The following is a 113,765-nucleotide window of genomic DNA, read 5'->3' as shown; positions in this document are numbered from 1 at the left end:
TGGCCGGAAAAGCTTAATCCTGCCACCTGGCTAAAATCTACGCCAGACTGCTGGTGCAGCTTCTGCAAGGCCGTTTTCACCCCGCGAAACCAGTCTTCTGGCTCTTGCTCACTGAACCCAGGTTGCGGCTGCTGCAAGGGATAAGCGGCACTGGCGGTGGCGAGCGTTTCGCCATTTTGCGCCACTAACAGCACTTTGACGGCACTGGTGCCTAAATCCACACCAATCACTGTTGCCATATCGACCCTCCGTTACTTCAACGTCTGAATGATGTAATGATTGAGCGTGTCCTTGAGCTGTTCTAAGTGGCCGGAATGCGTCGCTGCAATCAAGTCACTTTGCGGCTTGTCGATGACGTCAGCTTCCAGGCTCTGGAAGGTCGCCGTGCCATTTTCAATCGTGGCGCCAATCCCAGATTCGTAGCTACTGTAACGGTCCGCAATCACATCTTCGAAGACATGATCATCAATCAGCTTTTGCGCCACCCGCAGGCCAGCGGCAAAGCTATCCATGCCGACAATATGCGAGTAGAACATATCTTCGGCTTCAAATGAGGAGCGCCGCGGCTTGGCATCGAAGTTCAAGCCGCCTTTGTGTGGGCCGCCGTTCTTCAAAACTTCGTACATGGCCAAGGTGGTTTCGTACAAATTAGATGGGAATTCGTCGATATCCCAGCCAATCAGCTCATCGCCTTGGTTGGCATCCAGCGAACCCAACAAACCGGCTTCGCGGGCAGTGCGGATTTCGTGCTGATAGGAATGCCCTGCCAAATTGGCATGGTTGCCTTCCAAATTCAGCTTGTAGGTGCCAGCCAGGCCATAAGTCTTCATGAAGTTAATGGTGGTGGCAGCGTCAAAATCATATTGATGCGTCATTGGTTCCTTCGGCTTGGGTTCCAGCAGTAGCTGACCATCAAAGCCGATTTCCTTGGCGTAATCCGCGGCCAAGTTGAAGAACTGGCCCAGGTGATCCTGTTCCCGCTTCATATCGGTGTTCAGCAGGGATTCGTAGCCTTCACGCCCGCCCCAGAACACATAGTTTGAAGCGCCAACGCGCTTAGCCGTTTCCAGGCCTTTCTTGACCTGCGCCGCAGCATAAGCAAACACATCTGCAAATGGTGAAGACGCGGCCCCAGCCACGAACCGCGGGTTGGTGAACATGTTGGCCGTGTTCCACAGCACCTTTTTGCCAGAAGTCTTCTGATAATCAGTAATCATATCCAAAATTTCATCGAGGTTCTTGTTGGTTTCCCGCAGCGTGTCCCCTTCTGGCGCAATGTCACGGTCATGGAAGCAGAAATAGTCCACGCCGAGCTTGTCGAAGAATTCAAACGCGGCTTCCACCCGCGCTTTGGCCAGGTCCATACCGGTGAATTCTGAATACGGCCGCTGCGCGGTGCCATCACCAAAAGGATCCACTAGCTGCTGGTCAAAGGTGTGCCAGAAGGCCACCGCAAACTTCAACTGGTCGCGCATCTTCTTGCCCCCGACGAGTTCATCTGGGTTGTAATACTGAAAGCCCAGGGCCGATTTCAGGCTGGTGGGGCCAAGGTACTTGATACTGTCCACATTCGGAAAATAACTTTGCTTATACATCAAAAAGCCTCCGTTTAGTTTGTTTATATAACTTACTAACTACGGGACAAAAGTACCACCAGCCGGGAGTGGCGTCAACCCTTTTTTGAGAGTGCTTGCAAGCTAAAAATGCAACTGGCGGCTGCCTAACCCCAGCACCTGATGCACAATCAACGTCGTGCCGCCAAGCGTAATCGCATGCTCACCGGCCTCGCCCAAAGTCAGCGGCACCGCATGCCCGGCCGCCGTCAGCGCCCGAGTGAGGTCAGTAAGTAAGTCAGGATTAGCCGCAATCAGTTGCGAATTAATGACGACAATTTTGGGATCGTAACTGGCCACCAAATTGTGAATCACCAACGTCAGGCGCATGACGAATTGGGCGAGCACCGCCTGCACTGCTGGGGTGGCTGTTTTGGTTAAGCTCGCGATTTCCTCGGCCTTGAGCGCATGACCGTAGACCGTAGCCAGCTGCGCCAGCACCGCATCTTCGGAGCAGAGGGTTTCAATTTTCACCAGCTGGCCTTGGTCGTTTGGTGCCAAGGCGCGGCCCACTTCGCCGGCGCCACCATTAGCGCCGCGGAACAGCTGGCCATCAATGACGACCCCGGCCCCGATGCCTTTGTGAATACTCAGCGCCACCAGATCCTGCTGGGCCGCGGCGAGTTCGGTAAAGTCCCGGGCATACAGTGCGGCCAGGTTGGCTTCGTTTTCAAGCACCACCGGCACCGCCAGGGCTTGCTCAAAATATGGCGCCAGCTCAATGCCATCCAGGGCCATAAACGGTGAATCCACCACCTGATTGTGATTGACGATGCCGTGCACACCAATGGCCACGCCTAATAAGCCGTGCAAGGTCTGCCCAGCGCTGGCTTCCTGAAAGGCCTGCACTTGCTGCACCATGAAAGCCAGCCGCTCGGCAATCGGCGCTCCTTCGCCCCAGAAATTCGCACTGTGGAGCACTTGCCCAGTTAAGGTGGTCACCATCATATCGGTGGCGTGAAAACCCAAGTCAAAGCTGATCACATAGCCATAATGGGGATTGAACCGATGCAGCGTGGGTTTGCGACCCCCAGCCTGGGAGCCTTCCCCGCTACCCACCACTTCAAGATAGCCCTCATCCAACAGCTGGCTAAAAATATCCGAAACCGTGACTTTGTTGAGCTTTAAGGCCTTGGCCACTTGGCTGCGGGCAATCGGGCCGTCATTGATGACCGCCTGGAGCACATTTTTCTCATTATTTTGGCGCACGCTATGCTTACTCATTCTCGCCATCTGCCGACTCCATTCAGCGTTCAGCCCGCATGAAGCGGTACTGAATCAATAATTCTGCCACGGCGAAACAGGCAAACAGGATGGCATAAAAGCCATGGTGGCGGTACCAAGCCACCACCGCTGCCACCACAAACAAGGCCGCTGCCGCCAAGCCCAACCAGTGGGCCCATTTGAGTTTCGTGGCCATGATCCGTTTTTCTTTCCGGTCAGGTTTCATGCGCTGCCTCCTACTTACGGTGGTGCTTCTTGACTGCCGACTTTTGCTTTAAGGCGGCGGTGATTTGCGCAACCACTTGCGGCCGCGGCAAGAACTGCGGTCGCTGGCCAGCCGTTTGCTGCAGTTGGGCCGTCGAATACTGCGGCGCCAGCTGATGCAAATCTTCAGCGGTCAACTGCCGCTGGTCGGCCAAGCCCCACATATCCTTGAGCGCCTGCGTGCGGACGCCTAAGGTGCGACTTTGCCACCACTGCGACCCAATCAGCCAGGCAAATAGTGCCACCCAAGCCACCAGCCGCACATGGGCGCCAAACACTAGCCGAATCAGCCAGAAAATCGCAAATGCCCCCACCGGCACCGCAATCACAAAAATCGTATTCCACTTTTTCAGACTCACATCATCACTCCCTATCGATTGTCTTTAGTATCGGCAATTTTCTGGTGGAAGGCAAGCCGGCCGTGGTTAAATACTTGGCGGCTTCCCGCGTGGCCAAGGCGCTTAGCTGATTTTGGTCAATAAATGCCGCCACCCAAGCCGAATCCGTTTTACTGTACTGCCGCAAAGCCCAACCAATCGCTTTTTGAATAAAAAATTCATCGGTTTCGCGGTCACGGGTAATAGCGGCAGTCAACAGTCTGCGGTCGGTGGCGTTTTTGCTCATCAGCTGCAAGGTGATCGCCACGCGCCGGTCCCAGAAATCAGCGCTTGATTCGAACCAGTCAAACACCGTTTGCTTAGTGCCAGGCTGGTGATCAACAAACGTCCCGTACACCTTACGCCAGGCATCGACGCTGTCCCACCAGGCCTTTTGCGTCACCAATGGCTTCATCGCCTGTAGCTCGGTCAGGGTCAGCCGCTTGACATTGCGCTGGGCTAAAGCAATCGCCACGTATTGATATTCGCGTTCGGGCCGCGCATAGAGCTCATGGATCCAGGCCAGTACCTCAGGCCAAGGCGTGGCTAAGCTTCGTTTCAGCAGGGGCGCTGCTTGCGCCGTTCGCGCCGGCGTTTTGACACCAAGGAAAACAAAGCGATTTTTCATATAGGCAGCCATGGGCGCTGCGTTTTGCGGCTCCCCAGCCAAAGTAAAAGCTAACGTCATCTTGCACCTGCTTTCTTCGTTAACCTTAGTATACCGGTGTGCGATAATACAAGCAGACGATTTTTGCGGAGGCAACTATGACCACTTTTTATTTGATTCGCCACGGCCAAACCTGGGCGAACACGCAATTCATCAAACAAGGCCTCATCGATGATGATCGTACCCACCTGACGCAAGCCGGCCGGCAGCAGGCCGCACGGTTAGCCGCAGCGTTTCCCATCGCCTTTGCGGATGTGCTTTACGTTAGTCCGCTGCAGCGCACCCGGGAAACGGCGAGCATTTTGAATGCCCACGCCCAGCTGCCGGTGCTTGAAGATCGACGGCTACTGGAGATTTCGTATGGCGCATGGGACGGCCAAAACAATCATGCGCTAGAGCGGCGATACCCCGCCTTGTACGATCACACGCTGCATGATGTGCTCCCTGCCTACAGCGAAGTTGCTCAAGGCAGTGAGCCTTTTGCCGCCGTGGTGGCCCGCATGGCGCAATTCATGACCGCCGTGACTGCCGCGCGGCCTGACCAGCAAGTCATCGTGGTCACCCACGGCTTCACGGTGAAAGCCGCGGCGCTGGCGGTGCTACAGCCCAAGAACCCGATGACGCTGCCCGAACCCGAGAACACCAGTGTGACCAAAATCACTCAGACACCTACCGGACAGCGGTACTTGTGGTATTACAATCGCACCGGCTTCTAAAAAGTGAGGCTGAGACAAAATGCGGTTTTAGCCCAGAGGACAAGCCAAACGACCTGTAAAACCGGCGAACTTAGCCGGTTTTGCAGGTCGTTTGGCTTATCCGGCCAGGGCGTCGCATTTTGGCTCGTACTGTACTGGAATAGTCGTGATGCGAACGTGACTCTAAATTATGGCTCGGTCGCGTTTTGGGTTAGTCGTTGGCGTTGAGCCACTGGTCGAGCACCGAGATAAATTCATCATGCTGATCAAGCAAGGCCAAATGCCGACTGTTGGCGAACAAATGCCACTTGGCGCCGGGGATATGGTCGTAAACGGTTTTGGCAATCAGCGGCGTGCACAGATCATCCGTGCCGTTGGTCACTAACACTGGCACATGGATCTTGTGCAGGTCAGCGGTGACTTCAAAGTCAGAAATCGTGCCATTTTCGGTGAATTCATTCGGGCCTTCAGTAATCAAGCTGGCGCGTTTGCCATTCGTTGGCCGGCGCAGTGGTTCTGGGGAATTTTCATCCGGATCATCCCAGCAGTAGCGCTCCATGTAGCGGTCGTTGGCCGCCAGGTACTTAGGGTTGGTGAAATCGCCGGTGCGCTCGGCTTCGGCAATCGCCTTCCGATCCTCATAGCTGAGATAGCTGATCAGGCGATGCTGCTCGGCAATCCACAACTTAATGGACGAAGGCGAACCATCGATCATCACGGACTTGATGCCTTGAGGATCCAGCGTGGTGAGATAGTACATCTCCAGCATCCCGCCCCAAGACTGGCCCAGCATGTGGACTTCATCTAAGTGCAAATATTCCCGCAGCGCCACCAGCTCTTCGCGCCAGGTTTCACGGACATAGACGCTTTCGTCTTCTGGCAGCGACGACTTCCCGCAGCCGACCTGATCATACATAATCAGCTGGCGGCCGGTTTTGGCATAGTCGTCCATCAATTCAAAATAGTTATGCGATGACCCCGGCCCGCCGTGAATCAGCAGCAGTGGCGCCTTACCTGGCGTGCGTTCGCCGACAATGCGGTAATAAGTCTGATAGCCGTGAAACGGCATGTAGCCTTCTTCAATTTTCATGCAATGGCCTTCTTTTTGGTTGATGGTTTTCATTATAGGCCTGGCGCCGGTGCCAAGCAAAAAGCGCAGGCTGTGAAGGTCGGCCATCTTTAGCCGGATGGATAGCCTATTGATTACCGTACTGTTTCTGCATCACAGCCATGGTCAAGCTCGTATCCTGGCCCAGCACACCGCCAGGTAAGCCGCTATAAACCGTGCCGTCCTTGGCCAAAATAATGCGGCCAAAGTGGCCAATCGACGGATCACCGTCTGGGCCATTGCTGTAGTTAAAGGAGACATCATATTGGGCATCCACGGTGACCAAGTCATCCGAGTCCACTGAACTAAACTCAGCCGACACATTGCTCTTAAGCTCATCTGGCGCCGCATCTGGCGCGGTCACCTGAGTCAGCGCCCAGTCGTAGAAGGCTTTGGCGCTGGGGAAAATCGCCGTCAAGGCGCGCTTTTTCGGCTCAATGCCTTTGGTGACATCAGCCCGCACCGTTTTGAGCTGCGCGGCGGAGACATCCTTGAGCACATTGCCGTGTTTAATCGTATCAAAGCCATGCTTCATGGTGTAATCACCATTGGCCGCCACGTCAAAGTCGGCCAGCTCCCGGGTCGACAGGCCGTAACCAGAAAGGTAAATGCCCCAGACTGACGCCTGATAGTGGTCGCCTTTAAACGCGCTGAGGCCATCATTGGTTTCGATATAGGCCGCATCCGCCGCCTTGCCATCCGAGTAGATGTAGAAAATGCGGCGCTGCAACTCCGTCAGCGAGATGCCCTTGATGTTGGTATTCGCAATGGCCTTTGCCACCGCAGCGGTTAAATCAGCCTGGCCCGCAGCCAGCTTGGGATAGGTCATCCCTTTGATGAAGGCTTGATAGGCGGTTAACGCCTCCAGGCCAACGCCAGCCTTGAGCTTGCCATCGGTCGCCACTTTAGCGGTAGCGGCAACGAGTGCCTCTCGTTCTTTCAGCTGGGCCGTGCAAGTCGTCAAAACGGACGTTAAGGTCTGCTTCAAAGTCTTGTTGCTGACATTTACCAGTTTCGTGGCCTTTTTGATTTTAGCCGCTGTGGCACTAGCTTTGATCACGGCCTCATCGTTTACCGATTTGCCTTTCAAGGCTTGCGGTTTCGTCAACCCATTGACCGCAACCGTCGCTTTGGTGGCTCGCGTCAAACGCTTTAACGCCTGGGTTCGCTTAGTGGCCGCAGCGTCGAATGACGTGATTTTTTTGGCCACCGCATGCGGGGCCTTATCTCTGTACGTATCGACGGTTTGGGTCAGGTTCGCGGCATTTTTGTTCAGTGCCGTCACCGCTTGGTTAGTCGTACTGGCGGTCACATAAACGTTCTTTTGCGCCCAGTGCTTGGTAATTTTAGTGTCTAGCTGCTGGCCTTGCTTCAGTGCCTTGGTTACTTGGGCATCGGCGTCGGCTTGGCGCTGATGGCCGCGGAACCAAAAGACCCCGATGATGATTAAAATGACGACCAGCAGACTGCCACCTGCTACCCACCAGGTTTTGGCCTTGTTCAATTTCATGTTTACTTCCTCCCAATCTAGGTTCAGGTTTTATTAAACCATACCGTTGATTAAAAAAGAGTGGGCTTTTGTGTATAAAAGCGGCAATTAAATAATGTTAATCACGATTTTGCTTTTGCGAGGGTACGACAATAAGTGCTGGCCAGATTATGCTATAAGCCTATTCGAATTGTATCCGCTTACTAGAAGCGTATGCTTTGCGCTATAATTAAAAAGTCAGCCGCCTACTTGGGCCTTTTTCCCTAGTGAACAGCCTGAAGCGAGCGACAATACTTGACTAAAAACGCACGATGAAAGGAGTTTTTCCATGGCATTTGACGATAATTTTCTCTGGGGCGGCGCCACTGCCGCCAACCAATACGAAGGTGGCTACCTTGAAGGCGGTAAAGGCCTGAGCACCGCGGACGTCATGACCAATGGCGCCGTGGCCCAGCCGCGCCGCGTCACCTGGAAGAATCCCACCACCGGCGAAACCGGATCCACCCCATTTGGCTTTGGTGACAGCTATCGCCAAGTCCCAGAAGGTGCTGAACCGGCCGTGCTTGATGACGAATACTATCCAAGCCACACTGCCACCGACTTCTATCACCACTACAAGGAAGACATCAAGCTGATGGGCGAAATGGGCTTCAAAGTCTTCCGCCTGAGCATGAACTGGGCCCGCATTTTCCCAAATGGGGACGATGCGCAGCCAAATGAAGCAGGCCTGCAGTTCTACGATAACGTCTTCGATGAATGCAAAAAGTACAACATCGAGCCCCTGGTCACCTTGTCCCACTATGAAACCCCGCTGCACCTGGCGATCAAGTACAACGGCTGGGCCGACCGCAAGCTGATCGACCTGTTCGTGAAGTACGCCACCACGGTCATCAAGCGCTACAAAGGTAAGGTGCACTACTACCTCACCTTCAACGAAATCAACATGATGGAAATGAGCGGCTACATGGGCGGCGGCATTATCAACGCCACTGAACAAACTAAAGCCCAAGGCGCCCATAACCAGTTCGTCGCTAGCGCCCTCTCCGTGCGGGCCGCACATAAAATCGACCCGAGCGTGCAAGTCGGCCAGATGTTGGCCTATGGTCCCCTTTACGCCCTAACCGCTGATCCGAACGACCAACTCAAGGCGCAAGTGGATATGCAAAATACGTACTTCTACGCCGACGTACAAACCGGCGGCCACTACCCGGCTTACCGCATCAAAAAGTATGAACGCGACGGCATCAAGCTGGATGATACCCCAGAAGATTACGAGCTTTTGGCCCACTACCCAGCCGACTTCTTGAGCTTCTCCTGTTATGGCTCCAGCACCGTCACCACCCATGACGTCGACGGCAAAGACGGTGGTAATTTCGTCACCGGCGTCAAGAACCCCTACCTGAAGACCAACGCTTGGGGCTGGGCCACCGATCCGCAGATCTTGCGCATCGCGCTGAACAACCTCCACGACCGCTACCACAAGCCGCTTTGGATTGTCGAAAACGGCATTGGCTGGGCCGACGAAATCACCGCCGACCACAAAATTCACGATGATTACCGCATCGAATACCTGCAGCAGAACCTGGCCTCCATGCGCGACGCCGTCACCATCGACGGGGTCGACCTGATGGGCTACACCATGTGGGGCTGCATTGACCTGGTCTCCGCTGGGACCGGCGAAATGCGCAAACGGTACGGCTTCGTCTATGTCGACCGCGATGACAAAGGCGAAGGCACCCTGAACCGGTACCCGAAGGACTCGTTCTACTGGTACAAGAAGGTCATTGCCAATAATGGCGAGGACCTGAGCAACTAAGCATTCTACTGAAGCGAGCGTCCGTTCTTTTGAGCGGACGCTTTTTGTCGTTGAAGTTTGATTTGAATCACATACAAATCAGTAACTAAACGGAATAATAGTTTTAAGCATTTCGTTGAACGCGACTCGTTTTGACGGGAAAGGTGTAGTTAGATTTCAGCTTCGTTTTGGGTGACTTGATACGCTCAATCACCAGTTCCACCATCAACTCAGCCATTTCCTTCAAAGGTTGTTGCACAGTCAACAATGTCGGGAAAAATGTACGAACAAAGGTGGATCCATCGTATCCAGTGATCACTGGCCGATAATCCATGGCATCCGCACACGTCTTGACCAAGATTGCGGTGACATCATCCGTACAACAAATGGCGTCATATTCACGGCTGACAATCAACTGCCCCACCAACATCTTCTTTAATGCCAAAGAGCTCTCAAACTCGAGAGAAGACGTTGTCACTTCGGTCCCAGATTGATTAAAGATAGAAAGCATCCCCGTCACGCGATCATTGATCGGGTAAAAGTCTTCCTTACTGCCGGAAAGAATCAACACATTCTTTGCCCCCTGGGCGATGATTTTTCTTGCAATTGCCTTGCCGCCAGCCAGGTTGTCACTTTTAACAGTCGGAATCTCTTTGGAAATCTGACGGTCAAAAGACACAATCGGATAATTGGCATTACCGTGAGCAATCATAAAATCCGAATGCGAGCCAGTGATGATGCCATCGACCTGATTGCTTTTCAGAAGCTTGAAGTACTCTTCCTCTTTCGTTGAGTTGTTCTTGCTGGTACATAAGAGCGTTTGAAAATGTCTAGTACTCAGTTCATCTTCAAGCCTTTCAAATAACTCTGAATAAAGCAGATTGTCTAAGGAGGGCAAGATGACCCCAATCGTGTTTGACGGTTTGCCTTGAAGGCTTCTGGCGGCAGTATTTGGTTGATAATTTAGTCTTCTCATCGCCTCTTTCACTTTGCTAATTGCCTCAGGACTCAAGTAGCCTTTATTGTTTATCACTCGAGAAACGGTCGCCACTGACACCTCTGCCTCACGAGCCACATCACGTATTGTCACTGCCATTCGGATCAAGCCTCCCATAGATGTATCAAATTCGCTACAATCATCCCATTTTAGCCTGAAAAATCAAGGGACTATCACAAAAAATATGTAACAACATGTAACCGATTGCCATTTTTGTAAGCTCTTTCTATGATTAAGACGCTTGCAAGCAGTAACACTATGATGAGGAGTGGCTCTATGACCGTACCAAACAAAGTGATGTTAATTACCTATGGCGATAGCATGGGTAAAAATCTGCATCAACTCAATCAAATTCTAAACACCTATTTTTCTGGGGCCATCGGTGGAATCCATATTTTGCCCTTTTTCCCTTCTTCTGGAGACCGAGGCTTCTCTCCCTTGAATTACACCACCGTGGATTCCAAGCTCGGCGACTGGCAAGATATTGATGACCTAGCCACAAATTATTATCTGATGGCCGATATCATGATTAATCACCTCTCCAAGCAATCCACAGAATTTCAGGATTACATTAAGCGCCACAATCAATCAGACTATGCTGGCATGTTTCTGAATTGGGATCATTTCTGGCCAGCAGGTCGGCCGACCCAAGCTGATATTGATCTGATATACAAGCGCAAGGACAAAGCGCCATACCAAGAAATTAGCTTCGCAGATGGCACAATTTCAAAAGTCTGGAATACCTTCGGTGAAGAACAAATTGACCTTGACGTTAAGAACATCAAGGCACAGTCACTCTTCACAACAGCAATGGCCACTTTTGCTCAACATCACATCAATGTCGTTCGCTTGGACGCTTTTGCATATGCAGTAAAAAGATTGAACTCAACCGATTTCTTTGTAGAACCAGAGATTTGGCAACTGCTTGAGCAGATTACCGGAAAGGCCAAGGAGCATCAACTTGAGGTACTACCTGAAATCCATGAGCACTATTCTTTAAACCGTAAAGTTAGTCAGCACGGATACTTCACTTACGATTTCGCCCTACCGATGCTAATCCTATATTTTCTGTATTCTAAAGACAGCCAGCCCCTCCTGAGGTGGCTACAAGCGAGCCCAATGAAACAATTTACCACCCTCGATACCCATGATGGTCTGGGCGTGGTAGATGTCCAAGGACTTCTTTCCCCCGAGCAACTCGATTTTACGACACATCAACTTTATGAAAATGGCAGCAACGAAAAACGGGTGTACTCTGGACCTGAATACCAAAACCTAGATGTGTACCAAATTAACACCACCTATTTCTCGGCCGTTGGGGAGCGAGAGGATTGGTATTTATTGGCTCGTGCCATCCAGATATTTGCCCCTGGCATCCCACAGATCTACTATGTGGGGTTGCTAGCCGGAAAGAATGACTTGGATTTACTGGAAAAAACAAAAGAGGGACGCAATATCAACCGCCATTATTATGACGAAAGCGAAATTGCGAACGCAGTCAAACTACCCGTTGTCGCAAAGCTGCTACACTTGCTCCGCATCCGTAACTCGAACCGTGCTTTCGATCTTGATGGTAGGTTTGTTTCTCATAATACACAGGATGGATTTGTCCTTATTCGTGAATCTGCTTCTTCAGAACACAACGCCAAGCTGGAAATCAATAGCACAACGCGCCAATTTCAAATCTATATCGATGGCTTGGCAGTCAATCTTTGACTAATTAATTGAGGTGAATATTTTGGATAGTTTAACTAATAAGCTTCAAGAGAAGCTAATACCTTTTGCTCGAAAGCTCGACACAAATCGCTATCTAACTGCAATCAAGTCTGGCTTTTTAGCCTCGATGCCACTACTGATTATTGGATCAGTTTTTCTACTTTTTGAAAATATTCCTTGGGCACCATATACAAACTTCATGGTTTCTGTTTTGGGGAAAAACTGGGCTCAATATTTCAGCATTCCCTTCGAGAGTACTTTTGATATTATGACCCTGTTCGTTATCATTGGGATGGCGAAGTCTTTGGGTGATTATTACAAGATTAACGCCATTGCGTCCATCACAATCTCTTTGGCGACTTACTTAGTGGTTACACCCGATTTAACAACAAAAGCCGGCCTTCTAGGAATTCCAAAATCCAGCTTGGGCTCCGCTGGACTCTTTCTTGCCATGGTAACGGTGATTGGTGCAATTGAGGTATATCGATTGGTTGCCGCTAAAGGTTGGACCATCAAGATGCCTGATTCAGTACCACTTAATGTCGCTGAATCCTTTTCATCCTTAATCCCTGGCCTAATTGTTATTTTGTTGGCCTACGTCGTTCGGCTCGGCTTTCAATTTACTGACTATGGCTCAGCACAGAGCTTTATTTACAAGATTCTTCAAATTCCGTTACTTGCTTTGGGCAGCACGTTACCTGCTCAGTTAGTTGCGCAGTTGTTCGAAAGTGTACTTTGGTCAATTGGTATTCATGGGGGCAATGTCGTGGGGTCCGTCATGGATCCCATCCGGATGACCCTCATGGCACAAAATGCTCATGCCTTCTCGATTGGCGCTGCTCTACCAAACATCATCCAATACCAGTTTGGGGCCCTATTCATCTCCATCGGCGGTTCAGGGACAACCATCGGCTTGGCCATTGCTGGGTTCTTCTTTATGAAGTCACGGCAATACAAAGCTATCAGTCGTGTCGCGTTCGTGCCTGCGCTGTTTAACATCAGTGAGCCCATTATCTTTGGTTTTCCAATTATCTTGAACCCTATTCTGATCATCCCGTTCATCATCACACCTCTCCTGATGACCGTATTAACCTACTTTGTCATGGCTACAGGTATCGTTCCACCAGCAAGTGGAGTTAACATTCCTTGGACAACTCCTGCCATCATCTCAGGCTTTCTTGTGTCCGGCTGGCGCGGGGCAGTATGGCAGGCGATTGAAATCGCACTGAGTACAGCTATATACTATCCATTCTTGCATGTTCTAGATGTCCGGGCACTTCAAAAAGAACAAGAAGACAGCGCAAGCGTCAACGTTGAGAACTCGGCTGCCACTGAAGGAGAATAGAATTTTGAGTACATTTCCAAAGAATTTTCTCTGGGGTGGCGCTTCTTCTGCCAACCAATCAGAAGGTGCCTTTGACCTGGATGGTAAAGGCCTCTCAACCGCCGACGTCGTTCCCAGATTTGAGCCAGACGTCCGTCGTAACTACCCACATCCCTTCGAAGTCACGCGCGCTGATGCCATGATGAATGCTGACGATATCAAGTCGAATTTTCCTAAACGGCGAGGGACTGATTTCTATCATCACTACAAAGAAGACATTAAGTTGATGGCAGGGATGGGGTTCAAAGCTTTCAGATTTTCCATTGCTTGGTCACGGATTTTTCCCCAAGGCGACGAGGAACATGCAAACGAAAAAGGGCTGCAATTCTACGAGCAAGTGATTGACGAATGCCTAGAGTACGGAATTGAACCTGTCGTAACCCTATCGCACTATGAGATGCCATTGAATCTGGCACTCAAATATAACGGCTGGCAGGATCGTCGCTTGATTTTATATTTCACACGCTACGCCAAAACCGTAATCTCCCGTTTTAAGGGCAAAGTAAAATATTGGCTGACGTTCAATGAAATAAACGGCGTGCCAATGACCCCTTATACTGGCGGTGGGGCTTTTGCCGAAACCGCAGATATCCTCAAAGTTGGCTATCAGGCGGCTCATCATCAATTTCTTGCCGCGGCCCATGTTAAAGCCTTGGTACAGAAGATTGACCCCACTGCACAAGTCGGTTGCATGATCGCCAAAATGGTCGTCTATCCAGAAACTAATGACCCTGCCGACATACTCGAAGCACAAGTCCAGAATGAGCTCAATAATTTTTTTGCAGCGGTTCAAGTTAGAGGCAGATACCCAGCTTACATGAGGCGTTACTTTCAAAAACACCAAGTCAAGATACTCACGCAGCCTGATGACGCCGCTTATCTACGCGCACACACGGCCGATTTTATCGGAATCAGTTACTACATGAGCTATACCGTAAGTGCAAGCAACAAGGCTGAGAATATCGGCGGTAACCTGAGGGCTGCTATACGTAATCCTCACTTAAAGAAATCCGAATGGGGTTGGGAAATTGATCCGCAGGGCTTGTTGTGGGGATTAAAAGATCTTTATGATCAGTTTGAAGTGCCTATTTTCATCGTTGAAAACGGGCTAGGCGCAAACGACGTGTTAACACCGACGCATGAAATACACGACAATTACCGAATTGAATATCTAAGCGCCCATTTGAAAGCTGTGGCAGCAGCGATTGAGGAAGGCGTTCAGGTAATAGGCTACACGGCTTGGAGTGCCATTGATTTGGTCAGTATGTCTGGATCGGATATGTCAAAGCGTTACGGATTTGTCTACGTTGATGCTAACGACTATGGCGTTGGCACTTACAACCGCTACCCTAAAGACAGTTTCTACTGGTATCAAAATGTGATCAAATCAAATGGTGCGAATTTATAGCCAGTAATCTGGCTAGCCAGCTAAAAATTGACCCTTCCATTTCATGATGGAAGGGCCGTTTGCTTTACATTATTTTTCCGTCGCAACAATCCGCGCCACGAATTCATCTGACGCACCGCGGAGCAGCACGCTATTGTAAGTCTCAAAATACAGGCCAAAATCCTCTTGATTCACCGAATAACCCCGATAGTCATTGGCTAAGGTCACCAGTAGCGTTGGTTTTGCATCCGCATGCCGAATGCGTGCGCCAAGCGTGTGCACCAGTTCGCCTGGATAAGTCACAATGCGAAATGCCCCACAATCTAAAATCGTACTATGCGTCTCAAAATGGGTATGGCCGAAGTCACGAATATGCTGATAGGTACTCAAGAAGCCTTTTAGCTCATCCCGTCTGGCTCCCGTCGCCGCTTGCGTTTCATTGGTTATTTTCGTCCACAAAGCCTGGGCATCCGGATTAGTCACCGGATTATAGTCGCTAGTCAACGTCACCTGCTTGCATTTCAAGTGGTCGAGCGTAACCGGTTTATCCGTTGCAGTAATTAAACCGGCGACGAGTTGCTCACTTTTTTGCGTTACCTCAGCAAAGGTGCTTTCGCGGCGCGTGTAGCGCGTGCTGGTGTTCCCACAATCCGTTAACATCACCACTGGTCGAATGCCAAAGCGTTGCTGATAGGCCCGCCGCACCCCACCGACCAAATCGGCGGATAACTGGGTATTTTTGACGTTCATAATAGTCGGATGCGTCCCTAGCAGGAGCAAAGCGCCAAGCAACTTATCTTCATCATCTAACGCAACCAGTTGTGCCAGTTGGCGATTGTAAGGCATCGTCGCCTGATCCCGGTTAGCATAGATGCCATCAGGAACCGTCGCGGCCCGCAATACCAAGCGCCCTGGATGAGCGTTCTGGATGGCATTGGCCACGGCCTTCAACGTCTGCGTATCAATCTGCCGCCAATAAGTTTCATCGATGTCCGGATAGTCGAGTAGCAGATCCGTTACCGTGGGTCCTGAATGCGTGTGAATGGCGGCAATCACGACCTGCTCCGCCGGTACCTGCCATTGCGCGGTGACTTGCCGTTTAATGCGATCAGCGCGATAGCCCGGCACAGCCACAATATCAAGGGCAATGAAAAGTAGTTGCGTCTCCCCATTCGCCAGATAAAACACCGATGTGGTCAAATGATCATGTCGTCCTGTGGAGCGGCGGCTTTCGTAGCCTTCCATCTCACACCCGATTTGCGGGTCAATCAACTGGTTGTCTGTTCCAATAAGCATTGCCGTGCCTCCTTAACCTAAACCCAGCTTAGCACTTTTGACGAAAAATATCACTTATAAACTTTTTCTTGATATTTATATCATCGATGCTATACTGACGTTGTAATGGTTTTCATTTTTCGTTAGGAGGCATTATGATGAAAAAAATGAATCGCTTCTTCAATCATTTCCAAGAATTCATGGAAGCGAAGATTGTGCCTGTGGCCAATCGAATTTCCAACCAGCGCCATCTTGCGGCGTTGCGTGATGGTTTAACCAACTTGGTGCCATTTACCATCATTGGTGGTATCGCGTTGATGATTGCGAACCCGCCAGTCAACACCGACTTGGTCAAGCCCACCAACTTCTTCAATAATTTTCTTTTGGCCTGGATGCACTGGGCGCAAGGCAATTATGATATTTTGACCGTTCCCTTTAATCTCTCAATCGGGATTATCTCAGTTTATGTGGTCTTAGGGGTTTCATATCAACTCGCCAAGTCCTATAAAATGGCGGCTTTTCCTAATTCCCTGGTGGCGTTGATGACGTTCTTTGCCGTCGTTGCCGCACCCAAGACCGTCAATAAAGTGCTTCAAATCGACACGACATTATTAGGTTCTAATTCCATGTTCGCCGCCATTATCATTGCGCTACTCGTCATTGAAATTAACCGGTTCCTCATCGATCACAAGATTGCCATTCGGATGCCGAGTCAAGTCCCTCAAGCCGTGGCCGCACCATTCGAAGTGCTGCTACCACTGATTGCCAACCTGCTGATTTTCGGCGGCATCAACGGCCTGCTGGGTCACTTCAACACCAACATCGGCACCTTTATCTTCGCGATTTTCCAGCCATTGATGCACGCAGGGGCATCACTGATTTCCATGATGATTCTGGTCGAAGTTGCCCTGATCTTCTGGTTCTTCGGGATTCATGGTGACAACATGATTTCGGCGGTTACGACGCCAATCTGGACCGCCGGCTTGGTTGAAAACCTGCAGGAATACGCCCAGCACAAGCCACTGACCAACATCTTCGTTGGGAACTTCACCTTCATCTTCGGTGAAGCCGCAGTGTACATCGCCATTTTGGTCAGCATGTTAGTCTTCGCCAAGTCTCCACAGCTGAAGTCCCTGTCACGGCTGGCTTGGCCAGCAACGCTGTTCAATATCAACGAACCGCAAGTCTTCGGGATTCCAACCGTGATGAACCTCTTCACCTTCATCCCTAGCTTCATCTGCTTACTGATTGATATGCCAATTGCCTACTTCGCCACCACACTTGGATTTATGGGTAAAACCGCGATGAGTGTGCCGTGGACTTTGCCCGCACCACTCTATGCGTTGATTTCAACGCTTGATTGGCATTCACTAATTGTCTGGTTCCTGATCTTCGCGATTGATTTCGTGATTGTGGCACCATTCATGATTGCTTATGATCGGCAGCTCTCAATCAAAGATGAGCAAGGGGAACCCGCAGCCGAATAAGCGCAATTCGAAAACTAAGGAAACGTCTGCTTGCACGTTGCAACAGGCGTTTTCGTGCTACTATGTAAGTATCAAAAACGAAGGATGGTTTGATATGGACCTGGAGGAACGCATTGGGATTTATTACACGACCCTAACCAAAACTGAACGCCGCGTCTACCAGGCCATCCTGGCCAACCCTGCCGCGTCTGCAGAAAGCTCGATTCAAGATGCCGCCAAGCAATACAATGTCTCAGTCGCCTCCATTCAACGGTTTGTTAAAAAGGTGGGCTACAAAGGGTATCCTGAATTCAAACTCGATGTTGCCAAGCTCCTGGCGGCGCCAGCGCCTGAAGCTGCACAGTCGACGCGACTTCAGCGTATCATGGCCGGCTACACCAGAACTTTCCAAATTCTCGCGCAGATGGATCTGGAACAACCGTTAAAGCGCCTCGTTGCGGCCATTCATGACCACGCCAGCGTCAAAGCCATTGGGATTGGGAACTCGGGGCTTTCAGCAGAGCAGCTAGTCTATTCCATGTATTCAGAGGACCGATTCATTGAACCAGTCACCGACCAAATTCGGGTCGACTACCTCACGCACGCGTTAACCAAAGATGACCTGCTGATTATTTTCTCCATCACCGCTTCCGTTCATTCTTATCAAGCACTGCTCACTAAGGCTAAGCGCCTACACACCCCGGTTTTTCTCATCACCATGAATCAAGAAACACCATTACTGAAATTAGCACCGGAAACCATTATCTTGCCTTCTACGCATATCACCGAAGTCGACAACACGCCGCATCAAATTGATAATCGGACGATTTTGTACAGTTTTGCGGAAGTTATTTCGTATTACTACGCGACAAGCGAATAAGCTCAGTGCAAAGAACTGGCCCCGTTAACAACGAGTTAACGGGGCCGGTTCTTGCGCTCCTGACTGATTATTTGCATTCATGGGTTCTCAGTTAACGTCTGTTTTAGTAACGAATAACTTCGATAAACGAGCATTCCATTTTTTGTGTAGAATCTTTGGGCGTCTCCATCGGTCCACAAAAAGTATACGTGATAGATATGTTGCTTTACCATTGTGGCCAACATGGTATGAAAAAGGACATAACCTAGGTGCTGCCGGCGCATATCGCTTCTGACGCCAAAGGGTCCAAACCGACCAGCGCTACCATCAATCGCCCGCTGACAGTAACCAATAATTTCATCGTGTTGATTAACCGCAACGATGATGGTCCTTGACGCCAGGCCACTTTTTATCGCCTGACGCACATTGACTTGCCAATCTGGGGAAAAGTCTTTGCTCAGCAACATTAACAACGAATAGGTATCACTCAGTTGGAATGGCCTAATTTTAATCCCCAAGGCTTCGACTTGGTTTAATACTTGGTCGAAATTGACTGGCCGGTGATAATTCACTAAGGTGCGCTGCATCGACACGGCATCACCGTTCTTCACAAAACCTAACTTCTGAAAGAATGGCAACGCGTTCGGGTAGGCGACTGTATCCACGCCTGGAAAGAGATAACTTACAGGGTACGCCGCGAGGGTAATCTGCTGAACACCTTCACCAACAAAAAGCTGCTGAATACGAGTCACCAGACTCGCTCCCCGCCTTTGATGCTGTACTTGCGGCAAAACGCCCATCGCGATCAGCCACCCTTGCCGTGCTGCCTGGTCGGCTGTTGCCCAGAGAAAACCGACCACCTGGCGGCCGTCAAGCATTAAAAGAAAATGCTGTGCATCGAACTTTGAATCCAGTAAGATTCGGTTCGTGAAGCCGGCAAGATCGATTGGATCAGCCGCCAAGGTTTGATTCCAGACCCGAATCGTGGCATCAAGATACTGGGACGAAAAAGTTGTGATTACCATTGTTTCCTCCCCTAATCGTTTCTGAAGCCGCTGAAACGACACTAAAATTCAGAGATAAAGTGTGCAATTTGCTTCCCACCTGTCAATGCAATCAGGTCATGTACGCAACGATTCTGAGTTGCGTCAAACAACTTATCCAGTTGAGCAGTGGTCAGAAAGCTTAGAAAAATCGCGGCCAACGTTTGCGGCGAGACGAGTTCCTGCGTTACTTCTGTGGTGTAATCGACCCCCTGAGCACTCAAAGTATAGGTGCCAGAATTCCAAGGCGCGGGCTCGTCTTTCACACTAAACTGAATGCTCTGTTGGATTGGAAAAGCACTTAACCAGAATTGAAAGAAGACTGGTATATCAACAATTCTCGCCATCGTGTCCTGGTAAATATGCTGTTCAATTCGCGGATCATCGAAGTCAAAGCTAAGCGCCTTGGCGGTCGTTGACATTCCAACGATTTTAAACACGTTAGATTGATGGGCAGCAAGAAAGCCTAGCAACTGTTGCCGCCAATGATTTTCAGCGGCAATCAAATCAACCACTTCAATCGTCGTATCCACCTTGCGATAGCTCAAATAAGCAACCACCGATGAGTGAAGGTACAGCAGGGCATAATTCAAGTCTGGATACTGGGCCGCTTGCCGCTGCCACCATGGGGCATCCCGAAATGGCATACCGTGAGTTTGATGAACCTCTTGCGTGTACAGCGCTTGGATCCTATCAATCTGATCACCTGTCAATTCTGCCGGTTGCTTCCTCGCTACAGTATAAACGCGATCGATGGGAAAATTCGGATAGCGTTCCACAGGTATTTCGTAATGAAGGCGCTGAGTATACAGCTCGTACCCAAATTGCCGGTAAAATGAAGGCGCAAATGGCTGCAACATCGCCACGACTTGCCCAAGCCGATGTGCCTCCATTAAGCTTTGGCGGACCAATTGGGTGGCAATTCCACGTCCGCGTGCTTCGGGGTAGACGCCAACATGGTTAATACCCACGGCTTTTAACGACTGGCCATAAAAATTCACAGTAAGAGGCAGATTAATCAATTGGCCTTTTAGTTCATCATCGTCAAACGCCCCGATTCCTTGGCCCATGTTGAGCAGGCACCGGTAGTCCTTGGCCTTCTGCGCCGTGTATTGTGAATGAAAAACATATTTTCGAAGTTCAATCGATTGATCAACATCAGATTGGGTTTGAAAGCCGCGAACTTGCATGTTTTCGCTCCCTCCTTAATTCTTAAACTGTGACTTATAGTTTTTAGCTAAGCGCTTAGAAGCGGTAATGGCAGCAAAACTGCGATCAAAGTCCCGACTGAAGTAGAGATATAAAATGACGTCAATGACGAAAAACTGGCCTGTAATGGAGTTCGTCGCCCCCACACGAACATCTGGCTCCATCGGTTTAATGGTTTTCAGTGAAACATCACCTAATTTAGCCAAGTGGTTCTGGCCGAACATCGTCAAGGTAATCAAAAACAATCCGCTCTCTTTAGCATAATTCGCTACGTATAAGATTTCCGGCGTCTCACCTGAATTTGAAACGAGCCACAGCGTATCGTCTTTGGTGGCGTTGCTTAACTCCGTCAAAAACACATTGACATCACGGCCGACCACGACGCGCAAGCCGATTCTGGCCCATTTTTGCCGAATATTTTCTGCCGCCAAAGAAGACGCGCCGACCCCAAAGACATAAAGCGTATTAGTTTGTTTGAGGCGGTTCACTGCTTTGTTGCAGTCATCTGGCTTCAGTAAGCTCTTGGTCTGCTCAATATTTTTGGTCTCATTTTCAGCCAACTTGTCGCGAATCGAGCCAAAGGATTCATTGGCTTTGATATCAAGCTGCTTCTCGTCATCTTCTTTACCCTCAACGAGGTCCATCGAGAGCATAATTTTCATTGCAGTGAAGGAATCAATATCAAGTTTCTTCACCATTCTGACCACTGTCGCAGAACTCGCGCCTGCCAGCTTTGCAAGTTGATCGACGCTATAGTTAACCGTTTCTTCCGGGTGTTCTAACACATATTGCGCAACCTTTGACTCTGCGGCAGTCAGATCATCTTGGCTGATACGAACTCGATTCTGAAAATTCATCTTGATTCCCCCTTAGAGAAGAAAAAAGTTCTGATAAACCTGTTATCAAAACTTTTCCCCGATTTGTTTTTTTAATGCGGATGATTTTTGCTCAAGGCCTGCATCTTTCGCACGCGATTGGCCAACCAGCCTTTGCCTTCTCCCGCCATAAAGAGTTTATAGTTTCTAGTCGCTGCCATGAAGAAGACGATGCAGCCAAACAGGAAAACGACTTGAAAGGCAATCAGGGCAATTCGATTATTCGTGATGGCCTGCCCCACAATGAGCAAGATAAAGCTGGCAAACCCAACGAGCGTCCCGTAGATCCGGTGGCCACTTTGATAAACCCAACTCACCAGCGCTAGCGCAGCGGTGAAGAGCACCGCCAGTACTAAAAACATCATAACCGCATAACCCATCAGTATCATCCTCTCAGTAACGGTAATAAGCGCGGCTTTCCTGCCAGAATCTGTGGTCAGTTTCCCCACTTAACTCAATGCCAGCGTTAACATCCGCAATTGTTCGCAGCTGGTAGCCTGCTAAATATTCGATAAACCGATGCTTCGTACCAATTGCAGGCGAAACCAGATCCATGGTGAACCGATCTGGCCAAAGTGTCATCATGGCTTTCAACACATTATACCCTAATGTAAGCGGATTAAATGCATTATCCATGATGTGCACTTGCACACCTTGGCAAATCGCATGTGCGTGCTTGGAGGCTAGCGGTTCAAACCAGACTGGTTGAAACCGAAGATGGTCGTCCTGCGCTGCAGTTTCAGTCAAGCAATTCGCCAGTTGATTCGCATCGATCCAAGGAGCGCCAAATTGTTCGAACGGTTTCACCGTGCCGCGACCCTCAGAAACATTCGTGCCTTCCAGTAAACACAGTCCTGGATATAACCGCAACGCATCCAAAGTGGCCAGATTAGGCGAAGGGGCAACCCACGGCAGACCATTATCTAACAAGTTTCGACTAGCATCCCAGCCCCGCATTCTTGCGACGGTTAATTGCAACCGCGGTGTGAACTGATCTTTAATCCATGCCGCCAACTCGCCAATGGTTAGCTCATAGCGATTCGGTAAGGGCAGCAGGCCCACGAATGAGAAATAATCATGAGTCATCGCTTGTCCCACCGGCCGCTGCCGCCCTAATGGTAAAGGCCGGTCAAAAACCAACACTGGCATGTTCGCCTGCGCTGCGGCTTGCATCGACTCTAGCAAGGTGTAGATATACGTGTAGTAACGGACACCGATATCTTGGATATCAAAGGCCAACACATCGATGTCAGTGAGATCATCCCCTGCAGGTGCGCGATGGCTACCGTAAAGGCTGACAACTTCAAGGTTAAGTGCATTATCGAAGTAGCTCTCCACACTTTCGCCTGCACCGGCAATTCCGTGAAGACCATGTTCCGGTGTAAATAGCTTAGTGACACCAGCGCTAACTTCGTTCAATACCTGGTAGGTTGGCTTAAACGTCGCCGTTAACCCGCTGAAGTTTGTCACTAACCCAACGCGTTTGCCCGCAAGTAACGCCGCGTATTCGTCAACGGCTTCGTTGCCTAGCTCCATCGTCATCAGCCGATCCTGAACATTTTTTCCGCCACTTCAGGCATATCTTCTTCATCGATGCGCTCCACAGAAAAGAACTGATTGCCCTTGGCCATTTTGGCCTTGAATTGCTCAATTTTCTTCTGATCGCCTTGAATTTCGACCACGATAGTACCCTCAGGCCCTCTTGAGGAGACACCAGTTAAGCCTAATGGCATCGCATAGCGTTGGGCCACATACTTTACGCCTCCCTCAGAAAGATTGCCGTGAATCGTTAATTTTTTACGCATCGATCTAAACCTCCTAAAAACTATGCTGTCGCGGTCGTACCAGCTGCTTCAGCGTCTTCTTCCGCTTTTTCTTCACGTTCTTGCTTCAACAACTGTTTATCATACATCATTGTGAATGGATAGTAGATAGCCAGGTAAATGGCAAAGTTGAGGAGCATGAGTACAACGGCCCGTACATCGGCCTGGGTAATCATGTAACCCATAATCGGGAATGGTACCGTGAATGGCGCAAGCATTGAAGTCTTATTCACGAGATCAAAGTACATCGCAAAGTAAGTAATCGTGGAAGTGATGAATGGTCCAACAATAAATGGAATGGCCAGCAATGGGTTCAAAACAACAGGCGCACCGAAAATAATAGGTTCGTTAATATTGAAGACCCCAGGGATAAAGGCCAATTTACCGATTTGCTTTAAGTAAGCTGACTTAGCAAACAACATGGCAATCAAGCAAAGTGCTAACGTACCACCTGAACCGCCGATCCAAACGAAGGTGTAGAAACCTTCAGTCGCGATGTTAGCAGCAGCATGCCCGGCAGCGACAGCATCAGCATTTTGCTGCCAAAGAATCAGCCAGAATGGCCGCACCAGATTACCGATAATCGAATCGCCATGAATACCGGTTGCCCACAGTAGGGTAATCAGAAGTGGTGGTAATACAAGGCCAAAGTATGAGTTCATGCCGACATCAACAATTGGCTTGAAGAGTGTCATCAGCGCACTGTTAATGTTGAAGTGAAGCACACCCGAAATCACCCAAACAACAATAATCACAACCGCTGATGGAATGATTGCGGCAAATGACTTCGAAACTGATTCCGGCACTTGATCTGGCATCTTAATGGTGATGTTATGCTTTGCACAAAAATGAATGATTTCTGTTGAGAAAATCGCGACAATAATCGCAGTAAACATACCTGATCCACCGAGATAAGTCATCGGCATGACCATGCCCAATGAAACCTTGGCATTAGCAGCATCATTGGCTAACACTGGAATGGTGGTCATCAGGAAGGCGCCCATCGAGATCAACCCGCTTGATAATGCATCCAATTCGTAATGCTTGGCCAGTTGATACCCGATCCCAAAAGCGGCGTAAACCGCCATCAAACCAACGGTGATCCGGTAAGGTAACATGATTGTTGCCACATACGGGGCTACGAACTTAGTCCAAGCCCCAATTGGAAACTGAGCAATAAGAACAAAGAAGCTACCTAACATCACCAACGGCATGGTGGCGATAATCCCATCACGAATCGAGACCAAGTATCGGTTCTGGGAAAGTTTAACCATCGGTGGCATCATTTTAGCTTCAATCCAATTTAAAAACTTTTGCATGTTGACATCCCTTTCTGCAAACGCTTTATTTGCAACTACAGTATAGCATCTTGATTTTATGTTTCAATCATTTTGTTAAAAAAATGAAATTTCATTTCTAAATGTAAGCTAATCAGCTGCCGTAAAAGTGAATTTGGTCCAAGGATACAGGTACTTCAGCAGTGGTAGCTCTGCGTCATCAATGCTGCCTACTTTATTTTTTCTCAAATCATGGTGCGGTTTGAGCACCACTTGAAGTTCATTTTTGTATACGCCAAAGTCATCATTGCCAATCAAGATATCACCACGCACAAAATCGTGCGTATTGTCATGGGGGCGGTTAGCATCTGGCCGATATTTCACCCGCGATTCGGTGGAGCGGGCCACCAGTGCATTACTATCGCCACGCCGATAATGGTTTTCTTGTAACAAGATTTTGCGCTCAACCGGATTGATACCGGCCACGGTCTGCACGTTGAAACTTAACTTGTAACGATCTAATGCAGCCAACGCCTTCAATTCAGTCTCGCTGGCATACGCATTGCCGATGATGACATCATCGATTAAGCCGCTCATAAACATCGACTTGGCTTGAGTGGTGATGGGCAAGTAGCGGTCGCTTTCTCTTGTTGGTAAACCATCATTAACGTTCCACGGGCCTTGGGTTCCTACCTGGCTCGACACAAATGCCGCCGTGTGAATGCCCCGGGTCTTGAAACGCTTCGTGCAGCGTTCAAAAAATTCATCTTCCAGCCCCGTCCCCACCTGAGGATAAAAGTTGTGACAGCCATATAAAAACGGCACATTAGCCTGATAGCTCAAGATATTGTCCAGATATCCGGTATCATTGCTCATGTTCAATTCAATAATTAACTGCTCAGGATTGTAGGAAAGATCAGCTTCGGTAATGCCATTAAATCCTTGGTCCAATCGCACTGCAGCAACGCCAATCCGCTTAAAAAACGCAAGATCAGTGTAAGAAATACCTAGTTGATCAAAAATCCGTGGTGAAACGTCCAGGGTGGTTTTGAAGCCGTGTTGATTCCCAAATTCGATAATCCGGCGAAATTTTTCCTCGGTGGCTTTGACGTCATTCGCCTCAAGCATGCTCATAAAGATGCGTGTGAAACCGTACTTTTCGCCTAACAGCAAATAGGCTTTATCTTCCGCCTCATTGCTGTGGTTGGGATAGATTGACAGACCCAGTTGTCTCATTGTCATAATGACTAATTTCCTTCCTTTGCTTTAAACCAGTAGAATGCACCACAAGCATTATTCCGCGTCGTCGTCAGGAATTGCACGTTAGATTGCTGGTTTTTGATTGCTTTTTCAAAGGCCTGGCGATAGGTTTTGTTGTGTAACAAAACGGTCCCCGACTCTGCCACTTTGAGAGATCCATCAGGGTTAACTCGGGTAATCATTAATCCTACTTGATTTGCTAATGCAGTGGCGGCCTGCTCAATGATGCTTTTTGCAGTGTCATCTTGCTCTGCCAGCGCAGCCGTGATCATGGCAAATTCTGCAATCTCTTTGCGCGACATGCTGTAAACCCGTGATACCAATTCATTAACTGATTGCGCTGGCGTCTGATCAAGAAATAGCTGAACAAAAGCCGGCGCCGCCTGTGTATCCTGGAAGTGGGTAATGGCTTGCAACGTCCGGCGAGCAATATCGTAAGCACTACCCTCATCACCAATCAAGTATCCCCAACCACCAACGCGGAGAATCTGATGCTCCTGTTTGGCAAACACTGCAGAGCCAGTACCAGCGATAGCCAAGATGCCATTGGCACCTTCGAGGGTATTCCACAAGCCCAGTGTTGCATCACTCATCAATTCGATGGGACCAGCGTAGCTTTTGCTAAGGCGTTTTAGCAGTGCTGGTGCCCCACCGGCAGTCTCTGCACCAGCAATACCGATCACAATGCCCTCACATGATGTCAGCGCGTAATCATCCCCAATTTCCTCTACTAATTTGACCAGATTATTCTTGGTTTCCTCAAAATTTACTAGCAGATTACCTTGCCCGGCCTGATAAGTACTCAGCACCTCACCATCTAAGCTGATGACCTGAGCAACAATATGGGTTCCACCGCTGTCGATTCCAATCACAAACCGCATTTTGACACTTCCTTTTGTCTTGACTAACGAATTGACTACGGTTACATTATAAACGTAAGAAACAACATTTCAAATAATTCACGTAATTTAAGATTTTTTATTTCAAAGAGGCAAAACATGGCAAAACTGGAACTTCAATTTTCGTCAAATGTTCTACAAAATCAAGAAACGATTCGACTTCTGCTCCCTGACCACCCATCATCAAAAAGCCTCCCTACAATCTGGTGGCTTCACGGTCTTGGTGATAATGGTAGTGTCTGGTTGCGAAAAACTCGCCTCGAGCTCTTCGCCTCCCAGTACCAAGTAGCAATCATTCTGCCAGATATGCACCGGTCTTTTTATCGCAATGCGCCTGATGGTCAGCGTTATTTCGATTATTTAACCGAGGAGCTACCAGCCTATCTGGAAACACTCTTGCCTCTGGCAACGACTGCAAGAAAGCGATTTTTAGTGGGTAACTCAATGGGTGGGTATGGCGCCTACCGTTGGATTGCCCATTATCCAAGCCATTTTAGCCATGTCGCCACGCTATCTCCGGTCACTGATCTTGCGGTAGTCAGGCGAATAATGCCTGACTACCGAAATACCATTGGGCCAGACCCGGAAAAAATTCCGGCACTCAGCACAGAGTTCGCGTCAGCAGCTCCTGATTTGAAGGCAGTTAACTGGTTTCAGAGCATTGGCTCCGATGATGAATTGCTTGATGATTGTCAGCACTTTGATCAAATGATACGTGAGCAATATCAAATCGATTTAAATGCACACATCGAACCCGGCAAGCATGATTGGAATTTTTGGGATGCGCAATTACCAAAAATCTTTGAATGGCTTCCGCTAGAAAAGTTGACAGGAGGTATCAAAGCATGAACTACACGGAAATGCGCAATCCCAATACCAGCAAAATTGACCAACTAAGTACCGAAAATGTCCTCAAATTAATCAACGAAGAAGATCAAAAAGTGGCCCCAGCATTAGCCTCCCCACAAATCATTCAACCACTAACCGGTTTGGTTGACAGTGTGGTCGCCGCCTTTCAAGCTGGCGGTCGGCTTTTCTATATCGGAGCTGGCACTAGTGGCCGCCTAGGTATCCTGGACGCTTCAGAGTGTGTGCCGACCTTTGGCGTTTCGCCGTCACTCGTGCAGGGCCTCATCGCCGGCGGCAGCACCGCCATCACGCATGCAGTCGAAGGAGCAGAGGATTCAACCACACTAGGTGCGGAAGATTTGAAGGCGCATGGGCTCACCAACAAAGACGTCGTGATTGGCCTTGCCGCCAGTGGTCGTACCCCTTACGTCATCTCCGGACTAAAATTTGCCCAGGCCACCGGTTGTGTAACCGGTGCGATTAGTTGTAATTCCGATGCACTAATCAGTCAATATGCTAAGTATCCGATTGAGGCGATTGTCGGTCCTGAAATTTTGACTGGGTCAACACGCATGAAAGCTGGTACGGCTCAAAAGTTGCTACTTAACATGATCTCAACCACTGCCATGATTAAAATCGGCAAAACTTACAGTAATCTCATGGTCGACTTGCAGCCAACCAACAGTAAGCTCGTTGATCGCGCCCAACGCATCATCGCCGAAGCCACTGGGGTTTCAAAACCAGAAGCCCATCATTACTACCTTGCCTCTCATCGGCGGCCCAAAGTTGCTATTTTGATGATTTTGGCCCAAATTGATGAAAAGGCGGCTGAAGCCCGGCTGGCTGAGGCCCACGGAAGAATCGCAGATAGCCTTAATCGAATTAAGGCAGATTAATTAACGCTGATCTAAAAGTTAATGTGGCTCGCTACCGCTGGCATTCTGGCGATGACGAGCCATTCTGATTCAGCAACCCTAGCTAAATGCCAATCAGTCGCTGACCAGACGACAAAAAGACCCCTGCTCATTCGAGCAGGGGTCTTGCGTTTCCAGAAGCAAGCTTGCATGGTGGCAGCACTCGCTTCTATTTCGCCTCCTGGCCATAAACTGCCAGTTCGGTTAAGGCTGGGAAATATTCCGTGCCAAGCGCACGTTTCAGGTGGTTCAGTTTGATCCAGGTCACCGTGCGCGGTGTGAACGTGTAACGCTGTGCCGCCGCGGTTTTGGCCATCGTGATGGCCTCTTCGCTGCCGTCAGAGAAGCTCAGCACGCCATCGGTCCAATAGGTATCATGCGGATAATCCGAGCGCAGGGTAATCACCGCGGTATCGATGGTCACCGGGCGGCCGAAGTCGATGGTCAACTCAGCGTCTTCCCGCTGATCAATGCCCCAAGACTGAAACGGCCAGTTGCCGTGACTTTCATTGGCCACGTAGCCGTCGATGGCGTTGCGCGCGTAGAAAACATACTCGCCACGCGTTTCGGCGTTGGCGCTAGCGTGCGGATAAACGCTTTGCGCCTGACGCAGATCATGACTGTTCAAAGCGAGGTTGCGGCGGGCCGCAATTTCATCGGCAGTGGCATAGCGGACACTGGCGTAATGGTTGCGCCCGGCAAAGGCGGATTCAGGGTACGGCCATTCGCGCAGATCATTGACCGGAATGTCAAAGCGCCAAGTTGACTCTGTGAGGTAAACCAGAGCTGGGGCCAGCGCAGGATCGAATTGAGCGACAAGGTAGGCGGGGGTAGCGTCAACCGTCACTTGATAATAATCACCGCTTTGATAGCCGTGGTGGTAGGCCACATAGGCACTGACTCCAGCAGGAGCAGCCTGAACGATTTGGCCGGCATGGTACAGGCCGAAGGTTAATTCTGCCATGGCGGTTTACTTCAGGTCAGACATGGCGACTTGGTCCATGTCATCATAAGTTTGGTTTTCACCACACATCGCCCAGATAAAGGCGTAGTTGGTGGTGCCGACGCCGCAGTGAATCGACCAGCTTGGGTTAACAACGGCGGATTCGTTGGTCATCACAATATGCTTGCTTTGACTTGGTTCTCCCATGAAGTGGAAGACCCGCGTGTCGGCACTTGGGAATTCAATGTACAGGTACGTTTCCATCCGACGTGCATGGGTGTGGGCTGGCATGGTGTTCCAAGAAGAACCTGGGGCCAAAACGGTGTAGCCCATCTGCAACTGGCAGGTGTCCATTTGACTGGCATCAATGTACTTGTAGATGACCCGCTTGTTCATGTGTTCCTGATCGCCGATTGGCTTTTGCAAAGCGTTGGCAAATGGGAGCTTCTTGTCTGGGTAGGTCTTGTGCGCTGGTGTGGACACCGTGTAGAACTTCGCCGGCTGCTTAGGATCTTTCGAGGCAAACACGACATGCTTGTGGCCCATGCCGATGTAATAACCGTCATGTGGCACCATGTCCTGGGTGTCGCCGTCGATGGTAATGGTGCCTTCGCCGCCAATGTTGATCACGCCCAGTTCGCGGCGCTGCAGGAAGAAGTCAACGCCGAGCTGCTTGTCCAGCACGATTTCCAACGGTTCCGTGGTTGGCGTCACACCGCCGAAAATCATGCGATCGTTATAGGTGTAGGTCAAATTGATGTCACCTGGGGTAAACAGGTGCTCAACGAGAAATTGGTCCCGCAGCTCAGCGGTGGAGTAATGCTCGATATCCTTAGGGCTGTGGGCATAGTTAGTGTGCATTGAAAATGCCATGGTGTTATCTCCTCCTCAAATGAGTGAAAAAATGTGCTGATTAACGAACCAGGTAGCCGCCATCAACTGGAATGATCGCCCCGTTGATGTAGCTGGAAGCATCACTGGCCAAGAACACGGCAATACCCATCAATTCATAAGGTTCTGCCCAGTGACCGGCTGGAATCCGATCCAGAATTTCCTGGTTGCGGCTCTTATCTGCGCGAATTGGCGCGGTGTTTTCAGTCTTGATGTAACCTGGGGCGATGGCGTTCACGGTGATGTTGTACGCGCCTAATTCCGAAGCAAAGGCCTTGGTCAACCCGGCCACGCCGTGCTTAGAAGCGGTGTAAGAAGGAATGAACTTACCGCCTTGGAAAGACAGCATGGAACCGATGTTGATGATTTTGCCATACTTTTGCTTAGCAAAGACCTTCGCCGCCGCCAACGAAACATGGTAAACCGCGGACAGGTTGATGGCGATGACGCGGTCCCAATCTTCATCCTTAGATTCCAGCAACGGATTGCGGCGGATCATGCCGGCGTTGTTGACGAGAATGTCGATGTGGCCCATTTTTTCAACGGCTTCGGCAATCACTTGTTCAGCGACACCAGCCTTGGTCAAATCAACATCCGCGAATTCAACTTTGCGCCCGCGCTTTTCAATCAAGCGCCGGGTGTTGTCCCATTCCGCCTTACCGAACGTAGGAATGAAAATGTCGGCGCCGGCTTCGGCCATGGCGATGGCATAGCCTTGGCCCAACCCAGTGTTACCACCGGTGATGACGGCCACTTTGCCAGTTAGGTCGAACTTGTTCATGTTGAACTTATCGAGTTCTGCTTCGTGCTGCTTGATTTCTTCTTCGCTTTGGTGAATTTCTGCCATATGCTTTGCTCCTTAGCTTTGCGTCTTATCATTTCCTATATAGAAATGATGTTTCTTATCTAATCAACAGAGCTAATATAAGCTGTCGGCTTAAAAAATGCAAGCGGTTCCCACCATTTTCAAACCATAACCCGCACCGAAACGTTGATTCGACGCGGGTTGCTGGGGGTTAAAATCTTTCTTTACAGCACGGATTCGATGGCGTGCTGGGTGTTGAGCAGCAGCCGTACGAATTGCGCGCGCCGCTCATCGGATAAGCGGTATTTTGGGGTCGACACCGAAATCGCGCCGTATAGGTGATGACTCTTTTGCAACGTGACGCCTAAGCAGTACACTTCAGGCTCATTTTCTTCGTTGTCGATACTGATCCCGGTTTGGCGAATGCGCTTGAGATCCGCTTGCAAAGCGGTTTGCTTGGTCAAGGTCGCTGGCGTTAAGGCCTTCAGCTCGCGGCCACTCAGGTACTGGTGCAGCTGGGCACTACTGTAGCCGGCCAGCACCGCCTTGCCCATCGCCGATGAATAGAGATTCATGGTGCCACCGATAATCGACTGCAGCTTGATGGAGTTGGGGCTTTCCAGCTTATCAATCAAGACAATCTGATCATCGCGCACCACGCCTAAGTTGATGGTTTCCTGCGTTTCATCCCGGAGCCGCTCCAAATAAGGCCGCACGGTGCCGGCGATGTCGAAACTGGCTAAGGCTTTTTGCGCATAGGCAATCAGCTGCGTGCCCATATAGTAGCGTTTAGTTTGATCATCGCGGCGCACCAGGCCTAACTCATTCATGGTGGTTAAGACCTTAAGCGCAGTGGGCTTGGCCATGGTCACGCCGGCGCTAATTTCCGCCAGCGTCGGCGCGGTTTCTGTGCGCCCTAAAAAATCGAGAATCTCTTTTGCTTTCACTAGCACCGTACCGTACGGTTTGTTGGTATTTGTTGGCATTATTTTGCCCCCGTCATCGTTTATCATTTGGAAATCATTCATATCATAAGCGAAATAAGGCCATTATTCAAGCGGCTAGTCGGTCAACACTTCAATATGGTAGTAGCCTGGGTGATTATCGGAAATGAGATAGACCAGCGTCTGGTGAGCCGGGCCGTAGAAGGTCTTGGTCAGATGAAACACCGCTGGAGCGTCGGCATAGTTAGCTTCCTGGCCGAGCGCGGCAATCTCCTGTTGCAGGCCTGGCAGTTCAGTGCGCGCCTGCACATTCACCAAGGTCTGCGTGGGGTAGTCAGCCAAGTTGCGATCGAGGCGCATTTCCCGAGAGAGACTGCTACCGGTTTTGAGCCGTTCAATCGCGGCATGGTCCAAGTAGGTACCTAATAAGTAGCGATCTTGGAACTTCCAGGCCACATCGTTGGCATAAGCGACTTGGTGGACGCAAATCAGTTGCTGGCTTTCAGTGGGGTCCCCCAGCAAGGTGGAGATGGTGGCGTTGCTGACATTTTCATCCACCGTGGTGACACTATGTTCATTCATCCGGACGCGTTGGCCCGTGGCGTCAAGCTTATAGGGTGAGAATTCACTGAACCAGGCCTTTTGGTGATTCAAGTTGCGCCGGACGAAGGTGCCATCCCCTTGGCGCCGAACCAGATAGCCTTCGCTGACGAGTTCATTGAGGGCCCGTACGGCAGTGGTGTTGCTGACGCCATACTTTGTCCGCAGCTCCCCTTCTGAGTAGATTCGCATGCCGGGTTTGAAGGTGCCATCCTCGATGGCTTTAACGATTTCTTGCTTAATCAATTGATATTTTGGCTGCATTTTAACGACTCCTATTTGGAAAATTAGGGTTAACGTGATAACTGATGTTTCTCCCCCAATCTACGCCAACTTGCCAGAAAAGGCCAGCTTTTTTAATCATAAAATCATCAAATTTACCAGACAGTCCAGCTGTTTTAGGGTTAACTTAGTGAAGATTGTCACGTGTTCAAAAAAACGTTTGCAAAAAAGCGTTTACAAACAAAAAATTCCGGCGTATGCTAGGTCGTGAAATCAGATAACACGTTAACCCTTTATAATCTTAACGTGTTGGGAGGACGCTATGACACAGATCAATTTGGAGCCTGTGCAAGACCCACAACGGTTTCTGAATCAACCTTTGCTAAGCCAAGCCGAGATTGACGACGCCATCGCTGCGGTGATTGCTAAGGTGGAGCACAACATTCTGAAGCTGGGGGAAACCTTCCCCAGCTCATCGACCAAGAACAGCAGCTACGAGCCCACGAAGAACGTGGAGTGGACGACGGGTTTCTGGACGGGGATTCTGTGGTTAGCGTACGAAGCAACGCATGATGAACGCTTCCGCCAGTTGGCAGAGAAAAACGTGCAAAGCTTCAAGTACCGCATCGACCACGAGATCGACGTCGATCACCATGACCTCGGTTTTCTCTACAGTCCCTCTTGCGTCAGCGCTTATAAGCTGACTGGCAATCCGGTGGCCAAAGCCGCCGCGCTGGAAGCCGCTGATAAGCTGATGACGCGCTACAACCCGAAAGGCGAGTTCATTCAAGCCTGGGGGCCAAAAGGCAGTGCTGAGAATTACCGGCTGATCGTCGACGCCATGCTCAACATTCCGCTCTTATTTTGGGCCAGTGAAGAAACGGGTAAGTCTGAGTACCGCGACGTGGCCGCCAAGCATTATGCCACCACGCTGAAATACGCCATTCGGCCAGATGCTTCGGCTTTCCACACCTTCTACTTTGACCCGGAAACGGGTAAGCCGCTGGGCGGCAAGACGCGCCAAGGTTACGCGGATGACTCGAGTTGGGCCCGCGGCCAGAGCTGGTTGATTTACGGCATCGCCTTGAACTACACCCGCTTGCAAGACCACGCGGATGTGCAAACGTTCAAAGCCGTAACCAACTACTTCTTAAACCGCTTGCCCGAAGATCTGGTGTCTTACTGGGATCTGATTTTCCACGACGGCGACTGGCAGTCGAAAGACTCCTCCGCCACCGCCATCGCGGTTTGCGGCATCAAGCAAATGGAAGGCTTTTTGGCGGAAGGAGATGAACTTAAGCCGCTTTACCAGCACGCTGCTTCGGCGATGATGCGTAGCTTGATTAACAACTACACGGCGGAGCAAACCACTGGCATTACCGCCTTGTTGAACCACGGCGTGTACTCCTGGCATTCTGGCCGCGGGGTCGACGAAGGCAATTTATGGGGCGATTATTTCTACTTAGAAGCGTTGATTCGTTATAAGAAGCAGTGGCAAATGTACTGGTAAGTCGCACTTATTCAAGGAGGACAAATAAATGGCAGATCCAAACATTGTAATGACACGCATTGATGAACGGTTGGTTCACGGCCAAGGCCAAATGTGGATCAAGGTTTTAGGGGTGAACACCTGCATCGTCGCCAATGACGAAGCCGCTGAAGACAAAGTGGCGCAAACCTTGATGAAAACCGTGATTCCAGATTCTGTCGCCATGCGCTTTTATCCGGTGCAAAAGGTGATCGATATTATTTATAAAGCTAACCCTGCCCAGAAGATTTTCCTTTTGGTCAAGGATCCTAAAGACGCGCTGCGGCTCGTAGCTGGCGGCGTGCCGATTAAGAAGATCAACATTGGCAACATTCACAACGCCCCGGGCAAGGAAAAAGTCACCCGTTCCATTTTCCTTGGTGCTGAGGATAAGGCGGCGCTGAAGTCGTTGATCAACGATTATCACATCGAATTCGACAACCGCACCACGCCATCGGGCAATGATGGCAGTGTCGAAGTTAACATTGCGGACTACTTAGATTAATCTCAATAGGAGGAGCACTTATGCATATCACACTCATTCAAGCCCTACTGATTGGGCTTTGGACCGCGTTTTGTTACGCGGGGATGTTATGGGGCATTTACACCAACCGCGCCTTGGTCTTGAGTTTCGGCGTCGGGGTCATTTTGAACGACATCCCTACTGCTTTGGCCTGCGGGGCCGTTGCTGAATTAGCCTTCATGGGCTTCGGGGTCGGCGCTGGTGGTACTGTCCCACCTAACCCAATCGGCCCTGGGATCATCGGGACGTTAATGGCCATCACCATGTCTGGGGTCACCCCTCAAAGTGCCTTGGCCCTGTCCATTCCGTTTGCGGTCGCCATTCAGTTCCTGCAGACCTTTGTTTACACCTTGTGCGCTGGCCTGCCAGAAGCCGCTTCTAACGCTTTGAAGGCCCATAAGTTTGGCAAGTTCCGCTTAATTGCCAACACCACCGTCATTTTGTTCGCCACCGTTGGGTTCTTACTCGGCTTCCTAGGGGCCTACAGTATGGACACTTTGAAGACCTTAGTGAACATGATCCCTGCTTGGTTGCTCACTGGCCTGAACGTGGCCGGCGGTATGCTGCCAGCCATCGGGTTTGCGATGATCATGACCGTCATGCTCAAAAAGCAGCTCGTGCCATTTGCCCTGTTGGGTTACGCTTTGGCCGCTTACCTACAGCTGCCTGTCATCGGCATTGCCATCATCGGTTTGGTCTTTGCCCTGAAGTTCTATTTCGAACAAGATGAAAAGCAAGCCGCACCAGCGCAAGCTACCACCACAAGTCAGGAGGAATCACGCGATGACTGGATCTAATGTCTTAACCAATAGCGATTACCACAAAACAACGCTGCGGGCATACTTCCTGCAAAACGGGTTTAACTACAGTAACTATCAAGGCCTAGGCTATTCCTTGATCATGTATCCTGCCTTCAAGAAATTGTATGGCAACGATCCTGACAAGCTGGCTGAAGTCCTGAGTGAAAACATCGAATTCTACAACACCAACCCGAACCTGATTCCGTTCATCACCTCCATTCATTTGGCCATGGCGGATAACGGGCTAGAATACAAGGAAACCCGCGGGATCAAGATGGCCTTGATGGGCCCACTGGCTGGGATTGGGGATTCCTTATCGCAGTTCTGTATCGCGCCTTTGTTCTCCACCATCTTCGCTTCCCTGGCGATGAACAACATCGCCTTGGCCCCTGTCTTCTTCCTGTTGGCCGAAAACATCACCTTGCTGGCCATTAAGTTTGGGATGGGCGCTTATGGGAAGCGCTTGGGCACGAGCATGATCGAAAAACTCAGTGCCAAGATGAGCCAAATCTCTGACGCCGCCAGCATGGTCGGGGTCACCGTTATCGCCGGTTTGGCTGCCACCTTTGTCAAGATGAAGGTCACCTTGACCTACGCCTCCAGCGCCAAAGCTGCTAAAGGCGCCGCAACTTCCACCGTGGACATTCAAGCCCTTCTGGACAAAGTTGCCCCAGCCCTGCTGCCAGTGCTGTACACCTTGCTGATGTACTACCTGATCAAGAAACGCGGCTGGACGACCTACAAACTGGTGATCTTGACGGTTGTGATTGGGATTGTGCTGAGCCTGGTTCACGTGCTCGGCGTCTAATCACCACAATATAAAAAAGGCTAGCGCCAACTGTCCCTGACGGTTGGCGCTAGCTTGCTTGGAGGATAATTTTGGCTGATCTTAATTACATCAAAACCCAGCTTTTGCAAACCGCCGCCGCCCGCGGCTTTGACCCGAAGGCCTTCTCTGCCAGCGCGCAACGCGCCATCATCGCCGATGCCGAACGCCTGCTGCACCGCACGTTTCTGTTTAACAAGCCTTGGGATATGGAACGTTGCACCAAGGCTTACCGCTTGAACCCCATGGACTATGAGGCCGTGCGCAACGATGATCCAGAATGGTGCTTCATGCTGAACCGCATGGACTGGCTCAGCGACCTCATTTTGGCGGCCCGGCTCACCAACCGGCCGGAATTCAACCAGGCCGCGCTGGCCTACCTGCAGACTTGGGTGGCGCAGCATCCGACCCTGAAACCGCAAAATTCAACCCGGACCTTGGATACCGGTATTCGCCTCGTGAACGTCGTTGATGCCTTGACTTACCTGGCCGAAGCCGAGCTCCTACCTGATGAGGTGTTGGCGCCGCTTGCTGACAGTCTGCTCGCCCAGGCCAATTACCTCAAAGCCCAGTACATCCCCAAGTACAAAACCAGCAACTGGGGCAGTATTCAAACCTGCGCGTTGGTGACGGTGCTGCCGATTCTGCTGCCAGATTTTGCTGACCAACCACTTTATCACTGGGCGGAAACCGAGCTCGCCGAACAGCTGCACCTGCAGGTTTTTGACGATGGGATGCAATGGGAACAGTCCTTGATGTATCACGTTGAGGTGCTGAATGGTTTGCTTCGGGCGATTGCCAGCCAAAACCAGCGCCAGCGCGATGTGACTAGCCTAGTCCCATTCGCCAAGCAAATGACCCGGGCCTTAGCCTTGACCCTCACCCCTAGTGGCGAACTCGAACTGTTCGGTGATACCGATCGCATCGTTGCAACGGATGTCTTTGATCGCGCCGCTGTGATTTTGCACCAGCCGCGGCTCAAGGGCTACACCGAAGCCACCCTTAGTCCGGAAAGCCTCTACTGGCTCGGCCAACCTGGCGTGCAAGCCTTTAACGCCGCGTCTGAAGCCGTCCCAGACGCCCTGGTTTTTGACGGGGTCGATAGCGGCAACTATGCCATTCGTAGCAGCTGGCAAAAGGACGCTGATTTTCTCTTCTTCAATGGTGGCCCGCTGGGTAGCGGCCACGGCCACAGTGACAATAACCACTTCTCGCTTTATGCCAAGGGTCAGCCGCTACTGGTTGACTCTGGGCGTTATACCTACCGCGAGGATCATCCCCTGCGCGTGGCGCTGAAAACCATCGCCGCCCATAACGCCATCATGGTGGACCAGTTCACGCCTTGCGCCCCCAGTGCCAGCTGGGAATACGCGCAATACGGCACCCCGCTGAAGCCTTATGTCCGCCACCGCGGCAAGTCTCACTATCTTGAAGGCACCATCATCGGTAGTCACCCGCTGAGTGTCTGGACCCGCAAAATCGTCAGCCTCCCAGGCAGCATTTGGGTGGTGACCGATGAAGTGCAGGTCGATGGCACGCATGAGTTAACCCAGTATTTCCACCTTGACCCCAGCGTCACCCTGGCCCAGACCGCTAACGGCGCGCTGCTGAACGATCAGTGGCAACTGATTAACGCTAGCCCTTGCACTGTGGCCGAAGCGCCGTTCTCACCGCGCTACAATGAGGTCGAACCCCATCAAGTGCTGGCTTTCCACACAGCGTTCACGGACCGCATCAGTCAAACCACAATTATCGCGCCGAAAAACGCCACCGTGACGGCAGTACCGATTTTGCAAAATCTGGATCAGCCGCTGCCCACCGCTGAAGGTTCTGGCTGGCAGATTGCGGTGAGCGCCACCGAACGCTACAGCGTGGGCATCATGCACCAAGAACTGTTCCGGGGCAAAAAGATATATGGCTTGGATGGCGCAGCTTTCCATGCCCAAGCGGTGGTTGTGCATCGCCTGGGTGATACCGTCACGGCAACACGGATGAAGGTTTAAGGCCTCTAACCGCTTAGCCGAAGATTAGGCGTCTACACCGACTGCTTTTGCGCCTAAGCAAAGTTCTCGTCAGTCTGCAGTTCACATGGCATACTACTTGCGGCAACCGCCTCGTGAGGAGGTGTGCCCATTGAAGACGCTGCTTTTCGAAGTCATCACCCCATTGTTGCTGGGGATAGTCCTAGAGCTGTTCGCTGATTGGTTGGATAGGCGATGATGACCGCTCTGGTTGCCGCCAACGCGCACGCTTGAGACAGCGAAAAAAAGAGCCATCACTCATCCGACGAGTGATGGCTCTTGTGCCTCATTGACACACTGCTTTTGCCGTTAGTATAACATAGAAACTTGAAAAAGCCAGCCTCTCATGCTGAACTCAGTGCCCTAATCAAGCGGTGGCCGGGTATCACCAAAAGACCACCGTGTCGGCAGAACGGATGCCGGTTTAATGGCCTAACTAGCGGCAATCCTGCCAGCGATAAAGATTGCATTTTTCCAAAGCAACTTCCTCGTTGGTGGGGATCGTCATTGAACTGTTCGCCGATTGGTTGGATAGTCGACGATGATCGTCTTGGTTGCCTCTGACCCACAGGCTTGAGATAGCGAAAAAAGAGTCATCACTCATAGGGGAGTGGTGGCTCTTGTGCCTTCATGAAATCGCTACTTGGCTCGTTAGTATAACATGCCGGCGCATAAAATACAGCATGCCGGCTCCCGCGCAGCCGCAAAAGAGAGGCTGCAACCAAGTGCTTGGGCTTTGCTTCTCAAGCTCAAAGCAAGTTCCTCGTCAATCTGCAGTTCACATGGCATACTACGCGTGGCAACCGCCTCGTCAGGAGGTGTGTCCAGATGCATGAGCTACTTATGACCGTTATCGCCCCAGTGCTGGTGGGGATGGCGATTGAGCTGTTCGCTGATTGGTTAGATAGGCGACGATAACCGTCTTGGTTGCCTCTGACCCACACGCCGAATAGGTGAAAAAAAGAGCCATTACTCAACCACCGAGTAATGGCTCTTGTGCTCAGATGAAATAGCTACTTACGGGTTTGAGTATAACATGGGCTTGAATAAAAAGCATCATCGCAGCCTCCAGAACGGCAGCTCTAGGTGCCAATAAGCAGCCGCTTCCTTTGCTCAAGCGAACTACTAGTCCTATTGCGGCGGATTAAACCAGTGCTTCAAGCGCCGCCTCACCATACCGATACGGCACGTGGGCCGCCGCCGGGACATCTTGCCAAGCCACTGGATAGCCCGCGCCATGCGCGCAAAACACGGATCCTGTTAGGTTATCGGTGTCGCCCACTTCAGTGTAACTCCGCTCGGCGATCACTGCCGCCGCGTTATGGCAGGGCCGATAGCCATCGACCACGCACTCCAGTTGACCCTGACCATGCGTATAGGCATTGACGACTTGGCCATAATCCTGCATCTCCGCCACTGGCGCATAGCCGGTCAGAAGCACCATGCCATTGGCCGCTGGCGCGCTGGGCGGATCGCACAAGCCGGCCATGCGCTCGATATCGCTCATCGCCCGGCCGATCTGGGTTTGCGCCACTTCTAGCCGAAAGCTGTACCAGGGTTCCAAGAGCTGGCAGCCCCCAGTTTGCTTGAGCATCATCAGCCCCTGCCGCACCGCGCGCCAAGTGGCTTCGCGGAAGTCGCCACCAACAGTATGCACATTGCTGGCGCGACCGGTGACCAATGTAATCTTGGTGTCAGTCAAGGGCGACCCGGTCAGCACACCGCGGTGCTCTTTGGCCGCGAGGTTGGCCAAAACGAGATGCTGCCAGTTTTTGGCCAGCACTTCTAGGCTGCAGTCACTGGCAAAGGTCAGTCCGCTGCCGCGTGGCCCTGGTTGCATCAGCAAATGCACCTCTGCATAGTGGCGCAGCGGCTCAAAATGTCCCACCCCTTCCACCGCTTGGGTGATGGTTTCCTGATACAAAATACTGCCAGCATCAAAGGCGACGGTTAAATCAAACCGTTGCTGGAGCAGTTGCTGCAAGATTTCCAGTTGCACCTTACCCATCAGCTGCACCCGGACTTCTTGCAAATGCGGCGACCAGGTCACATGCAGTGCCGGGTCTTCGTCTTCTAGCTGGCGCAGGGCCGCTAAGCAGTGTTGCAGGTCTTCCTGTAAGGGATCAAGGGCGTAGGTTAACACCGGCTGCAGCAGTGGCGCCGGCGCGTTTGGTTCGGCCCCAAGCCCCATGCCCGGTTTGGTGTCAGTCAAACCAGGGATGGCGCACACCTCACCGGCTTGCACTGAACTGGCCACCGTATATTTCACCCCATTATAAACACGCAGTTGATTGGCCTTCTGCTCGCCTAGCACCAGCGCTTTGGGCGCCAGCGTGCCACCAGTGACGCGCACCCAGGTCAGGCGCTCGCCTTTGTCATCATAGGACACCTTGAAGACCCGCGCCCCAAACGCTGGTTGCGGCTTCATCGGCACTGTCCATTTAGCCAATCCTGCCAGCAAGCCATCGACGCCAGTGAGCTTGAGCCCCGCCCCAAAATACACCGGAAATACCTGGCGCTTGGCAACCAAGCGCTGTACCGTTGCGTCAGCCAAGGCGTTGCTACCCATATATTCATCCAGCGCCTGGTCATCTTGCAAAGCCAAGGTTTCTGCGTCCAAAGCTTGGTCAAACGGCAAGCAGCCCTCATTTAGCCCCGTTTGCAGCAGCTTCAACATTGCCTCGCGGTCTGCGGTGGCGACATCCATTTTATTGACAAAAATGAAAGTCGGCACCTGATACCGCCGCAGCAAGCGCCACAAGGTTCGCGTGTAGCCGGGCAAATGGTCGCTGGCGGCCACCACTAAAATCGCGTAGTCCAACACTGGTAGCACCTGCTCAGTTTGGTTGGCAAAATCCACGTGTCCTGGGGTATCTAGCAAGGTTAACGTCAGATCCTGATATTGCAGCTGGGCCTGATGCGAAAAAATCGTGATCCCGCGCTGCTTTTCCAGCCGGTCGGAATCCAAAAAGGCATCCCCATTATCCACACGCCCCAGCTGCCGCACGGCGCCAGTTTGATAAAGCAGCGCCTCTGATAACGTGGTTTTTCCAGCGTCTACATGTGCCACAATCCCTGCTGTAATTTGTTTCATGCCTACTCCTTACTGCGCCAAAGCCAACAGCCGCGCCCGCAACCGCGGATTAACCGCATAAATCCCCAAGGCGCGCCGCCCCCGCTTGAGCAAAATATTAGCCACATGGCGAATAATCGCCGCCTTGGCCGCCTCATCATCAGCCAGATCCGGGCGACGGCGAAACGCGGTTTGGTCCTCAAAGCGACTGGGATCCACCGTCAAGCGGTCGTTCGCTTCATCATAATCCAAACTCGGCCCCAAAATGACCCCGGCTGCGTTGAGATCAAAGCCCTGAATCGTGTAGATGGACCCCACCTCGCCTAAAGTTTCCGGCCGACTCGCCCAGGGCCGATCGGTGAAGTTGATTTTATCCCAAGGCAAGCGCACGCTCCCTGCCTGCACGTACCAGGTGCGATTGCCAAACACGCGAAACGGGAAATCAGTCGTCGCAATCAGCCGGGCTAAGCCATATTCGGCTTCTTTAGCCTGCACCCACGCAACCAGCGGCGCGCCGTCAGCGAAGACTTTCAGTTCATAATCCGCCGGCTTGGGCAAAGGCAGGAGCCGCCCTGCCACGAAGGCATTGACCCAAGCACTCACCGCCGGGTCCTGCATCCGCAACTGATGAGTTAATTCAGCTGATTCAACCTGATGACCGGCCAAATGCTGCTTAAGCATCGCCGGGGTCCACAAACTCTTGAGCTTCACCACTTGATTAAAGTCCACCACCAGCACCACCACATGCGCCAGCGGCAGCAAAGCATCTAGCTGATTAGCCTGATCAAAATGATTAAAGGCATCTTTTTGACTCAGCAGCAGCTGCGCTTCATCCACAAACACCACGTCATAGCGGCGATGCTGCTTGGTTGCGGCATTGATGAACGGGGTTGGCTTTTGAAAGTCACTTTTGTGGAGCCCCGGATCTGCGGCCGCGACGGCCCAATAGATCTTCAGCATTTCGTTGTGGTTGACTAACAACCGATTGTGCAAACCGGCCAGCGAACTGTCCGGTTGATGGGCCTGATGCTGCAAGGTGGTGAACACAGCATTGAGCACCGCACTTTTCCCCGAACCCGCATCACCATGGAGCACAAACACCGCCGTATTCTCATCGTGTTGGTGCGCCTGAACAAACTGCAGCAGCCGCGTCTGCAAGGCTTGCTGCTGGGCGGTGAGTTGCGCTTCCGGCGGCAACATGAAAGTTGAATCTGCTAAAGCCAAAATCAAGGCCCCTTTCCGCCTTTCATTGTAGCGGAAGTCAAGCGAAACCAAAACCTCGCGTCTGCGCAAATAAATTTCGCGGCCCCTCTTGCTTTTCCCTTGGGCACCATGTAAGATACCCTTGTACTTACAAAAAGTAAGCAAAACGGAGGCTAGTAAAAATGACGGCAAAAAAATATCAATTCGGTTTGGACACTTTCGGTGACATCGGCTTCAAGGATGACGGCACGGCCATGGACGGCGGCGAAACCCTGCGCCAAGTGGTTAAAGAAGCCAAAATGGCAGACGACTTGGGCATTGATTTGATTGCCTTAGGGGAGCATCACCGCCCTGAATTTGCCATTTCCAGCCCTGAAGTTGTGCTCGGCGCCATGGCGGCGGTCACCAAGCGCATTAAGCTCGGCACCGCGGTCACCGTACTGAGCTCGGATGATCCCGTGCGGGTGTTTGAACGCTTCAGCACCCTGCATGGCCTGTCGCAAGGCCGCGAAGAAATCATGCTCGGCCGTGGTTCCTTCACTGAATCCTTCCCGCTGTACGGCTATGACCTGCAAAACTACGATGAGCTGTTTGTCGAAAAAATCGCCATGTGGCAAAAACTGCTGGAAGGCAAGCCAATGAACTGGTCTGGCAAGTTTACCCAGAAGCTCACGGACACCACGGTTTATCCCAAGCTGCCAAAAGGCGAAACCATTGCGACCAGTTTGGCGGTGGGCGGCTCACCAGAATCCATCATCCGCGCCGTTTACTACGACATTCCCGTCGTGATTGCCATTATCGGCGGCGAACCGATTCGCTTCCGCCCTTACGTCGACTTGTACCATAAGGCGGCAAAGCAGTTGAAGAAGCCAGAGCATCCGCTCGGCATGCACGCCCACGGTATCATTTTGGATGACGAACAAGAAGCCGTTGAAGTGGGCTTCAAGTACATCAAAGCCGAAATGGACCGCATTGGTATCGACCGGGGCTGGGCGCCAATGACCCGCGATCGCTTTGAATTCGAAATCGACAAAGGCGCCTACTATGTCGGCACACCCGAACAAGTCGCTCAGAAGATTGCCAAAAACATGAAGGCGCTGGACATGCAGCGCTTCGACCTAGTTTACGGCACCGGCGGTCAGCTTTTGCACCAGCGGGAAGACACGATTCGCAACTACGCGACCAAAGTAATTCCGCGGGTCAAGGAACTGCTGGGAGGTGAATAGTATGAGCGAACTAACCATTGGTATTCTCGGCGCCGGTAAGCTCGGCTCCACCCTCGCCCGCATCGGCGAAAACGTGGGCCTGCCGATTCGCATTGCTAGCCGCCACTCAGTTGCCGACCTCAAGTGGGTCATCGATACCCTCGCCCCAGGCGCCGTCACCACGACCCCAGCCGATCTGATTGCCCAGTCGGATGTCATCATTTTGGCCATTCCGCTGAGCCGGTACACTGATCTTGACCCTGAGGCCTTCGCCGGCAAAATTGTGCTCGACGCAACAAACTACTGGAAGGAAGTTGACGGCACGCACAATGCCATTTCCGACTTCAACCACTCGTCTTCAGAGGTGGTGCAGGCTCATTTGAACAAGAGCTATGTCGCCAAGGCCTTCAACCACATGGGCTACCATGATCTGGAAATCGAAGTCGAACGCCACCCCGATGTACCGCGCGCCATGGCTTATGCCACCGACCACGATGAAATTCGACCGACCGTTGAGCATGTGCTGCGGGCGTTTGGGTTCGATCCTTTCGACCTCGGGCCGCTGCGCTTTGGCCTTTTGCTTGAGCCAGGCAGCCCGTTGTTCGGCGAAGCCATTCCGCGCCCGGACTTTGCGGCCAAACTGGCGACCATCTATGACAGTCCCTTCGGTCAGCATGTCATCGCCGCCCGCGGTGGCAAAATCGAATAACTCACCAGCCGCTGACGCTTGCGTCGGCGGTTTTTTGTCTGGGGCGCCCGCGGGTTGTGGTGGTGGGCTCCGCTCGGGCCAGGTAGCCTGCTGTGCGGCCGTTTCGAGCCAAAAATCGGTCTCGAAACTAGTTTTGAAGCCGCAGTCGCTGCCGCTCCAGTGCGTCTTCAAAACTGCCGCGAGAAGGGCTGGTCAGCCTGCCCAAAACGCAGTCTGACTAGTCCTTCTCGTTTCACTGCTGGCTACCTGTCCCAAGCTCCGCCCCCACCACAACCCGCTTCATAACAGTAACGGCAACGTGTCATTGTGCCGTTAACGTCGGCAGTCAAGTACTACTCTAAGCTATACGTGAAGAGTTAGAATGTGATAAAGATGCACCGATCAGCCTTACTTTTTTGAGCATGAATAGGCCACCCTACCGTTACAGATTGCTGTAAGGGCAGAGTGGCCTATTTTGATGATACGTTTGTTAATTAGTTGGTTTGCCGCCGTTTAAGCAAGGCGAACCCGCCTAACACTAGCAATACTGCCCCGCCAGCGATAAGCGCATGATTGATCACGCTACCGGTATTCGGGAGGCCTTTCTTCGTTTTGTGTTGGCCGACTTTTTTGCCGTGATTGGTGGTTTTAGCTTGGCTGGCACTTGAAGCGGTGCCAGTCGTGGCAGTTGCCGGCTTTTGAAGGCCATTAATGGCTTTTTGCAGTTGGTTAGCCGTCTGGTTCACGGTGCCTTGAGTCGCTGCCGTATCTTCCAGCACGGTTTCACTGGCCTTCAAGGCGGAGGTCAAAGCGGCAAAGCTGGCCGAAGTGTAATCTGCGGCTTTCAGTGTTTTGCTTTGGTTGACCAGGGCCTGCAGCTTGGTTTTATCCGCCGCTTTTGGCGCCGCCAGCGGGGTGAGCGTCAGATGCTGGGAAACCCCATGCTTGGCTGCTGTATTCACGGTGACGGTGGTGGCGTTACCCTGAACGATGGCCTGGGCATCACCTTGGGCCACGGCATAGCGGCCTTTCAGCGTGAAGGAGACCGTGGCCTGCTTATTGGTCGGGTCCTGAATGGAGAAGTCATTGCCTTTGCGCATCATGATCATGCGGCTATGGCTTTGAACGTCATCCACTTGGCCTTTGGCGGTGAAGAAGACGTAACCCTTGAGGCCGAGGCTGTTTTCCTGCACGGCCGAAACATCTGCTGTGTTCTTCAAAATGGTGACGTTGTTTTGGTCAATGTAATCATGTAGCTGAGTAGAATTTTTGCTTGGTACGATGCTGTAGGCATAACTGCTGGTCGTATTGCCTGGCTGCTGATAAGTGAGCGTCACATAGTCTTTGGTCACCGTCTTGTCGGCACTGCCGGTGGTTTTATTGCGCACGTCGGAATACTTGCCGGTGCGGCTTTCCTTCAGCACATTGACCTTGTTATTATCGTAGAACACATAGCCGACATTACGCTTACTGTCGGCGTTGTCTTCAATCGTCAGCCACTTCTTGGCGGCAGTGGCCTTATCCAAATTGGAGTTAACGGTCACATTTTCGCCAGGATCAAACATCTTGTTGTCGATGGTAGTGGTCATGGCGCGGCCGTTGATGTCGTGAACGTTAGAGCCGAGCACCACGATTTCATTATCAAACATGAACCAAGCCTTGTTGGCTTCGGCATTTTTGAACACAACGAAATCGGCAGGCAACTTGTCCTTGTCGGCGTAAGATTGTTCATCGCCGAGCTGCATGCCGGCCGCAGCGTATTGATCAAGCTGCACACTGCCAGAATAGTCGTTGGTGCCCAGTGGGAAGTAAACGTACGTGTTCTGGGTCACAGAGCCTGATTCAAAATCGGGTTCGTGGGAATAGAAGTCGCCGCCGTACAATTCAGGAATCGTCTTACGTTTTTCATTGACAGTAGTGACACCTGGCAACTTGTTCGGATCGACCGTGGCTTGGTAATCGATGCCAAACGCTTTGGTCTGATCGATGCCATCTTGGTAAAGGTAGAAAGCGCCATCCCCTTGGTACCAAGACTTCAGGTTTTCGCCTGACATGTATTCATACTTGGAGACCCGATTAGAGCTGCGTGAAATCGCGAAGCCATAGTTAGGCCGAATGAGCACCGATTTGTCCATCAGATTAAACGCGTAATACTGATCGTTGGTCAACGGATTGGTACTGGACACATTCGGGTCCTTCATAATCGCGTTGAACGCCATGGTGTTGCCACGCGAGCCAAAATTACTGCTATTGACCTTCAGTTGCGGAATGCTAGATAAGTATTTGATGTAGCTTTGCAGCTTGTGTTGCGCATCGCCGCTCATGGCCGTTGATAATTGCACCAACGATTCCACGATGCTGGCACTGTCGGTATAGCCAGAGCCGGTTCGGGAAATGCCGCGGCCTTTGACGATTTCCATCATGTAGCCTTCGTACATCAAAGGCGCGAAGCTGTTATAGATCCAATTGTTGACAGTGTTCAGCAAGGTTTGGCTTTGCAGCGAGGTGCCTTTCAGCAGCGTGGTCAGCTGGCCAGTCCGCCCGAGCAGCACAATGCCGTAGCTACCGGTATACGCCACCGTCGAGTGCTGAATAAAGGAACCGTCTTCGTAAAAACCATCGGTCACTCCGTGCTGAATGTTGTCTGGGTCGATGACCGCTAGGCAGGTCTTGAAGTCGGCAATTGCCTTTTTCACCCGCGGAGCATCGTTATTAGCGAGACCTTGGCAAATCCGGTTCAAGGTAATATCGGCCAGGTTGGCGCCAGTATGCTGGCGGGCGTCGAGGTTCACATCGCCAATCTTCGGGGAGCCTGGCTTTTCGTCGCCGCGCAAGTATGCATCCATCGTCTTAATCGAAGTGTCGATAAACGCTGGATCCAAGTCATCATGCAGCAACAGCAGCATGCGGGACAGACTGGTTGGCACGCCGATTTCCCATTGGTACCAGTTGCCGTAGTAACCTTTATCAGTGTCTTGCAGATACTTAGTTTGCAACCACTGCAGCGCATCAATCAGTGCCGTTTTGGCGGCAGCATTTTGATACATGGTATTGTACTTGCTTGGTGTGGCAATGGCCAACGCCACACTGTAAAGCTTGGTATATGTCGTCCCCAAGTTGGCCGAAAGATCGGCAACGGTGAGGTTCGTCCCTTGACTATTATCCAACACCACGCCAGCATAAATCGCGTTACCGGCATGGTCGAAGTCAGGCAAATTCGTTTGTCCGGCCTTGGCAATGCTGGTCATCTTCGCCTGGTTGATTGGATCATCATTCATGGCTTCATTACCAATCAAATATTCGATTTGGTTGGCTTTGATCTGGGCCATTGCTTGCGTGCTGATGACCGCGTCAGTTGTTGCTGCGCCCACAGTATGCGGGGCGGCGCCGAAAAAGCCGATTGCCAGTAGCGCCCCCGCTACCACGGCCTTTTTTAATGAATTCATCCCTTTACCTCCATGACTTAAGCTAACTAATTGTCACTTACCCGTGTGTTCACGAAGCACCCACGCTTCGCGGCGACCCCCTTTCGTATGAAGCGTTAACCTTTTAATGGGTTAACGTGTTGTTTTAAACCATTTGTATCATACGCGCTGTTTTCAGGAATGTAAACGATTTCTGTTGCACAATTTATTCGTGTATTCCCGGCTTTAGAATCCCAAGATCGATGCCCGTTAAAAGCTACGAACGTTCCACTTAGCCCGTTAACTAAAGCAAAAGGCGTGCTGCTATCTTTGTTCCGGTTCACGCGCATACACTAATAATGGACAGCCAACGTGAAAGGAGGACTGGGCATGACTTGGACGCTTGATAACTTTCCCGCCGCTATCAATCACCTCACGCCGCTGACGCGCAAAAAGGCCTTGGCCATCGCAAATTCTCTGGTGGCTCAAGGCTTCCAAGAAAAACTGGCGCTGTCGATTGCTACCAGTCAGGCCAAGCAGTGGTACCGTGAAGCTACGGTGCAAGAGCGTCACCGTTTCGACCAAATCAGCACGCCGACGCAGTCAAACCCTCAGCCGCCGAAATCGAGCCACCGTGGCGCGGCGATTGCAGTCAAACCAGACCCTGCCGGCTGGGCCGTGGTCAGTCGCAGCGGTGACCGCACCACTGAGCTTTACCAGCGCAAAACAGATGCGGTAGAACGCGCCAAAACCATCGCTAGCGCCGCAAAAGCTAGCGTGGCGATTTATAAGCGCAATGGCACCCTGCAACAAGTGGTCAAGCCGCGATGAATCGTACAAAAAAAGCACTTTTCTCTGACCCGAACCTGAGGAAAATGCGTTATTTACCGGATGAAGCTCATATTTTAGTCGATCTGATGATTGAGCAGCATGCCCGCTGCTTGAACAAAATCATTCGCTTCAAGGCACTGGCTAGCAATAGGATTGGCCGCCCCGCGGCCAGTAGCCACGTGAATACCAAGTAGATTGGCCTGTTTTGCGCACAACATATCGGCCTGATAGCTATCGCCAATCAGCACCGCCTCACCCTGACCAAAATGATAGCGCGCTTGGGCCTGCTCGATTAACCCAATTGCGGGTTTGCGACACCGACAATGCTCGCTGGCCAAGTGTGGGCAAACGAAGCAATCATCAAGCCCCATGGCCTGCAATGAGGCCACCAAATCGGCAACCTGCATCTCGCCTGTGGCGATTCTGGTTTGAGTGGTCACGGCCAAAACGCGCAAGCCCGCCTCATGCAACGCCTGAATAGCGGCAAGCACGCCTGAGTAAGGCCTAAAATCTGCGACTGAGGTATAGTGGCCATCACCGCCGAGGGTGCAATCACGATCCACAAGCACGGTTGTCAGCATTAGTTTGTCTCCTTCTTCTTTTCGCTACCGCCAGTTTAGTCCGAGTCAAAAGCAGGAACAAGATGCAACTTCACAAGGGCGTCATAACGGTCGGTCGCAGCAGGGGGTAATTGATGCTCAATATCAATCACAGTGCCAGGATAAGCCAAAATCAGTTGATTGATAGTTGCAGCAGTCACTTGATCCAGACCCGACAGTGCCTCATCAACCAAGAGAATTGGCCTCGGGACCACCAAGGCTCGCGCTAACTCTAAACGTTTTTGCTCACCGCCGGATAGCTGGACCCCATCAAGGCCAAGGCGGGTGCCCAACGCTTCGTGATTAGCATAAGCGGTCAGGCCAACTTTTTTCAGTAAGGCGAGCTGTTCGGCTTCGCTGAAGGGCCGGCCTAATGTCAAGTTGAAGCTCAGGGTGTCAGCAAAAATGAAGGGCTGTTGATGCACGACTGCCATCTGCTTTAGGGGTTCTGAACCCAGTGCTGAAGCATACAGCATACGTCCTGCTAAAGGCATGCGATCATGCAGAATCACTTGCAGCAAAGTCGATTTGCCAACGCCAGACGGTCCTTGAATTAACACTTTCATCTCTGGATAAATGATTAGATTCAAGGGCTGAAAGAGCGGCTTCGTCACACCAATCACTGCCATCTCTAATTTGAGCAGACCAGCCTCCTTGGGCATATATGTCAAAGGGTGATGTTGCCGATTCACTGGAAGGAGCACGCGGTTCAGCAAGGGGAGCCCCGCCTGCAGTTGACTGTACGCGCGGGTGAGATTGATCAAAGGCGTGACCACCCGATCAGCCGCGGTGTAGGTGGTGAGCAGCAAACCCACACTCAATTGTCCCTGCCTGATGGTCCATACCCCACCTGCCAACGCCACCGTGGTGGTAATGGCATAGAGCGCACTCACCAGGCCAGACGCAATCTGCTGGCGAAGATTCATGACGAAGGCTGCCGCCTCATTTTGCCGCAAGCTGACGTCTAAGCGGGCAATCCCCTGCGTGACCAGCTGATAATGTTTGAATAGAGGCCGCGCCGCCAGGGTATCACTCAAACTGCTGGTGTAGCAGTCATTGGTCGCTTGCCATTGACGCGTTCCAGTCTTCAGCCAGCGGGCAGTAAAATGGGGAATCACGGCTGGCACAAAGCCCAAGGCGATGAAAATAACACCAGTCAGGCCACTCATCCGAAGCACAAAGATAAGTGTCAAACTGCCTTGCAAAGTGCTATAAAGCATATTAATCAGGGGTTGTACTACGCTCTGCTCAATCTGTTTCACATCACCAAGTGCTTCGGCCAGCAAACCGCTACTGTTGGTTTCAGTTGCCGAGGTCGCAAAGGCGCGCTGAATCAAATGCCGTCTGAGCTGCAGATTGACCTCCTGCCGGAAACGGCCCGAGAAATAACTCATGCCCAGATTGGCCAAATTGACCAGCAGCAGTGCCAACCCCCAAAATAGCAAGTGTTGCAGAACCCGGGAAAAGGCGCGCGTAGCCAAGCCGTCAGTGATTTGCCCTAGAAAAAAGGGGCTGACAATCCCATCACCTGCAGCCACCACACCGAAAAAGACCAGTCCGAGTAGAGCCCGACGATGCGGTCTGATAATTTTGGCCATGACTGCCATCATACCATCCCCTTCCTTGATGTCCTCAGTGTATTTGGTACACTAAGGAAAATATCAGGAGGTGCCAAAAATGGCAGGAAAGATTGGTCCTTATCTTCGGCGCTTGCGACTCAATCAAGGGCTGACTCAGCGCGAACTGTATCAAGATCTATTAAGCGAACGACAGTCCATACGCTTTGAAGCCGGCCACAATGATATTCAAGCTGAACGTCTTTTCGCGGTACTGGCCCGCATGGCCTTGCCGATAACCGCCTTAAGCCCACTTATGCCCGCCTCAAACCGCGACCCTGTGCTTCAAAGTGGGCTCACTAAGCTCAGCCGGTGGCCTGATGCCACGCTCACCCCTGAAGAAAATCGTGCCTTAACCACCTACGTTACTGGCCAAAGTCCGCTCACCTTGGCCGACATTCAAACGGTCACGCCACTACTCGGTCGTTTCGATGAGGCATTGTCGAAGCGGCTTTACCAAAGCACCTGGCGCCACCTTCAAGTGCATCAGTCGGAACCTGAATACAGCTCGCTTGCTAGCTCGTTTTGCATTGGCGCCTTATACTACGCGCTCTTTCATGCCGATCTGACCATGGCGCAGAGCTACCTTGAACGATGGCTCAAAGCCGCGCCACAAACCATTGAACAGCAGATTCAGCGCAACTTCTTCGCGGCTCTAATCAAAGCGCTCCCTGCTGGCGCAGCAGCCTGTTATCAGGCAACAGCCACCATCATCCATGGCTTACGAGCAATTGGGATTGCTGCCATGGCTGATGCTTTAGTCGATAACCGACGGCATATCCTTTCGGCCTTTGGTCTGCACCAGGCTTGGCGCCGCGATGAATTAGGCGCGTTAGCCCGCAGCACCCAGCGCCACCAGGCAACGGTTGCCATCGCCAATTATCCGGGGTTAGCCGCGGCTTTGAGTGGGCAACCCTTAACGGCTTTCAGAGCGATAATTGAATAAACAAATAAGTGGTCAGCCGCGATACGGTTGACCACTTATTTTAAGCCGGCAACATAACGCCAACCGCCATCCCAATTTGTTTTCCTGCTTGGAGCCAGGCCTTGGCGCGCTTTTGTAAGGCCGTATGTGCAGTGTACTGGGCCGGATCTGCTTGCCACGCCCCAAATAGCCGTTCTTCAGCCTGGTGCGCCGCCGGATCGACGGTGACCACCTGAAACCGATTTTGAAATTGGCGAATGTTGCTGGTTGCTGGCAGCAAAGCTTGGAGCGCCGGGCTCATCAGCCATGAATCACACACTAGCGGCAACTGGCCAAACCGCGCTTGCGCCAAGGCAAATGCCTCATCGCAGGCTACTGGCGATAGTGGTCCATCGGCCGGAATGTGCACTTGCAGCGCCTGGGTTCCGGCTGCCAGCGGCCCCAGCACGGTGGTTGGCTGCCAAGGTTCGAATTGCAACCGGCCTAGCCGCACCACCTGATGCACCAAGGTGAAACGCAGCCAGTCGTTTTCGGTGACGCCAATGCCGCCTTGTTTCTGAGTGTAATCGGCCGCCCAGATCGCAATGTCGCGCCCATCAGCCACCCATTCAGCCGTTGTCGCGTAATGGGCCTGTTCACCATAAAGCAACTGCGCGAACACTTGTAAAGCGAGCGCCGGCTGCCCAGCGAGACGCGCCAAAAAAGCCGGTTCATCGGCTGCCAACTGGCGCCACTGTTCCAAATCCGGCACCGGCTGCATTGCCACCGCTTGCGCCGCTGAGGGCAGACCGATGGCGGTCAGCCATGCTTCAAATGTCATCTTGGCGCCTCCTTTGCCTGAGCTTGTCATTATCTTTTTAATATAGCACACCTGTTAATAGTCGCCGCCAGGAGGGCCGTTTTGATACAGTTAAGGTAACCATTTTTGAAAGGAGCGCTGGTCGATGAAAAAGTCTCGGCATCTTTCTGCCCCGCAAGCCATTTTGCTCAGCTTCGCCGCCATGATTGCCATTGGGACTGGTCTGCTCGCGCTGCCTTGGGCCAGCCAAAGCGGCCAATCGGTAAGCCTACTAGACGCCTTTTTCACTGCGACGAGCGCGAGCTGCGTGACCGGGCTGGTGGTGGTCAATACCATGGAGCATTGGACCTGGTTCGGCCAGCTTGTAATCATCACCCTCATTCAACTCGGCGGGATTGGGTTCATCACGGTGGTGACCGGCGCCCTGATTATTTTTCGCCAGCGCATTGGCCTCAGACAGCGGCTAACCATTCAAACCATGTTCAATCAAAGCTCGCTTGGTGGCATGACGCGGCTGGTCTGGCAGGTGCTACGCTACACCGCGGTGATTGAAGGGACTGGCGCAGTGCTACTATCGGTAGGGTTTTTGACCGCCAATCGCGGCTACAGCTTCTTAGAATCAGTCTGGTACGGCATTTTCCATGCCATTTCGGCCTTTTGCAACGCTGGCTTCGATTTGGTGGGCACTCAATCGCTGGCTGAATTTCAAGGCCATTGGCTGATCAATTTCATTGTCATGGCCCTGATTACGCTCGGCGGTCTGGGCTTCACCGTACTCCATGAACTGCGGCATTTCAAAGCCAAAAACCACTGGCGCCGGCTCAGCATGCACACGCAGCTGGTCTGCGGTACCAGTGCGGTGTTGGTGGTCGCTGGCACGTTGCTGTTTGCCTTGCTCGAATGGCAAGGTGCCCTGGACCACTTGGCGACGCCGCAAAAATGGCTCGCCGCCGCTTTCGAATCTGTGACCCTGCGCACTGCCGGCTTTGCCACCATTGATCAAAGTCAACTGAACCCGCTCAGCCAACTGCTGGCGACCGGGTTCATGTTCATCGGCGGCTCACCTGCCGGCACTGCCGGCGGGGTCAAAACGATCACCCTGGCGCTGCTGGTCGCCGCTGTGAGTTCCGGTTTGCACGGCCACACTGGCATCGTGATTGCCGGGCGCCGCCTACCGCTGGCGCTGGTCCAAAAAGCCTTGGCAGTGTTTTTCGCCTTGTTTGCCGTCGTGGTGCTTGCGGTGCTGATCCTGCATTTTTCGGAGGCCAGCAACAGCTTCGCGCCGACGCTGATGGAAACTATTTTTGAAGCCACCAGTGCCACCGGCACCGTGGGGCTCACCACGGGTCTGACACCGTACTTGTCCCCTATCGGCAAGGTCACCATCGCCCTGTGCATGTTCATTGGCCGCTTGTCGCCCCTGACTTTAGTGGTCGCGTTGAGCTTGCGCCAAAACGCTGACTCACATGTCATCGACTACCCCGCCGCCAATGTCATTATTGGCTAGAAAGGAGCCGCTATGAAAAACCAACAAGCCCGCAGTTTTGCGATTTTCGGCCTCGGCCGTTTTGGCACCAGCATTGTCTCGCACCTAGCCGAGGAGGATGTTGAGCTTCTGGCCGCCGACCGTGACCTCGCCCGCGTTGAGGCGGTCAGCGCTTGGGTGGACCAGGCTGTGGTTGGTGACGCCAGTGACGAAGCGTTTTTGACGCGACTGGCCATCGAGCATTTTGGCGTGGTGGTGTTTGCCATGGGTGAGGACTTCGAATCCAGTGTCATGGGCACGATGGTCGCCAAAGAGCGCGGCTGCCCCCGCGTTGTGGTCAAGGCGCTGGACCCGCGCCAAGCCAAAATTCTCACCCGCGTCGGGGCCGATCAGGTGGTACTGCCCGAGGTCGAAATGGGCGCCAAAATTGCCCGCAGCCTCGTCAATGCCAATATTATCGATGCCTTTGCTCAAATCGACGGCATCGACATCACTGAACGGCGGCCTGACCCGCAGTGGATCGGCAAAACTCTCGCCGAGGCGGATGTCCGGCGCAATGCCGGGGTGGAGGTCTTGGCGTTAATTCGCGCCGGGCAGACCCAGATTCCGGTTAAGGCGGAAACGGTGCTCATGGCCGAGGATGTGCTGGTAACCGTGGCGAGTGAATAAAACGCAAAAAGTGGTCGTCGCTTTCCATCAAGCGACGGCCACTTTTAGATTGTGGTACTTGAAAGCCACCATTTATGCGGCTTCTGGCGTCAAACCTTCTTCTTTTTGCAAAGACCGATCATAGATTCGAATGAACGGTAGCGAAATCAGAATGTCCATAATCAAAATGGCAATCCAGAGCACCACATTACGCCAATCCATGGAGGCGAGGAACACTTGCAAAATCCCCGGCGTGGTCCATGGTGTGTAGATATAAAACTTACCAACAACGCCGGCCAAAGTCAGGAAGTAAACAATAGTCAGGTTCAGCACCGTGCAGATGACGTTTGGAATGAAGAACCACAAGTTAAGCACGGTGGGAATCCCGAAAATCAAAGGTTCGTTGATGTTAAACAAGGTGCCAATCGGTGCCAGCTTGCTCAACGAACGGAGGCGAGCTGACCGAGCAATTAAAATCATTGCAATCAGGAAGGCTGGGTAGGTAATCCAGCCGCCCCACACACTGTAGAAGGCCCCGGCGAAGATATGCGTCATCGCATGGCCCGCTTGGTATTGCTTCAGGTTCAAAGCGATATTTAGCGTTGTGATTGGCGTGACAATCGTCCCAATCATGTTGTCACCGTGAATACCGAAGAACCATAATGTTTTCGCCAGCACAGCCAATAACAAAATGACTGGCAAGGTGCCGCTGACATTGGCGAATGGCGCAAAAACCAAATAAATGACACCGACCAGGTAAGACTGGGTGGTCGCGACACAGATGGCATTCAAGGCGACGAAGATGACGGTGGTGACCACCATCGGCACCAGCACCTCAAACGGCGCGGCAACCCCTGATGGCACGGAGGACGGGAGCTTAATCGTCCAGTGGTGCGTGATGAATAAGCGATTGATTTCAACGACCGCAATCGCAATCAGCATCGCCCCAAACATCCCTTTGGCGCCCAGATCGGCCTGCGGTAAGTATTGGATGGTCTTGACGGTTTCAGATGGTGAAGCAGCAATGAAAAAGGCAAACAGCGCCGAAACCAGGTTTGTCACCAAATTCATCTTGTAATGCTTGGAGAGATAGTAAGTAATCGCCACCAACACATATGGGGCCAACAATCCGATAGTCAGGTTGTACGGTACCATCAAGACATTGGCATTCGCGGTGGCCCACTTTTGCCATGCCAGCATAAACGCAAAGAAGAAGTTCGTTGCCTTCATCCCAGTCGGAATCGGTGGTGAGGCTAGTAAAATCGAAAAGCCCCCAATAATCGTCAGTGGAATAATGGCAGTCATCCCGTCACGAATTGCGGCCAGGTACTTTTGATTGCCGATCTTAACGGCAATTGGATTGACCTTAGCTTGAATCCAGTCGGTGAGTTTGGCAGTTCCTTCAGCCATGAATGACACCCCTTTGGTGAATTAATTTTGAATACGAGGTAAGCGTAACCGCTTTAGGAATATTTTTCAAGTATTATTTTTTTATGGAATATTTTTCATTTTAGGATTACACTAACTGACGTAGGCAATCCAAATTTGCCTTATGGAGCCCATTTGTGATTAGGGAAGTGCTAAACTGAAAGCGCGGAAAATATTCCGGATACTGTTCAAAGTTGAAACGTGGAGGCCATAAGATGGACATCATCAGACAGATCGAGCTGTACTACGCAAATATGACCAAATCCGAGCGCGCCGCGGCTGATGCCATCATGGCTGACATGCAAATTGTGGCGGAGCAGCCCATAAAAGAAGCAGCCCAAGCATACGGCGTTTCCGCCACGACGCTGGTCCGGCTAGCGAAACGGCTGGGATTGTCCGGATACAGCGAACTGGCGTTTCAGACCAAAAACTATCTGACGGAACATCGCATCACCCCATCCAAAAAAGCGCAGCAAGCCCCTGAAATGGCGAGTCTCATTCAATCTTTCATCGGGGCCTTTGAACAAATGATCACACCGGAAGTGGAAAACGCTGTCGCCCAGTTGGCGACGGCATTGCACGGCAAGCATCGCATCTTAGCAGTCGGCTTAGGCCACTCCGGTTTAGCGGCAGAACATCTCAAATATCTGATGTTGAGTCGCGGCCTGTTCATTTCCACTGTCACTGATGGCATCTTGATCGAACGGCTACCACCATTGATGCAATCAGGCGATCTGATTATCATCTTCTCGTCCTCGGCTGCTGTTGACACCTATGCGAAAATTTTTAAACGAGCGAGCAAAAAAGACATCACGTTCGCCCTCGTGACGATGAATCCTAACGCCCCTGTGCTACAAAAAGCTGACATTCAGTTGGTCCTGCCAATGGTGCACAGTCTGGATACCGATGCCAAGGGGATTCGCTACATCGACTCCCGGCCCGTGTTTGACGTCTTAGTCAGTTGCCTCACCCGCTACTACAGTGATGTCTACCCTAACGCCTAATGCTAGCAAGTGGTTCACTCCAGATTCGGAAAGGAGTTTCAATGAATGAAAATAGAACAAGTGATTGCGCAAGTGAAGGCCTATCATCGTGGGGTTTGGCATGGTGAAGTGATTGATCCCGCGACCACGCGTGATCAAGTCTTATTTGGCGACCCAGACCAACCCTGCACCGGCGTCGTCACGACCTGCTGGGCCTCGCTGGCGGTGATTCGGCAAGCAGCTGCGCAAGGGGCAAACCTGATTATTTGCCACGAAGCCTTGTTTTGGAATCATGGTGATCACACCGGCTGGCTGGAGGAAACGAACAACCAAACCTACGCGGCCAAAGTGGCCTTGCTTAAGGCAAATCATATCGTGGTTTGGCGTGACCACGATCACATGCATTCGGGAATTCCGCTGGCTGATGGCACTTTCGTTGACGGCATTTTCTATGGTCTGGCCAAACAACTCGGCTGGGAAAACTATATTCTCAATGACGCTGATGTACTGACGGCTTTTGAATTACCTGCCGCCACTACCGCCCAAGCAGTGGCTGAGCATCTGATTACCAGCCTGCATCTGAACGGGGCGCGAATTATTGGCGAGCCCGCTACGCCCGTGAAAAAAATTGCCGTCCCCACTCACGTCTTTGGTGACGCTAAAGGTTACATTACCAAAGCCGAAAAGGATCAATACGATCTTTTCATGTCCTTGGAGCTGATTGATTTTACCTTGAGCGAATACATCCAAGACGCCAGCCTCAATGGGCAAAACAAGGCGATTGTGGCTGTTGGTCACTTTAATGTCGAAGAGCCCGGCATGGCTTATCTGGCCACCTATCTGCCAAAGATTATCGGCAGCGAAATTCCAGTGTCGTTTGTTCAGTCTGGGGATATGTACCACTACATCAAGGCATAATGCAGTACGATTAACCACCACCCTAGCACCTTAACCCAATCATGAAAAAGACTTATGCGTTGGCTACCTTCCACAGCCAGCGCATAAGTCTTTTTGTTAGCGAGCAAATTTTTTTGGTGCTAATCTACTTTCACCTGCTCAGGTCATCCCCTGGGCGGTAAAAGGAGGCGAGTCATGCGACGCTGGCTGAACTTGATGATTCTGGGCGTGTTTTTCTTCATGGTGATTGTCGATGGCAGTATCGTCACCATTGCGATTCCTGCCATGGCACATGGGCTGGCAGTGGGCACGGAGCGCGTGGGGTTGGTAATCAGCATCTACTTGGTCACGATTAGCGCGCTACTGCTGCCATTTGGCCAACTCGGCGCACAATGGGGCCGCGAACGGTGTTTTATGCTGGGTACCTTGGCGTTTCTGGTTGGCTCTTGGTTAACTGGTGCCGGCGCGCAGCTGAGCTGGGTGCTTGGTGGCCGGGTCCTTCAAGGCGTCGGCGCCAGCCTGACCATGGCCAATAGTTATGCACTAGTGGCGGATTGGTTTCCACCGCAACAACTTGGTCGGGCATTTGGCATCGAAAGTATTTTTATTTCGCTCGGCGGACTAGCGGGTCCGGGACTTGGCGGGCTGGTGTTGACCCACTGGGACTGGCGGTATCTGTTCTGGCTGAACTTACCCATCGGCGGCTTGTGCTTGTTGGCGGCGATGCTTTGGTTTCCGCGCGCCGCTTCCCACCAGCGACTGCATCTCGACTGGGGTGGCACCGGGCTTTTGATGGCGCTGGCAATCGTCTTTTACGTCAGCACCGCTAGCAGCTTGACGCAACCAGGGCTAGCGTTGCTGGGGCTGGCGCTCAGTGGTGGTCTTTTGTGGCTACTGGTACGGTGGGAACAACGTAGCCCGCACCCGCTTTTGAACCTGGCTTTACTCAAGACCCCGACGTTCGGCTGGCCTTTGGCGGCGGCGTTCACGACTTTTGTGGCGGCCTACTTTTTCACTTTACTCGGGCCGATTTATCTACAGGTCGTCGTTGGCCTCTCCCCGGTGGCCACCGGTGCGGTGTTGATGGCGGGGCCGCTGGTGGCGATTGTCGCCAATCCCTTGGCGGGCATGGCCGCTGATCGCTGGTCGCAGCCGCGCGTGATGCAAAACGGGCTACTGTTACTGCTGCTGAGCTCTTTAGGACTGGTGCTACTGGCTGGCGAATTTGAGCCGCTGGCGTTTCTGCTAGTCTCTGTGGTCATGGCCATTGGCACCAGCGTTTTTGGCACCGCCAATAGCGCCTTTTTGATGCGGGAGGTCACGCCGGAACAACGCGGGGCCGCTGGAGCGCTGACGGCGCTGCTGCGCGAAGTCGGGCTGGTGCTAGGCGTGAGCTTGGCGAGCACTAGTTTCTATGGCAGTCTTGATGCTTTGGCTGGCCAGCCGCTGACCACGGCGCTCGGCCAACCAGTTAGCCGCCTGCTCATGGCGCAGCATCTCGCTTATGCGCTGGCGACCCTCATTTTGCTGGGCGGCTGGTGGCTCAATCGCAGGCTGCTCAATAGCGGGCACGCGCCGCGGCGTCACGCCAGCCCACCCGATTTATTTTCATTGTTTGAAGCAAGGTTTCGTTCAAGGAGGTTATAACCATGGCAACTACGGTGACTGTTTTAGGCAAAATTCAACCACTTTTGACCATTCCGGCAGACTTCACCCGCATCACCAGCGAGCCGCGTTCGCGCAATGGCGAAGCGGTGCGGGTTGATCGCTATCAGCACCAGCGGCCGGTACAATGGTTCGGCCCGCATGTGACGCTGGTGTGGGGCGCCGATGACCGCTTGCTGAGCTTCAATGCTTTTACCGCCACCAGCAGTGCGTCGCTGCCCACCCAAGTCGCCGCCCGGCAAATCGCCATGCAGGTGTGGCAAGCACTGGATCCAAGCTATGCGGCGGGGTTGGACTACATGCGCACTGACCGCCTCACCCGGTATTTCGAAATTGACGATCAACGCATTGACATTCCGGTGTGGTGGGTCAAGTTTGCCCATCGCAATGGTAGTTATAACTGGGTCTCGGTGGGCGCTGGCGGCCAAGTCGTCGAAATGGAACGCGAATCCATGTGGGATTACATGCGCAGCCGGCGCGCAACCGAGGAGTGGAACTACGATGACTGGGTGCTGGCGCGCGAAGGTCAAGGCCCGCAACCAGCCGCTCCGGCCGCGCTCACGTAGGTGGTCGCCATGGCCAAAACAATGGATCAAGTGATTGCGGCCCTCGGCGCTGCCAATGACCGCCTAAATCGACTCGAGGAAGTGGATTACGTCACCGCCGCTTACAAGGGCTTCAGTGCCAGTGGCGACACCTTGGAAGAGGTGCAAACCGCGATTGACGAAACTCAGGCGCAAATCGAAGCCTTGCAGCGCCAGCTCGACCGGCTCAATGATCAGCTCACTTAGGGACAGCAAAACGCCGAGTCGCCAGCAGCGATTCGGCGTTTTCTGATTCAAAAGCATCAGTCGACCACATCAATGCCCAGACTGGCGGCAATGGTAGCGGCCTGCCACTGGTTGAGCTTCAAGCCGCGCAGTAAACTCGGCGTGAACAGCAGACTGTCAAACCGCGATTGGCTGAGATCAACCAACTTCAGCGGCGTCCCACTGAAGTCCGCGCCGGTCACCTCACCACCAGTGACGGTCAGGCCCGGTTTCAGTAGTTTGACTGCTTGAAAACTACTTTCCGTCAGTTGGGTCTCTTTGAAGCTGACTGCCTTCAGTTTGCTTTCAGCTAATATCAGATAACTGGCCTGACAGTCGGTGACGGTCACCTGATGCCAGACGCTGCGGGTAAAATCGGCGCCCATCAGCTGACAACCACTGAACTGGCAGCGATACATCACACTTTCGGTGAAATCGGCATTCAGGAATTGACTGCCCTTAATTGTACAATCCAGCCACTCGCCGCCGCGAAAATCGGTTTGCTCAAACTGGCAGTTGCTGAAGGTCACGCCAGCCAGTTTTAGCTCATGCTGTGACACAGTCAGCCGGCAATGGTCGTAAGTTTCCCCCTCTACTGCGGCATCTAGCCTCAGCGTTTGGTGTTCAATCATCGGCAGTCGCTCCTTGGTTAGCTTGGGTTGAGGCCAAAGCGGTTTGTAAGGCCGCCAAGCCCAGTGTCATCGCGGCAATCATCGGTGTGAGGCGTCGGTACATCGCCGCTTCCGGGGCGTACTTGGCCCGGGCGACGGTGGTTTTATGAATGATGGATTGAATCGGCGCCACACTGGCGTTCATTTGGGCCAGCGGCGGCATGCGATCCCCGCTGACCAGCGCGCTGACGACTTGCAAGGCGGTAATGCGATTAACCAGCAGCGTGGCCTGCGCCGTGCCTGGGGCAAACTTCGGCTGCATGCGCTGGCAGTTTTGAATGGTGGCGGCGTAGATTTTCAGCGCCGCGGCGCGTTGATCATTAGTGACGTTCATCATTGAGCCTCCTTGGCGCCGAGGCCACTCGGCGCAGTCGCTGGGCTAATTATTTCACTTATACCACTGATTCGCGGCACAATAAAGGCAGTAGTAGGCGAATGGCAAAGGTCATTCGTCGGCACCAAAAAGCTTACCAGTGACGCTAATCCCAATCAAAGCGAGGTGTTTTTGATGACCACGCCCTGCCTAACCCTCGGTCAAATCGTTGCCGAAGCCGTCAACGTTGGTCTTGAAGTCGAGAAAATGCGGGTGACCCCTCAGAGTCTGCTCAGCGCGGCGCCATTTCCTGATGACTTAGAGCCGGCTTTGAGCCATTTTGTCACGCGGGAATTTTTCACCGCGCAACTGGAGTTCACGCTGCCTGCCACTCCCAACGTAACCCAAAACATCCGGCATGGCACGGCCATCATTCAGGCGGTGGCGGAGCAGCTGCCAGCCGAAGACTGCCTGTGGCCGTACAGCTGCCCGCCGCTGTTGCCTCAGGTCTCGCCGGCTTTGATCTCGCCCTACCCTGAGCGGTCTTACCCTTACCGGCAAAAACTAAGTCGCCTTTACCCGCTGCCGCGCCTAATGAACACCGGGGTGCACATCAACTTTAGCTTTCGGCCCGCGGCGATGGCCTTCATCCTAGCCGAAACCGGCTTTGCCGACGCCGATGCCCTTTATGTCCACCTGGCCCAGTATTTCATGTTGCATCACTGGGTCTTCACCTATCTGTTCGGGGCCACTCCAGCCGCACTGACGGGTTATTTTACTGAGGAAACCCCACCTTTGCCGGTCCGCAGCCTCCGCAACAGCCGGTTTGGCTTTCCTCGCAACATCGCTGGGGATTACGTCTCCGTTCCTCGCTATGTGGCGCGCATCCAAGCAGCCATTGAAGCTGGGCAGCTGATGAAGGCAGGACAATATTACGAACCGGTCCGGCTGAAAAGCGGTGCCAATAAAAACCCGGAACATCTGCTGGAGGCCGGTATCTCACATCTCGAGCTGCGCGGCTTTGACCTCAACCCCTTCACTCCGCTTAGCGTCACTGCCAATCAACTGCGCTTGGTGCAAAGCCTGGCGTTGTATTTTGCCTATCAGCCGCAGCTAAACGCTGCAACGCTGGCGGCAAATTTAGCCGCGGCGCGTCAGCTCAATGACCGCGTGGCCTTAGAAGATCCCCACGCGCCATCAGAGTGTCAGGAAGCGGGGGTAGCGCTGCTAACGCCACTGGCCGCCTTTGCCGCGCAGAACGACTTTCCGGCGGCTTATCAAAGTAGCATTCAGGCCGCCTTGAAGGCCTTTGAGGATAGTACGCAGACTTTAGCCTATCAAATTTGGCAACAAGCACCTGTCTTTGCAACGCGTTAAAAATCACGGCCGCGCCAGCTTCAAAAAGCCATTCCTAGTCATCATGGGAATGGCTTTTTGCCGTCAACAGGCCGACCACCTACACCGCCTAGTGCCCAGCCGGATCGATCTGCCGCACCAAAAGCGCCGCGGCAGCCAGGGTCATAAGCGCCGTTATCACCACTGTCGCCAGTGGCTGGGCCAGAAGCAGCGTCAGGCTATAAGCGACGACCAGCAAGCCGGCGATGACCGCATAGCTGGTTTGGTTGGTTTGATAGCGAGCCCGCTGGTAGTGCCGCGCCAACCACAACCCCAGATACATCAACCCAATCCCAGCATAAAGGAAGGTAATGGCAAAAGCGCGGTTGACCGCTGGCGCTGTGATGTCGCGCAGCGCAACCGTCACCATACTGATGCCAAAAATAATGGGATAGTGCAGATAAATCAACAAATTGCCGGTTTCACCGGCTTTTTTTTCGTCGATCAAGTGATCAAACACGGCGATATAAGCGAAAAACAAGCTCGCCACGATCAGAAAAATCAGCACCGACACCACGGAAAAGGTCTGGCGGGTGAAATAACCGGCAATCCCGACAATGGTTTCACCAAACAGCACAATCGACAGCTCGGTCACTCGTTCCAACAGATGCGAGAAAATAATCGGGTGCTTACTGGTCAATTTGCCCGTAAAGGCCGGGGCCACCCAACTGACGAGCACGCCGATTGCCGCCAGCCAGAGGCCTGCGCGCAGCGGCAAAAAGCCGGCCCCGAGCAAGCTCAGGGTCCGCACCCCTAGGATGCCGCTAAAGGCTTGGGCAATGGCGCGATCATCACGGTTGGCGGTGCGCTGCCACACCAATAAGTACTGCAGGCACAGTGTCAACGACAACAGCCCCGCCGCAATGAAAAACGGCCGTAAATTGGCATCAAGCACTGACGAAAAGCTATTGGCCATGTAGAGTACGATCATCATGTCGCCAAACATAAACCCAATATCGGTCCAAGACGATGCCCCGAAGCGATTGACGAACACCGTTTGCACCATCCAGGAATTAATAAACACGATCACCACGAAGGCAAACACCACCAGGGCCAGCGGCGCAATCACGCCGTGCTCGAGCTGATGCAAGAGTCCTGTCGCTCTGGAAATCATGTAGACAAAGACCAGATCATAAAATAATTCAATCATCGAAACGGGTTTGCTCATGTGCGGCCTCCTCAGTTTTGAACCAGCATACCACCCATATTTTAGCCCCACACCTGACCGTTAAGTGGTTCGCCCTATACCTATCCGTTATGTGTCCATAGTCGATATAGGCATTAGACATTCTACCAACTGCTCCGTAAGCTAATGCCGAAGAGATCACGGAGGGATAGCATGAAAACCATTCAACTCAACAACGGGATTAAGATGCCCCAACTCGGCTACGGCGTATTTCAAATCGATGACTCAGCCCAGTGTGAGCAAAGCGTCCTCGATGCGCTACAAACCGGCTATCGGCTCATCGACACCGCCGCCTGCTATGGCAACGAAGCCGCGGTTGGCAAAGCCATCGCCAAATCGGGCATTCCACGCACCGAGATTTTTATTTCAAGCAAAGTCTGGATTCAAACCAACGGCTACGAGCAGACACTGGCGTCTTTTCAAAAGACGCTGGCAAATCTGCAAACCGATTATCTCGATCTTTACCTTATTCACATGCCCTATGGGGACTACTACGGTAGCTGGCGGGCGATGCAGGAACTGTACCGCGCCGGCAAAATTCGCGCGCTTGGGGTCTGCAATTTTCTGCCTGACCGGCTAGTCGATTTGATGGCCAGCTTCGACACGGTCCCTGCCGTCAACCAAATCGAACTGCATCCCTTTTCCCAGCGGCGCGCCTTGCGCACACTAATGGCCAAATACCGCATCACGCCCATGGCCTGGGCACCGTTTGCCGAAGGTCAGCATCAACTTTTTACTGATCCAACTTTGACCGCCATTGGGGCGCAGTACAGCAAAACCGCGGCCCAAGTCACATTACGGTGGTTAGAGCAGTCCGGCGTGGTGGCGATTCCCAAATCCGTGCATCTCGCCCGCATCCGGCAGAACTTCACCATCGATGATTTTGCCTTAAACGCCAGTGATATGGAAAAAATTAACCAACTCGATACTGGTCAACCACTCATTCTGGATGTCGCCAGCTGCCGCGAAGCCTACCGCCTGCATCACATCACCTTTGTTCAGTAATCACTTGGCAAAAGCGCCCGCAACGCCGCCAAAAAAGCGCCGGCCGCAGGTGACTGCGGTGTGTTTTTGGGCCAAATCAAACTTGCCTTGGCTTCTAGTCGCGGCGTCAAGGGCACGAACCGCAAAGTTGAATCCGCGGTGTTGATGATGCCATCCAAACAAAGGGCAATACCGACCCCCGCCTCGACCATGATGGCGGCGTTGTAAAGCAAATTGTACGTCGCAACCACATTCAGCTGCAGCTCGCTGGTCCCCAACCAATCGGTCAGGTAGCTGATGCTGCCATGCTGCTGCGACATAATGATCCGCTGATCGGCTAACTCCGCAGCGGTCACCGCCGCTTTTTGCGCCAGCGGTGAATCTTCACGGACCAAAACGCCCCAAGCGGTCGTCCCGGGTAAATTAAGAAAGTCACTCTCATCTTTGTTGGTTGGCTCCATCACCACCCCGAAGTCAAACACCCCCGCATGCAATCGTTGCTTGACCTCATTGGCATCCGTGCTGTAAATGCCGACTTGCACCTTGGGCGCGGTTTGCCCGAGTTGGCTAATCGCCTGACCGATGGTGACCATCATCGGCGCCTCAGCGCTCCCAATCATAATCTCACCGGTGACTTCCTGGGTCTGGTTCACATTGGCCATGGTCTTATCTGCCAACACAACGATCTGGCGGGCCTGGTTGGCAAAGTATTCACCCGCCGGAGTCAGCTCGATGCTGCGACTGCCGCGCTCAAACAAGGTCACGCCCAGCTCATCCTCGAGGTCCTTAAGCTGCCGCGAAATCGTGGGTTGCGACACATGTAGCCGCTCCGCCGCGCGGGAAATGTTGCGCTCATTCACGACCATCAAAAAGTAACGTAAAACCCGCAGTTCCATCCGAGACCCCTCCATTCCTATTAGGCATAGTATAGCATCATTTTTAAGTATTAGACATAACGCGTACTTGCCCTTATGCTGAACCTATCAAAGGAGGTCACACCATGAATTTTGACCATCTCATTAACGCCGGCCATGTCAGCTGGGGCGGCGCTACTGCGGCGGCAGTCCACGCCGTGGTGGAGGAAACCAGTGCCTTGCTGATTGCCCTCAACCAAGCCACCACCGATGAAGCTAGACGGCAGCAGTTAACCGCCATCTTAGGCTATCCCCTGCCAGCGAGTTCAGTGCTGAATCCACCTTTTCAAACCGACTTTGGCCGCCACACCACCATTGGGGCTAATGTCTTCATCAACCGTGACTGCTTCTTCGTGGATCTTGGGGGCATTACCCTTGATGACGGCGTCTTGCTCGGTCCGCGGGTGACCTTAATTTCGGTCAATCATAGTGAAGACCCCACGCAGCGTCGGGATTTGGTCCTCAAAGCAGTCCACATTAAAACTGGCGCGTGGCTGGGCGCCAACGTCACCGTATTACCTGGCGTCACCATTGGCGAACATGCGATTGTCGGCGCTGGTGCTGTGGTCACAAAGGATGTCCCGGCTAACACGATTGTCGCCGGTGTGCCGGCCCAAGTCATTCGTCCTATCCAATCCGCTCACACGGAGAACCGTTATGCGTAAAAATAAAATGGTAAGGAGTCCCCAAAATGGATAACTATATTTTCAAACTCAGTCCCGAGGTTTCACGCAAAACCGTGCGTTTTCACAATCGCTACGGCATCGAACTGGCAGCTGACCTCTACACGCCCAAAACCATGAAGAACGACCATAAATATCCTGCTTTGGTGGTTGGCCCGCCGTACAGCGGCGTCAAGGAACAAGGCCCTGGCATTTACGCCCAGGAAATGGCCCAACGCGGTTATGTGACGTTAGCCTTCGACCCGTCTTTCAACGGTTTTTCTGGCGGGAACCCGCGGCACGTCTCTAGTCCCGACATTTTTGTGGAAGACTTTCACGCCAGTGTTGACTATCTGGGCACGCGGCCATTTGTTGACCGCGAACGTATCGGCGTGATCGGCATTTGCGGCAGTGGCAGTTTTGCCCTAAGCGCTACCGCAGTTGACCCGCGGATCAAAGCCGTCGCCACCGCCAGCATGGTTGACATTGCCGCTGCGCACCAGGAAGGCACCAAAGAAGAACGCCAGGCCCACCTTGCTGCCATTGCTGAGCAACGTTACGTCGACTTTGAAAGCGACCAGCCAGCGTTAGGGGCCCGTGGCTCTGCACTGGCCGATGAAAATGATGATCCCGTGTTCCGAGAATTCGGTGACTTTTATTTCACGAGTCGCGGCTGGCACCCGAACGCCATTACCACCTTCACTGAAACCTCCAGCATGGCCTTCATGAACTTTACCCTGCTGGACAAAATCGCGGAAATCTCGCCGCGTCCGCTCATGTTAATTGCCGGGGATCAGGCCTTTTCCAAAGGTTTCTCCGAGCGTGCTTATGAAGTGGCCGTCGAGCCCAAGCAGCTGGTCATCATTCCCGGCGCCAATCACATTGACCTTTACGATGACACGACTAAGATTCCATTTGCTAAGCTGCAAGCCTTCTTTGACGAAGCCCTGTAGTCACCTGGCACATCGGGTTTGCCTGCGATGTGCCTTTTTTAGGAGACCTTTATGAATCAATATAGTAATGATTATTTTGAAGGGGAACGCCCCTTGTTTGCCGAACATGATGCCCGCATCGACCGCACGGTATTTGGGCAAGGCGAATCGCCGCTGAAGGAAAGTCGCAACATTCAACTGACGAACACCATTTTCAAATGGAAATATCCGCTATGGTACAGTCGTCATATCCAAGCCGATCATACGGCCTTTGAAACCATGGCCCGCTCTGGGATTTGGTACACCCATGACATCACCATCACCAACAGCGCCTTGCAGGCTCCCAAACTCTTTCGGCGCAGCAGTCAGATTCGGCTCGCGCATGTACACTTTGCGGCTGCCGAGGAAACGATGTGGTCCTGCGATGATATTCGCCTTGAAGACGTCCAGATCAATGGCGACTATTTTGGCAAGGATAGTAGCAACATCTATCTCGACCAGGTGAAGCTGATTGGCAATTACTGTTTCGATGGCGCGAAAAACATCGAAGCACACCATTCAACCTTCATCGCCAAGGATGCCTTCTGGAACTGCGAAAATGTGACCCTGTATGACTCGACCATCATCGGAGAATATCTGGCTTGGAATACCAAGCATCTGACCTTGATCAATTGCACCATCGAAAGTCAGCAGGGTCTCTGTTACATCGATCATTTAAGTATGAAAAATTGCCAGCTGCTGCGCACAGATTTGGCCTTTGAGTACTGCAGCAATATTGATGCGGAGATTACGTCTGATATCTTAAGTGTCAAAAACCCCATCAGCGGCAGCATTCGCGCCCATGGTATCGACACTTTGATTCTTGATCGCACCAAAATCGACCCAAGCCAAACTAAAATCACCACTACGGTACCAATTGTAGAAAGGAAGTCGGCCTAATGTACGACTTTGACCACGCTCCGGATCGGCGCGCCACCAATTCAGTTAAATGGGCTGTTCACCCCGGCGAGCTCCCGATGTGGATTGCTGACATGGATTTCCGCACAGCCCCAGCCATCTTGACCGCGATGCAGAAAAAAATTTCACTTGGGGCTTTTGGCTACGAAGCGCCAGGACCAGACTACTTCGCCGCGGTTGCGACTTGGTACAGTGAGATGCACCACACCAAGCCGGCGCCTGATTGGATGCTTTTTGCCACTGGAGTCATCCCCGCTTTATCCGCCATTGTGCGTCGGATAACGCAGGTTGGCGACAATGTTTTAGTGCAGGCGCCAGTCTATGATATTTTCTACCACTCCATTGAAAACAACGGGCGGCATGTGCTTTCTAGCGACTTGTGCTATCAAGACGGCCACTATCACATCGACTGGGCAGACCTAGAGGCCAAACTCGCGGCGCCGCTGACCACGATGATGATTTTATGTAACCCGCATAATCCCATTGGTAAGGTCTGGTCGCAGGCGGAACTGGAACAGATTGCGACGCTGTGCCTGCGCCATCACGTTGTTTTGGTGGCTGATGAGATTCATGGCGATCTGGTTTGGCAGGGGCCAGACTACACACCGGTGTTTTCACTCCCGGCGCCACTGCATAACAACACCATCTCGCTGGTTTCACCAAGTAAAACCTTTAACGTTGCCGCTCTCCACGCCGCCACCGTCATTGTGCCAGATCCTGCATTACGGGCGCAGGTCAATCGCGGTTTGAATACCGATGAGGTGGCAGAGCCAAACCTGCTGGCCATTCCCGGCACGATTGCGGCTTACACGCAAGGCGCCGGTTGGTTACGCGCCCTACGCCGGCAATTGGCGGCTAATGCCGAGCAAGCCAAACGCTTCATCGCCGCCAACCTGCCAGAGGTCAAAGTGATTGAAAGCTCCGCCACCTATCTGATGTGGCTCGATGTGCAGGCCATTTCAACCAACGCCGAAAAGCTAGCTTCAGCCTTGCGCGCTTCCACCGGCCTGATTGTCTCCGCCGGCAGCGTCTACCGCGGTGATGGCACGCATTTCCTCCGGCTTAATTTTGCCTGCCCGCCTGCCATGTTAGCGGATGGCCTGAACCGGTTGGCTAAGGGTATTAAGCTCTATGAGCATGCATAAAGGACTGCCTCAAGCCAACAAGAAAGGACTGCTCCAATGTCAAAAATTCTCATTCTCGGCGCGCATGGCGCCACCGCCCAAATCGTGATAGATCGCTTGCTGGCTGAAACCCAAACGGATTTGGTGCTTTACTTACGCCACGCTGCCCGGCTCAACCGTTATCAGCCGAACCCGCGCGTGACTTTAATTGAAGGCGACGCGCAGGATGTCGCCGCTTTGACCGCAGCGATGGCTGATGTCGATGTGGTTTATTCCAACCTTGGCGGCGTCCAGCTCGCCACCTTCACCCAAGCCATCATCACGGCGATGGCGGCCACTGGGCGCACCCGGCTGATTTTCTACTCCGCACTCGGCGCCTTACATGAAGTGCCTGGTAAATTTGGCCAGTGGAACGAGCAGGCGATTAAGGCTTACCTGCCAGGGTTCCGGGAATCGGCCAAACTGCTCGCCGCGCAGCCTGACATCAACGCAACCCAGCTGCGGCCGGCCTGGCTCACCGACAAAGATGAAATCGATTATGAACTCACCGGCGCCGGCGAGCCGTTCAAAGGCACCGAAGTCTCGCGGCAAAGCGTCGCCGACTTCATTGTGAAGCTGATCAAAAACCCGAGCCTGTACCCACATGATAGCCTCGGCCTGAACAAACCCCACACCGATGGCAATCAGCCCGCCTGGCTGTGAAGCTAAAAAGATGCCGCCTTCTGCGATGAAGACGGCATCTTTATTTGGTTCACAGTGTTCTCACAGTCGCTGCTTTTTCAGCACCAGCATGGCCAAAGCTAGGCAGGCCACGGCGCCAGCTAGCGTCACCGCGAAGGCCGGCGCCAGCGACCAAAAGGTTTTGGTGCCAGTCAACAGCGCCAAGTTGTCATTGGTCAGACTCACTGGGTTGAAACGGTGCACGACTTTGAACATGTTCAGGAGCGTCAGGCCCAAATACACCCCAGCGCCAAGCAAGAAACCGTTGAAGCCACTTTTGCTGAGGGTCGAGCCCAAGATGATGATGGCCAGCCACAACACGCCAAACCAAAGCAGCGGCCACAGCGCCAGCCAGGGATGCGGGCTGAGCTCATCAGGAAAGTAGTAGGCCGTATAGGCATACGTGACGCCAAAGGCCAGTAGCAGCGCCACCACCCACTGCAGTAGCGCCATGGTGTACTTGGCCATGATCACGGCATTACGGCGCAACCCTTTCGCCACCAAAATCACCAAGGTGCCCTCATTCAATTCTCGACTAACCGTTCCGGAAGCCACAATCGCCAGGACAAAGAGCCCGATTTGGGTCATGTTCTTGTAGTACTGCTGCCAGGCCATCACACTGGTCGGCGTGGGCAGGGTAATGGTCATCCCCTGCCCAATGGACTTCAGCAGCGCCGGCGTCAGCTTCGCTACCAGCGGGGCTTCGATGCCAAACAGCAAGAACACCAGCGCCAGCACCACCAGCCGATACCGCCGCCAAGCTAAAATCAATTCGTTTTGCAACATCAGCCAGTAGCCCCTCATGCAATCACCTCCATGAACAATTGTTCCAGGCTGGCTTTGATTGGATTGAAAGCCGTGGGCATCAAATGCTGCGCCAGCAGTTGCGTCAATGCCGCCTGGGCATCGGTGGTCACCGTGACCTGGTCGGCCTTCACCACCGCGCCTAACAGCGTGGCAGCCGTTTGCGCTTCGGTCTCAGTGCCAAACGTAAAGCAAGTGGCTGGCTGGGTATGCGCAGCCAACAAGGCTTGCAGTGGGCCTTGCACCTGCAGTTTGCCAGCATGCAAAATCCCGACGTAATCGCAAATCCGCTCCACATCACCGAGAATATGCGTGGACAGCAAAATCGTCGTTTCATTGTGCACACTGGCCAGCAACGCCAAAAATTCGCGTCGGCCCGCCGGATCCAGGGCCGACGTCGGCTCATCGCACAGTAGCATCGCCGGTCGATCCAGCAACGCGCTGGCAATCCCTAGTCGCTGCTTCATGCCGCGAGAAAACCCATGCACCCGGCGCCGCGTGTCCGGCAAACCGACCAGATGCAACATTTCCCCCACCCGCTCATGCAGGTGCGGCGTTTGGGTCAGCCGCCCGCACAGCGTCAAATACTCGCGAGCGCTTAAGTCGCCGTAATACGCCGGCACATCCGGTAGATAGCCGATGCCTTGGGTGTGGCCAAACTTCACCGGCTGGCCAGCAAAGGTAATGGTCCCGGCGTCCAACGGTTCTAGACCTAAGATTAAGCGCATGGTGGTGGTTTTGCCGGCCCCGTTTTCCCCAACAAAGCCATAGATGGCCCCTTGTGGCACATCTAAGTCCAGCCCCTTCAGCACCTGCTGGCTGCCGAATGCTTTACTGACCTTGGTTAATGTGAGTAAGCCCATCATTCCACCTCGCGGCCGGCGAAGAAATACAGTAGCGGTCCAAACGGTTGCACGAAAATCACCAGCAGTAGCCATAAGATGCGGTTGCCAAACCGGTAATGCGGATGGCGCAACACGCTGATCACGCCGGTAATCGCCAGCGCCAGCTCGATCAATACCGCCGGAATCAGGAACGGCAAGTATTCTTTAATGAGTTCAAAGTCAGTCATGAATAAGCTCCTTTAATTGTTCCTGCAGTGGGGCCAAGCTCGGCTGCGCTAAGATTGCTTGCAGCGCCGGATGCGTCAGCAGCAGTTGCGCCATTTCCGCTTTCACATGACCTGAGTTGCGCGGCGTCACGCCGGCAGTTTGAGTGGCCGCTAGCCAGTCATCGATTTGATCAAAATAGGCATCGCCATGCAAGGTCAACGGTTCCGGCAAGGACTGCAGCACTGGCAGTAGTAAGTGCAACTGCTGGCCCACCTGGTCCGCTTGGTTTAACGCGCCAAAGCCAACCGCAGCACTACTCCAAAAGTTGATGGCCACGATGGGATTGAGCGTGGCCACCTTGAAGGCCTCAATCAGTGCCTGACCGCGCTGCACCGTGGCGGTGAAGCGTACAGGCGCTGCAATCGTCATTTGCAGGTAATTAGTCAACCCGCTCAACATCACCGCCACATTTTGATACAAACTGCTTTGAAGCGTCGCGATGGCCTGATCCATTTGTCCCAGTTGCTGATACGCACCGGCAATCAAGCTTTCCGCCGGCATGGCTTCCGGCGTGGTGGTGCCTAATTTGGCCAAAACCGCTTGCGGCTGTTGCAACATCAAATCGCACATCGCCGCCAGCTTGGTCGCTTTGTCCAGCAGCGTTGGGGTCTGGGTGATGGTGGGCACATGGGCGAACAGCGCCTGGGCTTCTTTGATGTAAGTGAGCGGATCGCCTGGTAGCAAGTCGCTGTGGTTAAGCAAGAGTAAGCCCATGCTCAGCACCAGATTGGGGCAAGCATAGTAGCGATGAATGGTCACCTCAATGGCCTGATACACCGCCCTAGCAGGCTCCTTGAGCAGCCGGGCCTGCAACTGGCGGTATAATTGCGCCACTTCCGCATCAGATAGCTGGGCCGAATAGGCCAAAAGCTCATCCACCGTGATGTTAAAGAAACTCGCAAGCAGCGGGAGTAACGTGATATCTGGATACGATTGCCCGGTTTCCCACTTCGAAACTGACGCTTTGGACACACCGAGAAAATCGGCGACTGCTTGCTGCGTCAGGCCCGCTGCTTTACGCTGGGCTAAAATGACGGTGCCCACATTGAGCATGAACTTCACCTCCTGCTGTCATTGTAGCGAACGAGGGGTCTGGAACCAAGCGATTGATTGTTAACTCAGATGAGAATTAATCAACTATCAAGAAACCAAGCTTCATCGCTCACGCCACTTTTAATCGCTAGCAAAAAAACGGGGCTTGATTATAACTGACTAATTAGTTATTATTGACTTCACCCGCAACTCACTTCACTGTTTTAGTAACGGCGAGTTGACGGCGGCTGCTTGCTGTATTTTGAACTGATCAAAAAGGAGTCAACTTATGTCCAAATTAATCTTAATCACCGGCGCCACCGCCGGCATTGGCAAAGCAACGGCCCGCGCGCTCGCGGCCCAGGGTCATCACATCATTATCCACGGCAGAAATGTTCAAAAAGCGAAACACGTGGTTGCGGAAATTCAACAAGCCACTGGTAATGCTCATGTCAGCTATTTGATTGCCGATCTCTTTTCCATGCAAGCGGTCAAAGACATGGTGACTGCTTTCAATGCTGAATACGATCACCTTGATGTGCTCATTAACAATGCCGGCGCCGTGCTAGACGCCAAAAGGTTTGAAACGGTTGACGGCTTCGAAGGGACGATGGCGCTGAATGTGCTGGCCCCACTGCTCTTAGCACAGCTACTTTTACCTAAACTCAAACAATCGAATGATGGTCGCATTATCAATATGTCCTCAGGGACTCATCGCATGGCGCACCCTGATATGAACGATCTCAATTTGGAACACGTCGCCTCCGGCCAAACCCGCTATGGAATTAGCAAACTTTTTGTGATTTGGAATACCCAGCACATGGCGGCCCAACTGCAGCAGGCCGGCATCACCAATGTCACGGTCAACGTTTCGCATCCCGGCATGGCCGCGACTAATTTTGGCCAGGCCAGCGACAATGGTTTTTGGAATAATCTCGTTTACAAAGTCGCCTTGGCGATTGGTAAGACCCTGCATGTCGCTACTGCAGAACAAGGCGCCGTAACCAATGTTTTCCTCGCGACCAGCGATACCGTTAAAGGGGTCAGCGGGAAATTTTTCGACAACAAGAAACGCCAAATCGCCCCGGCTACTGGCGAGTATTCACCAGCTAAAGAGTTAGCACTTTGGAACGATTGCATGGCCAAGCTGCAGCCTTGGCTTGACGAAAACTGACTGATTAGTTAACGTGAGGCTATGAGAACAAAAGACGAAAACAAAATCAGAGCCATCAAGGCCGCCGTGATTGCCCTTGCCCAGCAAGATGGCTTCACCAATTTAACCACTGCTAAAGTTGCCAAACGTGCCGGCGTGAGTCCAGCCACCATTTATCTCAATTACAAAGATAAAACCGATATGTTGAGCCGTTTGTACGAAGAGGTCAAAGATGACCTGCATCAGGGCTTAGCTGAGGCCATCGCCGCGGCCGGAGCAGAGATCGAGGCCCAACTCCGCGCCGCGCTTCATTTTTCGGTTGCACAAACTCTAGCGCACCCCCGGGAAGCACACTTTGTTTCGGCTTTATGGACCAACCAAGAGTTACTGGATGATGCAGCCCGGGCCTATGGGCAAGGCACTGCCGCGCCGCTGGTCCAATTATTTCAGCGGCTTAATGCCTCGCCTGACTTCACTGATGCCCCCGCAGTGATTGTCGCCTCGGTGGCCAGCCTACCGACCATTGTTTTACAAACCGCCACCGACTCTGTTAATCAAGCAACGATTGAGCAGGCCATTGATGTCGCCGTTAAAGCGTTAAAACGCTAATTCAAATTATAATTGCTGATACAAATCAGTGATAATCATTTTTCGCTGCTTTATCGGATAACCAAGGCTATGCTACCAAAGCGGCTCAAGCGCTGTGCGATTTGTGTTCTAATCAGCTTCAGTTGCGCCGGGTGGAAGGCGGAATTGTGAACGACTTTATTGACTGTGGCGTGCTCGTGCCTAAGACGGTGACGGCGAAAAAAGCTAGCCCAGCCAGCTAGTGGTTCTGATCGCTGTTGACACGATAAAAATATAGCCAGGCTACTGACCGAAGATATCGGTCAGTAGCCTGGCACACAAAAATTGCCCCATCGTGATTAGCCAAAGCTAACTACGGTGGGGCAATTCACTCCTCGAGCTTCAATGCGGGCTGACGGGCCGAATGCGTGCTTGGGGGGTCACGACGAAAACCGCGCCAGGCCGCATTGAAGTTGTCATGGGGCTGCGAGGGAGGTGTTATCTAGGGGAACAAACAGTCAAGGCTGGTTAATCCAAAGCCTCGACCGGCATCGAATACGCAGACTTAATTGCTTGTCCCCTATACGCGCCGCCTTCAGCGCCCTAAATATTGCTTCTCGGCGGCCTGACGAGCAGCGACCGCATCGTTAAAGCGGGCGAACATTTTGAGTAGGACATATTTGCCATGGTAGCGCAGGCGTGCACACCACCGGCCAGTGGCGCGATCATAGCTCACCCCGATCACCCCTGAACGATTGCGTTTACCGCGATGCAGCGACGCGTAAGAAACCCCGTCTTGATTCTGCAAAGCTGCGGCGCCGCGTTGCTGCATTTCCATGAAAGCTGGATTAGTCTCGGCTAGGCGCCGTAGGTTATCGCGCCGCAAGCAGCCGCAGCTTCTCACGCTGCCATGGCGCATGGCGTATGAATCAACAGTCACGCGGTTCCCGCAGTCGCATTGGCACAGCCAAGCGGCATTGCCATTTTTTCTTTTGCCATCTCGGTGCAACACCACCAGCCGGCCAAAGCGCTGACCCGTGAGATCGATGGTCGTGGGTGAATAACGGCGCTCTGTTTGTACAGCCAATCTCATTCCTTCTTCCTTGGGTTATTGTGGGCCATCCACCAGTTGCCATTGAATTTCGCCTTGATAGGCAACATTCGTTTGAATCCCGGCGTTGGGATCGACGTGCAGCAGCAGTTGATTCGTTTTCGCTAGTTGCACGGCAATCGTTCCTCTAGCATTACCTTCATGCGTGTAAATTGGTGTCTCCTGACCGGCACTAATCGCATGCTGTTCATTGCCGATTTCGGCGTAAAGCTGTGCAGTCGGTAATACGGCCCCAGTCGCAGTGGTAAACGGCTTGCTCAAACTAGCTGTGATTTGCCAGTTGGACTTCATTTGCGGTGCACGCGAATCCCAAACCGTGAAGGCTAAGTTGGCCGTTTTAGCTGGCAGATCAACAGGTAGATAGGGCAAATCAATGGTGCGGCCAAAAGTAAAATCAGCCGGGCCGCTAACCAGTTTCAGCTCTGCCACTGGAATTTTGATGGCAATCGCATTCGTCGCCTGTGAAACTGGCGCTGGTGCCGTCCCATTATCCGTCGGTACTGTCACCGTCCCAGACAAATTAACCGGGGTGGCGGTCAGGGTTTGATCAGTTAAATCATTCACCTGATAATCAAGCCCAAGCTTGATGCTGTCACCTGCCTTCACCGCCTGCGGCAACGCAATTTTGGCGGTGTCAGCGCTAAAGTTAGCGGTCAGGCCACTTTGCGGTTGGCCGTTGATCGTCACGGTTAAACTACCGGCCTGATAGGTCGTACCGGTCGGGATTTGCAGTTGCAGCACTGCCTGCTCAAGGCTCGCAGTGCCATCAGTGCCTGCCGTGATGGTGGTAGTGCTGTGAATTTGATTGCCTGCCAGCGCCGTAATACTCTGACCGGTTTCGTCCGTCGCCTTGTTGGTCACCTGGCTGGTTAAGGTCATCTGCGGTAGATCAACCACTGCAATCAGCGGCGGATAGGCGTTTTGATCTGGATGGGCCAGATATTGTGTCGACGCCCATTGCGCCTGATCAGGCGCCGCGTCATCAACGACTTTCGTATCCAGTACATAGCGTCCCACCGGTAACCCGGCTAAGATCGCACTGGTGGCATGTTTTTGACTGTAATCGGGGCTATTCGTGATGGTTTGAAAGAGCAGGTCTTCTCGTCCTGTCACCGGTTTTGCCTCAGCGAGAGTCTGGCCTGGTTTCAAGGCCAGCACGCGGTAGCGAATTTCGCCATGATCTAGATCCGGTGCTCGCCACCAACCTTTCATCGTAAAATTAGTTCCTTGACTGATTGGCATGCCCACGATGCCGCCGCTCGGCTGCACCGTGTTGGTCAAATTCGTCAGTCTAACCTCGCCATTGTTCCGGTGAGAGTCGGTGACGTTCAGGGCCACTGGCGAGAGCTTAGTCCCTTCGCTGTCGGTACCAGAATAAACCACGGTGGTCGGTTGGTTATAACCGGTCGTTTTCAGCGGGGTATGCGTTAACTGGGCGCCATTAGTGACGTTTTCCTTGGTGAAATAATTGACGACGCGATTAAATCGGTCCGCCGGTTGCGCCGCAAAAGTCCCTTCGCGGTAGCCCAAGGTGACTGACCGCTGATTAACTTGGCCGGGTAAATTGGCCGCCGACCCATCCACCACTTCGGCTTGATCCTGATTCGTGTTATCAGTCCCTTGATTGTCCGTTGGTGAAATATAACTATTCCAGGTCTTCATAGTCGTGGTGGCGCGATTGCAGGCCTTAAAACTACCATCTGGATTTAAATTCGCATAAAGATACCCGGTGGGGGAAAGACCGAAGAAGCTTGCGGCCCCTTCTCTGATGTCATCGGCACCATAAAAATCAACGCTTAGTTTATGTTCCTTGTCAGGTGCCGGGGCAAAGCGCCCTTTCGTCAGGATCTTGTTCGGCGACGTGTCGTCAGGTTGCCCATCCGCAGTCAACTTGGCGATATCCACGTCGATATTGAAGTTGACATAGACATGGTTCAAAGAAAAACCATCATTGACAATGCCTTGCAATACCTCCAGCACACCCCAGTTAAGATTATGGCCATTGTGCTCGCGCATGGTCAGCCGCAAGGTGTGGGGGCCAATTTTCTCAAAATTATCGCGCTGCAAGGGAAAGGTCGCTGACTTCACGGTTAACTTGGCCGTTGAAAAGTCCATGGCAGCCAAGACATCATCCGCGCTAATTCTGGAGGGTAAGTTGACATGGGCCACAAACCCGAAGCCAAAGGTGGCTGCCGTCACGAGCTGCCCGCCGCCCATGCGCAGATCCAAATAGTCGGTCCAATCGATGTTAAGCTTGCCGCCCAACCACGGGTCAGTCGGGCTGCTGCTTTGGTAAGTCGCTTTTAGCTGCGGCTGGGCCTGTGAATCTTGGACCACCCCTGCACCCGTGTAGTTTGCTAAGTGGTACACGTACTGCGGGCTGATGGCCGCAGTAGGCACCGTGGGATTGGTGCCCGCGTCAACGATTTGCCGCTGGCTGAGACCGAGTAAGACGCCCAACATCAGGCAAGCCAGCACAACTGCCAGCCTGCGCGGACTTTTAATCGATTTGAGCATCGGCTTCACCTCCCTTGGGCCAGAGCAAACCGACGATGACCAGCACCTCGAGGCCTAGCACTAGAAGCAACTGGTTTTGCACCTCACCAGTGGCCGGCATTTTGGTACGCGCTTTAGGCGTGGCCGCCGCCTGATAAACGGTTTTGACGGCTGGCTTGTGACCCCGTGTTTTTGAGCCATGTGGAACTGGCGAGGAATCAATGAAACTGATCGAAGCCGTTGATTCCTGCGTACTTGCCGCCACTGGTGACACTTGAATCGTCACCATGGCGAATAAAATCAGCAAAATGACACCCCATAGTTTCCTTCTCATCAGTCGTTCCCCCTTGACTTAATGTGCTTGCTTTCGCCGATTCCGCCAGAGTAATAAAATGATTGCCAGCAACGCGAGCATCAATAGCACCGCCAAGATGATTGCCACTGGGTCAACTGTCGGCTGCTGCTCGATGAAGACTGACCGGCGATTGACCTGTTTGGCCTGCGTCGGGCTGACGGTAAATGACCGCGTAAACGACCATTTGTGCCCGCCCTTCGCCGTGGCGTGAATCACGGCCTGATAACGCCCTGCTGTGGCGTGAAGATTACCCAAGGCCAGATTCAGATTGAAGTGCGAATTGGGCGCGACCAAGTAAGCATTGGAATGGTCAGTCATGAAGGGCTTCCCATCCTTGTAGAGCTTCGTTTTAAAGACCAAATCACCAATAATCGTCGGCGTAGGGTTTTGAAACCGTAGCTGAACCGTTGGCCGAGAATTCACCGGCGCAATTTTGCCAGCTCGCAGCTTGAGCTTTGGCGGCACTGCCGCACGACTCTCTTGCAGGACAATCGCTACGTTGTACGCATAACGGTTGATGATGCGCGCCCCTGCCTTCCCCGACTTTGCCTGAGGCTTAGCCGCGACCGGCTCAACATGAATGCCGGCCAGTACTTGGCCTTGAAATGACTTGGCCGGCATCTTCAAGTGAAGGCTGACGGTTTGCGTTTCACCGGCCTTTAAGGTCACGCTACTGTGATCAAGTTGCATCACCGTCCGTGGATCAAACGGCAAAGTTGGATCTAGCGTGGGATGGGCCTGCGAATAATCGATCGTGCCGCCATCACTCGTCACGGCAGGATTGACGCTCACGGCAAACCGCCGCGTCTTTTTCGCCGCATTCGACACGGCAAACGAGAGGGTTTGCGTTTGGCTTGGTTTCACCAGCAAATCAAAATAGGTGATGGCCGGGTCGATTTGGTTGCTAGGCAAAATCGCCTTCACGCCAAAGTCGCCGGGATTATCTTGGGCATGGACCTTCACCCCGAAGCCGGACGTGCCCAGAATGATGGCGAATAGTGCCATCAATAAGCGTGTTCGCCGTTTCACATTTGTCGTTCCTTTCAAAAAGGAGGAGGCAGACGCTGCTGACCTCCCCCAGATTCAATCTATTTGAAACCACAACCGAGGCTTACGCGGTTGGGCCTTCATTCATGGTCCAAGTCAAAGTTGAGGTGTAGGCACCTTCACCAGGCGTCGGCACAGTCAATTCGATGTTGGCTGGATCGTATACTGACAGCCAGGTGCCGAGGCCTTGGCCTTTTGCCGCGCTGAAAATAGTCGTGGCGCTGGAAGCGCTGCTCAGGTTTGCAATATTTTGTTGCGCCGGTGCTTTGCTGGTGTCGCCGGTTGCAGTTTTAACAGTCGCGTCCTTAAAGGCTAAACTCGCGCCTGCTAACTTGGCGCCGCTGGCGGCGGTAAAGTCACTCATTTGAACGGTGACATTCCAGCCTTGGGCTTGGCCATCGCTAGCCACCCCACGCCGATCAGAAACTTGCAGGTAAGGATTTTTGTTGACACTGCCCTTGCTGGCGTCAGCGTTCAACGCATAGGTGTGGGAACCAGATTCGATTTCATGCGTCCCAAATGGCAGCACAGGTGCCACGTCAAGCGTCAAAGCCCCGGTTTGGCCGGTGGCTGGATTTGTTGGATCCACTGGATCAACTGGCTTAGTCGGATCGGTAGGATTCACCGGATTAACAGCATCCGTTGGCTTGGTGAAAGTCACATCCCCAGTGGTGGTTGCGGTTGCCGCTGACACCACAGCTGGTGCGGTCAATGACAGTGCCATCAAACTGGCAGCGATTAACCCCAAACTCGTCTTCTTTGTCTTTTTCATTTTGGTTTACCCCTTCTTAAAATGAATTTGCGGGAGATGAAGGTTTCCCACTTGGCTTTAGTATAGGGGGTCGGCCAGGACGATATTATTCGGTTTCTTTAGACCCGAGCCAAAAGTCTGAATAGTTTCTAGGGCCGGTCTAGCGGCTTTGGCCGCGGCCTATCTTGTATAATTAAAGTAACCAACATCAGCGGGAGGTGTCCCTTGGACTATCGAGACTTATTAGACAAACCGATGCAATTACAAGTCCAAATTTTGCGCGATATTTACGCCCAGACTCAGGGCCTATCCAAGCGCGCACTACTTGACAAATATCAACTTTCGCAACCGACGCTAAAGGCTTACCTCAGCGAGCTGACACATTTTTGCGCCGTCCATTTTCCCGGGGCGCTCTCGCTAGTTGAAGTTGACGGCCAATTAAAACTCATCAAGGCGGCTTCGGTTGGGCTCCCGAACATTATTTACGCCTACCTCCAAAATGCTGATGCCTTCAAAATCCTTGCGCTGCTCCAACGGCAAGGTAAATTTACTTATCTGGAATTAGAGGAAGAACTTGCCATTAGCAGCGCCAGCATCTACCGGAAAATTGCCGACCTTAACCGGGTGCTGAAAGAATTTAAACTGTCGATTCAAAATGGCCAAATGCAGGGTAGCGAATGGCAAATCCGGTACTTCTATTACCAACTCACCATGCAGTTAGTGCCATTTGAACACCTCATTGATGGGATGAATGATCGCAAGGTTTTGCGCGTGCTGGCGGACTTCGAAGCTGGCATGCACGTCTCGCTCACCGTCGCGGCCCGGACCAAGTTTTATACGTGGATGAAAATCACCTTTACCCGGTATCAAACGGGCCAGGTCGCCGACTTTAGGCAGGATGCCAGCTTGCCGCAGGCACTGTCGGGGGCGCCGTTTTACCGCCAGTTTCACCAAGTCTTAAGTACCATCGGCCCAAAATACGACCTCCAGCGCACCGACCAAGATATCGCGGCCCTGTACTTGGCCTCATTTTGCTTTGGCTTTTTGCCAGACTGTGCCAGCCGCTATCTGGAATGGGCGGAATCCGCCGATACCGTCAACTTTCCACTTGGTGAAGCCTTGCATCTGACCAGCTCGTTTTTGCTCAAGCATTATCGAATGGGCACGGTGTTACTCGGAGATTTCCAGAAAATTCGCTATCTGCTCATCCAAAGCATCCTTCATTATGTCCTGTTTCAAGGATTCATCTATCCGTATAGTGATGAGCAGCTCGAATCTGAAATCAATCGTCAGGCCAGTACCGAATTTGTCACGGTGGCAACAGGCTATCTCACCAAAATGGCGCCACTTTGGCGGACGGTGGCCTTCTTACCTGAAAACCCGCTTTATCGTAACTTGACTTATCGAATTCAGGCCGCGTTTCGATATACCGATTTTTTGACGGATCAGCCACTAAAAGTCGGCCTGCGCTTTTTTACGGATTTACTCATTCAGGAGCTGTTTTTAACCCTTTGGAATCGCAAGCTGAATCGCGACTTTTCTGTGCAGCTGGAGTTCTTTCAACCCAACACGACGTACGACCTGATCATCACTGACTACCTTCTACCAACCGATGACAAAGCACATTGCTTTTTGATTTCCGAATTCGACAATGAAAATGATATTACCGAAATCAGGCGAATTTTATCCGGCTTGTACGACCAGCGCCAATAGGCCCCGTCCCTGCCCCGTATTGCCGGTCGTTAGCCTCGGCCGCTTAAGCGTGTATAATGAGCCTCAGTTTAAAAACCGAGGTTATCAGATGAACCCAAAAATTGCCTTACTTCAAAATCAAACGCTAGTCACTGACCGCTTGGTACTCCGGCCATTTATTGTTGCGGATGCACCAGAACTACTCAAAATCGCCCAAGAGCCGGAAAACACTGCCTTGAAATATAAAAATCTTGATGACGCGTTGCTTGGTTTGGCCGATTATTGGCTGGGCCAGCCACTAGGCAAATATGCCGTGACGCTATCCGGCCAGTTCATTGGGGCGGTCGAGTTGCATTTAGATGCCGCCAATCTTAAGGCCGAAATCGGCTATGTCTTTAATCAACACTACTGGCACCATGGCTATGCCACCGAAGCGGCCCAAGCGCTGTGTGATTTGTGTTTTAATCAGCTCCAGTTGCGCCGGGTGGAAGGGATGTTCGACGCCCGCAATCAGCGCTCGCAGCATGTCCTGCAGCGCCTGGGCATGGTGGAAGAAGGCCGGATTGTAAACGACTTTATTGAAGATGGCGTGTTCGTGACCACGGTGATAATGGCGAAAACAAGATAACAGCGTGGACTGGGTGAAAGAATATTCAATTAACGCCGCAAAAAAGCGTAGGAAGAAGTTGTCATCAGACCACTTTCCTACGCTTTTTTCTCGCTTCGCCGTAGCTACCCATCGCATTTCCCCGACGAACCGCCTAGAAATGGCAGCCTTCATCATTTCGTCACACCTGCATGCTAAGCTCTTAATCGTATTCAGGAGGCGGTTAAATGCGGGTTATGACATTATGGCTAGTCGGATTAGGATTCAGCGCAGGGCTGGCAGGGCTGGCCGCCTTATTTTTGACGATCGAAAATCAACTTACGGCAGTGCTCTGGGCCGGCAATGTCTGGTGGCGCGAGCTGTTGGTGATTGCTGTTGGGGCTGGGTTACTCTGGCTGATGCGGCGGCGCTGGCCAGCATTACCGGCCAACGCGCAAAGTGCAATGAAGCGCCTCAAAGCGGGCCAGTTATCGACGGCGCGAGAATTAGGAGCGGAACTGGCCATCACAATGATCATTCTCGTCGCCGGGGCAGGCGTAGGGCCGGAAGCCGCGCTAACCGCCGCCATCGTTGCCGCTTCAGTTTGGGTCGCAGATAAGTTGCGATACCTGTACTTTGACTTTACGACCTGGCGCCGGGCGCCTTGGCGTCTGCTTCATCCCACCGCCTATCTGGTGCCTTATGACCCCGAAGCTCTGCCAGAAAAGCGCACCCTTAAACATGTCATGATGACGTCATTGATCATCAATGGCCTTGTGGTGGCCAAATTTTTGCTTCAGCAATGGCATCAGCCGCAACTGCGGACGGTGCTCGGCGCGAGCGATTGGCAGTGGCAACAACTCTGGGTGCTGGCCTTAGCGCTGGGTTTGGCCTTGCTTTACCAGCGCCTGGATTGCCGCCTGCAAAATGGGTTGGCGAAAATTAAGCTACCGCTTTGGGGTCAAGTCGCCGCTGGTGCGGGGTTTATTTTTCTGGTCGCCCAAGCGGAACCAGCCTTGCTATTTTCTGGCCAACACAGTGTGGACTGGCTACTGACCATGCAGCATGCAACGCCTTGGTTACTCACCCTACTCGCGGTGCTCAAGCTGATCTTTATGCGGTTGTGCCTGCATTTCGGCTGGCGCGGTGGCGATCTCTTTCCGCTGCTGTTCGTCGGTCTGACGCAAGGTTTTGCCCTAGCCGCGTGGTTGCCACAAGTCGACACCATGCTGACAGTAGCGGTAACGGCAACCGCCATGATGGCGGTGCTGGGGCACCATCCTGCCTTGGCGGCAGTGATGGTGGCGTTATTTTGCCCCTTGACGTTGCTACCAGCGATTGCCTTGGCTGCTGTCGCAGTAATCCTCGGCCAAAAGCTGCAGCAAGCGCGGACAACCGCCTAAACTGTCACCAGGATTAGGCCTGGACCAGCTTCAGTGCGTAGTATCTTGAATCGCGATCGGGGAAAGCATATTGGCCTAGTTGCTCGCGGCTGATGCGCACAAACCCCTGGCGCTCATAAAAGTGATGGGACCGATGCTCATTTTCTGGTGTGTCGAGCACGATTCGCTTGAACCCTTGCGCCTGAGCATAGTTCAAAAAAGTGGCATACAACACTTGGCCTAAACGATGAGGCTGGCCGCGAAATTCGGGATACGTAAAGAACTTCTTTAGCACAGCAGTCTCTTCATTCAGCGGCAGCAGGGCAATACACCCCACCAGCCGCTCGTCGGCGCTGGCGCCCCAAAATTCGCCGCCGCGTCGGCGATAGTAAGCATCGATTTGAAAAATATCGTCCTGCTCAGCCATGGTGATGGCTAGCTTCGCCTCAATGTTTTGACAATAGTTAATCAGATCGACGAGCTCGGCAGTGTGGCGCGCCGTTTGCGTTAATGGTTGAATCTTCATGATTGGACCTCCTTCTTTAAAGCAACTATGAGTATAATTGTAAAAAGCCATTCAATAAAATTGAACTTTTCAAACTCAAAATTCAAATAATTTGAACGGAGGCCGCTTTTGAATCTCAAATATCTGCTGACGGTGCAAACCGTCGCTAGGCTCGCTAGCTTTCAGTTGGCCGCCGTCCAGTTGAACTATGCCCAGTCAACCATTACCTTTCAGGTCCACCAAGTCGAACGTGAACTTGACGCCACTCTCTTTGTGCGCAACGGCCGCAAGGTGCAGTTAACCGCCGCGGGCCGAGCTGCGCTACCGTTGATTGAACGGCTCTTGCAAGATAGCGAGGCCCTAACTGCGGCGGCCCACCCAGCCGCGCTCTCTGGGCCACTGGTCATTGGGGTCCCGGAAACGCTGCTGACCTACAAACTCCAGCCCGTTTTGCGCGCCTTCAAACAGCGCGCGCCTCAGGTCACCCTCAGCTTGCGCGTGCTCAACTGTTACGACTTATATGCCCAAATGGTGGCTGGTGCCCTCGGCGTGGCCTTACATTACAAGGTGCGTGATTACCCGGCCGGTTATCACGTCACCACCCTTGCGCATTATCCCATCAGTGTCGTCGCGGCGCCTGAATTGGTCCCCACGATCGACCTCATCACCCCGCACCAGAAGCAGCCAATTGGCCAAATTGAAAATGACCGGCGCGCGCAGTACCAAGAGTTCTTCACCGCCTACTTAGCTGCCAATGGCATTCACCTGGCGCCAGCGATGGAACTGTGGAGCTTGGAAACCGTCAAGCAAAGTGTCGCCAGTGGCCTTGGTCTGGCCGTGCTACCCACCTTTTGCGTGGCGAATGAATTAGCCAGCGGGGTGCTAAGCGCAGTGCCAACCAAGATGCCGACCAAGACCCTAACTGCAATGATGGCAGTGCGCAGGCCAACGCCAGCCGCCACCCTCTTTGCTCAGCTCGTCAAGCAGCACCTCCAAGCCGAGACCTGACGCCGCTCCCAGGGTCGACTGTCGCTGCATTAAACTTGTTATATAATCGAGCTGGCAATTCTTCCTGAAAGCAGGTCAATTCATGACATCCATCCAAGCACAAGTCTTCGCCAATCGGCAGCCGGACTGGTCGCAGCTAGCGGCCTATGGCTTCCAAGGCAGCGGCACCGATTGGGCTTACACCACCCCTTTGGTCGGCGCGCTGCAACTAACGGTCACGCTTCACGGTGATACCGTCACGACCAAGGTGATCGACGGCGATAACGGCGCTCCTTATGTGCTTCACCTCGATCCGGCCAATTCCGGCTTATTCGTCGGTCAAGTGCGTGGTGCGTATCTCTCTATACTAGAAGACATCGCGGCCAAATGCTTTACCTCAACGACTTTTGCCACCGGTCAAAGCGCCGCCATCGTCGCTGCGCTCGCGGCCAAGTACAACGAAACGCTGGAATTTCTTTGGAAAAAATTTCCCACCAACGCCATCATTCGCCGGGCCGACAACCGCAAATGGTACGCCTTGTTGGTTAAGGTCGCCGCTGACAAAGTAGGATTGGCTGGCAGCGAGTTGGTGGATCTGCTTGTTGTCCGCGCGGAACCGGCGACCATTGCCGCCAAGCTTCAAGCCGGCACGGCGCTGCCGGCTTATCACATGAACAAACAACACTGGCTCTCTTACCAGCTTGACCAACAAATGCCTCTGGCTGAGCTCATGGCCGCCATTGAGGCCAGTCGCAAACTGGCGTGAGCCAAATCCTACATCAGTCAAACTGGAGGTTCTCATGACCATTTTATTTCTAATCTTAATCGGCTTGCTCGGGGTGCTTCACCTCGGCATCATGGGCTTAGAGCTGTGGGCCTCACCGCAGACGCAAGCCGAGGCCTTTGCGATGCCGTTGAGCTTTGTCAACCAGGCTCCGGTCCGCACATCGCTCATCAACCAGGGCATATACAACGGCGCGCTCGGTGCCATGTTTCTGTTCACCTTTTTGCTGGCGGATAATCCCACCACTTGGCTGGTACGGATGGCGCTGGCTGGATTTGTCTTGATTGTTGGACTCGTTGGCGGTTTCACGGCGACCAAGAAGATCTTCTTGATTCAATGTTTGCCGGCGGTTATCACGCTGCTTATTGGCCTGCTTGCAAGGTAAAGCTGCCAGTGGCAACCACACATCAAGTGCAAAAGGCCATCCCGCCGTGGGGTGGCCTCTTGTGCGTCTCGCCAGCGCCTACCTGCGTGTTATATAATAATCATGGAGACAGGCACGACCACTTTGAAATGGGTTGGAAATGAGGGCTAACAATGAACATGAGGACACGGCGAAACTTTTACGGTTTTTTGAGTCTGCTACTACTATCGACAATTATCCTGCTAACTGGGTGTGGCGCCCAGCAGGCAGACGGACCAGAGGATGACCCGACTAAAACCGTGAAAGTCGACGGTACCAGTATTTCCCCGATCACGGCGACACAAAAAGCTTTTAATCAACAGCTGCTGAAGCTGTATCCTAATCTCAAACCGGCGATGAGCAAAGATCCGCGCCCACGCTTGTACGTCATCCCCGGGCTGAAGACGACCAAAACGCTCAAGATGAATGCCAAATCAACCGTGGGCATCAGCAAGAAAATGGATCCGCAGGGGTTAGCCATCACGCCGAAGTATGTGATTGTTTCGGCGTATAGCCGCGATAAGCAATATCACTCGGTGCTTTTCCTGTTGAGTAAGAAAACCGGCCGCTACCTCAAAACCATTGTCTTGCCGCGTAATTCCCACGTTGGCGGCCTTGCCTACGACACGAAGTATCACCGGTTGTGGGTGACCACCGAAACAACTGCCCAACAGGCCTCGCTATCGGCTTACAATTTGGCCACCCTGAAAAAAGCCAACTTTGCGCGCCACCACCGCGCCACGAAGTTTGACCAGATCGTCACCTTACCGCAGCTCAAACGAGCTTCTTACGCCACCTATTACGGCGGTAAACTTCTGGTGGGCTACTTTGACCAGGGCGGTCAAGGCAGCCTGATGGCCTATCCCGTCAACCGACACGGCCTGCCCGACACCACTCAAGCCGCCGCCACCCAGCTGCGCGGGGCGCATAACTACACCACTGTCACTCGCCTGCAAGGCGTCAGTGTCACTGCCAATCAGCTGCTGTTTTCACAGTCATTCGGACAACAATCATCGAAGCTGATCAGCTTCGACAATGACGGCAGCAAAACCTGGATCGATTTTGACGCCGACGACGTGGTGAAATCCGCCACCTTACCGCCTTACATGGAACAAACCGCGGTAGATGGCGATGATATTTATATTTTGTTCGAATCGGCTGCCGAAAAGTATCGGCATGTCGACCTCGATTTTCACGCCGACCGGGTGGTGAAGCTGGATCTTAAGCCACTGTTGAAATAAGCGTGACCTCAAAAAGGCAGCAATCTTCATCTTCGAGGATTGCTGCCTTTATTTGGGCCTTGGCACTCAGCGTGACGTAAATAAAAGTTGGTTCAAGCCCAAACTAGTTCTTAAAGCGCCGCCGCTAGCCAATTGCACGTCCGCAGTAATTCCTGCGCAATAAAGAGGCAACCTCAAATCGCTGAGATTGCCTCTTTATTCACTCGATCAAAAGCTGCTGGTACTACCGAATGACCGCATGCGCGCTGCTCCAAAGTGAACCCGGATTAAGATAATGCGGGTATAAAGCCAGCATTTTGGCATACAGCCCTTCTGCCGTGGTTTCCTCAACCGCCAGTCGATTAAAGTCAGTAATGTATTGGATGGTTTGGTCAATAATCGCCGGATCATCCTTGTTTTCTGGATTTTTATGTCCCGCCACCACAAACTGCGGGTGCAAGGTTTTCAAATGTTCGTTGACTTTGATCCAATTATTGCGGGCGTGCAAGGTGGTTTCCTGCATGTAGGCATGAATGCCGTTATAAGTCGCATCTCCCGCCACAATCAGTTTCAACTCCGGCACCCAGAGGCTCGTGGTATCGTGAGTATCCGTGAAACCATTCTGAATAATCTCGATGCGATGGCCATCCAGCTCAAAAGCCGAGTCAACCACCTCGTCAACACCAACAATCGGGCTGGGTAAATCCCCCGGGAACAGGGCTTCCCAGGTGCCGGCAATGTTGGCTGGCGTCATCACTGCTGGGATACCGTCAGCAGTGGCTTGGGTGCCAATGATGGTCGCCCCAGGAAAGGCCGCTTTAATCATTCCGGCCCCAAAAAAGTGATCAGCGTGCGCATGGGTCAGGTAGATGTATTTCACGTTGACGTGATGTGCCTTGATCCAATCAATCAATTCTTGATTGGCTGAACGCGTCATATAAGTATCGACCAATACCGCATTTTGTTCATCTGCGATTAATGTGGCCGTGTTTGACACCCATTGGAACGCCTTTGTCTCTTCCGGTACCCCGCGGGTAACCCCATCACGACGATTGTTCATCACATCATATTTTAAACTACTCATTGTTCAAACTCCTATCTCGCCCTTGCGGCGCTACCTTTCATTCCAAATCTCATCGCTGGTCATTGTGCATCCAGCTTGCGCGTATTGGCCACTAACGCGGCGACCATCACTTGTTTGTCTGAACCGAGCAACTCATTAGCCGTGCGATCCCATTGCAATAAACATTCCTGCGCAATGGGGAGCCATTCCCCAGCTTGAGGGCCTAAGTCGACTTGGGTCGTCCGGCCTTTAGTGGCTAATCGAACCAGCTGGTGTTTGGCCAAGGTTTGGACCATTCTAGAGATGCTTGAGCGCTCATAGCCCAACCCAGCAGCGAGTGCGGTGATGCTTTGGGGATGCGCATCTTCTAAGGTTAACATGATATAACTGTAGGCTGGCTTCATCCCAGTAGGGGCAAAAGCGGTATCGGCATGACGTTCGACGGCACGCATGTATTTCGCAGCTGTGAAATAAGCGCAGGACTCCTGAAAATGATGTGCCATCATAAATCATCTCCCTTTCGTGTATATACACGTTATACGTCATCATCAATCTGGTTGCAACCCCTCAAACCAAAAAAGGGTCTAAAACCTCCCGTTTTACCGCAACATCAAGTCATTCGACCAGTGTTTGACCACGACCATTTACCTGCGCAAAAAAATCGCCTAGCGCAGACTGTTTTGCGCCTGGCGATTGCCAAATTGAATGCGGTTCAAGCAACATCAATGTCAGGCTGCTTGAACTGGTTATTTCTTCTCGCCGACCAAATATCGTAGATCATGTTCGGCCTCCGCCTTGGTCAAAGTTTTGCCGCGCAGAAAGCTCCATTCAATCACCAACTGCAACGTATTGCTGTAGAACTCAGCCATCATTTGCTGCGGCACCGCCGGCTCACCTGGTCCGGCACATTGAGCGATCAGCTTGCTGGTTTGTTGGCGGACAAAGTAATTACAAGACGTCACCAATGCCCCATCCAGAGGGTTCGCTTGCATAATTTTGGTTAACCGGTCCCGATAGGCATCAAAATACGCATAAAGGCGGTCAAAAATCAGATAGAGTCGCTCTTCTGGAATCATTGCCGGATAATCGTCAATCTTGATTTCCTGCAACATCGCCAGCCAGCAGTAATTGAGCAAGTCATAACTATCGTCGAAATAGTTATAGAACGTCGCCCGCGGATAATTACAAGCAACACACACTTCGTTGACGGTCACTTGTTCAAACGCCTTGGTTTCTAGAATCGCCATCAGCGTTGATGAAAAGGCGGATAAAGTGCGCTGCGCGAAGCGATTGCTTTTATTGGTCAAATCATACTTCATGACTGCGGCTTCACCATTCTTTCCACGCTGGTAAACTTCACGGCGAAGGCACTTGGCGCCAGTTTGCCAAACACCCTAACGGCCTTGGTCGCCCAACCAGGCGAATACACCCCGGCGCCGCGCTCAGCACGCTTCAGCGCCACCGTTGTGATGTGGTCAAGATTTAAAAAGTGAGTCCGTTTGTTTGCGACCATGCTTTCTCGATACATCTCAGTATTCATCGCGCCAGTACCCATGAATAAAACGTTCACACCACGGGGCCGTTCTTCTTGGCGCAAGGCTCTGGCAAAAAAGCGACCATACGTCTTGCTAGCCCCATACACTGCCCGCCAAGGAAGCGGCACATAAGCGCCAACTGAGCCAACAATAATCTGATAGCTTGATTGGTGCATGTAGGGCAAGCAGCTGCGGCTGATGCGGGTCATGCCGCGCACATTCAGGCCAATCATGCCATCGATGGCGCCAGTGGCCATCGCGCGAAACAGTCCCGCTTGATCAAAACCGGCGTCGTTGATTAACACTTTGATATTCGGCGAATACTTGCGTAAAACGGCATCTAGTTGATTAAAGCTGCTCGTTTGCGAGAGATCCAGCGCCAGAATTCTAAACTGGTGACGAGGAAATTGATGCGCCAAAGCTTTGAGCCGTTCTTCGCGGCGGGCAATCACCCAAATCTCATCTAAATGCGGATAACGTACCACGACTTTTTCGACAAATGCTGCCCCCAGCCCTGATGATGCCCCGGTGATCACTGCAATGTCCATTGCGCCACCCTCCTTTGACAAGTGCCAACCGGTTTGCGGTTGTTTAACCTAATTACACTGACTTTAGTCAATCAAATCAAGGCACTTATGCAGGCGATTGTCTACGACTTTACACATCAGTTAATTTGCAAAAGTCATTCATTGACCACCGATGGCTGAACAGCGAGCGAGGATAAAAATACCTCACCCGATAAAACCAACTTAACATCTAGTTCTACCTTCAAATCAAGACCATCTGAGTGCATCCATAGCTTTCTTATTAGCCCGAGCTTGCTACATTCCCTTATCACTCGGAAAATTTTCATCAGGGTGCACAATGGCATGGCCTAACGCAACGCCGCTGACCGCTACTGCTGCGCCACCTGCAGCATAAAATTCGAGGCTCAACCCAAAGGCCAAATACAATAGGATGAGAAAGGCGATAACGCCGATAAACAAGATGGCAAACCGCGTATAGATGGGTAGCAGTTTAGGCTGACGCAGATACCAATACCGCTGCCGAACAAACTGCAATGCCGCAACGCTGCAGCTCAGCACTATCACGATCATGGCTTGAACCAGGGGCGGCGTTTGCAACCACGGCCAAGCAAACAGCGCGCCTAATACCAGTACCATCAAAATCGCGACCGCGACCAGCAGAACCCAATAAGCCCGCTGTGCTTTAGTCGCCGCTTGCGCCTTCGCTTGCATATCAGCAGCCAGCTTATGATCGCCGCGAATTAAATCATCCAGTGACAGGCCAAATAAATCGCTCAGTGCGATCAAAGCATCAATATCAGGATAAGTGCGCCCATTCTCCCACCCTGAAATCGTTTGGCGACTGACATGAAGCTGGTCAGCCAGTTGCTGCTGCGTCAGATTCTGTTTTAGTCTTGCCTGTTTCAGGCGAGTGCCGAACGTCATCGCTATCGCATCCCTTCGGCCCAATTATGGCACGAGGCTTTATCAGCGGATAGTAAAATTGCCGAAATGCCATGACGAGATTTGTGGCATTCTACCCGGATGCCGCTATTCGACGCAATTAGCGCCATCACTTATGATGCGTACTTGCGTCAGATTCATCCCTGCAATTTGCACCATACGCTTTAGAAAACCATCACATACAAATTGGCCTCGGTTGTTGCGGCGATTTTACCGGCGCCTGGTCACCCGCCAAAGCAGCCCCAGTTCGATGCCGGTCCCCAAGCCCTGCACCCCACGCCCCAACAAGAGCACCCAAAACGCCGGGGCCGCGCCGTCTAAGATCACACCAGCAATGAACAGGCTAATCGCCACCAAGAATAAACTGCGCGTTTTAAACCGCCGCTTCAACGTCGCCGAGAGCGGCACCATCGCCGCCACCACTAACAGATACAGCGTCGTCATCCACTGCACCGTGTTGGTTGCGATTTTGAACTCGTGCATCAAGGTAGGAAAGGTGATGTTCATCGCGGTTTCGACCATCACCCCGCAAAACGACATCAACCCTGTTGCTACAATTGCGCCAACGACTTTTGGCGTGATTTTCTTTTCGTACACCGTTGCCTCCTGGAATTTGATAGCTTGCTAACGAATTCCAACGTATCACACTATTTTGCTTCGCGTAAGCACAAACTGTTGACAGTCCACGGCATTCAAAAAACCGACTATCCGTTGTCTGATAGTCGGTTCACCAGCGAGGATTGAATCGGTTAAAGTCGCCCGAACAAGCAAAACAAATCGGTTCTCGAAGACTGCCGCATCACTTATGATACGGACTCCCAATCTGTATCATAAACGCCCGGTAGATCTGCTCAATCAGCACCAACCGCATCAGCTGGTGCGGCATGGTGAGCTTGCCGAAACTCAACGTATCATTCGCGCGTTTCATCACCGCCGGCGACAGGCCGAGCGAGCCACCAATCACGAAGGTAATGTCGGAATGGCCATAGGTCGTCAGATCTTCGATTTCCTTGGCAAAGACTTCGCTGGGCCGCTGTTTGCCCTCGATGGCCAGCGCAATGACCCATTCTTTGTCCTTGATTTTGCCCAAAATGCGTTCGCCTTCAATGGCTTTGACCTGCGTCATCTCGGCCTCAGACAGTGACTCTGGGGCTTTTTCGTCGGCCACTTCCACGATCTCGACCTTGGCAAATTTGGTCAGGCGTTTACGATACTCTGCAATCCCGTCTTTAAAGTATTTTTCTTTTAGCTTGCCCACGCCGATAATTTTGATATTCATGTTCGTCCGCCTCTGCTTTCCTGTTCAGTATAGCAAAAAAGCGCCTACTCCTCGCAGACGCTCGTGTTTACTTAAACCACCGGCTGGCGAAATCATACAGCGGCGTGGTCATGGGTGTGGTATGGAGCGCCGTTTCAAATGGCCCGGTGTAAATCGCCGCATCGGCACCTTGCGTCAGCTTCACGGCCCAGGTTGGGTCATACAGCAATTGCTGACCCACTGCCACTAATTCTGTCGTGCTGAGCACGTTTTCGACGTCTTCGCGGGTCCGCACGCCGCCCACGCCGACTAAGGGCAACCGGCCCGCCAGCTGCTCATGCACTGCAGTCAAAATACTACGGTCATTCACGCCGGTCCGTGCCACGCGCCGATAGTCATTGAGCGACACGTGCAAATAGTCCAGTGGCTGCTGGGCCAGCTGATCCACCAACCAGAGGGTATCGTCAAAGCGAATGCCTGGCGTTTCGTATTCCTCTGGTGACAAGCGATAGCCCACCGCAAACGGGCGGTCGGCCGTTTCGCGCACCGCCGTCATCACCGCGTCAATCACGGCTTGAATGAAGCCGTACCGCTTTTCCCGCGAGCCACCAAACGCATCAGTCCGCCGGTTGGAATGCGGGGAGAAGAACTGTTGCAACAAAGAAGTATTGGCCCCGTGCAATTCCACCCCGTCGAAACCAGCCGCAATCGCTCGGCGCGTGGCCGTCCCGAACGCCGCGATGGTGGCCTGTATCTCGGCCGTGGTCATGGCACGCGGCGTTTCGGCATTGGCCCGTTCTGCGGCCACGGCGCTGGCCGATACCGGCTGCTCACCACTCAGCGTCGCTCGGTCGGTCATCCGGCCGGCATGAAAAATCTGCACGATGGCTTTGGCGCCTTGCGCATGAATCACCCCAGCCAACGCGGCTAGTTGCGGAATTTCCGCGTCTCGATCAATCCCGAGCTCGCCTGGCCAGCCTTTACCACCTGGCTGCACGTTGGCGGCACCTGTGATCACAGCGCCAAGACCCTTCGCCCGGGCATGATAATACGCGATTTCGTCTTGCGTCACCGTACCATCAAAAAAGCTTTGTTTCGTCGTCATCGGCGACATCATCAAGCGGTTCGGTAAGGTCACCCCAGACCGCAACTTCAGTGACTCATTAAACTTAACCATTGCACTGCCCCCTCAGTTTGTGTTGTTTATCACTTACTAATTATAAGCTCACCAAGGCACTAACGCCACCGTCGTTTCGGTCAAATAAGCGGTGATCACTTCGGTTATTGTTCGCTAATGATTGACAATGTAACGACTTATTGCCCACTTTTTACACATTACCATCGCAGTGGTTTTTGGGCCTCGTCGTATAAGTGAATTTATGAAACGCCTATTTGTCGGCATTTAGGTGCATCTTTTTCGCCTTTTTTACCCTTCATCCGTATAATTTACCATAGCGTGTGTTTTACATGAGTTTTACACACGCTCCATTGTTTCACTTGTCTTTTAAGTGCAGAATAGTAGTGTTGAGTCAATTTTGGAGCGTGTAAAAACATATGACTGTAATCAAAAACATTGCCAAAGACCGGGTGCTTCAGATCACCGCTGCCTTGGTAGTGCTGAGCCTGTTCGTTGCTAAGCCACGACTTGCGGACATCAGCTTTTCAACACTCTGGTCGATTCTCGGGATGATGACGGTCATCCAGATTTTTGAATACCTGCACATCCTCGATTATTTCGCCTACCGTCTAACCAGTATCGCTGCTGACTCCAGGCAGCTGCTGGTGATGTTCGTCGGGCTGGCGCTGGTCGCCGGGATGGTGCTTACGAACGACGTGACCGTCATCACCTTGGTGCCGTTGTACCTTCAAATTGCTAAAAAATATAACTTACGCGAAATTCTGCCGGTGACTTTGATCGGCATGGCGGCGAACTTCGGTAGTGCGTTCACCCCATTTGGGAATACGCACAACATCTACCTGATGAGCCACTACACCATCACCGCTGGTCAGTTCTTCGGTTGGTCGACCCCGCTACTGATTGCCAGCATCATTTTGCTCGCCGGGTTTGTGTTGTTCATCCCTAAACAACCGCTACCGACTGTGGAGTTCCAGGACATTCACATCCAGACTCGGCCAACGGTGATTACTTGCATCGTGGCGCTGTTAATTTTTGCTGGGGTCTTCAAGTTCATCCCTTCCTACGTTGGGGCCATCGCCGCAATTCTGCTCGCCAGTGTTTACAACCGCGAAATCATGAAGAATGTCGACTATGCAATCGTTTTGACCTTTGCCGGTTTCTTCGTGATTGTCAGCGTCCTCCAGCAGATTCCTTGGGTCGTCAATCTCATCTCTAGCTTGATGAGCAGCGCCCACTCCGTTTTCCTTACCAGCATTCTCAGCAGTCAGTTGATCTCCAACGTGCCATCAACGGTGCTGATTGGGAAATTCACCAATTACGCTGCCGCGTTGTTCCTTGGCTCCAACATTGGCGGCCTCGGCACCGTGGTCGGCTCCATGTGCAACCTGCTGGTCTACAAGGAATACACCGACTGGGGCAATCATCATCCCGGCAAGTTCTTCCTCGGCTTTTTCGCCTTCAACATCATCGGCCTGTTGGTGCTGGGTGCCATGGGCTGGCTCATTCTCGATTTCGTTTATTAGGCAAAACCAAACGCGCGTCAACTGCAATTGAGTTGGCGCGCGTTTTAATTTGCTTCAAGGGCGGTCGGCGTGAGCTTGGCGCGGATTTTACCAGGTAAGTCTGCCCGTTTGACCGGCTGCCACCGTAGCACCTTCTGCCCTTTTGTTTTCACTGCCAGATAAGTATCAGGTTCAAGCGGCTGATCCGTGACTTGGATCAAGAGCTGGCGCGGCATCCCGCACCGATCATAGGCGGTCAGTTCATAGCGATAATCCCGCCCGCCGTGCGCGTTCGGCAACCACTCCACTTGCTTCGCCTGGGTTGAGACATAAACGGTGGTGCACGGCACGACCGGGTTCAGATAGTCAATCGCTGCCGCGGCCTGAGTGGTTTGATTGCGCGTCATTAGCGGCATGCCAAACAGCACTGCCATCACAATGATCACTAATGCGCCGCAATTCAACCCAGCCCGTTTCATGCGCTCCCCTCCTTGTTGTCACTATACCAATCAGGATATTTATCGGCATACGACTTAGGAAGGATTTCACATGGGGCCTTCGTGGGATTTTTCACGGTATCATGTCACGATGAGCTCACTAACGGCCAGTCCTCTCAAGCGTCAGCACGGAACCTTGTGCCTTTTGGAGATGAAGCAGGTGCAAGCAAAAAAGCGGCACCACCGCAATGGGTGATGCCGCACATGAGCATTAAAGGTCTTCGCCGTTGGTGGCGATCACTTGTTTGTACCAGTTGAAGGAGTCCTTGCGGCTGCGTTTCCAGCTGCCGTGGCCTTCGTCGTCAGCATCGACGTAGATGAAGCCATACCGCTTCTTCATTTCCCCGGTTGAAGCCGAAACAATGTCGATGGCGCTCCAAGGCGTGTAGCCAATCAGCGGCACGCCATCTTCCGCCACGGCCTTTTCGGCTTGCAGCAAGTGGTCGCTCAGATACTTGATCCGGTAGTCATCGTGAATGCTGCCATCCGCTTCCACCGTATCATAAGCGCCAAAGCCATTTTCCACGATAAACATTGGCTTGTGCCACCGGGCGTTCATCCAGTTCATCGCATAGCGCAGACCGACCGGATCGATTTGCCAGCCCCAGTCGGAGCGCGGTACGTATGGATTTTTGACGCTGGAGTTTGGTTCGTCGTAGTCCATTTCGGGATTGTTCTCGTTGTATTCAACGGCATTGCTGTTGTAGTACGAGAAGCCGATGTAGTCCACGGCGCCTGCCTTCAAAATAGCCTCGTCTTCCGGCGTTACATCGACATGGATGCCTTTGCGGTCCCAGTAGTGGCGGACCCAGACAGGATATTCGCCATTTGCCTGCACATCACCGAAGTAGTAGCGGTAGTCCATGGCCCGCTGCGCAAAGAGCACATCTTCTGGCTTGGCCGTCAGCGGGTAGATTGGTGAGAAGGCAATCATGTCGCCGATTTGCAGGCTTGGATCGATGGCGTGACCGATTTGAACCGCTTGGGCGCTGGCAACGAATTCCAGGTGGGCAGCTTGGAACATGGCTTCTTCCCAGCTTTCGTCATCCTTCAAAATCAAGCCAGAGTTTTGCAGCAACGCGTGATCACTGCGCCAGTTCGTCTGGTTGTTGATTTCGTTGAAGGTCATCCAGTACTTGACCTTGTTGTGGTAGCGGCGGAAGCATGTTTCGGCAAACTTGGTGAAAGCATCCACCACGGCCCGATTGCGGAAGCCGCCGTATTTCTTGACCAGCTTCAGCGGAATTTCAAAGTGCGACAAGGTGACGACAGGCTGAATGCCATTTGCTAAGCAGGTATCAAACAGGTCGTCGTAAAACTTGAGGCCTTCCTCATTCGGCACGGCTTCATCGCCATTGGGATAGATCCGAGTCCAGGCGATTGAAGTCCGGAAGCACTTGAAGCCCATTTCAGCAAATAGCTTGATGTCTTCCTTGTAGTGCGAGTAAAACTCAACGCCCCAGTGGTTAGGGTAAGTCTGGTCGGGCAAAACCGCACCATCCTCGATGCGGGCCACCCCATTGGCGCCGGCGCGCATCACATCCGCGATACTTAAGCCCTTGCCACCTTCTTGCCAACCGCCTTCAGCTTGGTGCGCCGCAATCGCGCCGCCCCATAAAAAGCCTTCCGGCATCTTGTAACCTTTGCTCATAAAATGATCCTCCTTGTGACGATAAAATAGACGCGTATGCCGAGTTAGATTCAGCCCCATTGCGCAGCCTTCATAGTTGCGCTACGTGGGGCAACGCCCGTGCACCTAGCTACGCATTAGGCATCACCGCAAAAAAACGCGGCAATACCTAACGCTAGGCTATGTGACGGGCTAAATGCGCCCCACTTCGCAGCCTTTTACAAAAGTTTGGCGCTGCTATGGGCCTCGCGACTCTGGCTAGCCAGGGGCGGGGCGCCATCACAGCGCCAAACGGAAATTATTTGCCAAGCAGACGCGGGAGACTACTTGCCTTCCTTGTCCAAACGCTTGTACAGATCAACGATTTCGCCCGCCAAGTCGCGGAACGTAATGCTGGTCATCAAGTGGTCTTGTGAGTGAACCATGAGCAGGCTAACCTTGGCGTGTTCGCCGTTAGCTTCCGCTGTCAGCATCTTAGTCTGTGAGTTGTGCGCATCAACTAAGAAACCATCAGCTTCTTTGAGCTTGGCATCTGCCGTGTCAAAATCACCCTTTTTGGCGGCTTGAATTGCTTCAAAAGCGGAGCTCTTCGCGTTACCACCGTTCAGGATCAAGCCCATGATTGCGTCCATGTTCTGTTCTTCTTCAGCCATTGTATTCTCCCATCAAAAACTAGTTATTGCGTTCTGGTACCGGTTACTTTTTACGGCAAGCTTACTTTTGGAAGTTGTCGATTGAGGTAACGGCTTCCTTGAGGACCTTTTCGCCGTTCATCATGCCGTAGTCTTGCATGTTGATAACTTCGACAGGAATGTTGTTAACCTTCTTCTGGAATTGGCCGAGCAGGTAACGAACCTGAGGTCCGAGCATTAAAATGTCTGGGTTCTTCGTTGCCAATGCGTTGTCAGCATCGGAGGCAGCGGTTGCAAAAATTTCCGTATCAAGACCTTGAGCTTCAGATGCCTTCTGCATCTTGGATACAAGCAAGCTGGTGGACATCCCAGCAGAGCATACGAGCATGATTGTCTTTTTGTCAGCCATAATTAAGAACTCCCTTTGATTAAAATTTTCGCAGTTAAAGTTTAACCGCTTTCATTACAATGCTATAATAATACGTGGGTACAAAATAAACAAGTGCTTAGTGCAAAAATTTGTTTGGAGGGGCGCTCATGTATCATCAAATCGCGGAGGAACTGCTTCAATCGATTCAAGCCGGGGAGTACCAATCGAAACTCCCAACCGAGCAAGAATTGATGAAACGCTTTAATGTCAGTCGGAATACAATCAGGCGGGCGATCGATGTTGTTTATCAACACGGGTTGCTTCGCCGGATTCAAGGCAGCGGCTACTATGTCAATAATGTGCAATTGCAAAGCACGATGACCATTAATTTGTCCATCGGCGCCGGCAAATCTTTGGCCAAACGCGGCCCGCTGAAGTCGAAAATCGTCACCTTCGACCGGGTGCTGGCGCGTGAAATTCCGCTGGCTCAAAAAATGAAGATCAATGACGACACCGAGTTGTGGCGCATCATTCGCCTGCGTTATTTCAACGGGATGCTTTACTGCCTTGAGGAAGCCTACTATCTGCGGGATGTCGTCCCGTTCATTTCCACCGATGTCCTTGATGATTCGCTGTTTGACTTCGTGAAGGAAACATACGATATCGATCCCGATTCAAGTGATGACTTCTTATCCATGACCACCTTGGGCCCCGACAAAGCCGACCTGATGAACCTGAAGCCAGGCACGTCCCTGCTGACGCTGGCTCAGATCAACTACATGCGCAACAACGTCATCTTCAACTTCTCCCAAACCGTCTACTGCTACCCAGGACTGGACTTCTACTTCCACTCAGCACACTTGAGCAGTAATTAAACCCAGGCTGCGAAGCGGGGCGCATTTAGCTCGACGATTAGCCTAACCTCAGGCATTGAAGCCGTTCTTTGGCTTCGAGGACTGAGGTGTAGCTAATCGCTCGAGCGTTGCCCCGCTGAGCGCAACTACAGGCTGCGGAGCCGAGCGCACTTAGCCGGATGGGTAAGCCTTTCTAACGCATGTCAGTCTGTACGCGCTATGCGCTACAGACTGCATTGCCGTCGTACTTTGACGGCGAGGCATGGAGCGTAGCTATCCACTCCGGCGTTGGTCAACCGGAGCGCAACTAGAAAGCCTGCGGAAGTCGGCGGGCCTAGTCCGATGAGTAGCCTATCCATCTGCCCTTTACCAGTATGGCACATTAGAATTCTCTCCAACCAGTCAAAAGGACTCGCCTTCTGCATGAAGACGAGTCCTTTTGCGTTGCTTTTAAACGGCCTATAACGGTCGCGCTGACTGCTTATCGCTAACGGTATCCCTGTCCACTGCCAAGCCCCAAAGCGTTAAGCGCGCCTGCTAGGCAGTTTTAACCTCATACTGGTCGGCATCCCGCCGGCCAGTCCGGGCCCGCAGCGCGTATAAAATCGTGATGGTATCGACGACTTCTTGGAACAAGGCACCAATGATTACCGGAATGACCCCAGCACTGGCAATCAGCATCAGGACGGTACAAATCCCAATCCCGATCCACACCGCTTCTTTGGCGATGCGCATGGTGTCTTGAGAGATGATCACCGCACACGCGACTTTGGTCAGGTCATCGCGCAGGACCACTGCGTCAGCCGATTCGCTGGCTGCCGTGGCGCCGTGTGCACCCATGGCAATCCCAACATCGGCGACCGCCAAGGAAGGTGCATCATTGACGCCATCGCCGACCATGACCACTGGCCGGTTTTCCTTTGGCGTCTGATCGAGCACGGCAATTTTGTCAGCCGGCAGCTGTTCGGCGTAGACCTCATCCAGGCCGACTTGAGCCGCCACTTTATCCGCAATCGCTTGGGAGTCGCCAGAAATCATCAAGGTCTTTTCCACACCTAATTCATGCAAAGCCGTGATGGTTTGCTTGGCTTCAGGCCGCGTCCGGTCCGTGAAGGTGATGACGCCAGCGTACTGGCCAGCCACATTAACGAACACCGAGGTCGCATCCACTTGTTGGTCAGTTTCCGCAAAGGCAGCCTTCCCGACGCGCACTAGTTGGCCATTCACCGTGCCTTGCACCCCTTGTGCGGTCACTTCTTCGGCATCCGCCACTGGCAGCAGGTCCTTCCCTGCCGCTTTAACCAACGACCGGGCCAAAATATGAGTGGATTGCTGTTCGGCACTGGCTGCCAGCTGCAGGAGCTGGTCAGCAGTGTAGCCGGCTGCTGGCAAAATCTGATCCACCGCCAGGACACCTTGCGTGATGGTCCCAGTTTTATCGAAAGCGACTGTTTTCGCAGTGGCGAGTTTCTCCAAAGCGGTCCCAGATTTCACGATAATCCCGGCCCGGCTGGTGCGGCTCATCCCGGAGACCATGGCTACTGGCGCCGCCAAAATCAAAGGACATGGGCTGGCCACCACCAGCACCTCAGCGAAGCGCAGCGGGTTGCCCGTCACTGCCCAAGCCACGCCGGCAATCAGGTATGCCACCAGTGTAAATGGCAAGGCATAGCGATCAGCCATGCGGACAAAATGCGCTGGCCGGGCTTCAGATTCTTGCACCAGCCGCACAATCCCTTGGTACTGACTGTCGGCGGCGCGCTTGGTGACGCGTACGGTTAAGGCGGCATCGCCGTTGACCGTCCCACTCATCAGCTCATCATGAACGTTTTTCTCCACGGGCTTGGATTCACCGGTCAAACTAGCTTCATCGACCAGGCTACTGCCGGCCGTTACCACGCCATCGACAGGCACCAGTTCGCTCGGCTTCACCACGACGATATCGTCCACCTGCACGTCATCCACTGAGACATCGTGCAATTGGCCGTCGACCAGGCGATGCGCCGTAGTCGGCGTGTTATCCAGCAGTTGCTTGAGGTCAGCATTGGCCTTGGTGGCGGCGAAGTCTTCCAGCGCATCCCCACCAGTCAGCATCAGTAGCACGATCAAGGCTGCCCAATACTCACCCACGGCCAGGGTCGCGACCACCGCGGTGATGGCCAATAAGTCCACCCCAAACGAGCCGCTCCGCAGGGTTTTGATCATATCAAGCAGCATCAAAAGCGCAATGACCGCCCCGATCACCGTAATGACCACTTGCGCCCACTGTGCGTGGTGAAGCCCAAACTCACAAATCAACGCAATAATACCGACACCTAGTACCGCCCAAAGCCGACGATAGTTTTTCACCGATCTCACTCCTTCATCAAATATCCGTCTTAATTATAACGGTTCTAATGTAGAAAGTCCAGTTAGATGAGAATTATTCTTCTTTAGGTGGGCACAACTCAATTGGCCACGCCACAGTCCCGGCGGCAATCAGGTTTTGCATATGGTTGAACAAAAACAAGAGCCAGGTGAAGCCAATGGCAAAGCCTTGCATCTCAAACGCGGTTAATGAAGGGTAGCGGAAAAACTGAAAGCCCATGTACATCAGAAACTCTAGGCCGCCAACAGCATACGAAGCCCAGAGGAATTCTTTGGACACCCCTGGCAGCAGCCAGCGCAGGCTCAAAATGATGAGCAGGATAATCGACACCAGCCACATCGACACCCGGTCGTGCAAGACGTGGAACTGGGCGTTGTTCGGGAAAATCCCGATGCACGCCAGGTCCACCGCCGCCAGCGTCAGCAGGCCCCGCAGGACATTCAGGCGCATGTTATGCGGATACTGCTCGGCCAAGCACACAAACAGGTAATCCACTAGGGTGATCATCACCAAAGCCGTCATCACCAACGTCAGATTGAATTGCCAGGCGTTGCGCGCCAACTGGGTCCCCAAAAAGCTCAGGTTATACTGCCACCAACGGCGACTACCATTAGACGCCATCGCAATCACGGCGCCGGAAATCACCACCACCGTCAGCAAAGTGGACAAGGTCGTGGCATTGAGCCGCAGCGCCATTTGCACCATAAAAATATTCGCTAACGACAAAAATACTAACAGCAGTACCAGCGCCGTGAACAGGTCGAAACTCGCGCCAGGGAACAAAGCCCCCAGCACCCAGGAACCCCCTAGCAGCAGCATGCCCAAAATCACCACAAAGGCGATCATGATCACGGGAAAATTCCGCCAGTACACCCGTTTGGAGAAGCGATTGTCTGGGTCATTGCGGGACTGAATGAAAAACCCAGCAAACAGCAAGGTCCCGCTAACCAGCCCCAACCCAATGGTAAAACTGGCCACCGACACATCCCCATCCAGCGGTATCATGTGCAGCCCTTGACTCAGCCAATAAATGAACGCCCCCAGCGCCGCAACGCCTGCCACCGCCAGCGGCCAAATAAAGCTCAGCCGCCCAGACCGCAGGCGCTCCACTCGCTCTGGTTGCATGATGATGCGATCATTTTTAATTAACAGTTGCATTGGGGTATCTGGTTTCACCCGCAACTGTGCATATACCCCTTCTGGCACGGTGACGGTCAAGCGCTCGGTCGCCGGTTGCGGCGGGATTTTTGCTTGCTCCGTTTCTTTCATGATGATTTTCACTCCTATATTTGATCTCTTTGCCTATAATACCGTAACCAGCCAGCAAAATTCGCCTTTCACGCAAAAAAGCCCCGCCTCAGACTGGGCAATCTGAAGCAGGACTCATTTTTTGGGAGGAGGAAATGGGTATCGATGATGAGAATAGTGGGGTCTATTCAATCTCGATGTGATGAGGATCTTGTTGCTGTTCGGTCAGCTTCGGCAAGGTAATGGTCAACACGCCGTTGTCGTAAGCCGCCTTGATGTTGTCTTCGTCAACGTTGGGCAACCGATAGCTACGGCTCATCGCGCCATAGCCACGTTCACTCATCAAGATGTTGCCTTTATCATCACTGTGATCGTTGAAGTCTTCCTTCTTCACACTGATGTTCAGCACGTTATCTTGGTAGTTGATGTGAATGTCGTCCTTCTTGATGCCAGGTACATCCACCTTAGCGACGTAATTCTTGTCGGTTTCTTTGATGTCCGTCTTCAACACCTTCGTATCAGGCATCATGCGGTCAAAGAACCGTGGAGCAAAGTGATCGAAAAAGGGATCATCCAACCAGTCATTCCGCGTCAACAAGTCATTTGCCATAACCAAAACTTCCTTTCTAAAATCTGAGCTAGTCGCGCTGATTGTTCTGCGCGTACTTCTTTGGAACAATTCAAGGCTAACAGGTCGCCATTTTGACATTCAAATAAAATGCTTAAGCAATTGGAATCTGATGGTCCGCTGCGGCCTGAGTCAACTTCGGCAGCGTGATGGTCAAAACCCCAGCCGTTAAATCGGCGGTAATGGCGTTAGCGGCCACGTTCGGCAACCGAAATGCCCGCTTCGTCGCCGCTTGAGGCCGCTCTTGAACCAAGTAATTGTGGTTATCAGCCGGGTCCGGCCGTTGTACCGATACCGTCAGTTGTTGATTTTGATAATTTAAATCAATTTGATCTTTAGTGGCCCCAGGAACATTCAGCCGCGCAATATAAGCATCGGCGGTTTCTTCAATATCCGTTGGTAGGTCACTGGTTGGGACCGCGTCCAGCCAATCAGAGAATGGATCAGCCAACCAGCGATCGCGCATAAGTTCATTTGCCATCATTGATGACTTCCTTTCATATCCAGCTCAACAAGGTTTCGTTCGTTCCTTGTTTACATAATGTATTATCGGTCGTTTTAGCACTCTTGTCAATAGAGTGCTAAAAATAAACTAAAAAAAACTGCTGCCCCGGTTGTGTTCCGGTGCAGCAGTGCTTTTAAGCGTCTGTTAGCAGATTTTGCCACCCAAGGCTTTCATTTCTTCACGCCGAGCTTGTTCTTCATCGCTGAGCGGCTGCGCCCGGTCTAAGGTCACCGCGCCGTCCAAAACGCCACTATCATCGCGCAGGTTCAGGGCCCCGTTGCGATAATCCAGGGTGAGGCCATGGCCCAGGTACATCGGCTCCAGACTACCAGTCGTGATGGTCAGATCGGCATCATTGGCCAAGGCGTCAGCATAGTCGTCATCGGCCACTTCACTGATCACCAGCTGGAACTTGTTGCCAATGGCACAGGTGCCGCCGAGCTTCGAGTACTTGCTACTACCGTCATCTAAGGCGAGGAACAGGTGCTCACTAGGTAAGACCTTCCCTGCTAAGTACGTCTTTGCTTCTGGCTTGATTGAGATTTCCATTTTGACTCACCCTTTCGTGGTTTTTAGGTTGTGCACAACCTTTCCAGCTCCTATATTACGGAGTTGCGGAGATAAAGTCAAGATTAACTTACTTTACGATAGTCAGTAAGGTGATCATACACACCCAAACACACGCTATCCCCAACAGTTATCCACACAGTTAAAAACTTGACCGCTAGTGATTGTGTTCACCTTCGTTTTTGACACCAGATTTCGTGTCGCGAAAAATCAAGTCAATTATTTTTGATTTCGAGTTATCCACACTAGCCAATAATTCAATTTCACGAACTACCCTGTCCAAAACCCTGTTCCAATAGGCCGTACAGGTGTTTGGTGAGCAAGAAAATTTTCTTATCCACAGGCCATCCACACCCTGTGCAAAAAACTATCCACGACGTACAATCCAAGTTATGAACACTATCCACAGACTTATCCACAGGCTAAGGGGTCAGTTGTCCCCACTCACAATTCACACTTGACAAAGTAATCCTGAACATTTCGGCGTGGCCACTGTCCAACATCTGGAATTTGACAGTAAAAAGCTCGCCGCATCATCGAATGCAACGGACTTTCCGAATGAGGGTAGCAGCATGGTGAATTCTACGTGGATTATTCAGAACCAACTGCTGGCAATGACAACAAAAAACGGAATGACCTTCACCGGATCATTCCGTTCCCATTATTGATCATTAATTTGAACTCGACGTGTCCAGCTGATCCGTGGTTTGACTCAACTTCACACTGACGGTCTTCTTCTCGCTACCGCGATAGTAGGTCAACTTGATGGTGTCCCCGACTGCGTGCTTGTAAAGCGCGGTGTGCAACGTCGCCACACTGGAGACGCTGGTGCCGTCAACGGCGACAATCACGTCGTAGCGCTTAAGCCCTGCTTGCTTGGCCACACTGGTGGAAGTAAAGCCTGCCACGACGATCCCTGAGGTGACACTTGATGGCACCTTCAACAAAGAGCTTTGCTGCGAGGCGGAAACCGAGGACAGATCCCGGGCTTCAATCCCTAAGGCTGGACGGACGACTTTCCCTTTTTCTACCAACTGGTTGATGATAGAAACGACTTCGTTACTTGGAATGGCAAAGCCCATCCCTTCAATCGTCGCTTCTGAGTTGCTGGTGCCGGACAGCTTCATCGAGTTAATCCCAATGACCTGCCCGGACAAGTTGATCAGCGGCCCACCAGAGTTCCCGGAGTTGATGGCGGCATCGGTTTGGATAACCGTTGCTTGGCCAGTGGTTTGGCCGGTGGTTTCATCGGTCACATCCACAGTCCGGCTGGTGGCGGAAATAATCCCTTGGGTCACTGAGGTTGCGTATTGCGAGCCCAGCGGCGACCCAATCGCCAGGACGGTTTGGCCAGCAGCAATCGAGCTGGAGTCACCGAAACTGGCGACTGTGGTGACCTTGCTGGCATCAATGGACAGGACCGCCAAGTCGGAAGTCGAATCCGTCCCGACTAATTTCGCGGTTACCTTGGTGCCATCAGACAAAATGACTTCCAGCGCATCGGAACCAGAGACCACGTGATTGTTCGTCACGATGTAGGCTTTACCGTCTTTCTTTTGGTAAATGACCCCGGAACCTTCACTGGCTTCTTCTAACTTACCTGAACTACTACTATTACTGGATGATGAGCCACTATCTTGGCCGAACATGTCACCAAAAACATCGAGGCCGCTGCTGGTGCTTTGCGACTTCTGCATATTGATGACAGAAACGACGGCCTTTTCAACTTTCGCAAAAGCGGTTTGCGAAGCGCTACTTTCCTTCACTGAAACATTGGAAACTTGAGTGGTGCCAGATTTTTGACTGGTATTCGTCACGCCAAGATCCGCGCTACTACTTTGGCTGAGGCCCCAGTAGGCGACCCCGCCACCAACGCCGCCCCCGATCAAAGCCGCCACCACGGCAACGATGGCAAGTTGCTTGATGCCACCGCGCTTTGGTTTCGGCTGATTGTCAGGGGTTGGTTGTTCTTCTTGGAAATCGTGTGATTGATTATCCATTTCTGACCCTCCTACACGCTTATTTCGATAGTTTAAGTGTACAAAGTGGGTATGACGAAAATATGAAGAAGGCTAGTAATTATCGTGTCACTCACCCTACGCGCCAACCGTGAACAACGGATCGGCAATCGCAGGGTCGGTGTCCAAAATTTTGAAGTCGTGATCCACCGCCAAGCCTTGCGCTTTGAGCATGTTCGCCACAGTCACATGGGCCAAGGCCTTGATGTTGTTATGCGGCGACAAGTGCCCCAGGTAGATACGCTTGGTTTTCAGCCCAATCACATCCATGATGGCATTGGCCCCGTCCTCATTGCTCAGATGGCCAAAATCGCCCAGAATGCGCTGTTTCAGCGACCACGGATAAGGCCCTTCGCGCAGCATTTCCAGATCATGATTGGTTTCCATCACCAAGGCGTCGGCGTCGCGAATGGTGCCTTCGATGTGGTCAGAGACATAGCCAGTATCGGTCACGATTGCAAACCGTTTGCCATCATGCTGAAATTGGTAAAACTGGGCCGCCGCCGCGTCATGTGACACCCCGAAACTTTCGACATCGAGGTCGCCCAAATCCAATGCCGCCCCGCGATCAAACACCCGCAGCTGATCTGGTGGTAACTCGCCGACACTGCGCGGCAAGGCCGCAAACGTCGGCGCATTAGCATACACCGTCAGCTGGGGATACCGCCGTGCCAGCACCCCCACGCCGCGACAATGATCGGTGTGTTCATGCGTAATAAACACACTATCGATATCTTTGAGATCACGATCGATACTATGCAGCAAATCATTCAGCTTTTTGCCCGACAACCCCGCATCCACTAACACCTTATGCTGCGGCGTTTCGATATACGTAGCGTTCCCTGAACTACTTGATGCCAGCACCGACACCCGCATCCCAAAATCCTCTGTCAAAATAGTCACCTTTCTTTACAGGCTGCGAAGCCGAGCGCACTTAGGGGGACGGCCAGCCTAGCCTGAGGCATTACCGCCTGGTTTTGGCGGTGAGGTCTCAGGCGTAGCTGGACGCTTCCCCGGTGCTCGGCGGAGCGCAACTATAGAAGCTGCAAAATGAGGCCAGGTTTAAAGAGCAACCATTGTAGTTGCGCTCCGGTCGGCCAACGCCGGAGTGGCTAGCTACGCTTAAGGCCTCGCCGTCAAGTGCGGACGGCAATGCCTTAAGCTAGGCTACCCATCCGGCTAAGTGCGGCCGTCCTCCGCAGCCTAGTCTGCTACTCGAGCTTTCAACACGGTCTTATTAATCGCGTTGACTTTCTTCACGGTCAAATTTTTCGACCCTTGGCTTTCAATGCCGACGAACCAGGCCGGGATATAAACTGTACTCCCCTTCGCGTCTAGGAGGTAAGTGTAGGCTAAGCGCGTCCACTTGACCGTGCTGTTGTTAGCAATTTCGTTTTCCCGGTACAGGGTCGTGACGGCATCTTGCGCGCTGCACAACGCGACATTCGCGCGCAGGGTCGTGGCGCTGGGCAGATACGTTTGGGTGTAACCGGTCAGGCGGTGATTGGCCACGTGCAGCGTTAACTGCGCCCGGTCATCATAGAACAAATGGCCCCCGATTTTCTGCGCGAAGACGTAAGCACTGGCGCTGGAAAGTTGCGGGGCGTAGACATAGACTTCGCCATGGATGACGTTGCCTTCCGTCACCCAACGTTTGAGCCGGTTAGCCACGTTGCTCTTCACCGTCAGCGGATTTTGCAAGGTCGCTGTGAGCGTGGTGCCATCAGTCTTGGAGAAGCGCAAACTTTGGCCAGCCAGCGGCGCCGCATCAGCTTGGAGGGTCGAGGCGTTGGTGCTAGCCAGATAGCTGCCTTCGCGCGTTGCGGCGCTAAGCTTTGGTAATTTGATGTCGTCGCGCTTGATGTCTTGCAGCACTTCAGAAGTTGCATCTCCCGCCGTGGCCAAATCCACCTGCTGGTTTTGGAAGAACGTCATCCCTAAAAAGATATTCAGCGCCACGAACACAATTAGAAAAATGGTTTCGATGCGTCTAAAGTCCATCCTTCACCCCTCCTTTCTATTGCACGATTTGAGTCGCTGCCCGGTTGATCTGGGCGGCATTGCTTGGCAGCAGCCATTCGGTATAGCGTTTGTACTCATTGTTGATTTTGACGAAATACGTGGGCGTCAAATCCACCACCTGGCTGTTGTCCTTTTGCGGCTGCCAATAGTAGCCAAGTTGAATATCTTGCACTGACGTTTCACTATAACCTGCGTGATCCAACTGGGCCAGGACATCCGCAGTGCTCGGCAGGGATACTGCCGCCTGCTTCGTCGGAATCGCGACGGTTAGATTATTCAATGAGAAGGTCATGGCTAAGCCGTTGCTGGAGTTGGTGACTTCGACGGTGCCATTATAAGCATCATTGAAAATCGGCAGGCCTTGCGCATAAGAGCGGAAGGTCACCGTATGATCGGTTTTGTCATAACCCGCGTAATGCATGGTATTAACGCCTTGCAAGTTCAACTTGGTAATGGCTTTATACCCTGCTTGCAGGGTCGCGGTCAACTGCTTTGTCTTCGTCGCACCGCTGCTGTCTTCATACTGCACCACATCGTCGTCATCGTTCAGCGTCATGCGGTACCGGTCATTCAGCGTGTAAATGACTTCATTGCCAATTTCTCGCGAGTCCACAGTGTTACCTTGCGAACTTGGCATCAGTAACGAAACGAAATGGTTGGCGTTCTGCTGATCAAGTAAAAAGGCATACGGCGTCACGGCGATACTCTGGTCAAAGGCGGTGATCCATTTCCCGTTCAGCTTCTTTTCCGTGACGGGTAAACTGGTCGCTTTGACACTGGCCAGCACTTCATTCACTTGCGTGGCACTGGCGTTTTTCAAGGTGACTTCGCGTTTAGTGTGCGTTTCGTCATTCAACAGGGTCAGCTTCGGCGTTTTGTCTGCGAGGTGAATCAGCAGCCGGTCAAACTGGAAATCAGCTGGGGTGTTCACTGCTTGATGTTTGAAATAGCGCGTGTCGAACAGCTTAAAGCTAATCGGCCCAGCATATTTCAGCTGCAGTGTCTGATCCGTCTGGAGCAGCGCGGTGTAGGCCGCACCGCTTAAGGTTGCCTTCGCGCCGACTTTGACAATGCGCCAGTTGCGCAGGGCTTTGTGCAGCTGGCCAGTTACTGCTGTATCGGGCTTAAACAGCAATTGTTTTTGGCCTGATTCCACCGCATACGCTGTGGTCGGCATCATCAGATACTCGGTCTGCTTGCCCACCGCGGTGTCCGGCGCGGTTTTGACCGTGGCCGATGATTCTTGACGGCCGAGGCGAGAGGGATTTTGCCAAATGAGCCAAGTGAAAATCAGACTCAGGGCCACCATCGTCATTAAACTGACGCGTAAAATCCAGCCACTAAGCTTCATCCCAATCACCTCCGTCTTCATCTAGCGGTTGGTAAGGCAGTGAAATGTAGAAGGTACTGCCCTTGCCTTCTTGCGAATCGACCCAGATGCGGCCGCCCAGCGCTTCGATGACTTCCTTGGAAATGGCCAGCCCCAGCCCGGTGCCACCTTGCTGCCGCGAGCGCGCCTTGTCGACGCGGTAGAAGCGGTCGAAGACTTTATTGATATCTTGGCGCGGAATGCCCAAGCCTTGGTCAGAAATCGACAGAATGACATGGTTATGTGTTTCCAGCAACCGCGCGGAAATGACGCCGCCATCTGGACTATACTTGATCGCATTATTCATAATATTGTCGATCACTTGCATAAACTTGTCCTGATCGATTTCCACCCACAAGTCGCGCTTGGTAATTTCACGGCGAATCGAATACTGCTTGTGCGTGGCATGGGCTGGCAGGCTCTGGTTATTATCCTTGCCGGCCTGCTCGTTATCGGTTTTCAGCATCATATCGAACCGGTCAAGAATGTAGTTGAAGAACTCATTCAAGTTCACGTATTCCAGTTCAATTTTGCTGGTGCCAGAATCCATCCGTGACAGCGACAGCAGGTCATTGATCATGCGAATCATGCGGTCCGTTTCATCCTGCGTCACCTTCAAAAACTGCGGTGCAATCTCGGGATCCTGCCAAGCGCCGTCGCTCAGCGCCTCAATGTAAGAACGCATGGAGGTCAACGGCGTCCGCAATTCATGCGAGACATTCGACACGAATTCCCGGCGCTCGCGCTCGTCTTTTTGCTGTTCCGTGACATCATGGAGCACGGCCACCAACCCGGAAATAAACCCGGTTTCCCGCTGAATCAGACTAAAGTCCACACGTAAAATCAGCTCATGATTGAGCTGCTGGGAGAAATCAAGCAGGAGTTCTTTTTGATTTTCGAGCAAGTCGCGTAGCGTGTAGTCTTTTTCAATGTTGAGCAGGCGCAAAATCGAAACACCAATCACGTCTTCGTTCTTGGTGTTCAGGAAATCCAGCGCCGTTTCATTGATGATGATGACATTGCCGCGCCGATCGGTGGCGATAACGCCATCGGTCATGTGGGCCAGCACCGAATCCAACCGGCGCCGCTCCGCCTCACTGGCCTCCTGGGCCTCCTCAACCCGCACCGACAAGTTGTTAACTGCCACTGCCAGCTGGCCCAGTTCATCTTGCCCGTAAATCCGGACTTGGCCGGAATAATCGCCGCGTGCCATGCGGATTGCCTGCTTTTTCATTTCTTCGATCGGCCGCGTGATGGCGCGACTAATGACAATCGAAATAATGACCCCCAGCATCCCTGCGACTAAACTGGCAATCAGGAAAATGCGGACGATCTGATTGATATTGTGATACACCGTCTCCATTGAAGCCGTCACCGAGACTGCCCCAATGACGGCGTTCCCTTCACCGGTAGCACTCGGGTTTTTAATCGGGATAATGCGGGTATACATCGAGCCAGTATTCGAGGCATATTCATAGCCCTCAAAAATCTGACCATTATACAGCACATTTTTGATGTTGTTATTCGCTGACTTGGTGCCGACATCGCCTTGGGCATTCACGTTGGAATTCGCCCGCACCGTGCCCTTAGCGTCTACCACCACAATCGTCGCGGTATTGGCAATATCAGCTTGGGAAATCGTGGACTTCATCGATCCATTCGCATCGTCAGTATCGGTGCGCATCAAATCCGTGGCCAACTTATCCTGCAAATAAGGATCCAAGTTAATGCTGGTCTTGAACGTATCAATATTCTGCTGCTCAAGCGACTTCACAAAATACGCGCCAATGATTTCCACCGTCACTAACAACAGCAGAATAAACACCAGCGCGATTTTGAAGTTGATCGATTGAAAGAACTTGATCTTCTTATTCATGAAAATCTCCAAATGAAGGCTGCGAAGGTCGGCGGGCTTAACTCGACGATTAGCCTAGCTTCGAGCATTACCGGCGCTTTTTGCCGGTGAGGCTTGAAGCGTAGCTAAGCGCTCGAGCGTTGCCGACCGGAGCGCAACTATGAAGGCTGCGAAGGCGGGCGCACTTAGCGGGATGGCTAGCCTAGTCCAGCGCATTGAAGCCGTCCTTTGGCTTCGAGGTGCTGGACGTAGCTAGACAGTCCCGCGTTGCCGACCGGAGCGCAACTACAGGCTGCGTAGGTCGACCGCACTTAGCCGGAGCGCAACTATGAAGGCCTCGAAGGTCGACCAGCACAACTACAGGCTGCGCGCCTTCATGCCCTTATTCCGCGTCTGGGTTCTTCAGGTAATACCCCACCCCACGCCGGGTGATCAGCCATTCCGGATGCGAAGCATTGTCTTCGATTTTTTCCCGCAACCGCCGCACAGTCACATCAACGGTCCGCACATCGCCGAAGTAATCATAGCCCCAGACCGTTTGCAGCAAGTGTTCCCGCGTCATCAC

Annotated in this window: 112 protein-coding genes and 1 pseudogene (2 of these 113 cut by a window edge); 45 read left to right on the top strand and 68 right to left on the bottom strand. The window is 52.5% G+C overall.

Going from position 1 to position 113,765, the window contains the following annotated elements; genetic code table 11:
* The 6 genes from xylB to AAA927_RS03075 all read right to left on the bottom strand — a co-directional run.
* Positions 1-239, bottom strand: partial view of a xylulokinase gene (gene xylB / locus AAA927_RS03100; RefSeq protein WP_338215622.1) — the beginning only. The gene continues 1,258 nt to the left of window position 1, outside the view; only the first 239 of its 1,497 coding nucleotides appear in the window; its start codon is at positions 237-239; its stop codon lies off the left edge, out of view.
* A 12-nt stretch (positions 240-251) separates the two neighbouring features.
* On the bottom strand, positions 252-1,595 hold the full coding sequence (gene xylA / locus AAA927_RS03095) for a xylose isomerase (protein ID WP_338215620.1): 1,344 nt from the start codon (positions 1,593-1,595) through the stop codon (positions 252-254).
* A gap of 102 nt (positions 1,596-1,697) precedes the next feature.
* A complete protein-coding gene (locus AAA927_RS03090; RefSeq protein WP_338215617.1) occupies positions 1,698-2,846 on the bottom strand; it encodes an ROK family protein in 1,149 nt (382 codons plus the stop codon).
* Positions 2,847-2,859: 13 nt separating this feature from the next.
* Positions 2,860-3,063: a hypothetical protein gene (locus AAA927_RS03085; protein ID WP_204117767.1), complete on the bottom strand. Its 204-nt coding sequence runs from the start codon at positions 3,061-3,063 to the stop codon at positions 2,860-2,862.
* Positions 3,064-3,073: 10 nt separating this feature from the next.
* Complete coding sequence (locus AAA927_RS03080) at positions 3,074-3,460, bottom strand: hypothetical protein (protein ID WP_338215614.1); 387 nt, start codon at positions 3,458-3,460, stop codon at positions 3,074-3,076.
* A 4-nt stretch (positions 3,461-3,464) separates the two neighbouring features.
* Positions 3,465-4,166 (bottom strand): DNA alkylation repair protein, encoded by a 702-nt coding sequence (locus AAA927_RS03075; protein ID WP_338215612.1) that lies wholly within the window; start codon positions 4,164-4,166, stop codon positions 3,465-3,467.
* Positions 4,167-4,243: 77 nt separating this feature from the next.
* Between AAA927_RS03075 and AAA927_RS03070 the strand changes: the two genes are divergently transcribed.
* The gene (locus AAA927_RS03070) at positions 4,244-4,861 is read left to right on the top strand and encodes a histidine phosphatase family protein (RefSeq protein WP_338215609.1); all 618 of its coding nucleotides are present in this window, start codon (positions 4,244-4,246) and stop codon (positions 4,859-4,861) included.
* Positions 4,862-5,051: 190 nt separating this feature from the next.
* On the opposite strand, the gene pepI is transcribed toward AAA927_RS03070, so the two are convergent.
* Both pepI and AAA927_RS03060 read right to left on the bottom strand, forming a co-directional pair.
* Positions 5,052-5,930: a proline iminopeptidase gene (gene pepI, locus AAA927_RS03065; RefSeq protein WP_338215607.1), complete on the bottom strand. Its 879-nt coding sequence runs from the start codon at positions 5,928-5,930 to the stop codon at positions 5,052-5,054.
* 106 nt (positions 5,931-6,036) lie between these two features.
* Positions 6,037-7,458 carry a hypothetical protein gene (locus tag AAA927_RS03060; protein ID WP_338215605.1) on the bottom strand — a complete coding sequence of 474 codons (1,422 nt, stop codon included), beginning with the start codon at positions 7,456-7,458 and terminating at the stop codon, positions 6,037-6,039.
* A 307-nt stretch (positions 7,459-7,765) separates the two neighbouring features.
* On the opposite strand from AAA927_RS03060, the gene AAA927_RS03055 reads away from it, so the two are divergent.
* On the top strand, positions 7,766-9,253 hold the full coding sequence (locus AAA927_RS03055; RefSeq protein ID WP_338215603.1) for a glycoside hydrolase family 1 protein: 1,488 nt from the start codon (positions 7,766-7,768) through the stop codon (positions 9,251-9,253).
* Between the two features lie 103 nt (positions 9,254-9,356).
* On the opposite strand, the gene AAA927_RS03050 is transcribed toward AAA927_RS03055, so the two are convergent.
* The gene (locus tag AAA927_RS03050; protein WP_338215601.1) at positions 9,357-10,328 is read right to left on the bottom strand and encodes a LacI family DNA-binding transcriptional regulator; all 972 of its coding nucleotides are present in this window, start codon (positions 10,326-10,328) and stop codon (positions 9,357-9,359) included.
* A gap of 177 nt (positions 10,329-10,505) precedes the next feature.
* Here AAA927_RS03050 and gtfA point away from each other — a divergent pair, with 177 nt between their 5' ends.
* The 3 genes from gtfA to AAA927_RS03035 are packed head-to-tail and all read left to right on the top strand — an operon-like array spanning position 10,506 to position 14,737.
* On the top strand, positions 10,506-11,945 hold the full coding sequence (gene gtfA, locus AAA927_RS03045) for a sucrose phosphorylase (RefSeq protein ID WP_338215599.1): 1,440 nt from the start codon (positions 10,506-10,508) through the stop codon (positions 11,943-11,945).
* A 22-nt stretch (positions 11,946-11,967) separates the two neighbouring features.
* Entirely contained in the window at positions 11,968-13,290 is a 1,323-nt protein-coding gene (locus tag AAA927_RS03040) for a PTS sugar transporter subunit IIC (RefSeq protein ID WP_338215596.1), read from the top strand.
* Between the two features lie 4 nt (positions 13,291-13,294).
* Complete coding sequence (locus tag AAA927_RS03035) at positions 13,295-14,737, top strand: glycoside hydrolase family 1 protein (RefSeq protein WP_338215594.1); 1,443 nt, start codon at positions 13,295-13,297, stop codon at positions 14,735-14,737.
* 69 nt (positions 14,738-14,806) lie between these two features.
* Here the strand turns inward: AAA927_RS03035 and AAA927_RS03030 are convergent, their stop codons facing one another.
* Entirely contained in the window at positions 14,807-16,012 is a 1,206-nt protein-coding gene (locus AAA927_RS03030; RefSeq protein WP_338215592.1) for a neutral/alkaline non-lysosomal ceramidase N-terminal domain-containing protein, read from the bottom strand.
* Positions 16,013-16,149: 137 nt separating this feature from the next.
* On the opposite strand from AAA927_RS03030, the gene AAA927_RS03025 reads away from it, so the two are divergent.
* Complete coding sequence (locus AAA927_RS03025; protein ID WP_338215590.1) at positions 16,150-17,478, top strand: PTS sugar transporter subunit IIC; 1,329 nt, start codon at positions 16,150-16,152, stop codon at positions 17,476-17,478.
* Between the two features lie 94 nt (positions 17,479-17,572).
* A complete protein-coding gene (locus AAA927_RS03020) occupies positions 17,573-18,337 on the top strand; it encodes a MurR/RpiR family transcriptional regulator (RefSeq protein WP_338215588.1) in 765 nt (254 codons plus the stop codon).
* 77 nt (positions 18,338-18,414) lie between these two features.
* Here the strand turns inward: AAA927_RS03020 and AAA927_RS03015 are convergent, their stop codons facing one another.
* From AAA927_RS03015 to AAA927_RS02975, 9 genes are all read right to left on the bottom strand, one after another.
* Entirely contained in the window at positions 18,415-19,341 is a 927-nt protein-coding gene (locus AAA927_RS03015) for a GNAT family N-acetyltransferase (RefSeq protein WP_338215586.1), read from the bottom strand.
* A gap of 41 nt (positions 19,342-19,382) precedes the next feature.
* The gene (locus AAA927_RS03010) at positions 19,383-20,549 is read right to left on the bottom strand and encodes a GNAT family N-acetyltransferase (RefSeq protein ID WP_338215583.1); all 1,167 of its coding nucleotides are present in this window, start codon (positions 20,547-20,549) and stop codon (positions 19,383-19,385) included.
* Between the two features lie 15 nt (positions 20,550-20,564).
* Positions 20,565-21,425, bottom strand: a complete 861-nt coding sequence (locus AAA927_RS03005; protein ID WP_338215581.1) for a MurR/RpiR family transcriptional regulator — start codon at positions 21,423-21,425, stop codon at positions 20,565-20,567.
* A 71-nt stretch (positions 21,426-21,496) separates the two neighbouring features.
* Entirely contained in the window at positions 21,497-21,823 is a 327-nt protein-coding gene (locus AAA927_RS03000; protein ID WP_125579257.1) for a hypothetical protein, read from the bottom strand.
* A 13-nt stretch (positions 21,824-21,836) separates the two neighbouring features.
* A complete protein-coding gene (locus AAA927_RS02995) occupies positions 21,837-22,985 on the bottom strand; it encodes an exo-beta-N-acetylmuramidase NamZ family protein (protein WP_338215578.1) in 1,149 nt (382 codons plus the stop codon).
* A complete protein-coding gene (locus AAA927_RS02990; RefSeq protein WP_125579259.1) occupies positions 22,985-23,248 on the bottom strand; it encodes an acylphosphatase in 264 nt (87 codons plus the stop codon). The genes AAA927_RS02995 and AAA927_RS02990 overlap by 1 nt, the downstream gene beginning before the upstream one ends.
* 20 nt (positions 23,249-23,268) lie before the next feature.
* Positions 23,269-24,585: a PTS sugar transporter subunit IIC gene (locus tag AAA927_RS02985; protein WP_338215576.1), complete on the bottom strand. Its 1,317-nt coding sequence runs from the start codon at positions 24,583-24,585 to the stop codon at positions 23,269-23,271.
* Positions 24,586-24,693: 108 nt separating this feature from the next.
* Entirely contained in the window at positions 24,694-25,785 is a 1,092-nt protein-coding gene (locus tag AAA927_RS02980) for a DUF871 domain-containing protein (RefSeq protein WP_338215573.1), read from the bottom strand.
* A gap of 5 nt (positions 25,786-25,790) precedes the next feature.
* Positions 25,791-26,684: a BadF/BadG/BcrA/BcrD ATPase family protein gene (locus tag AAA927_RS02975; RefSeq protein ID WP_338215571.1), complete on the bottom strand. Its 894-nt coding sequence runs from the start codon at positions 26,682-26,684 to the stop codon at positions 25,791-25,793.
* Between the two features lie 117 nt (positions 26,685-26,801).
* Between AAA927_RS02975 and AAA927_RS02970 the strand changes: the two genes are divergently transcribed.
* Positions 26,802-27,551 carry an alpha/beta hydrolase gene (locus AAA927_RS02970; RefSeq protein ID WP_338215569.1) on the top strand — a complete coding sequence of 250 codons (750 nt, stop codon included), beginning with the start codon at positions 26,802-26,804 and terminating at the stop codon, positions 27,549-27,551.
* Positions 27,548-28,447, top strand: coding sequence for an N-acetylmuramic acid 6-phosphate etherase (gene murQ / locus AAA927_RS02965; protein ID WP_338215567.1), 900 nt, complete (start codon positions 27,548-27,550; stop codon positions 28,445-28,447). The genes AAA927_RS02970 and murQ overlap by 4 nt, the downstream gene beginning before the upstream one ends.
* A gap of 187 nt (positions 28,448-28,634) precedes the next feature.
* On the opposite strand, the gene AAA927_RS02960 is transcribed toward murQ, so the two are convergent.
* The 5 genes from AAA927_RS02960 to AAA927_RS02940 form a co-directional block, all read right to left on the bottom strand.
* Complete coding sequence (locus tag AAA927_RS02960) at positions 28,635-29,429, bottom strand: hypothetical protein (protein ID WP_338215566.1); 795 nt, start codon at positions 29,427-29,429, stop codon at positions 28,635-28,637.
* A 6-nt stretch (positions 29,430-29,435) separates the two neighbouring features.
* Positions 29,436-30,281 carry a 5-dehydro-4-deoxy-D-glucuronate isomerase gene (gene kduI, locus AAA927_RS02955; protein WP_204118543.1) on the bottom strand — a complete coding sequence of 282 codons (846 nt, stop codon included), beginning with the start codon at positions 30,279-30,281 and terminating at the stop codon, positions 29,436-29,438.
* Positions 30,282-30,321: 40 nt separating this feature from the next.
* Positions 30,322-31,146 carry a 2-dehydro-3-deoxy-D-gluconate 5-dehydrogenase KduD gene (gene kduD / locus AAA927_RS02950; RefSeq protein WP_125579267.1) on the bottom strand — a complete coding sequence of 275 codons (825 nt, stop codon included), beginning with the start codon at positions 31,144-31,146 and terminating at the stop codon, positions 30,322-30,324.
* Between the two features lie 182 nt (positions 31,147-31,328).
* Complete coding sequence (locus AAA927_RS02945; protein WP_338215562.1) at positions 31,329-32,090, bottom strand: IclR family transcriptional regulator; 762 nt, start codon at positions 32,088-32,090, stop codon at positions 31,329-31,331.
* A 75-nt stretch (positions 32,091-32,165) separates the two neighbouring features.
* Positions 32,166-32,912: a GntR family transcriptional regulator gene (locus tag AAA927_RS02940; protein ID WP_338215560.1), complete on the bottom strand. Its 747-nt coding sequence runs from the start codon at positions 32,910-32,912 to the stop codon at positions 32,166-32,168.
* A 280-nt stretch (positions 32,913-33,192) separates the two neighbouring features.
* On the opposite strand from AAA927_RS02940, the gene AAA927_RS02935 reads away from it, so the two are divergent.
* From AAA927_RS02935 to AAA927_RS02905, 7 genes are all read left to right on the top strand, one after another.
* The gene (locus AAA927_RS02935) at positions 33,193-34,380 is read left to right on the top strand and encodes a glycoside hydrolase family 88 protein (protein WP_338215558.1); all 1,188 of its coding nucleotides are present in this window, start codon (positions 33,193-33,195) and stop codon (positions 34,378-34,380) included.
* Positions 34,381-34,408: 28 nt separating this feature from the next.
* Positions 34,409-34,903: a PTS sugar transporter subunit IIB gene (locus tag AAA927_RS02930; RefSeq protein WP_125579271.1), complete on the top strand. Its 495-nt coding sequence runs from the start codon at positions 34,409-34,411 to the stop codon at positions 34,901-34,903.
* Positions 34,904-34,923: 20 nt separating this feature from the next.
* Positions 34,924-35,718 (top strand): PTS mannose/fructose/sorbose/N-acetylgalactosamine transporter subunit IIC, encoded by a 795-nt coding sequence (locus AAA927_RS02925; RefSeq protein WP_125579272.1) that lies wholly within the window; start codon positions 34,924-34,926, stop codon positions 35,716-35,718.
* Complete coding sequence (locus tag AAA927_RS02920) at positions 35,705-36,529, top strand: PTS system mannose/fructose/sorbose family transporter subunit IID (protein WP_125579273.1); 825 nt, start codon at positions 35,705-35,707, stop codon at positions 36,527-36,529. Before AAA927_RS02925 ends, AAA927_RS02920 begins: the two co-directional genes overlap by 14 nt.
* 71 nt (positions 36,530-36,600) lie before the next feature.
* Positions 36,601-38,550 (top strand): alginate lyase family protein, encoded by a 1,950-nt coding sequence (locus AAA927_RS02915; protein ID WP_338215554.1) that lies wholly within the window; start codon positions 36,601-36,603, stop codon positions 38,548-38,550.
* 85 nt (positions 38,551-38,635) lie between these two features.
* The gene (locus tag AAA927_RS02910) at positions 38,636-38,767 is read left to right on the top strand and encodes a type I toxin-antitoxin system Fst family toxin (protein ID WP_338215552.1); all 132 of its coding nucleotides are present in this window, start codon (positions 38,636-38,638) and stop codon (positions 38,765-38,767) included.
* Positions 38,768-39,396: 629 nt separating this feature from the next.
* On the top strand, positions 39,397-39,486 hold the full coding sequence (locus AAA927_RS02905) for a type I toxin-antitoxin system Fst family toxin (RefSeq protein ID WP_338215550.1): 90 nt from the start codon (positions 39,397-39,399) through the stop codon (positions 39,484-39,486).
* Between the two features lie 226 nt (positions 39,487-39,712).
* Here the strand turns inward: AAA927_RS02905 and AAA927_RS02900 are convergent, their stop codons facing one another.
* Together AAA927_RS02900 and AAA927_RS02895 are read right to left on the bottom strand one after the other, a co-directional pair.
* Positions 39,713-41,662, bottom strand: coding sequence for a GTP-binding protein (locus AAA927_RS02900; RefSeq protein ID WP_338215547.1), 1,950 nt, complete (start codon positions 41,660-41,662; stop codon positions 39,713-39,715).
* A gap of 9 nt (positions 41,663-41,671) precedes the next feature.
* Entirely contained in the window at positions 41,672-42,841 is a 1,170-nt protein-coding gene (locus AAA927_RS02895; RefSeq protein WP_435891507.1) for a DUF2075 domain-containing protein, read from the bottom strand.
* Between the two features lie 185 nt (positions 42,842-43,026).
* Between AAA927_RS02895 and AAA927_RS02890 the strand changes: the two genes are divergently transcribed.
* Both AAA927_RS02890 and AAA927_RS02885 read left to right on the top strand, forming a co-directional pair.
* Complete coding sequence (locus AAA927_RS02890; protein ID WP_338215545.1) at positions 43,027-44,070, top strand: LLM class flavin-dependent oxidoreductase; 1,044 nt, start codon at positions 43,027-43,029, stop codon at positions 44,068-44,070.
* Position 44,071: 1 nt separating this feature from the next.
* Positions 44,072-44,758 carry an NADPH-dependent F420 reductase gene (locus AAA927_RS02885; protein WP_338215543.1) on the top strand — a complete coding sequence of 229 codons (687 nt, stop codon included), beginning with the start codon at positions 44,072-44,074 and terminating at the stop codon, positions 44,756-44,758.
* A 473-nt stretch (positions 44,759-45,231) separates the two neighbouring features.
* Here AAA927_RS02885 and AAA927_RS02880 read toward each other — a convergent pair whose 3' ends face one another.
* Positions 45,232-48,183 carry a polysaccharide lyase family 8 super-sandwich domain-containing protein gene (locus AAA927_RS02880; RefSeq protein WP_338215541.1) on the bottom strand — a complete coding sequence of 984 codons (2,952 nt, stop codon included), beginning with the start codon at positions 48,181-48,183 and terminating at the stop codon, positions 45,232-45,234.
* Between the two features lie 348 nt (positions 48,184-48,531).
* Between AAA927_RS02880 and AAA927_RS02875 the strand changes: the two genes are divergently transcribed.
* Positions 48,532-48,972 (top strand): DUF2188 domain-containing protein, encoded by a 441-nt coding sequence (locus AAA927_RS02875; protein WP_338215539.1) that lies wholly within the window; start codon positions 48,532-48,534, stop codon positions 48,970-48,972.
* A gap of 74 nt (positions 48,973-49,046) precedes the next feature.
* Here the strand turns inward: AAA927_RS02875 and AAA927_RS02870 are convergent, their stop codons facing one another.
* Together AAA927_RS02870 and AAA927_RS02865 are read right to left on the bottom strand one after the other, a co-directional pair.
* Positions 49,047-49,553: an HAD-IIIA family hydrolase gene (locus AAA927_RS02870; RefSeq protein WP_338215537.1), complete on the bottom strand. Its 507-nt coding sequence runs from the start codon at positions 49,551-49,553 to the stop codon at positions 49,047-49,049.
* Between the two features lie 35 nt (positions 49,554-49,588).
* On the bottom strand, positions 49,589-51,181 hold the full coding sequence (locus tag AAA927_RS02865) for an ATP-binding cassette domain-containing protein (protein ID WP_338215536.1): 1,593 nt from the start codon (positions 51,179-51,181) through the stop codon (positions 49,589-49,591).
* 67 nt (positions 51,182-51,248) lie between these two features.
* On the opposite strand from AAA927_RS02865, the gene AAA927_RS02860 reads away from it, so the two are divergent.
* The gene (locus AAA927_RS02860) at positions 51,249-52,133 is read left to right on the top strand and encodes a helix-turn-helix transcriptional regulator (protein WP_338215534.1); all 885 of its coding nucleotides are present in this window, start codon (positions 51,249-51,251) and stop codon (positions 52,131-52,133) included.
* Positions 52,134-52,173: 40 nt separating this feature from the next.
* Here AAA927_RS02860 and AAA927_RS02855 read toward each other — a convergent pair whose 3' ends face one another.
* A complete protein-coding gene (locus AAA927_RS02855; protein WP_338215532.1) occupies positions 52,174-52,932 on the bottom strand; it encodes a hypothetical protein in 759 nt (252 codons plus the stop codon).
* Between the two features lie 124 nt (positions 52,933-53,056).
* On the opposite strand from AAA927_RS02855, the gene AAA927_RS02850 reads away from it, so the two are divergent.
* On the top strand, positions 53,057-54,418 hold the full coding sequence (locus AAA927_RS02850; RefSeq protein WP_338215530.1) for a TrkH family potassium uptake protein: 1,362 nt from the start codon (positions 53,057-53,059) through the stop codon (positions 54,416-54,418).
* 12 nt (positions 54,419-54,430) lie between these two features.
* The gene (locus tag AAA927_RS02845) at positions 54,431-55,066 is read left to right on the top strand and encodes a potassium channel family protein (RefSeq protein ID WP_338215528.1); all 636 of its coding nucleotides are present in this window, start codon (positions 54,431-54,433) and stop codon (positions 55,064-55,066) included.
* A gap of 72 nt (positions 55,067-55,138) precedes the next feature.
* Here the strand turns inward: AAA927_RS02845 and AAA927_RS02840 are convergent, their stop codons facing one another.
* Entirely contained in the window at positions 55,139-56,455 is a 1,317-nt protein-coding gene (locus AAA927_RS02840) for a PTS sugar transporter subunit IIC (RefSeq protein ID WP_338215526.1), read from the bottom strand.
* A gap of 233 nt (positions 56,456-56,688) precedes the next feature.
* Between AAA927_RS02840 and AAA927_RS02835 the strand changes: the two genes are divergently transcribed.
* From AAA927_RS02835 to AAA927_RS02815, 5 genes are all read left to right on the top strand, one after another.
* Positions 56,689-57,477 carry a MurR/RpiR family transcriptional regulator gene (locus AAA927_RS02835; RefSeq protein WP_338215524.1) on the top strand — a complete coding sequence of 263 codons (789 nt, stop codon included), beginning with the start codon at positions 56,689-56,691 and terminating at the stop codon, positions 57,475-57,477.
* Between the two features lie 45 nt (positions 57,478-57,522).
* Positions 57,523-58,374, top strand: a complete 852-nt coding sequence (locus tag AAA927_RS02830; RefSeq protein ID WP_338215522.1) for a Nif3-like dinuclear metal center hexameric protein — start codon at positions 57,523-57,525, stop codon at positions 58,372-58,374.
* Between the two features lie 174 nt (positions 58,375-58,548).
* Positions 58,549-60,000 (top strand): MFS transporter, encoded by a 1,452-nt coding sequence (locus AAA927_RS02825; RefSeq protein WP_338215520.1) that lies wholly within the window; start codon positions 58,549-58,551, stop codon positions 59,998-60,000.
* Between the two features lie 2 nt (positions 60,001-60,002).
* On the top strand, positions 60,003-60,584 hold the full coding sequence (locus AAA927_RS02820) for a hypothetical protein (protein WP_338215518.1): 582 nt from the start codon (positions 60,003-60,005) through the stop codon (positions 60,582-60,584).
* A gap of 9 nt (positions 60,585-60,593) precedes the next feature.
* Positions 60,594-60,809 carry a hypothetical protein gene (locus tag AAA927_RS02815; protein WP_125579292.1) on the top strand — a complete coding sequence of 72 codons (216 nt, stop codon included), beginning with the start codon at positions 60,594-60,596 and terminating at the stop codon, positions 60,807-60,809.
* Positions 60,810-60,865: 56 nt separating this feature from the next.
* Here the strand turns inward: AAA927_RS02815 and AAA927_RS02810 are convergent, their stop codons facing one another.
* A complete protein-coding gene (locus AAA927_RS02810; protein ID WP_338215515.1) occupies positions 60,866-61,459 on the bottom strand; it encodes a pentapeptide repeat-containing protein in 594 nt (197 codons plus the stop codon).
* On the bottom strand, positions 61,452-61,832 hold the full coding sequence (locus AAA927_RS02805) for a hypothetical protein (RefSeq protein ID WP_338215513.1): 381 nt from the start codon (positions 61,830-61,832) through the stop codon (positions 61,452-61,454). Before AAA927_RS02805 ends, AAA927_RS02810 begins: the two co-directional genes overlap by 8 nt.
* A 174-nt stretch (positions 61,833-62,006) precedes the next feature.
* Between AAA927_RS02805 and AAA927_RS02800 the strand changes: the two genes are divergently transcribed.
* Positions 62,007-63,188, top strand: a complete 1,182-nt coding sequence (locus tag AAA927_RS02800; RefSeq protein WP_338215511.1) for a hypothetical protein — start codon at positions 62,007-62,009, stop codon at positions 63,186-63,188.
* Positions 63,189-63,276: 88 nt separating this feature from the next.
* On the opposite strand, the gene AAA927_RS02795 is transcribed toward AAA927_RS02800, so the two are convergent.
* Positions 63,277-64,374 carry a low temperature requirement protein A gene (locus tag AAA927_RS02795; protein WP_338215509.1) on the bottom strand — a complete coding sequence of 366 codons (1,098 nt, stop codon included), beginning with the start codon at positions 64,372-64,374 and terminating at the stop codon, positions 63,277-63,279.
* A 171-nt stretch (positions 64,375-64,545) separates the two neighbouring features.
* Between AAA927_RS02795 and AAA927_RS02790 the strand changes: the two genes are divergently transcribed.
* The gene (locus AAA927_RS02790) at positions 64,546-65,397 is read left to right on the top strand and encodes an aldo/keto reductase (protein ID WP_338215507.1); all 852 of its coding nucleotides are present in this window, start codon (positions 64,546-64,548) and stop codon (positions 65,395-65,397) included.
* On the opposite strand, the gene AAA927_RS02785 is transcribed toward AAA927_RS02790, so the two are convergent.
* Positions 65,391-66,272, bottom strand: a complete 882-nt coding sequence (locus AAA927_RS02785; RefSeq protein WP_338215505.1) for a LysR family transcriptional regulator — start codon at positions 66,270-66,272, stop codon at positions 65,391-65,393. The two genes, AAA927_RS02790 and AAA927_RS02785, sit on opposite strands and share 7 nt — an antisense overlap.
* Positions 66,273-66,376: 104 nt before the next feature.
* Here AAA927_RS02785 and AAA927_RS02780 point away from each other — a divergent pair, with 104 nt between their 5' ends.
* Genes AAA927_RS02780 through AAA927_RS02760 form a run of 5 tightly spaced genes read left to right on the top strand, consistent with a single transcriptional unit; the run spans position 66,377 to position 70,667 of the window.
* Positions 66,377-66,955, top strand: coding sequence for a DapH/DapD/GlmU-related protein (locus AAA927_RS02780; protein WP_338215503.1), 579 nt, complete (start codon positions 66,377-66,379; stop codon positions 66,953-66,955).
* Between the two features lie 26 nt (positions 66,956-66,981).
* Entirely contained in the window at positions 66,982-67,905 is a 924-nt protein-coding gene (locus tag AAA927_RS02775; RefSeq protein ID WP_338215501.1) for an alpha/beta hydrolase, read from the top strand.
* 51 nt (positions 67,906-67,956) lie between these two features.
* The gene (locus AAA927_RS02770; protein WP_338215499.1) at positions 67,957-68,823 is read left to right on the top strand and encodes a DUF3737 family protein; all 867 of its coding nucleotides are present in this window, start codon (positions 67,957-67,959) and stop codon (positions 68,821-68,823) included.
* A complete protein-coding gene (locus AAA927_RS02765) occupies positions 68,823-69,986 on the top strand; it encodes a MalY/PatB family protein (protein ID WP_338215497.1) in 1,164 nt (387 codons plus the stop codon). The genes AAA927_RS02770 and AAA927_RS02765 overlap by 1 nt, the downstream gene beginning before the upstream one ends.
* A 36-nt stretch (positions 69,987-70,022) precedes the next feature.
* On the top strand, positions 70,023-70,667 hold the full coding sequence (locus tag AAA927_RS02760; RefSeq protein WP_338215494.1) for an NAD(P)H-binding protein: 645 nt from the start codon (positions 70,023-70,025) through the stop codon (positions 70,665-70,667).
* Between the two features lie 60 nt (positions 70,668-70,727).
* On the opposite strand, the gene AAA927_RS02755 is transcribed toward AAA927_RS02760, so the two are convergent.
* From AAA927_RS02755 to AAA927_RS02740, 4 genes are read right to left on the bottom strand one after another with little or no spacing between them, the layout of a single operon-like run.
* Entirely contained in the window at positions 70,728-71,489 is a 762-nt protein-coding gene (locus tag AAA927_RS02755) for an ABC transporter permease (RefSeq protein WP_338215492.1), read from the bottom strand.
* Entirely contained in the window at positions 71,486-72,352 is an 867-nt protein-coding gene (locus tag AAA927_RS02750) for an ABC transporter ATP-binding protein (protein WP_338215490.1), read from the bottom strand. Before AAA927_RS02750 ends, AAA927_RS02755 begins: the two co-directional genes overlap by 4 nt.
* Entirely contained in the window at positions 72,352-72,561 is a 210-nt protein-coding gene (locus AAA927_RS02745; protein ID WP_125579306.1) for a PLD nuclease N-terminal domain-containing protein, read from the bottom strand. Before AAA927_RS02745 ends, AAA927_RS02750 begins: the two co-directional genes overlap by 1 nt.
* Positions 72,554-73,654 carry a helix-turn-helix domain-containing protein gene (locus tag AAA927_RS02740; RefSeq protein WP_338215486.1) on the bottom strand — a complete coding sequence of 367 codons (1,101 nt, stop codon included), beginning with the start codon at positions 73,652-73,654 and terminating at the stop codon, positions 72,554-72,556. The genes AAA927_RS02745 and AAA927_RS02740 overlap by 8 nt, the downstream gene beginning before the upstream one ends.
* 268 nt (positions 73,655-73,922) lie before the next feature.
* On the opposite strand from AAA927_RS02740, the gene AAA927_RS02735 reads away from it, so the two are divergent.
* Positions 73,923-74,807, top strand: coding sequence for an SDR family NAD(P)-dependent oxidoreductase (locus AAA927_RS02735; protein ID WP_338215484.1), 885 nt, complete (start codon positions 73,923-73,925; stop codon positions 74,805-74,807).
* A 21-nt stretch (positions 74,808-74,828) separates the two neighbouring features.
* Positions 74,829-75,395 carry a TetR/AcrR family transcriptional regulator gene (locus tag AAA927_RS02730; RefSeq protein WP_338215482.1) on the top strand — a complete coding sequence of 189 codons (567 nt, stop codon included), beginning with the start codon at positions 74,829-74,831 and terminating at the stop codon, positions 75,393-75,395.
* 553 nt (positions 75,396-75,948) lie between these two features.
* Here AAA927_RS02730 and AAA927_RS02725 read toward each other — a convergent pair.
* The 5 genes from AAA927_RS02725 to AAA927_RS02705 all read right to left on the bottom strand — a co-directional run bounded on the left by AAA927_RS02725 (position 75,949) and on the right by AAA927_RS02705 (position 81,134).
* A complete protein-coding gene (locus AAA927_RS02725) occupies positions 75,949-76,440 on the bottom strand; it encodes an AP2 domain-containing protein (protein ID WP_338215480.1) in 492 nt (163 codons plus the stop codon).
* 21 nt (positions 76,441-76,461) lie between these two features.
* Complete coding sequence (locus tag AAA927_RS02720) at positions 76,462-78,981, bottom strand: hypothetical protein (protein WP_338215478.1); 2,520 nt, start codon at positions 78,979-78,981, stop codon at positions 76,462-76,464.
* A complete protein-coding gene (locus AAA927_RS02715) occupies positions 78,965-79,294 on the bottom strand; it encodes an EF2685/EF0750 family sortase-dependent surface protein (RefSeq protein WP_338215476.1) in 330 nt (109 codons plus the stop codon). Before AAA927_RS02715 ends, AAA927_RS02720 begins: the two co-directional genes overlap by 17 nt.
* Before the next feature lie 18 nt (positions 79,295-79,312).
* Entirely contained in the window at positions 79,313-80,344 is a 1,032-nt protein-coding gene (locus AAA927_RS02710) for a WxLIP family cell surface protein (protein ID WP_338215474.1), read from the bottom strand.
* An 82-nt stretch (positions 80,345-80,426) separates the two neighbouring features.
* Positions 80,427-81,134, bottom strand: coding sequence for a WxL domain-containing protein (locus AAA927_RS02705; RefSeq protein WP_338215472.1), 708 nt, complete (start codon positions 81,132-81,134; stop codon positions 80,427-80,429).
* A 204-nt stretch (positions 81,135-81,338) separates the two neighbouring features.
* On the opposite strand from AAA927_RS02705, the gene AAA927_RS02700 reads away from it, so the two are divergent.
* The 3 genes from AAA927_RS02700 (at position 81,339) to AAA927_RS02690 (ending at position 84,794) form a co-directional block, all read left to right on the top strand.
* Positions 81,339-82,826 (top strand): AcpB/EbpR/MafR family transcriptional regulator, encoded by a 1,488-nt coding sequence (locus AAA927_RS02700; protein ID WP_338215470.1) that lies wholly within the window; start codon positions 81,339-81,341, stop codon positions 82,824-82,826.
* 88 nt (positions 82,827-82,914) lie between these two features.
* Positions 82,915-83,433, top strand: a complete 519-nt coding sequence (locus AAA927_RS02695) for a GNAT family N-acetyltransferase (protein WP_338215468.1) — start codon at positions 82,915-82,917, stop codon at positions 83,431-83,433.
* A 206-nt stretch (positions 83,434-83,639) separates the two neighbouring features.
* Positions 83,640-84,794 carry a chloride channel protein gene (locus tag AAA927_RS02690; protein ID WP_338215467.1) on the top strand — a complete coding sequence of 385 codons (1,155 nt, stop codon included), beginning with the start codon at positions 83,640-83,642 and terminating at the stop codon, positions 84,792-84,794.
* A 13-nt stretch (positions 84,795-84,807) separates the two neighbouring features.
* On the opposite strand, the gene AAA927_RS02685 is transcribed toward AAA927_RS02690, so the two are convergent.
* Entirely contained in the window at positions 84,808-85,299 is a 492-nt protein-coding gene (locus tag AAA927_RS02685; protein WP_338215465.1) for a GNAT family N-acetyltransferase, read from the bottom strand.
* A 108-nt stretch (positions 85,300-85,407) separates the two neighbouring features.
* Between AAA927_RS02685 and AAA927_RS02680 the strand changes: the two genes are divergently transcribed.
* The 4 genes from AAA927_RS02680 to AAA927_RS02665 all read left to right on the top strand — a co-directional run bounded on the left by AAA927_RS02680 (position 85,408) and on the right by AAA927_RS02665 (position 88,693).
* A complete protein-coding gene (locus AAA927_RS02680) occupies positions 85,408-86,286 on the top strand; it encodes a LysR family transcriptional regulator (RefSeq protein ID WP_338215464.1) in 879 nt (292 codons plus the stop codon).
* 82 nt (positions 86,287-86,368) lie between these two features.
* Positions 86,369-87,031 carry an MmcQ/YjbR family DNA-binding protein gene (locus AAA927_RS02675; RefSeq protein WP_338215462.1) on the top strand — a complete coding sequence of 221 codons (663 nt, stop codon included), beginning with the start codon at positions 86,369-86,371 and terminating at the stop codon, positions 87,029-87,031.
* 34 nt (positions 87,032-87,065) lie between these two features.
* A complete protein-coding gene (locus AAA927_RS02670; RefSeq protein WP_338215461.1) occupies positions 87,066-87,434 on the top strand; it encodes a DUF1304 domain-containing protein in 369 nt (122 codons plus the stop codon).
* A gap of 152 nt (positions 87,435-87,586) precedes the next feature.
* The gene (locus AAA927_RS02665) at positions 87,587-88,693 is read left to right on the top strand and encodes a hypothetical protein (RefSeq protein ID WP_338215459.1); all 1,107 of its coding nucleotides are present in this window, start codon (positions 87,587-87,589) and stop codon (positions 88,691-88,693) included.
* A gap of 223 nt (positions 88,694-88,916) precedes the next feature.
* On the opposite strand, the gene AAA927_RS02660 is transcribed toward AAA927_RS02665, so the two are convergent.
* The 8 genes and pseudogenes from AAA927_RS02660 to AAA927_RS02625 form a co-directional block, all read right to left on the bottom strand.
* On the bottom strand, positions 88,917-89,756 hold the full coding sequence (locus AAA927_RS02660) for an MBL fold metallo-hydrolase (protein ID WP_338215458.1): 840 nt from the start codon (positions 89,754-89,756) through the stop codon (positions 88,917-88,919).
* Positions 89,757-89,815: 59 nt separating this feature from the next.
* Entirely contained in the window at positions 89,816-90,241 is a 426-nt protein-coding gene (locus AAA927_RS02655; protein WP_338215456.1) for a MarR family winged helix-turn-helix transcriptional regulator, read from the bottom strand.
* Positions 90,242-90,481: 240 nt separating this feature from the next.
* Positions 90,482-91,054 (bottom strand): TetR/AcrR family transcriptional regulator, encoded by a 573-nt coding sequence (locus AAA927_RS02650; protein ID WP_338215454.1) that lies wholly within the window; start codon positions 91,052-91,054, stop codon positions 90,482-90,484.
* On the bottom strand, positions 91,051-91,818 hold the full coding sequence (locus AAA927_RS02645; protein ID WP_338215451.1) for an SDR family NAD(P)-dependent oxidoreductase: 768 nt from the start codon (positions 91,816-91,818) through the stop codon (positions 91,051-91,053). Before AAA927_RS02645 ends, AAA927_RS02650 begins: the two co-directional genes overlap by 4 nt.
* Before the next feature lie 273 nt (positions 91,819-92,091).
* On the bottom strand, positions 92,092-92,721 hold the full coding sequence (locus AAA927_RS02640) for a helix-turn-helix domain-containing protein (RefSeq protein ID WP_338215449.1): 630 nt from the start codon (positions 92,719-92,721) through the stop codon (positions 92,092-92,094).
* Positions 92,722-92,964: 243 nt separating this feature from the next.
* Positions 92,965-93,336: pseudogene (locus AAA927_RS02635) on the bottom strand (MFS transporter); the annotation flags it as partial.
* A 202-nt stretch (positions 93,337-93,538) separates the two neighbouring features.
* Entirely contained in the window at positions 93,539-94,018 is a 480-nt protein-coding gene (rlmH, locus tag AAA927_RS02630; protein WP_338215447.1) for a 23S rRNA (pseudouridine(1915)-N(3))-methyltransferase RlmH, read from the bottom strand.
* Positions 94,019-94,085: 67 nt separating this feature from the next.
* On the bottom strand, positions 94,086-95,174 hold the full coding sequence (locus AAA927_RS02625; protein WP_338215446.1) for an NADH-dependent flavin oxidoreductase: 1,089 nt from the start codon (positions 95,172-95,174) through the stop codon (positions 94,086-94,088).
* Between the two features lie 377 nt (positions 95,175-95,551).
* Here AAA927_RS02625 and AAA927_RS02620 point away from each other — a divergent pair, with 377 nt between their 5' ends.
* Positions 95,552-96,658, top strand: a complete 1,107-nt coding sequence (locus AAA927_RS02620; protein ID WP_204118483.1) for an SLC13 family permease — start codon at positions 95,552-95,554, stop codon at positions 96,656-96,658.
* A 44-nt stretch (positions 96,659-96,702) separates the two neighbouring features.
* On the opposite strand, the gene AAA927_RS02615 is transcribed toward AAA927_RS02620, so the two are convergent.
* The 4 genes from AAA927_RS02615 to AAA927_RS02600 form a co-directional block, all read right to left on the bottom strand.
* A complete protein-coding gene (locus AAA927_RS02615; protein WP_338215443.1) occupies positions 96,703-97,116 on the bottom strand; it encodes a YxeA family protein in 414 nt (137 codons plus the stop codon).
* Between the two features lie 229 nt (positions 97,117-97,345).
* Positions 97,346-98,785 (bottom strand): 6-phospho-beta-glucosidase, encoded by a 1,440-nt coding sequence (locus AAA927_RS02610; protein WP_338215442.1) that lies wholly within the window; start codon positions 98,783-98,785, stop codon positions 97,346-97,348.
* Between the two features lie 302 nt (positions 98,786-99,087).
* Complete coding sequence (locus tag AAA927_RS02605; protein ID WP_125579324.1) at positions 99,088-99,417, bottom strand: PTS lactose/cellobiose transporter subunit IIA; 330 nt, start codon at positions 99,415-99,417, stop codon at positions 99,088-99,090.
* 61 nt (positions 99,418-99,478) lie between these two features.
* Positions 99,479-99,805: a PTS sugar transporter subunit IIB gene (locus AAA927_RS02600; protein WP_125579325.1), complete on the bottom strand. Its 327-nt coding sequence runs from the start codon at positions 99,803-99,805 to the stop codon at positions 99,479-99,481.
* 128 nt (positions 99,806-99,933) lie between these two features.
* Here AAA927_RS02600 and AAA927_RS02595 point away from each other — a divergent pair, with 128 nt between their 5' ends.
* Positions 99,934-100,641, top strand: a complete 708-nt coding sequence (locus AAA927_RS02595; protein WP_125579326.1) for a GntR family transcriptional regulator — start codon at positions 99,934-99,936, stop codon at positions 100,639-100,641.
* Between the two features lie 516 nt (positions 100,642-101,157).
* Here the strand turns inward: AAA927_RS02595 and AAA927_RS02590 are convergent.
* The 11 genes from AAA927_RS02590 to yycF all read right to left on the bottom strand — a co-directional run.
* The gene (locus AAA927_RS02590) at positions 101,158-102,969 is read right to left on the bottom strand and encodes a heavy metal translocating P-type ATPase (RefSeq protein ID WP_338215438.1); all 1,812 of its coding nucleotides are present in this window, start codon (positions 102,967-102,969) and stop codon (positions 101,158-101,160) included.
* A gap of 73 nt (positions 102,970-103,042) precedes the next feature.
* Positions 103,043-104,257, bottom strand: coding sequence for a hypothetical protein (locus tag AAA927_RS02585; protein ID WP_338215436.1), 1,215 nt, complete (start codon positions 104,255-104,257; stop codon positions 103,043-103,045).
* 163 nt (positions 104,258-104,420) lie between these two features.
* Positions 104,421-104,846 (bottom strand): Hsp20/alpha crystallin family protein, encoded by a 426-nt coding sequence (locus AAA927_RS02580; RefSeq protein WP_125579328.1) that lies wholly within the window; start codon positions 104,844-104,846, stop codon positions 104,421-104,423.
* 112 nt (positions 104,847-104,958) lie between these two features.
* Positions 104,959-105,345, bottom strand: a complete 387-nt coding sequence (locus AAA927_RS02575; RefSeq protein WP_338215433.1) for an Hsp20/alpha crystallin family protein — start codon at positions 105,343-105,345, stop codon at positions 104,959-104,961.
* 168 nt (positions 105,346-105,513) lie between these two features.
* Positions 105,514-105,918 carry an iron-sulfur cluster biosynthesis family protein gene (locus tag AAA927_RS02570; protein ID WP_338215432.1) on the bottom strand — a complete coding sequence of 135 codons (405 nt, stop codon included), beginning with the start codon at positions 105,916-105,918 and terminating at the stop codon, positions 105,514-105,516.
* Between the two features lie 689 nt (positions 105,919-106,607).
* Positions 106,608-107,936: a S1C family serine protease gene (locus tag AAA927_RS02565; RefSeq protein WP_338215429.1), complete on the bottom strand. Its 1,329-nt coding sequence runs from the start codon at positions 107,934-107,936 to the stop codon at positions 106,608-106,610.
* Between the two features lie 96 nt (positions 107,937-108,032).
* Positions 108,033-108,857, bottom strand: a complete 825-nt coding sequence (locus tag AAA927_RS02560; protein ID WP_125579332.1) for an MBL fold metallo-hydrolase — start codon at positions 108,855-108,857, stop codon at positions 108,033-108,035.
* Between the two features lie 300 nt (positions 108,858-109,157).
* Positions 109,158-109,955 carry a two-component system regulatory protein YycI gene (locus tag AAA927_RS02555; protein WP_338215426.1) on the bottom strand — a complete coding sequence of 266 codons (798 nt, stop codon included), beginning with the start codon at positions 109,953-109,955 and terminating at the stop codon, positions 109,158-109,160.
* A 16-nt stretch (positions 109,956-109,971) separates the two neighbouring features.
* The gene (locus tag AAA927_RS02550; RefSeq protein WP_338215425.1) at positions 109,972-111,327 is read right to left on the bottom strand and encodes a YycH family regulatory protein; all 1,356 of its coding nucleotides are present in this window, start codon (positions 111,325-111,327) and stop codon (positions 109,972-109,974) included.
* The gene (gene walK / locus AAA927_RS02545) at positions 111,317-113,221 is read right to left on the bottom strand and encodes a cell wall metabolism sensor histidine kinase WalK (RefSeq protein WP_125579335.1); all 1,905 of its coding nucleotides are present in this window, start codon (positions 113,219-113,221) and stop codon (positions 111,317-111,319) included. Before walK ends, AAA927_RS02550 begins: the two co-directional genes overlap by 11 nt.
* A gap of 361 nt (positions 113,222-113,582) precedes the next feature.
* Positions 113,583-113,765, bottom strand: partial view of a response regulator YycF gene (gene yycF, locus AAA927_RS02540; protein WP_125579336.1) — the 3' portion only. Its footprint extends 528 nt past the window's final position; 183 of the gene's 711 nt are visible here — the last part of the coding sequence; its start codon lies off the right edge, out of view — the gene reads right to left on this strand; it ends in the stop codon at positions 113,583-113,585.

The organism is Lacticaseibacillus salsurivasis (assembly GCF_036246225.1).
Classification (GTDB): Bacteria; Bacillota; Bacilli; order Lactobacillales; family Lactobacillaceae; genus Lacticaseibacillus; species Lacticaseibacillus salsurivasis.
Note: the sequence above shows the minus strand (reverse complement) of the source record. Positions and strands in the feature narration are given on the sequence as shown.

What these genes read in the sequence shown, in the direction of transcription:
- AAA927_RS02570 (WP_338215432.1), bottom strand. Translation starts at nt 105,918, where the DNA reads ATGGAAATCTCAATCAAGCCAGAAGCAAAGACGTACTTAGCAGGGAAG.
- AAA927_RS02650 (WP_338215454.1), bottom strand. Translation starts at nt 91,054, where the DNA reads ATGAAGTATGATTTGACCAATAAAAGCAATCGCTTCGCGCAGCGCACT.
- AAA927_RS02940 (WP_338215560.1), bottom strand. Translation starts at nt 32,912, where the DNA reads ATGCAGCCAAAATATCAATTGATTAAGCAAGAAATCGTTAAAGCCATC.
- AAA927_RS02605 (WP_125579324.1), bottom strand. Translation starts at nt 99,417, where the DNA reads ATGGCTGAAGAAGAACAGAACATGGACGCAATCATGGGCTTGATCCTG.
- AAA927_RS03090 (WP_338215617.1), bottom strand. Translation starts at nt 2,846, where the DNA reads ATGGCGAGAATGAGTAAGCATAGCGTGCGCCAAAATAATGAGAAAAAT.
- AAA927_RS03015 (WP_338215586.1), bottom strand. Translation starts at nt 19,341, where the DNA reads ATGGTAATCACAACTTTTTCGTCCCAGTATCTTGATGCCACGATTCGG.
- AAA927_RS02760 (WP_338215494.1), top strand. Translation starts at nt 70,023, where the DNA reads ATGTCAAAAATTCTCATTCTCGGCGCGCATGGCGCCACCGCCCAAATC.
- AAA927_RS02770 (WP_338215499.1), top strand. Translation starts at nt 67,957, where the DNA reads ATGAATCAATATAGTAATGATTATTTTGAAGGGGAACGCCCCTTGTTT.
- pepI (WP_338215607.1), bottom strand. Translation starts at nt 5,930, where the DNA reads ATGAAAATTGAAGAAGGCTACATGCCGTTTCACGGCTATCAGACTTAT.
- AAA927_RS02755 (WP_338215492.1), bottom strand. Translation starts at nt 71,489, where the DNA reads ATGAGGGGCTACTGGCTGATGTTGCAAAACGAATTGATTTTAGCTTGG.
- AAA927_RS02910 (WP_338215552.1), top strand. Translation starts at nt 38,636, where the DNA reads ATGGCATACTACTTGCGGCAACCGCCTCGTGAGGAGGTGTGCCCATTG.
- AAA927_RS02990 (WP_125579259.1), bottom strand. Translation starts at nt 23,248, where the DNA reads ATGCGTAAAAAATTAACGATTCACGGCAATCTTTCTGAGGGAGGCGTA.
- rlmH (WP_338215447.1), bottom strand. Translation starts at nt 94,018, where the DNA reads ATGAATATCAAAATTATCGGCGTGGGCAAGCTAAAAGAAAAATACTTT.
- AAA927_RS02615 (WP_338215443.1), bottom strand. Translation starts at nt 97,116, where the DNA reads ATGAAACGGGCTGGGTTGAATTGCGGCGCATTAGTGATCATTGTGATG.
- AAA927_RS02600 (WP_125579325.1), bottom strand. Translation starts at nt 99,805, where the DNA reads ATGGCTGACAAAAAGACAATCATGCTCGTATGCTCTGCTGGGATGTCC.
- AAA927_RS02815 (WP_125579292.1), top strand. Translation starts at nt 60,594, where the DNA reads ATGGCCAAAACAATGGATCAAGTGATTGCGGCCCTCGGCGCTGCCAAT.
- AAA927_RS02620 (WP_204118483.1), top strand. Translation starts at nt 95,552, where the DNA reads ATGACTGTAATCAAAAACATTGCCAAAGACCGGGTGCTTCAGATCACC.
- AAA927_RS02585 (WP_338215436.1), bottom strand. Translation starts at nt 104,257, where the DNA reads ATGAAAGAAACGGAGCAAGCAAAAATCCCGCCGCAACCGGCGACCGAG.
- AAA927_RS02830 (WP_338215522.1), top strand. Translation starts at nt 57,523, where the DNA reads ATGAAAATAGAACAAGTGATTGCGCAAGTGAAGGCCTATCATCGTGGG.
- AAA927_RS02850 (WP_338215530.1), top strand. Translation starts at nt 53,057, where the DNA reads ATGAAAAAGTCTCGGCATCTTTCTGCCCCGCAAGCCATTTTGCTCAGC.
- AAA927_RS02960 (WP_338215566.1), bottom strand. Translation starts at nt 29,429, where the DNA reads ATGGCAGAATTAACCTTCGGCCTGTACCATGCCGGCCAAATCGTTCAG.
- AAA927_RS03085 (WP_204117767.1), bottom strand. Translation starts at nt 3,063, where the DNA reads ATGAAACCTGACCGGAAAGAAAAACGGATCATGGCCACGAAACTCAAA.
- gtfA (WP_338215599.1), top strand. Translation starts at nt 10,506, where the DNA reads ATGACCGTACCAAACAAAGTGATGTTAATTACCTATGGCGATAGCATG.
- AAA927_RS02970 (WP_338215569.1), top strand. Translation starts at nt 26,802, where the DNA reads ATGGCAAAACTGGAACTTCAATTTTCGTCAAATGTTCTACAAAATCAA.
- AAA927_RS02775 (WP_338215501.1), top strand. Translation starts at nt 66,982, where the DNA reads ATGGATAACTATATTTTCAAACTCAGTCCCGAGGTTTCACGCAAAACC.
- AAA927_RS02670 (WP_338215461.1), top strand. Translation starts at nt 87,066, where the DNA reads ATGACCATTTTATTTCTAATCTTAATCGGCTTGCTCGGGGTGCTTCAC.
- AAA927_RS02730 (WP_338215482.1), top strand. Translation starts at nt 74,829, where the DNA reads ATGAGAACAAAAGACGAAAACAAAATCAGAGCCATCAAGGCCGCCGTG.
- kduI (WP_204118543.1), bottom strand. Translation starts at nt 30,281, where the DNA reads ATGGCATTTTCAATGCACACTAACTATGCCCACAGCCCTAAGGATATC.
- AAA927_RS03025 (WP_338215590.1), top strand. Translation starts at nt 16,150, where the DNA reads ATGAAAAAAATGAATCGCTTCTTCAATCATTTCCAAGAATTCATGGAA.
- AAA927_RS02715 (WP_338215476.1), bottom strand. Translation starts at nt 79,294, where the DNA reads ATGAGAAGGAAACTATGGGGTGTCATTTTGCTGATTTTATTCGCCATG.
- AAA927_RS02610 (WP_338215442.1), bottom strand. Translation starts at nt 98,785, where the DNA reads ATGAGCAAAGGTTACAAGATGCCGGAAGGCTTTTTATGGGGCGGCGCG.
- AAA927_RS02735 (WP_338215484.1), top strand. Translation starts at nt 73,923, where the DNA reads ATGTCCAAATTAATCTTAATCACCGGCGCCACCGCCGGCATTGGCAAA.
- AAA927_RS02640 (WP_338215449.1), bottom strand. Translation starts at nt 92,721, where the DNA reads ATGACGTTCGGCACTCGCCTGAAACAGGCAAGACTAAAACAGAATCTG.
- AAA927_RS02865 (WP_338215536.1), bottom strand. Translation starts at nt 51,181, where the DNA reads ATGATGGCAGTCATGGCCAAAATTATCAGACCGCATCGTCGGGCTCTA.
- AAA927_RS02550 (WP_338215425.1), bottom strand. Translation starts at nt 111,327, where the DNA reads ATGAAGCTTAGTGGCTGGATTTTACGCGTCAGTTTAATGACGATGGTG.
- AAA927_RS02945 (WP_338215562.1), bottom strand. Translation starts at nt 32,090, where the DNA reads ATGCCAACAAATACCAACAAACCGTACGGTACGGTGCTAGTGAAAGCA.
- AAA927_RS02685 (WP_338215465.1), bottom strand. Translation starts at nt 85,299, where the DNA reads ATGAAGATTCAACCATTAACGCAAACGGCGCGCCACACTGCCGAGCTC.
- AAA927_RS02885 (WP_338215543.1), top strand. Translation starts at nt 44,072, where the DNA reads ATGAGCGAACTAACCATTGGTATTCTCGGCGCCGGTAAGCTCGGCTCC.
- AAA927_RS02740 (WP_338215486.1), bottom strand. Translation starts at nt 73,654, where the DNA reads ATGCTCAATGTGGGCACCGTCATTTTAGCCCAGCGTAAAGCAGCGGGC.
- AAA927_RS02800 (WP_338215511.1), top strand. Translation starts at nt 62,007, where the DNA reads ATGACCACGCCCTGCCTAACCCTCGGTCAAATCGTTGCCGAAGCCGTC.
- AAA927_RS02930 (WP_125579271.1), top strand. Translation starts at nt 34,409, where the DNA reads ATGGCAGATCCAAACATTGTAATGACACGCATTGATGAACGGTTGGTT.
- AAA927_RS02765 (WP_338215497.1), top strand. Translation starts at nt 68,823, where the DNA reads ATGTACGACTTTGACCACGCTCCGGATCGGCGCGCCACCAATTCAGTT.
- walK (WP_125579335.1), bottom strand. Translation starts at nt 113,221, where the DNA reads ATGAATAAGAAGATCAAGTTCTTTCAATCGATCAACTTCAAAATCGCG.
- AAA927_RS02835 (WP_338215524.1), top strand. Translation starts at nt 56,689, where the DNA reads ATGGACATCATCAGACAGATCGAGCTGTACTACGCAAATATGACCAAA.
- AAA927_RS02565 (WP_338215429.1), bottom strand. Translation starts at nt 107,936, where the DNA reads ATGGATAATCAATCACACGATTTCCAAGAAGAACAACCAACCCCTGAC.
- AAA927_RS02780 (WP_338215503.1), top strand. Translation starts at nt 66,377, where the DNA reads ATGAATTTTGACCATCTCATTAACGCCGGCCATGTCAGCTGGGGCGGC.
- AAA927_RS02745 (WP_125579306.1), bottom strand. Translation starts at nt 72,561, where the DNA reads ATGACTGACTTTGAACTCATTAAAGAATACTTGCCGTTCCTGATTCCG.
- AAA927_RS02810 (WP_338215515.1), bottom strand. Translation starts at nt 61,459, where the DNA reads ATGATTGAACACCAAACGCTGAGGCTAGATGCCGCAGTAGAGGGGGAA.
- AAA927_RS02595 (WP_125579326.1), top strand. Translation starts at nt 99,934, where the DNA reads ATGTATCATCAAATCGCGGAGGAACTGCTTCAATCGATTCAAGCCGGG.
- AAA927_RS02790 (WP_338215507.1), top strand. Translation starts at nt 64,546, where the DNA reads ATGAAAACCATTCAACTCAACAACGGGATTAAGATGCCCCAACTCGGC.
- AAA927_RS02995 (WP_338215578.1), bottom strand. Translation starts at nt 22,985, where the DNA reads ATGACGATGGAGCTAGGCAACGAAGCCGTTGACGAATACGCGGCGTTA.
- AAA927_RS02825 (WP_338215520.1), top strand. Translation starts at nt 58,549, where the DNA reads ATGCGACGCTGGCTGAACTTGATGATTCTGGGCGTGTTTTTCTTCATG.
- AAA927_RS03075 (WP_338215612.1), bottom strand. Translation starts at nt 4,166, where the DNA reads ATGACGTTAGCTTTTACTTTGGCTGGGGAGCCGCAAAACGCAGCGCCC.
- AAA927_RS02880 (WP_338215541.1), bottom strand. Translation starts at nt 48,183, where the DNA reads ATGAATTCATTAAAAAAGGCCGTGGTAGCGGGGGCGCTACTGGCAATC.
- xylA (WP_338215620.1), bottom strand. Translation starts at nt 1,595, where the DNA reads ATGTATAAGCAAAGTTATTTTCCGAATGTGGACAGTATCAAGTACCTT.
- AAA927_RS02895 (WP_435891507.1), bottom strand. Translation starts at nt 42,841, where the DNA reads ATGTTGCCGCCGGAAGCGCAACTCACCGCCCAGCAGCAAGCCTTGCAG.
- AAA927_RS02845 (WP_338215528.1), top strand. Translation starts at nt 54,431, where the DNA reads ATGAAAAACCAACAAGCCCGCAGTTTTGCGATTTTCGGCCTCGGCCGT.
- AAA927_RS02920 (WP_125579273.1), top strand. Translation starts at nt 35,705, where the DNA reads ATGACTGGATCTAATGTCTTAACCAATAGCGATTACCACAAAACAACG.
- AAA927_RS02985 (WP_338215576.1), bottom strand. Translation starts at nt 24,585, where the DNA reads ATGCAAAAGTTTTTAAATTGGATTGAAGCTAAAATGATGCCACCGATG.
- AAA927_RS02695 (WP_338215468.1), top strand. Translation starts at nt 82,915, where the DNA reads ATGAACCCAAAAATTGCCTTACTTCAAAATCAAACGCTAGTCACTGAC.
- AAA927_RS02555 (WP_338215426.1), bottom strand. Translation starts at nt 109,955, where the DNA reads ATGGACTTTAGACGCATCGAAACCATTTTTCTAATTGTGTTCGTGGCG.
- AAA927_RS02750 (WP_338215490.1), bottom strand. Translation starts at nt 72,352, where the DNA reads ATGGGCTTACTCACATTAACCAAGGTCAGTAAAGCATTCGGCAGCCAG.
- AAA927_RS02645 (WP_338215451.1), bottom strand. Translation starts at nt 91,818, where the DNA reads ATGGACATTGCAGTGATCACCGGGGCATCATCAGGGCTGGGGGCAGCA.
- AAA927_RS02840 (WP_338215526.1), bottom strand. Translation starts at nt 56,455, where the DNA reads ATGGCTGAAGGAACTGCCAAACTCACCGACTGGATTCAAGCTAAGGTC.
- AAA927_RS02860 (WP_338215534.1), top strand. Translation starts at nt 51,249, where the DNA reads ATGGCAGGAAAGATTGGTCCTTATCTTCGGCGCTTGCGACTCAATCAA.
- AAA927_RS02805 (WP_338215513.1), bottom strand. Translation starts at nt 61,832, where the DNA reads ATGAACGTCACTAATGATCAACGCGCCGCGGCGCTGAAAATCTACGCC.
- AAA927_RS02720 (WP_338215478.1), bottom strand. Translation starts at nt 78,981, where the DNA reads ATGCTCAAATCGATTAAAAGTCCGCGCAGGCTGGCAGTTGTGCTGGCT.
- AAA927_RS03010 (WP_338215583.1), bottom strand. Translation starts at nt 20,549, where the DNA reads ATGCAAGTTCGCGGCTTTCAAACCCAATCTGATGTTGATCAATCGATT.
- AAA927_RS03050 (WP_338215601.1), bottom strand. Translation starts at nt 10,328, where the DNA reads ATGGCAGTGACAATACGTGATGTGGCTCGTGAGGCAGAGGTGTCAGTG.
- AAA927_RS02855 (WP_338215532.1), bottom strand. Translation starts at nt 52,932, where the DNA reads ATGACATTTGAAGCATGGCTGACCGCCATCGGTCTGCCCTCAGCGGCG.
- AAA927_RS02870 (WP_338215537.1), bottom strand. Translation starts at nt 49,553, where the DNA reads ATGCTGACAACCGTGCTTGTGGATCGTGATTGCACCCTCGGCGGTGAT.
- AAA927_RS02795 (WP_338215509.1), bottom strand. Translation starts at nt 64,374, where the DNA reads ATGAGCAAACCCGTTTCGATGATTGAATTATTTTATGATCTGGTCTTT.
- AAA927_RS03030 (WP_338215592.1), bottom strand. Translation starts at nt 16,012, where the DNA reads ATGCTTATTGGAACAGACAACCAGTTGATTGACCCGCAAATCGGGTGT.
- AAA927_RS02690 (WP_338215467.1), top strand. Translation starts at nt 83,640, where the DNA reads ATGCGGGTTATGACATTATGGCTAGTCGGATTAGGATTCAGCGCAGGG.
- AAA927_RS03055 (WP_338215603.1), top strand. Translation starts at nt 7,766, where the DNA reads ATGGCATTTGACGATAATTTTCTCTGGGGCGGCGCCACTGCCGCCAAC.
- AAA927_RS02660 (WP_338215458.1), bottom strand. Translation starts at nt 89,756, where the DNA reads ATGAGTAGTTTAAAATATGATGTGATGAACAATCGTCGTGATGGGGTT.
- AAA927_RS02665 (WP_338215459.1), top strand. Translation starts at nt 87,587, where the DNA reads ATGAACATGAGGACACGGCGAAACTTTTACGGTTTTTTGAGTCTGCTA.
- AAA927_RS02785 (WP_338215505.1), bottom strand. Translation starts at nt 66,272, where the DNA reads ATGGAACTGCGGGTTTTACGTTACTTTTTGATGGTCGTGAATGAGCGC.
- AAA927_RS03020 (WP_338215588.1), top strand. Translation starts at nt 17,573, where the DNA reads ATGGACCTGGAGGAACGCATTGGGATTTATTACACGACCCTAACCAAA.
- AAA927_RS03005 (WP_338215581.1), bottom strand. Translation starts at nt 21,425, where the DNA reads ATGAATTTTCAGAATCGAGTTCGTATCAGCCAAGATGATCTGACTGCC.
- AAA927_RS02890 (WP_338215545.1), top strand. Translation starts at nt 43,027, where the DNA reads ATGACGGCAAAAAAATATCAATTCGGTTTGGACACTTTCGGTGACATC.
- AAA927_RS02905 (WP_338215550.1), top strand. Translation starts at nt 39,397, where the DNA reads ATGCATGAGCTACTTATGACCGTTATCGCCCCAGTGCTGGTGGGGATG.
- AAA927_RS02655 (WP_338215456.1), bottom strand. Translation starts at nt 90,241, where the DNA reads ATGATGGCACATCATTTTCAGGAGTCCTGCGCTTATTTCACAGCTGCG.
- murQ (WP_338215567.1), top strand. Translation starts at nt 27,548, where the DNA reads ATGAACTACACGGAAATGCGCAATCCCAATACCAGCAAAATTGACCAA.
- AAA927_RS02580 (WP_125579328.1), bottom strand. Translation starts at nt 104,846, where the DNA reads ATGGCAAATGACTTGTTGACGCGGAATGACTGGTTGGATGATCCCTTT.
- AAA927_RS02875 (WP_338215539.1), top strand. Translation starts at nt 48,532, where the DNA reads ATGACTTGGACGCTTGATAACTTTCCCGCCGCTATCAATCACCTCACG.
- AAA927_RS02975 (WP_338215571.1), bottom strand. Translation starts at nt 26,684, where the DNA reads ATGCGGTTTGTGATTGGAATCGACAGCGGTGGAACCCATATTGTTGCT.
- AAA927_RS02900 (WP_338215547.1), bottom strand. Translation starts at nt 41,662, where the DNA reads ATGAAACAAATTACAGCAGGGATTGTGGCACATGTAGACGCTGGAAAA.
- AAA927_RS03060 (WP_338215605.1), bottom strand. Translation starts at nt 7,458, where the DNA reads ATGAAATTGAACAAGGCCAAAACCTGGTGGGTAGCAGGTGGCAGTCTG.
- AAA927_RS02820 (WP_338215518.1), top strand. Translation starts at nt 60,003, where the DNA reads ATGGCAACTACGGTGACTGTTTTAGGCAAAATTCAACCACTTTTGACC.
- AAA927_RS03000 (WP_125579257.1), bottom strand. Translation starts at nt 21,823, where the DNA reads ATGGGTTATGCGGTTATGATGTTTTTAGTACTGGCGGTGCTCTTCACC.
- kduD (WP_125579267.1), bottom strand. Translation starts at nt 31,146, where the DNA reads ATGGCAGAAATTCACCAAAGCGAAGAAGAAATCAAGCAGCACGAAGCA.
- AAA927_RS02575 (WP_338215433.1), bottom strand. Translation starts at nt 105,345, where the DNA reads ATGGCAAATGAACTTATGCGCGATCGCTGGTTGGCTGATCCATTCTCT.
- AAA927_RS02935 (WP_338215558.1), top strand. Translation starts at nt 33,193, where the DNA reads ATGACACAGATCAATTTGGAGCCTGTGCAAGACCCACAACGGTTTCTG.
- AAA927_RS02980 (WP_338215573.1), bottom strand. Translation starts at nt 25,785, where the DNA reads ATGACAATGAGACAACTGGGTCTGTCAATCTATCCCAACCACAGCAAT.
- AAA927_RS02705 (WP_338215472.1), bottom strand. Translation starts at nt 81,134, where the DNA reads ATGAAAAAGACAAAGAAGACGAGTTTGGGGTTAATCGCTGCCAGTTTG.
- AAA927_RS03070 (WP_338215609.1), top strand. Translation starts at nt 4,244, where the DNA reads ATGACCACTTTTTATTTGATTCGCCACGGCCAAACCTGGGCGAACACG.
- AAA927_RS02625 (WP_338215446.1), bottom strand. Translation starts at nt 95,174, where the DNA reads ATGGTTAAGTTTAATGAGTCACTGAAGTTGCGGTCTGGGGTGACCTTA.
- AAA927_RS02925 (WP_125579272.1), top strand. Translation starts at nt 34,924, where the DNA reads ATGCATATCACACTCATTCAAGCCCTACTGATTGGGCTTTGGACCGCG.
- AAA927_RS02675 (WP_338215462.1), top strand. Translation starts at nt 86,369, where the DNA reads ATGACATCCATCCAAGCACAAGTCTTCGCCAATCGGCAGCCGGACTGG.